The following is a 115,343-nucleotide window of genomic DNA, read 5'->3' on the forward strand; positions in this document are numbered from 1 at the left end:
GGGCGGCCTCGACCTCGGAGCGGACTTCTCCGGCGCCGTGCGACTCACCATGCTGACCGTCAGTGTCCTGCCCATCGCGGTTGCGCTCGGCGTGCTCAGGTTCCGTCATGAGCGCCCGGCTCGGGCGGCCTGACGACCGCCGCGACGCCTGACCGGAAGAAGAGCCTCGTGCGAAGGCTCAGCCGAGCGCCCGATCCAGGTCGGCGAGCAGGTCGTCGATGCCCTCGAGCCCGACCGACAGGCGAACCACCGAGTCGCTGAGACCGATCGCGGCACGTCCCTCGGGCCCCATCGCGCGGTGCGTGGTGGTGGCCGGATGGGTGATCAGCGACTTGGAGTCGCCGAGGTTGTTGGAGATGTCCACGACCCGCAGCGCGTTGAGGACCTCGAAGGCGCGCTTCTTGCCGTCGATGCCGTCGTGGTCGTTGAGCTCGAAGGTCACCACGGTGCCGCCGCCGGTCATCTGGCTCTTGGCCAGCTCGTACTGCGGATGCGACTGCAGGAACGGATATTTCACCCAGCGGACCCGTGGGTCGGCTTCCAGGAACTCAGCGATCCGCAGTGCCGAGGCCACCGAGGCGTCGACCCGCAGGCGCATCGTTTCGAGGCCTTTGACCAGCGTCCACGCATTGAACGGGCTCAACGCCGGACCGGTGTGGCGCATCAGCTGCTGGACCGGACCGTCGATGTAGTCCTTGGTGCCGAGGACGGCACCACCCATCACGCGACCCTGGCCGTCGATGTGCTTGGTGCCCGAGTAGACGATGACGTCGGCGCCGAGATCGAGACCGCGCTGCAGCAGCGGGGTGGCGAAGACGTTGTCCAGCACCACCTTCGCGCCCGCGGCATGCGCCAGCTCGGACACCTTGGCGACGTCGACGAGCATCTGCATCGGATTGGACGGGGTCTCGAAGAAGACGGCGTCGGTCGGCTTCGACAGTGCGCGTTCCCACTGTTCGAGGTCTTCACCGTCGACGAACTCGGTCTCCACGCCCCAGCGCGGCAGGATCTCGTTGCACACGACGAAGCAGGAGCCGAACAGGCTGCGGGCCGCCACGAGCCGGTCGCCCGCCTTGAGCAGGGCGCCGAGCGCCACGAACACCGCGGCCATTCCGCTGGCGGTCGCGAAGCAGGCTTCGGCACCTTCGAGCTGACGCAGGCGCTCCTGGAACATGTGGACGGTCGGGTTGCCGTACCGGGAGTAGACGAACCGCTGGTCCTCGCCGGTGAAGGCACGCTCGGCAGCCTCGGCGGAGTCGTAGACGTATCCGCTGGTCAGGTAGAGCGCCTCGGCGGTCTCGTGGAACCCGGATCGCGCGAGGCCGCCGCGCACGGCGATGGTGTCGGGCGAAAGACCCTCCGGCAGTTCACGACCCACGGACAGATCAGCACTCACGATTGCCTCCACGGCAGATTTTCGGCACGCCATCCGGACGCGCCGCGATGGTCGTTCTCGTCGAGGGCACCCTCGAACCCGTCGACCACGTTGTAGGCCTTGCCGATTCCGTCGGCGGTCGCCGCCTCGGCCGCACCGATCGATCGGTGCCCCGAACGGCAGAGGAAGATGACCTCGTGGTCATCGGTCACCCCGGCTCTGCGCAGCTGCTCGACGAACTGCTCGTTGCGCCGACCCTCGGGGAACGTCGTCCACTCGGCGAAGATCGTCCGCTTCCCCAGCACCTCGAGGTCGGGAACACCGACGAACGACCACTCGGCCTGCGTCCGACAGTCGACGAGAACCGCGTCGGGATTGTTCTCGAGCTTCGCCCACGCTTCCCGCGGGGTCAGGTCGCCGGCATAGGTCATGAGGAGCACACCTTCCATTCGCCGTTCTCGCGCACCACGGTCGTCTCCACGACCTGCTTGTCTTCGGACTTGTTCTTATAGTGCCAATGGACCTTCGCGGTCGCCCGGTCACCGTCGACCACCAGGTCGGTGATCTCGGGGATCTCGATGCGGCCGTTCTGGTCCAGCGACGCCTGGTTCTCCGCGACGAACTGCGCCTCGGCGGGGAAACCGGGCTTGTCCAGGTCGGCATCGCACGTGTTCGCGCGGTACTCGGCGTAGTCGGGGCCGTTCTTGGCCGTGTAGAGGTCGTTGATGGCGTACTGGACCAGCGCGTCGTCGCTGACGCGTTCCTCGGGCGGCCGGGAGATGTTGGAGAGCACGATCCCGAGCACGACGAGCGCGACGACACCCGCGGCGACGAAGAACGGCCACGCGTTCTTCCAGTTCGGTGGTGCCTCGTCGACGACGGCGGCGTCCACGTCGGCGTCCGACGATCCGGCCTCACCGGACGCAGGCTTCTTCGAGGACGCGGCGCCCCGGGAGGTGTTCCGGGATGCGGCGCCCTTACCCGACTGCTTGTCGGGGCCCCCGCCTGCAGCTTTGGCCATGGCGCGAAGTGTATAGACCGGCCGGGTGTGACCTCCGCCCGGCTTCTGCAGGCTCCCGCACGTCCCGTCGCCCGCGGCGAATGCGATGCCCGCGACCGTGTGGCAACCGCCCGGCGCCCGGGAACGCTCCGGCCGCGGGCGTCGTCACGATGACGTCGAGAAGTGAGGATTACCTCACAGGAGATTTTGGCCGGGGACACCGAGCGCCTACCGTAGAAGGGATAGGCCATATCCAAGCGTGTCGACAGTAGGATCAGGGGTTTCGCATCCAGCACCTGCGTCGGGGCGCGCCGAGCAACGGAAGACACCTACTCCATGAGTGACAACAGCCGCCCGCTGCGGGTTGCGATCGTCGGTGCGGGTCCCGCCGGGATCTACGCCGCCGACGCGTTGATGAAGTCCGACACCGCCAAAGACCGCGGTGTCAGCATCGACCTCTACGAGCGTATGCCGGCTCCGTTCGGTCTGATCCGTTACGGCGTCGCGCCTGATCACCCGCGGATCAAGGGCATCATCACCGCGCTGCACAAGGTGCTCGACAAGCCGCAGGTCCGTCTGCTCGGCAACGTCGACTACGGCACCGACATCACGCTGGCCGAGCTGAAGCAGCACTACGACGCGATCATCTTCTCCACCGGCGCCACCGACGACCGTGCGCTCGACATCCCGGGCATCGACCTCGAGGGCAGCTACGGCGCCGCGCAGTTCGTCGCCTGGTACGACGGTCATCCGGACTTCCCGCGCACCTGGCCGCTGGAGCAGGAGAAGGTCGCCGTCATCGGCGTCGGCAACGTCGCCCTCGATGTGGCGCGCGTGCTCGCCAAGACCGGCGACGAGCTGCTGCCGACCGAAATCCCGGCCAATGTCTACGAGGGCCTGAAGGCCAACAAGGCCGTCGAGGTGCACGTCTTCGGTCGCCGCGGACCGGCACAGGCCAAGTTCACGCCGCTCGAGCTCAAGGAACTCGACCACTCGCCGAACATCGAGGTCATCGTCAACCCCGAGGACATCGACTACGACGAGGGCTCGGCCGTCGCCCGTCGTGGTTCGAAGATCACCGACCAGGTCGCGACGATCATCGAGAACTACGCGATCCGGGAACCGAAGCAGGGTGCGATCCACAAGCTGTTCCTGCACTTCTTCGAGAGCCCGGTCGAAATCCTCGGCGAGGACGGCAAGGTCGTGGGCCTGCGCACCGAGCGCACCCAGCTCGACGGCACCGGCAACGTGAAGCCCACCGGGAAGATCACCGACTGGGAGGTCGGCGCGGTGTACCGGGCGGTCGGCTACCTGTCGGACAACCTGCCCGAGATCCCCTTCGACTCGCAGGCGGGAGTCATCCCCAACGAGGCCGGACGTGTGTTCGACGAGGGCGAGCAGCTCACCGGCGTCTACACCACCGGTTGGGTCAAGCGTGGTCCGGTCGGCCTCATCGGCCACACCAAGGGCGACGCCAACGAGACCGTCGACTGCATCCTCAAGGACATGGAGGCCGAGAAGCTGCTCGAGCCCGCCGCGCCCGGCGAGGACGCGATCATCGAGCTGCTCGAGTCGAAGAGCATCCCGTTCACCACGTGGGACGGCTGGTACCGCCTCGACGAGCACGAGCGCGCCCTGGGTGCCGCCGAAGGCCGTGAGCGCGTGAAGGTCGTCGAGCGTGAGGACATGCTCGCCGCGTCGGAGCCCCACAAGGTGGCGCGCCCGTCGGCCTGATCGACACCGCCAGACCAAAACGAGAGGGGCGACCGGTTCTCACCGGTCGCCCCTCGTCGTTCGTTCAGCGGTTCCCGTCTACCGACCGGGGATCGCGGGCACTCCCTTGACGTCGGTGCCGCCGCCGGACAGCGCCGCCGATGCCGACGAGCCGGCACCGAACCTGTCGAACGGGTTGTCGATGCGCCGCATGTTCCACCAGAAGCCGGCGTTGTCCGTCAGGTTCTCGGCGTAGTCGGAGATCGCGTAACCGGCGATCGACGACGGGAAGCAGCCGAACCAGGTGGTCTTGATAGTCAGGGATTCGTTCTTCTTCAGCTGCGACTTGAACTTGGTCGCGCCGTTGATCTCCTGCAGCGTGACATTGCGGAACTCGCCGTCACGCGCGGTCACCCGCATGAACCGGGTCATGCTCCACGCCTGGTTCCACGGCGTACCCGGTGCTCCGAACTGGCAATAGACCCCACCTGTCATCTGAAGGTTGGGGACGGCTGCCTGGGCGGGCGCAGCACCCACCAGCGTGCCTGCTGCGATGCTCCCCGCAGCCAGCACCCCGACAACGGCACGTTTGAGTGACTTCATCGATCCTCCTGTTTTCACAACCCTGGAAACACTGAACATATCGATTCGAACTCAAAGCAGTGTTACCGACGACACGGGCCCCGTTCGGGTTCCGCGGGTCTTTCGTTATCCGAACGACATCCACCGCCCCGCACCGTCAGGCCCCTCGAACTGCATTGGTAAGGTAACCCTTCGTGCGCCGCTCCCTCCGTGTCCTCGGCATTCCGGTGCTGATCGCGGCCCTGGTGGGGCTAGTCATCGCCTCGGTGCTCTTCGGCACCCGCCCGGTCCCGCTCGACGAGGTCTGGACGAGTTTCGCCGCGGGGATCTCCGAGATCTGGTCGGCCCTCGTCGACCTCCGGATTCCCCAGATCACCAAGGACACCGACGTCGACGGCATCGTCTGGGACCTCCGTGTCCCTCGGACCCTGCTCGGGCTGTTGGCCGGCCTGGCCGTGGGCGCGGCCGGCGCCATCACCCAGGGACACACCCGCAACCCCATCGCCGATCCCGGCATGCTCGGCGTCAACGCCGGCGCGGCCTGTGCGGTCGTGGGCGGGATCTACCTGCTCGGGATCACCAGCCCCGTGGCGTTCATGTTCTTCGGATTGCTGGGCGCGATCATCGCCGCGACCGTCGTCTTCGGTCTGTCGGCGCTGAGCGGCTCGAGTCCGCTGACCCTGGTGCTCGCCGGCACCGGCCTCACGGCGATGCTCACCGCGATCACGTCCTCGATCGTGCTCGTCGACACCAACTCGCTCGACCAGTGGCGGTTCTGGAGCGTCGGTTCGACCGCCGGCCGCGGGATCGACGTGTTCTGGGCGAGTCTGCCCTTCATCGCCGTCGGGCTGGTGTTCGCGCTGGCGAGCGGCTTCTTCCTCAACGTGTTGAGCCTGGGCGACGACATGACCAAGGCCCTCGGCTCTCGCGTGGTGCTCATCCGCGCGCTCGGCATCCTGACGATCACGCTCTTGATCGGCGCCGCGACCGCCGCCTGCGGGCCCATCGTGTTCCTCGGTCTGGTCGTGCCGCACATCGCTCGTGGGATCGTCGGCGCCGACTACCGCTGGATCATCCCGTACTCGGCGCTGTTCGGCGGGATCCTCCTCGTCGGCTGCGACATCCTCGGCCGCATCGTCGCGCGCCCCGGTGAGGTCCAGGTGGGCGTCATGCTGGCGCTGGTCGGCGCACCGTTCCTGATCGTCATGGTCCGTCGGCAGAAGTTGGCATCCGTATGAACACGTCCGACGTGAAGACGCCGACGCCCGGGACACGTGCACGGAGCATCGCGCGGCATGCCGGCGGCTACCGCCTCGCGATCGAGCCGGTCTCGGTCGTCGTGCGTCCGCGCATGCTGATCGTCGCGCTCGTCTCGGCAGCGCTCGCCGTGGTGTTGTTCCTGGCCGGCGTCGGCGTCAGCGACTACCCGCTCACCCCGATCGACGTCGCGCGAATCCTGCTCGGCGGCGGGACCCGCATCGAGAACGTCGTCGTCTTCGACGTCGCGCTCCCCCGAGCCCTCGTCGGCCTGCTGGTGGGCATCGGCCTCGGGTTCTCCGGGTCCATCACCCAGCTGATCTCCCAGAACCCCCTCGCCACCCCCGACATCCTCGGCATCACCGCAGGAGCGAGTGCGGCGGCGGTTGCGGCCATCGCCTTCTCGACGACGAGCTGGGGCAGCTGGTTCGGCGACCTCGGCGTCCCGGCCTCGGCGATGATCGGTGCGCTCCTGACGTCCGCGGTGATGTACGTGCTGGCCTGGCCCGGCCGCAAGGCCAACAGCGGCATCAACCCGTTCCGCCTCGTGCTGATCGGCGTCGGCATGACGTGGATGCTGCAGGCGCTCACCAACTTCCTGCTCACCCGCGCCGACATCCGCGACGTCGGGCGTGCCCAGGTGTGGCTGGTCGGATCGGTCGCCAACGTGGGCTGGTCCAATGTCTGGCCGGTGGTCGGCGGGGTCGTGGTCGGGGTCGTCGTGATCGTGGTGCTGTCCCGGCAGATCGGAATGCTCAGCCTCGGTCCGGACCTGGCGCGCGGCCTGGGCGTCCGGACCGGCGCGGTGTCCACCACGCTGTTGCTGACGGCGGTCCTGGTCAGTGCGCTGTGCGTGTCCGCCGCCGGACCGATCGCCTTCGTCGCACTGCTGGCCCCGCAGATCGCGCTGCGGCTGGCCCGCACCGCGGTACCGACGCCGTTGTTGTCCGGCCTGATCGGCGCCGCGCTCGTGCTCGGCGGAGATCTGTTGTGCCGCACGGTGCTACCCGGCGGGCTGCCCGTCGGAATCGTGACCGCCGCGATCGGCGGACCGTTCCTCATCTACCTGATGATCGCGATGTCCCGGAAGGCGACCGTATGACCATCTCCCCCGTCGATCACACATCGCTGGCGACGTCCCGCCTGCGCGGTACCGGACTGACCGTCGGCTACGACCAGCGGGTGGTCATCGACGGCCTGGACATCGACGTCCCCGACGGCCAGGTCACGACCATCATCGGCTCCAACGGCTGCGGCAAGTCGACGCTGCTCCGATGCCTCGCGCGCCTGCTGCCGCCGAAGGCCGGCACGGTCTACCTCGACGGCGACGACATCTCGCATGTCCGCCCCAGGCAGGTCGCGCGGACCCTGGCGATCCTGCCCCAGAATCCGGTCGCGCCCGAGGGTCTGACCGTCGCCGATCTCGTCGGCCGGGGCCGGCATCCGCACCAGCGGTGGTATCAGCAGGCGACGGCTGCCGACGAGGCCGCGGTGGCCGAGGCGATGGAGATGACCGACACCCTCGAACTAGCCGACCGCACCCTCGACGCGCTCTCCGGCGGTCAGCGCCAGCGGGTCTGGATCGCGCTCACCCTCGCGCAGGGCACCGACCTCATCCTGCTCGACGAGCCGACCACCTACCTAGACCTCGCCCACTCGATCGACGTCCTCGACCTGGTCCGACGCCTCCGCGACGAGCACGGCAAAACCGTGGTCATGGTGTTGCACGACCTCAATCTCGCGGCACGCTACAGCGATTCACTCGTCGTCATGAAGAACGGCGCCATCGTCGCCACCGGCGCGCCGGCCGAGGTCATCGACGCAGAGATGCTCGACGAGGCCTTCGGGTTGCGCGCTCATGTCATGACCGACCCGATCTCGGGTGGGCCACTGATCGTGCCGCTCGGAGCGCACACCCGCGCGTTCTAGGACCCCGGGTCCCGTTGTCGCGCGGCATCGTTGGCGAGCATCTGCTCACGCAACGAGTCGTAGACCGGCGGGGTCCCGGAGAGATGCGCGACGAGCACGGCGGCCGCGGTCGCGGCGAGCATCGGGACCGCCACGGTGGTCGTCGCGCTCATCTCCATCACCACGACCATGCCGGTGAGCGGCGCCCGCACCACCGCGCCGAACAGTGCGGCCATGCCGGCGAGCACCATGGCGTCGCGCAGCGTCGAATCCGATTGCGGGAGCACGGCGTCGAGGCCGGCGGCGAACAGGACGCCCCACAGTGCGCCGAGCGCCAGCATCGGCGCGAACAGGCCGCCCGGGGTTCCCGCGGCATACGACAGCGGACCGGCGACGAACCGGACCAGGAACAGCGCGGCCACCACCGGGAGCACGACCGAACCGTCGAAGATCTGTTGCGCGAGATTGTCTCCGCCACCGGCCGCATCGGTGTCGACGGCCGTCAGGCCGCCGACGATCGCACCGATGACCGCGGCCTTCGCGATCGGCGGGACGCGCGTGATTCCGCGAACCGCGTTGATCGCCCCGAGAACCGCTCGCCCGTAGGCGATTCCGACGAGACCGCTGAGGAGGCCGAACACCACGAATACCGGCAGCAGGGTGATCGGGGGCGCGGCCACCACGCCGACCCGGAAGTCGGGCCGGTCGCCGAGGATCACGTGTCCGCAGGCCACCGCGGCGGCGACCGCGAGAATGGTCGGCACCACCACTCGAATCCGGAACGAGTGGGTCACCTCCTCGAGCGCGAAGAGCGCACCGCCCACCGGCGCCGTGAACGCCACGGCGAGACCTGCTCCGCTGAGCGAGGTCTGCATGACGCGGACATCGTACTGGTCGAGTCCGGCACGTCGTCCGGTCTCCGATCCGACCGCCGCACCCATGTGCACCGTCGGTCCCTCACGGCCGAGGATCAGACCGGATCCGATCGCGGCGAGACCGCCGAAGAACCGCGCCGGGATCACCCGTAGCGGCGCCGGCCCCGCTTCTCCTCGTTCGACGGCCTCCACATGCTGGATTCCGCTGCCCGCCGCGGTCGGTACGAGGTGGGAGACGAGCGCGCCGAAGGCCGCGCCGGCCGCCGTCACCGCCACCGGGATGAACCATCCCGGTGCGCCGAGTCCGTCGGCCCACTGCAGCATCTCGAACCGCCACCGGTTGAGATGGTCGAGGCACCACCGGAACGCGCCGCCGAGGACGCCGGTCACACACCCGGCGAAGACGGCGAGCACGCACAACCTCACCAGTCCCTGGTTGTCGGCCGTCGGCGAGGTCACACGTGCAAGTTACCGCGCACGCCGGCTTCGACCGGCGCTTCCGAACGGCAGGTTCGTGTCGTCCACCGGCGATTCGGGGTCACACGGGCTGAATCAGGCGTCCCTGCACCACGAGTGACGCATTCTGCTTCAGGCGCCGGACGCGGATGCTCACCGAGTAGCCCAGAATTCCGGCCACGGACGCGACCCTGGTGCGTAGGTATCGATAGAAGTCGTCGGTGTCCCGGCAGATCACCGCGACCATGAGGTTGTGTTCGCCGCTGATCGCCGCGGCGAACGCCACCTCGTCGTGCGCGGCGAGCGCTGCACCCACCTCGTCGATCGCCGACGGCGTCACGGTGAGCCACAGCGTCGCGCTCAGACCGAAACCGAGACGCTCGGGCAGGATCTCGACGTCGTAGTGCAACGCGCCGCTGCGTTCGAGCGTGCGCAGACGGCGCCGGACGCGCCCGACCGTCCAGCCACAGATGCGTGCCAGCTCGCGATGTGGAAGTCGGCCGTCCTGGGTCAGCGCGTCGACGAGGGGTGCGTCGTCGTCGCCGAGGCGTACATTCTCGCGGGGTTCGTCCGGTACGTCCTCACCGCCGGTCCCGGCCTCGTCGTCGCCGGGGAGAGGGCTCGCGGTAGCGCTCGAGATCAACAGTGTCCGGGCGGACTCCGAGAGCTCACCGCCGAAGCCGGTCCATCTCGACGCGGGGAGTCCGACGTCGAAGGCGTGCAGGACGAGGTCGATACGGACGTCGATGACCGAGGCCCGCGTCGGGAGTGCATTGAGCAGCACGTCGTCGCCGCCCGCACCGATCGGTGAGCGGATGATGCAGATGATCTCGGCGCCTCCGGAGACCACGTAGGCGAAGCCGACGTCACGACGACGCGCGAGCGACGCGGCGAGCGGTTCCATGCGGTCCGGCCGGCACCGCACCCGCGCCACCCATTCGGAATGGCCACGCACCGCCGGCCGCACGATCCCCACGACCCGCATCACCCCGGCACGACGCAGCGCCTGGTAGCACCTCGCCGCGGTCTGTTCCGAGATGCCCGCGACCTCGCCGAGTTGGCGGAACGACGCCCGCGGATACACCTGGAGGGCACGGAGGATAGTGCCGTCGACGTCGTCCATGATGGAGGAATACTACTCGTCGAACCGGTCTGGTTGACGCAATGTTCCGTGTACGCCGCGCTGGTTGCGGTTTCCCTGCCGAGCCGCCGGACAATGATGGATGTCTGCGCTTCTTCGCGCGGCAACCATCGCCTTGTCCTCCCGAGACGACGACCTGTGGTCACGTCCGGCCACCGGGCGCCGCCCAGTCCCACCCGAGATCGAAAGCGAGAGTGCGTGACCACCACGTCCACCTCCACCGCCCTGCCCGCTCCGCCGGAGCGCCGGACCGCCACCGTCGTGATGGCCTGCATCGGCGTCTTCGTGGCCTACCTTCCGATCACGAGCGTCGCCGTCAGCCTGCCGGCGATCGGGAACGCGCTCGGCGCCTCGACCGCGCAGTTGTCCTGGGTCCAGGACGCCTTCGTTCTGCCGATGGCGGCGTTCATCCTCACGGCAGGAGTGTTCGGCGACGTCCACGGCCGCCGCAAGGTCTATCTCACCGGTCTCGCACTGTCCGCACTGGGCGCCGTCGTCGCACTGTCGGCGCAGTCGATCCAGCTCGTGTGGGCCGGTCAGGCTCTGGCCGGCACGGGTGCCGCCGCACTGTTGCCGACGACCCTCGCGCTCATCAGCCACGCCGTGCCCGACTTCCGTGAACGCGGCAAGTTCATCGGCATCTGGGCGTCGTCGCTGATGCTGGCGCTGACCGTCGGCCCGCTGATCGCGGGCCCGGTGGCCGAGGGCATGGGCTGGCGCTGGATCTACGTGCTGCCCATCCCGTTTGCCGTCGCCGCGTTCGCGGTGGCACTCGCCGTCCTGCCGGAATCCCGCGCCCCGCACACCCGACGCCTCGACTGGGCCGGTCAGGTGACGGCCGCCGTCGCGGTCACCGCACTGGTCTTCGGCGTGATCGAGGCCGGCGTCAACGGGCTCGCCGATGCCCGTGTGATCATCGCCCTGGTGATCGCCGTCGTCGCGGGTGCAGCCTTTGTCGCCGTCGAACTCCGCTCGGACAGCCCGATGCTCGACCTCGCGCTCTTTCGCAGCCGCGCCTTCACCGTCACCACCCTGATCGCGATGATCAGCTTCCTGGCTCTGATCGGCTTCATCTTCGTGCTCAGCATGTACTTCGGCATGGTCCAGCAACTCGGCACCATCGAGGCCGGCTGGCGACTCGCGCTGATGAACGGCGCCTCCATGGTCGTGGGTGCGCTCGCGGGCAAGATGATGCACCGGGTCCAGGCACGCGTCATGATCGGCGGCGGCCTGGCCATGGTCGCGGTCGCGCAGTTCGAGCTGCTCACCATCGAAGCCGACACCACGTTCGTCTCGATCGGCTGGCGCCTGATCGTGCTCGGCCTGGGCATGGGCCTGGTGATTGCCCCGATGACCGCGACCGCGGTCTCCGCGGTGCCCTATCGGCTCGCGGGTATGGCGGCGGCCGGAAACAATGCCTTCCGGCAGGTGGGTGGCGCACTCGGACCGGCCGTTCTCGGCGCGTTGCTGACGGCGGGTGCCGTCGACTCGCTCCCGGGCAAGCTCACCGACGCCGGCATCGGCGACGAGATGCGCGACAGCGTCGTCGCCGCCGTGGACGGCGAGGGTCTCGGCGCGGTCGCCGGTCTCGACCTCGGCGCCGACACGCCCACGGTCATGAACGCCCTCGGCGACGCGTTCCTCGACGGCATGCACCTGTGCCTGATCTTCTCGGGCCTTCTCTCGGCCGCAGCCGCCCTGCTGTGGTCCTCTCGCTGCGCCCCGGCCGGGACGCCGACCACTAGTCAGGCGAACGCCGCGACCACATCCGCGGCGCGCCGGAGCTGGTCGAGGTCCGAACTCGTCGGGATGAGTTGCACCTCGTCGGTTCCGATGTCGGCGAACCGCCGCAGGACGTCCGCGAGCTCGGCCTCGGTACCTGCCCAGCCCGTCGTGGGAGCGATGGCGTCGACGAACTCCGACGGAATCCAGTTCATGTAGTGGTGCAGATGGCGTGTCACCTGTGCACGCGGACCGTCACCGTCGCCGATCGCGAACCAGAACGACGTCGCGAGATGCGGCGCCGGTTTTCCGGCCTCGGCCCACGCGGAGCGGGCGACGTCGAAGAGTGCGTTCTGTTTCTCCGTGTCGAGGTCGAGGGTGACCCCGGCGATGCCGTCGGCCCAGTCGACGGCGCTGCGGATCGTCTTGGGTCCGGTGGTGCCGACATGCAGCGTCGGGCCGCCCGTGCGATGGGGCGGCGGACCGACCGGCAGCACCGATTCGGTGAGCTTCTCGCGGGCCCACACCCGCTTCATGGTCGCGGCTCGGTCGGCGAGTTGCCGCATGGTCTGGGTGGACGGGTCCGCGCCGACGGCCCGGTAGTCCTCATGCCGGCCACCGACCCCGAGTGCCACCGTCAGCCGCCCCTCCGACAGCAGGTCGCCGGTGGCCAGCGACTTCGCCAGCATCACCGGGTCGTGGAGCTGCGGCACGACGACGGTCATCACCAGCGGGACCCGCCGGGTCCAGGCGGCTGCCGCGCCCAGGAACGTCAGGCACTCGGGGTTGTCGAACGCGATGCGTTCACCCCAGCACAGGGAGCTGAACGGGCCGTCGTCGGTGGTGGTGGCCCACGAATGAAGCGTGCCTGCGTCGAGGTCCGGCTCCATCACGGGCATCGTCATCCCGATGCGCACGGCGCCATTCTGGCATGGACTCCGTGCACCCGGAGACGCTTTCGCAGATGTCGCGTATCGTCGTGCGGTCCGCTACGATGCGCGATATCCGAGGTGGCGCAACGGTTTCCGTTCGAACACTATGCCGTTGCGGCCCGACCCACGTTCGCCGACCGCACCGGCGAGTTCCGCAACTCCCGCAACGCCGTTCGGAGACCGCGACGCTTTCCCGTCGCCGGATCGACACCGAAGTGGTCGCTCAAACCCTCGCGGATCGCGAACCGAAGCTCCGAGGCGGTCTCCGGCGCGTCGTCGGCGGTCGCCTTCAGAAGCGAATTCGGCAGTGCCAGTTTGGCGATCGTCCGGAACGATTGTGCGTACTGGCCCAGGAGCGAACCCGTCGTGTAGGGCAGGTCGTACTTGTCGCACAGTTCCCGCACCCGCACCCCGATCTCCTCGTACCGACTGCTCGGCAGGTCCGGGAAGAGATGGTGCTCGATCTGATGACTGAGATTGCCGCTCATGAACCGCATCAGCGGACCGGCCTTGAAGTTCGCCGACCCCAGCATCTGTCGCAGGTACCAGCGCGGCTGGTCCTCGTTCTCGAACTCCTCGACGGTGAACTTCTCCGCCCCGTCCGGGAAGTGGCCGCAGAAGATGACCATGTACGCCCAGTAGTTGCGGATGATGTTGGCGGTGAAGTTCGCGGTGATCGTCGTCTTCCAGTTGGGTCCCGCCAGGGCCGGGTAGATCAGGTAGTCCTTGGCGGCCTGCTTGCCGACCTTCGTGCCGATCACCCGCAGGTCCTTCGCGGCCTGACGGTAGGTCTTCTCACCGTTGCGGAGCTTCTCCGTTTCCAGATGATGCAGCGCCACACCGTATTCGAAGAATGTGCCGAGGGTCAGGTTGTAGATCGGGTTGCCCAGGTTCCACCACTCCCACGGCTGATCACGGGTGACGCGCAGGATTCCGTAGCCCACATCGTCATCCATCCCGACAACGTTCGTGTACTTGTGGTGGACGAAGTTGTGGGAGTGCTTCCACTGCGCGCTCGGGCAGGTGGTGTCCCACTCCCACGACGACGAGTGGACCTCCGGATCGTTCATCCAGTCCCACTGCCCGTGCATCACGTTGTGCCCGAGTTCCATGTTCTCGATGATCTTGGCCAGCGAGAGCATGGCGGTGCCCGCGGCCCAGGCGATCTTCCTGTTGCTGAACATCAGTGCGAGTCTCCCGCCGGCCGCGAGACCGCGCTGGAGGGTGATGGCGCGCCGTATGTAGCGCGCGTCGCGTTCACCGCGGGAGTCCTCGATGTCTCGCCTGATCGCGTCGAGTTCGGCACCGAGGGTTTCGATGTCACTGTCGGTGAGGTGGGCGTACTGGTCGATGTCGGTGATGGCCATGAAGCCTCCTACAGATCGAGGGTGCATTCACCGGACACTGCACTGATGCAGGTCTGGATTCGTTCTCCTTCGCGACGTTCTTCGGCGGTGCGCAGGTCGCGCACGTACCCACCCGCCAGCGGGACGACGCAGGTCTGGCAGATCCCCATCCGGCACCCGAAGGGCATCTGGATGCCGAGATCCTCGCCTGCCTCGAGAAGTGTGGTGGCGCCGTCGACCTCGACCTCCTTGTCGGAGATCGCGAACCGGACGGTACCGCCCTCGCCGCCGTGATCGGTGCGGGCAATGGTGAACCGTTCGATGTGCAACCGTTCGCGCAGGCCGCCGTCCTCGTAGTGCGCCTCCATGGCGTCGAGCAGCGCCACCGGGCCGCAGGCCCAGCATTCCCGCTCACGCCAGTCCGGCGCCCACTCGTCCATCCGTGAGACGTCGAATTTACCCATCTCCCTTGTCAATTGGAGGTTGAGTTCATACTTGTCGGCCTCGTCGGCGAGCTGCTCCATCTCGTCGAGGAAGATCACGTCGTCGCGAGTGGGGGCGGAGTGTATGTGGACGATGTCCGGCGTCTGCCCGTGCGACTCAGCTGGCGCAGCATCGCGATGACCGGGGTGATCCCGCTGCCCGCGGTGACGAAGAGGATCTTGCCCGGCACCGGCTCCGGTAGGTGAAAATCGCCCTGTGGGGATTGCAGCCGGATGATGGTCCCGGGACTCACCCCGTCGACCAGGTGGGAGGACAGGAAACCGTCGGGGTTCGCCTTCACCGTGACCGCGATGGTCTTGTCCTGCTCGGACGACCCGATCGAGGTCAGTGAGTACGAGCGCCAGTGCCACCTGCCGTCGATCTGCAGGCCGATCCCGACGTACTGGCCCGGCTTGTAGTTCTCGGGGAATCCCCAGCCCGTGCGGATCGTCACCGTCGCGGTGTCGTCGGTCTCCTTGGTGACGTCGAGGACCTTGCCGCGCAGCTCACGCGCACTCCACAGCGGGTTGATCAGATGAAGGTAATCATCGGGGAGCAGCGGAGTGGTCGCCCGAGCGACCAGTCCGCGAAGAACATTCACCCCGGGTGCGCGCGCCTCGACTCCTGCCGCCGGGCGCTTGCTCCATTTGAGTAGGCCCACGCGCACTCCTCCCCTCGGACTCACGTGGCATCGTGCCATCGGCGTACATACCCATCCGAGCGCGAATGTACACACGCGAGAGTGCCGGCGATCGTATGTAGAGGTCACGCGGAGAAGGCGCCCTCACCAGACGAAGGCGCCGCCGGTCCAGATGCTGGTTGCGACGAGCGCGAAGAGGAGTTCGATACCGATCGTCTTGGCCGCCGCCTTGAGAGCCGCGAGCGCACCGCGCCAGGCCTGCTCGAGGCCTCGGGTCCGCACGAGTTCGGAGACGATCGCGCCCACCACGAATCCGAGCAACAGCCCGATCACCGGCACGACGAAGAATCCGACGATCCCGACGAGTCCGCCGATGACGACGGTCCGGTTCGGGATTCCGTCGGTGCGCAACGACTTTCCCGCGACGAGATACTTGATGACCTCGCCGACCGCGATCACCAGGATCGCCGCGGCGAACACGGACCAGGCCCAGCCGCCGACGACGAGCGCCCAGACGAACAGCGCGCACACGATCAGCAGCGTTCCCGGCAGAATCGGGACGACGATCCCGATCAGACCGACGACGATGACAGCCGCAACGAGCAGCTCACCCCAGAGCGGCACCTGTCCGTCGCCCGGTCACTCGCCGGCGACGGACGACCCGGGGGCCGCCCCGTCGGCGGAATCCCCGGTCTTCACCAGGGACGTCATGACCGGGGACTGACCCGGGGATGCCGAGCGCGGCGGACCGGCCGGACGGGGCGCCCCGGGGGGAGCGATCGGACGCTGGCCACCGGGACCGCCGAGGGGACGAGGCGCCGGACGCGGTCCGGGTGGCGGAACGGGACGGCCGGGCGGGACGGGGCGGCCGGGCGGCGGACCGATCGGCCCGGGCGGAGGTCCCGCGGCTCCCGGCGGCGGTGCCGAGTGTCCCGGCGGAGGTCCTGAGTGCCCGGGCGGGGGTCCCGGACGACGAGGCGGCGCGGGCGGAGGCGGCGGCAGGACCGTCGCCTTCCGGACGGCGGCCCGACCGGGAACCGGCGAGACGAGCGACGCCGCACGCACGGCGCGCTCACGGGCGGCCGGGACGTCGTCGGCGGTCGCCGTGACCACACCCATACGCCGGCGATGGAAGCTCTCGGGCTTGCCGAACAGGCGGATGTCGGTCTCGGGCACCGCGAGTGCCGCCGCGACGTTCTCGAATCCGATGGCGGGCTCGTCGAGTTGCCCGTAGATGACCGCCGAAGCGCCGGGCGACGCCAGCGTGACGTCGACGGGCAGGCCGAGGATCGCGCGGGCGTGCATCTCGAACTCCGACAACCGCTGGGTCGCCATGGTGACCAGGCCGGTGTCGTGTGGACGTGGACTGACCTCGGAGAAGTAGACGTCGTCCCCCTTGACGAACAGCTCGACTCCGAAAACGCCACGGCCGGCGAGCTTTCCGTCGCCCAGAGCGGTGGCGATGCGCGCCGCGATCGATGTCGCCGAGGCGTGCGCGTCCGCACTCATCTCATGCGGCTGCCAGCTCTCCACGTAGTCGCCGTTGATCTGGCGATGACCGATCGGCGCGCAGAAGTGCGAGGTGAGAACGCCGGTCCGGGGATCGATGGCACGAACTGTGAGAAGTGTGATCTCATAGTCGAATTCGATGAATCCCTCGACGATGACCCGGCTGCCCTGCACGCGGCCGGCGGTGTTCGCGGTCTCCCACGCCGACGCCACGTCGTCGGGTCCGCGCAGCACCGACTGTCCCTTGCCGGAGGAGGACATCACCGGCTTCACGACGCACGGGAATCCGATCTGCCGGGCGGCGACCGTCAGTTCCTCGAGGGTGTCGGCGAAGAGATACGGCGACGTCGGCAGGCCCAGCTCCTCGTCGGCGAGGCGGCGGATGCCTTCGCGGTTCATCGTCGCGACCACGGCACTCGCGGTCGGGATGACCTCGGCGATGCCACGTTCGGCGACGTCGACGAGCGCCGCGGTGGCGATGGCCTCGATCTCCGGCACCACGTAGGCGGGCCGGTGCTTGTCGATGACGGCGAGCAGCGCGTCCGGGTCGGTCATGTCGATGACCTCGGCATGATGGGCGACCTGCTGGCCGGGCGCGTTGGCGTACCGGTCCACGGCAACGACCTCGACGCCGAGACGCTGGAACGCGATCACGACCTCTTTGCCGAGTTCGCCCGCACCGAGCACCATCACCTTGGTCGCCGTCGGACTCAGCGGCGTGCCGATAACGTCCGGCGGACCGATCGTCGGCGCCGGCTGATCCGCGCTGGTCGCGCTCTCGCTGTTCGACGTCATTCCCAAATCCTACTTGTCGTCAGTACATCTTCTTCCACGGTGACACCCGGTCAGGGCGGTGTCGTGGTCCGGCTCTCAGCCGATGACCTCGTGCACGTAACACCACCGCCAGCTCTCGCCGGGTTCGGCGGACCGCATGACCGGATGGGCGGTCTCGTGGAAGTGTGCGGTCGCATGCCGCCGCGGACTGGAGTCGCAGCAGCCGATGTACCCGCACCGCAGGCACATTCGCAGATGCGCCCAGTGATCCTCGCCGATCGCCACACAACCCTCGCAGCAGAGCTTTTCACCCGTAGCAGGCTCCGGCACCGGGATCGACCCGTCCGCGACCGCGGCGAGCTCGGGGCAGCGCGCCGACGGGTTCGACGAGTCGTCGGCGGCGGATGCCGGACCCGACCGCTGGCCGCCGCGGGTCGAGGACCGGCGAAAGATCTGCATGTTCACCATTATCAACGGCGCATCCGGCGATTACAGTCGCTCGGATGAGTGCATCGCTTCTGCTCGTCGCGGTCGTCGCGGTGGCGGTTGCTGCACTGTGCCGTCGCTACGGGCTGTCCTCGCCCCTGGTCCTGGTGACCCTCGGCCTGGCGGCCGGCTGGATTCCGAACATGCCGGCACCCGAGCTCGACCCGGAACTCGTGCTCTTCCTGATCCTGCCGCCCCTGCTCTACTCGGCCGCGCAGGAGAGCTCCTATCAGGCGATCCGCGCCAACTGGCGTGCGATCGGGATGCTGGCGGTCGGTCTGCCGCTGGCCACGACCTTCGTGGTCGGGGTCGTCGCCCACCTCACCGTGCCCAACCTCCCGCTCTCCGCGGCGCTCGTCCTCGGCGCCGTCGTCGCCCCGCCGGATGCGGTGTCCGCGCAGGCGATCGGCCGGCGCCTCGGCCTGCCCCGCCGCGTCATGACGCTCCTCGGCGGCGAGAGTCTGCTCAACGACGCCACGGCCCTCACCGCGTTCCGAATCGCGCTGGCCGCCGCGATAGGTGTCACGACCTCGCTGGGTGAGGGTCTTCTGACGTTCGCCGTCGCGGCGCTCGGCGGTCTCGTGGTCGGCCTCGTCGTCGGCATCGCGGTGTCGTGGGTGCGTATCTGGCTGACCGATCCGCCGATGGAGACCGCGCTCGGGATACTGGTCCCGTTCGCCACGTACTTCGTCGCCGAGCAACTGCACTGTTCCGGCGTCATCGGCGTGGTCACGGCAGGGTTGTTCCTCGGTCAGCGCTCGGTGCGCGTCGGCTACGCGACCCGCTTGCAGGACGAGGCGGTCCGCAAGTCGATCGACGTCATCCTGGAGGCCTTCGTCTTCTTCCTCATCGGTCTGCAGATGCCGTTCATCATCGAGGGCGTCGAAGGCGAGTCCTGGGTCCAGGTGGGCATCGACGCCGCAGCGGTCCTCACCGCCACGATCCTGATCCGGTTCATCTGGATCTATCCGGCCGCGTACCTGCCGCGCCTGTTCGTCCGCCGTATCCGCGAACGCGAACCGTTCCCACCCCGTCCTCGGTGTTCATCGTGTCGTGGGCCGGTATGCGCGGGGTCGTCTCGCTCGCCGCCGCGTTCGGTATCCCGCTGATGACCGAGGCCGACGAGCCGTTCCCGGCACGTGCCGAGATCCTGCTCCTGACGTTCGTCGTCGTGGTCGGCACGCTCCTGATCCAGGGCACCACGCTGCCCTGGGTGGCGCGGGCGCTCGGCGTCACCGGCGACGAACGCGCACAGGACCGTCTCGCATACGCCGCCGCTCAGGACCGTGCCGCGCGCGAGGCCGAGCAGCGACTCGAGGAGATCGCGGCCGGTCTGGCCGACGACGACCCCCGACGCATGCAGGTGGTCCTGATGCACAAGTGGATCACCTCGCAGCGCAACGTGGCATGGGAGGAACTCGGCCGTGGCCCGGAGGCGATCGGCGAGAGCCCCACCGCTGCTGGCTCCCGGATACGCACTGAACTCCTGCACCTGCAGCGCAAGGTTTTCATCGAGGAACGCAACGCCGGACGCATCGACGACGGGGTCCTCCGGGTCGCGCTCCGCCGCGTGGATTTCGCCGAGGGACAGGACGACCGCGACGCGTGACCCCGGGCGTATCGAAGGGTCATCCATCCGACCGATGGCGGGGAGTTCTGCCCATGTTGCAGACGACAGTTCTGCTCTAACTTCGGTTCTCATGAAGACCACCCACATCCGCCTGGCCACCGCCGGCGCGTCCTTCGTCCTGGCCGCCGGCGCTCTGGTCACCGGCACCTCGTCGGCCGCCGCGGCCCCGATCGCGCCGTCGTGCGACGCCGGCCAGCACACCGTCACCTCGGTCGTCACCGCGAAGTCGGCCGCAACCATCTGCGAGTGGGGCGACGGCAGCCTCGAGTACCGGGGCGTGGCACGCAGCACCGGTAACACCCTGTGCATTCCGGTGGCGGAGGTTCACGAGCAGGAGAACGGCAGCGGCCGTCACTACTTCGTCGCCTACAACAACGGGTACAAGTACTCCGTGTTCGAGGGGCTCGGCCTCAGCATCGTCGGGCCCGACGGCATCCTGATCAGTTCCGAAGACGCCATCTGAGTTCTCACCCGGCCGCCGTCTCCCCCGGCGCCTTCTCCCCCGGCGTCGTGTGCGCGGTCGTCGTCTCCTCCCCGACGGCGGCCGCGTACACGATCGTCTCGGCGGTCCGGCCACGCAGTGACAGGGTCTCCTGTCGCCGCCAGTGCCGGGCCTCCGCCGGGTCCGCGGCGTCGACCGCACGGCCCGCAGCGAGCGGACTCGCCGGATCCCGCTTGGCGAGTTCGGACAGCCGGGCACTCTCGTTCACCGGGTCGCCGATCACCGTGTACTCGAAACGTTCGATGGCACCGACGTTTCCGGCGACGACCGACCCGTAACTCACGCCCACACCCGCGGACAGTTCCGGGACCTCGACCGCGAGGTCGGCGACGATGCGTCGCGCAGCCGCCAGCGCCGCACCGGCCGGGTCGTCGAGTTCGATGGGCGCGCCGAAGATCGCGAGGACCGCGTCCCCCTCGAACTTGTTGACCAGGCCGTGCTTGTCCTCGACAGCCCGGACGATGACCGCGAAGAACTTGTTGAGGATCTCCACGACCTCGGTCGGACGGCGTTGCGCCGCAAGGGTCGTCGACCCGATCACGTCGACGAACAGCGCGGCGGCCACGCGCTCCGTGCCGCCGAGTTCGGGGTCCGACGACAACGCCGCCTCGGCGACCTCGTGGCCCACGTGCCGGCCGAACAGGTCGCGCATTCGCTCCCGTTCCCGCAGACCCGTGACCATCGAGTTGAAGCCCACCTGGAGGTCACCGAGTTCGGTGCCGTCGTAGACCACGAGGTCCGCGTTGTCCAGATCGCCCGCGCGAACGCGGTTCATCCCCGCCCGTACGCTGCGGATCGGCCCGGTGATGCTCATCGACGACAACAGGGTCAGCAGCAGACCGGTGAACAGAGCGGTGAGTCCCAGGACCGTCACCCCGACGAAGAGATCGAGTTTGGACGTCTCGTCGCGTGCGACCCCGAACGCCACGACCAGCAGGATGCCGATGATCGGGATCGCCGAGCCGACCATCCACGACACCACCGCACGGGACTTCACGCCCGTTTGCTTCCGGCGATGGAATCCGGCCGAGATCAGGTCGGCCACAACGGGACGCAGGGTGAAGTCGATGAACAGGTAGGAGATCGCCACCACGACGACACCGCTCAGTCCGACGACGAACAGTGTCTTGGGGATCAGCTGCGGATCGACGATGCCGTACATGATCGTCAGCATCACCGCGGCACCCGACCAGAGGAGACCCTGCACGAGCGACAGCCGCCACGGCAGTCGCATCGTCCGGCGCGCGTCTCGTTTGGTCGGAACCTCGTCGCGGATGACCCACCGCAGAACATGAACGCCGAGAACCGTTCCCCATCCGATGCCGATCACGAACGCGGCGAGGATGTACACCGGGACCACGATGAAGTTGACCCACCACAGTTCGGCGGTGAAGACGGTCGGTTCCGGGATGCCGACCGCGGCGAGCGCGGCCGCAACGATCGCGCCGACCAGGTTCGCCACGACGATCGAGGTGGTCAGCAACGTCTGGATCCGGACCCGCTGCGCGAAACCGCTCTCGTCGGCAGAGCCGAGCAGGATCGACCCGTAGTCGCGGCTCCCCCGTCTCGCAAGCATGCCCAAGCTAATCACGACGACCGCCGTCATCGCCCGTGTGCGGCCCTCGGATTCGGGACGAGCAGGGGAACTGGGCGCCACGACCTGGGTGAACACCCTAACCTGGACGCATCATCGTCTCCCTCGGCTCGCCGAAAGCAGCGCCATGACCGCATCCGATGTCCCGACCCGGCCCGCGCCGGTCGACATGTCCCGCAACCCGTTCCTGACCGGCGTGTTCGCCCCACAGCGCGACGAGGTGGACGCCACCGACCTGCCGGTCAGCGGTGAGATCCCCGCCGACCTGCGGGGCAGCTACCTGCGCAACGGACCAAACCTGCGCTTCGACCCGATCGGCTCGTACGTCTACCCGATCGACGGCGACGCGATGGTGCACCGCATCGGCTTCGACGGCGGCCGGGCGTCGTACCGCAACCGGTTCGTCCGCACCCCGATGGTGCTGGCGGAAGAGGCTGCGGGACATGCCATCTGGTCGGGTATCACCGACGGCTACACCCCGTCGGCAGCCGAGGTCGGGGACAAGCTGGCCGGGACCGTGCGCGAACTCCCCGACATCAACATCGTGCGGCACGGTGGGCGGTTGCTGGCGATGGCCGAGGCGGACCGGCCGTATCAGCTCGCACCCGCGGATCTCGCCACCCTGGCCCGTACCGACTGCGACGGCGCGATGTTCGTCGGCAGCACCGCTCACCCCAAGATCGATCCGTCCACCGGTGAACTGGTGTTGTTCAACTACGTCCTCGAGGCGCCCTACCTGACCTGGACGGTGGTCGGTCCGGACGGGCGGGCAACCCGCGAGCCGACGCCGGTCGACGGCCTCGATGCGCCGATCATGATCCACGACATGGCGTTGACCAGCCGGTACATCGTCTTGTTCGTGTGCCCGCTCGTCTTCGACATCGAATCCGTGATGAGCGGCGGATCGTTGTTGTCCTGGCAACCGCAGCGGGGCACGCGCATCGCGTTGATCCCGCGGGACGGCACCGCGGTGCGCTGGGTCGACGCCGACCCGTTCTGGGTCTGGCATTTCGCCAATGCCTTCGACAATCCCGATGGATCGGTGACCGTCGACTATGTGGAATGGACCTATCCGGGCGGCTTCGCCGACCAGCCGACACGAGCGTCGTCGTCGCTGACGCGCGCGGTCATCCGACCCGATGCCGGGATCACCAAGACCGTCCTGAACAGCACCGAGCCGGACATGGAGTTCCCCCGCGTGGACGACCGGATGCTGACGCGGGAGCATCACCGCATCGCCAGCGTCGCCAAGGGACCGAGGGACAGCGGCGACCTCGACAGCCTGTGGTTCCACGACCTCGTCGCCGGGACCGAGAAGGTCTGGACGCCGGGTGCCGCGATCGGCGAACCGATCTACATCCCGGGTGCCGAACGCGACTACTGGGGTGCGATCGGCACGGACCCCACCGATATGACGTCTCGGTTCTACCTGCTCACCGTGGACGCACCCGAGGACGGCCCGATCGCGACTGTGGACTTACCGCTCCGCGTTCCCTCGGGACTTCACGGGGCGTGGCTGGCAGATCCTTCGCCCCACGCCGGTTGAGCCGACACCGAGCAACGCGAGGCGTCGCGTCGAAACCCGATTGCCACACCCACCCACCGACCCAACCAGCACGACACGAGGTTTCGACACGGTGGCTCGCTCCGCTCGCTACCGGCTCAACCAGCAGAAGCCCACGCGAGTTGAGCCGACACCGAGCAACGCGAGGCGTCGCGTCGAAACCCGGTTGCCACACCCACCCACCGACCCAACCAGCACGACACGAGGTTTCGACACGGTGGCTCGCTCCGCTCGCTACCGGCTCAACCAGCAGAAGCCCACGCCGGTTGAGCCGACACCGAGCAACGCGAGGCGTCGCGTCGAAACCCGGTTGCCACACCCACCCACCGACCCAACCAGCACGACACGAGGTTCCGACACGGTGGCTCGCTCCGCTCGCTACCGGCTCAACCAGCAGAAGCCCACGCCGGTTGAGCCGACACCGAGCAACGCGAGGCGTCGCGTCGAAACCCGGTTGCCACACCCACCCACCGACCCAACCAGCACGACACGAGGTTTCGACACGGTGGCTCGCCCCGCTCGCTACCGGCTCAACCAGCAGAAGCCCACGCGAGTTGAGCCGACACCGAGCAACGCGAGGCGTCGCGTCGAAACCCGGTTGCCACACCCACCCACCGAACCAACCAGCACGACACAAGGTTTCGACACGGTGGCTCGCTCCGCTCGCTACCGGCTCAACCAGCAGAAGCCCACGCCGGTTGAGCCGACACCGAGCAACGCGAGGCGTCGCGTCGAAACCCGGTTGCCACACCCACCCACCGACCCAACCAGCATGGCGCGAGATTTCGACGCGGCGGCTCAGCCAGCAACCCCGACCACCGCTTGACATCGGAGCCCCGAGTAGCCCCGGAGCTTGCGGAGGGGCGTATCGAAGGTCAGACGATGGCGCGACGAACGATCGTCTGGTCGCGGCCCGGTCCGACACCGATGCACGACACGTGCGCACCGGACAGCTCTTCGAGTCGCAGGATGTAGTTCTGCGCGTTCTTGGGCAGATCCTCGAAGGTCTTGCACTGGGAGATGTCCTCCCACCAGCCGGGCATCTCTTCGTAGATGGGTTTGGCGTGGTGGAACCCGGTCTGGGTCATCGGCATGTCCTCGATGCGCTCGCCGTCGACCTCGTAGGCCACACAGATCGGCACGGTGTCGAGGCTCGACAGCACATCGAGCTTGGTGAGGAAGTAGTCGGTGATGCCGTTGACTCGGGTCGCATATCGCGCGATCACCGCATCGAACCAGCCGCAGCGTCGGGCGCGGCCGGTGGTCACGCCCACCTCGCCACCGGTCTTGGCCAGGTAGGCACCGTGCTCGTCGAAGAGTTCGGTCGGGAACGGGCCCGAGCCGACGCGCGTGGTGTACGCCTTCAGGATGCCCAGGACGGTGGTGATCTTGTTGGGGCCGATACCCGCACCGACAGCAGCGCCGCCCGCAGTCGGATTCGACGAGGTCACATACGGATAGGTGCCGTGATCGACGTCGAGCAGCGTGCCCTGCGATCCTTCGAGGAGCACCGTCTCGTCGCGTTCGAGCGCCTGGTTGAGCAGCAGCCGGGTGTCGGCGATCCGGTGCTTGAATCCTTCGGCCTGACCGAGCACCTCGTCGACGACCTGCGCCGGATCGAGAGCCTTGCGGTTGTAGATCTTGACCAGGATCTGGTTCTTCAGTTCGAGCGCGGCCTCGACCTTCTGGGCGAGGATCTTCTCGTCGAGGACGTCGGCGACCCGGACACCCACGCGGGCGATCTTGTCCTGATAGCAGGGACCGATGCCGCGGCCGGTGGTGCCGATCTTCTTGTTGCCGAGGAAGCGCTCGGTGACCTTGTCGATGGCCACGTGATACGGCATCAACAGGTGCGCGTCGGCCGAGATCAGGAGGCCGGAGGTGTCGACATCGCGGTCCTCGAGTCCGCCCAGCTCGGTGAGCAACACACCCGGGTCGACGACGACGCCGTTGCCGATCACGTTCTGCACGCCGGGGGTCAGGATGCCCGACGGGATGAGGTGCAGGGCGAAGGTCTCACCTGACGGGAGTACGACGGTGTGGCCGGCATTGTTGCCGCCCTGATACCGGACAACCCAGTTGATCTGGCCGCCGAGCAGGTCGGTGGCCTTCCCTTTGCCCTCGTCGCCCCACTGGGCGCCGATAAGCACGATCGCGGCCATGATTCAGGTACTCCTTCGTGTGGCGCGCTTGAACTGATCAGAACAAACCTCACCAACACTACTGTGTCGAAGCCCCCGATACCCTATCCGCGTGCCTTTCGCCCTGATCACCCAAGCCGGTCGCGCCGACGACAAGAAGACGATCCGTGCCGCCGTGACCGACGCCCTGTCCGATGCGGCCGTCACCCGCCTCATCGTCGAACCCCGTGTCGCCGAACGGTTCGCACCCACCGTCGCCGAGGAGAACGACACCTTCCTCGGGCAGGTCGTGGCCGCCCTCATGGCCACCGAACGTCTCGACGTGGAAGTCGCATACGTCTCGGCAGAAGGCACCCCGGCGACGCGCCGGTACCGCCTCCCACACGGGCCGGCCGCCCGTCAGCTGGCTGAGAACGGCACCGCGAGCCCGGTGCCGCTCATCCGCGACGACGCCGCGACGGTCATCTTCGGCAGTGCCCGTCATCTCGGCGCCGAGGGCGCCAAACTGCACGGCGAGTCCTACGTCGACAGCGAACGACTCTTCGACGGCGAGGTGCGTTCGGTCCTCATCGAACCCACCCTCGAGGCTCCCGGTCTGCGCGCCCAGGTCGAGCGTTGGCTGCTGCCGGGACGGTGGGTCGCCGGCCGGGCGGTGCAGACGGGCGGCACCAACATCGTGGTGGAACGCGAGGGCGTCGTGAACGAGCGCGTACTGAAGCGGTCGACGTTCTACCGCCACGTCACCGATCTGCTGCTCGTACGCCCCTGACGGGCCGGCTCAGCCGACCGGGACCGGCGTCTGCGTGGGATCTCCGGCGGACTCGGCGACGGCGTCCTTCCCGGTGGTCAGGTGCAGGTCCTCGCGACGGATCAACGAGGAGGCCACGACGCTGATCACCGCGGTCAGCACCAGGTAGCCGGCGGCCGCCCACGGCGACCCGGAGGCCGCACCGATGAGTGCGGTCAGGATCAGCGGGGTCAGCCCGGAGGCGTAGATACCGGAGAACTGGTAGACCACCGACAGACCCGTGTAGCGGACCTGCGTCGGGTACAGACTCGCGAACAACGTGCCCTGGGCACCGTAGAAGAGAGCGTGGACCAGGCCGAACACGATCACCAGGGCGACGGTGAACCAGACGAGGTTCTCGGTGCCGAAGAGCGCGAACACGGGATAGACGGACAGCCCGTAGGCGGTCATACCGGCGAGGTAGACCGGTTTGGCGCCGTACCGGTCGGTGAGGAGCCCGGACACCGGGAGCAGCACGGCCATCACCAGCGAGGCGATGGTCACGGCCACCAGGACCGGAACCTTCTCCATGTCGAGTTCGCTCGTCGCGTACGCGATCGCGAACACGCCCCAGGTGTTGAATGCCGACCCCTCACCCCAGCGGGCGAGCAGTCCGAGCACGGTGTTGCGGGTGTTCGGCGGGAGCACGACCTCGCGGATCGGTGCCGTCGACTTCTGGGCGAGTTCGGCCACCTCGGCGAACGCCGGGGTCTCGTCGACCTTCAGCCTCACCACGAATCCGATGACGACGAGCACGATGCTCACGAGGAAGGCGATTCGCCAGCCGTAGGTCAGGAACGCGTCGTCGTCGAGCGCCACCTGGAGCAGTGCGAACACGCCCGTGCCCAGCGCGAGACCGAGGGCGAGCCCGATCTGCGGGATGCTGCCGAAGAGACCTCTTCTGCCGTTCGGGCTGTGCTCCACCGACAGCAGGACGGCGCCGGCCCACTCCCCGCCCAGCGCGAAACCCTGCACGATGCGCAGCAGCAACAGCAGGATCGGGGCGATCACGCCGACCGACGCGGCCGTGGGCAGCACACCCATCAGCGCGGTGGCGACGCCCATCATGACCATCGTGATCGCGAGGGTGCGTTTGCGTCCGATCCGGTCGCCGATGTGCCCGAAGATCACTCCGCCGATCGGTCGCACGACGAATCCGACCGCGAATGTCGCGAACGACAGCAGCGTCCCGACGAAAGAACTCTGGTCGGGGAAGAACAGCGTGTTGAACACCAGACTCGCGGCGGTCGCGTAGAGGAAGAAGTCGTACCACTCGACCGTCGTGCCGAGGAGACTCGCGGCCACGACCGTACGGAGTCGCTTGCGGCGCTCGGCGTCGGTCTCGTGAACCGTGGGGGAGGCGGAAGTCCGCAGAGATGAGGCCATGACCGGCTCACGGTAGCGGCGAGGCGCCTGGTGTCGACGACTACGAATCAGCGTGAGCGCAAGTCCCCGCCCGGCTTGCATCGGCGGGGTCCGCTGTCGTGGCGGTCAGGACGCGAAATAGTCGTCGAGCGTCACCATGCGCAGCTTCCGGCGGCGGATGATCTCGACCAGCTCGGGATAGACCTTGGTGACGGGGTCGTGGTTCGCGTGGCCGATCACGACGGTCTGCGGCCGGAAGTACTTGCGTGCGCACTGCACGAGGTACCTCTCGGTGATCAGGCCGGAGTCCGAGAGAGAGCCGTACCAGAGCGTCGGCATGGTGTAGCCGAGGTCGGCGGCCACCGCGTCGACCGCCGCGTTGCGGTAGCCGAAGGGTGGTCGGTAGTACGGCGTGCCGTCGACGCCGAAGTTCTTCTTCAGGAACCGCTTCGTCCGTCCGAGTTCGTCGGCGATCCCCTTGGCCGAGAGTTCGGTGAGAGCGGGATGGGTCCAGGTGTGGTTGCCGAGCTGGATCTGCCCGGATTCGACGAGCGGGGCCAGCTCGGCGCGGTGATCGGTCCACCCGTCGAACGATCCGGTCACGAAGAACGTGAACCGCGCACCGGTGTCACGGGCGAACTCCACGTAGGCCCCGATGACCTCGGAGCTGGCGCCGTCGTCGACCGTGAGGGCGATGTGCCTGCCCTTGCCCGGCAGTCGCGTGATCGGCTCGGCGGGCAGCGGGCGACGGGTTCCCACGGCCGGCGGGAGCAGTCTGGCACGGGACAAGGCCGGCGTGGGCGGGCCGGCCGGCGAGGTGGGCAGCGTAAGCGGAGTGCCGGACGGGGTGATCTCGGCGGCCGGGACCGGCGAGGCGCACCCCGTCACGGTGCTCGCGCTCAGGGCCCCCACCGTGCCGGCCGCGAGGACCGCGAGGAAGTCGCGTCGTTCCATGCCGGGAATTTAAGGCATAACCGACATTGTGGGTTCAGCGACGCGGGCTCACCACGTCATCTCGTCACGACATCGTCGCTGATCGTCGTTCGGGTCCACCTGAACGGTGGCGTGTTCGAGTCCGTGACGGGCCAGGACGGCCTGCGCCGCCGGGAGCACCTCGGCGTTCGGGCGGCTGCTGCCGAGATGCACCGTGGCCACGTCCATCCCGGTGGTCAGGGTCCAGACATGCAGGTCGTGGACGTCATCGACGATGGGGATACCGGCGAGGTCGGCACGCAGCGCCTCCACGTCGACGTGCGCGGGCGCCTGCTGATTGAGGATGCGCAGCGCGTCGATGGCGAGCCGGAGTGCCCGCGGCACCACCCACAGGGCGATGAGGACCGCGACCACGATGTCGGCGTAACCCCACCCGGTGGTCAGCGCGACGATGCCGGCGATCAGGACCCCGACGCTGCCGACCGCATCGGCCAGGACCTCGAGGTAGGCGCCGCGGACGGCAATGGACTCCTGCGCATCTGCGCGGAGCAGGAGCATGACGACGAGGTTCACCGCCAGACCCAGCAGTGCCACGACGATCAGCGTGAGGCCGGGAACCTGAGGATCGTTGCCGATGCGCTCGATGGCCTCGAACAGGACGAAGGCCGCGACCCCGATGAGCAGGACCGCGTTGGCGACGGCCGTGAACACCTCGGCGCGATGCCACCCGAAGCTGCGGGTGTCCGTGGTACGGCCGTGCCGGCCCAGGAGCAACGCGATCAGCCCCATGATCAGCGCGACCACGTCGGTGAGCATGTGCCCGGCGTCGGCGATCAGGGCGAGGGAGTTCACCACGATGCCGGTGACGAGTTCCACCACGAAGAACCCGCCGATGAGAGCCACCGCCAGCACCATCGGCCACAGCCGCCGCTCCCCCGCGGCACCGGTCCCGGGGGTGTGGGAATGCGAATGTGAATGACCCATGATGGCGGTCAATATATGCACAAGTTCGCATATGTGGCAACAGCCCACCGTGCCCGGCGGGCGGCCTCAGCTCCGCAGGGTCGCCAGAGCCGACGACCGGCGCAACCCCGCGATCATCAGCAGGTCGACGAGCAACGAGCGGACCTCTGCGAGCAGCGCGGCTTCCGAGAGATGGCTGTTCACGGCCAGGTCGGTGGGCGCCTTGCGCACGATCGAGCGGATGACGCGCGCGGCCTCCACGGGGTCGGGGTCCTCACCGGGGTCGGCCAGCATCATCTCCCGGAGAACCTCGAACGCTCCGCCCACGTCCTCGATGATCTCGATGATCGCCGGCTGGACCCGCTCACCGCGCTGGGTGACGGCCAGGGACCGACGGGCGATGATCCGGAAGTTGCGGACCGCGTTGTCGATCGGGTCCGCGGTTCTCACGAGCCGGTCGAGACGGTCACGCGAACCCCAGTACAGCGGCGAGATCCGGGTGACCTCCCGGCCGCCGGTCATGTCGGTGCGCATGTTGTTGATGGCCGTCTGCGTCCCGCGTGCGGCCTCGAGCGCCGCGGCTATCGTCTCCGCATCCCCGTCGCGCAGACCCGCGGCGACCGACCGCGCCGCGTTTCGGATGGTGAGCAAGACGCCCGCTGCGTCCTCCCGCGCCCGATTGGCCGGGTTGACCGGGAACAACGCAGCCACCACTATCCCGACAACCCCGCCGATCAGCGCGTCGATCGCGCGGTGGAACCCGGCGACACCGCCGGGCGGCAGCAGGGTCGCGACCAGGACGGCCGACGACGCCGCCTGCATGGGGATCAGCAGACCGTCGTCGAGCACGACAGCCAGCGACATGGCCAGGACGACGACGACCATGATCTGCCAGGCGCCCTCACCGACCACCCCGATGAAGAGGTCGCCGACGAGGATGCCGATCGCCACACCGCCGACGAGTTCGACCGATCGACGCCATCGGCGTCCGAGACCGAGTCCCAGCGAGATGACAGCCGCGATGGGTGCGAAGAACGGGTCCGGATGTGCGAAGACGTGGATGGCGATCCACCACGCCACCCCGGCGGCCAGCGCGCACTGGACGATCGGGACGAGAGATATCTTCAGACGCCGAAGGCGTCGTCTGACGGTCCCGGGCAGGGAGTCGTAGACCCGGCGCGGATACGAACCGCTCGCGGCTGCCGGCATTCGACGGGTCGCGGGTCGCTCAGACCAGGCCGAGCTCGGCGGCCGCCCGGGGGTCGCTGTCGTTGAGGAGGTCGAGGCAACGCAGATGCTCGTCCTCCTCGCCGATCAATTCGGCGGCGCGCGCGAGCGCGCCGACGCACCGCAGGAAGCCGCGGTTGGGTTCGTGGCTCCACGGGACGGGACCGAAGCCCTTCCATCCGTGACGGCGCAGCTGGTCGAGGCCGCGGTGGTAGCCGGTCCGGGCGTAGGCGTAGGCCGCGATCACCGCGCCGGTGTCACCCGCCTCACCGGCAGCCGTCGAGGTCTCGAGCGCCGCCTCGGCGAGGTATGCCCACGCAATGGAGGCCGTGGGATGGGCGGCCGCGACCTCGGCGGGGACAGCCCCGTTGAGCAGGTCCGACTCGGCGTCGTCGTCGCCGGTGAGCAGAACCGGTTGCGGGCCGAGGAGATCTCCGAATGACGTCATGTACCCATTCAAGCATCGTGACCGCGGAGGCGACCGTATCGACCGAACGCCCTAGTGCTCGACCGGCCGGCGATTCGCTAGGGTGAATGACGCAATCGGTCCTGTCACCGAGTCACTCGGCGGCCGGACCGAAACCATGCGATGGGCAAGAATGCGGGGTGATCAGTCGATGGCTCGATCAGAGGGGCCGAGAACTGCTGTCACCAAGGCACTCTCGACGCTGCGCCAGGTCCGGGACGAACGTCGCGCGCGGCGGACCGGCCACACACCGGGCACCGACCCGTTGAGTCCTCCCGGGCCGAAGAGGGAGTCCGGCCAGGATTCCGGGTCTCACACGGACATCGCAGACACCACCCCGGATAATGTTCCGACCGGCGAGGACGCCGGGAACCGGAGCACCAGCAGAGAGGGCCACGAGCCAACCGTGGACGATCCCACCCAGAACGACACCGCCGAGAACCAGGCCGACGGAAACAAGGCCGACGGGGCGGCGGCCACCGGCACCGACGCTACTGACGCGCCCCGCCCTGCGAAGGCACCGAAGCCGAAGGGCGGACGCGGGATCGACGGCGCCACCCAGGTGATCAGTCGGGACAATCTCCCGTCACCCGAGGATCTCGAGGATCTGGACACGATCGATCCGCTCGGAGCCGATGATGCGGGCACGAGCGGTGAAGAGACCCCGGCCGCGCCGACGAGCAAGCCCGCCCGTCTGGGTCCGAGCGATTCGAAGACCACCGTGATCCGCCGCGAGGACCTTCCCGACCCGAGCGAACTCGAGGATCTCGACGACATCGACGCGACTGCGGCGCCCGAGACCGAAACCGAAGCCGAAGCCGTCGAAAACCCGGCGAGCGCGTCTGCGGCGGAGGCGGAGGCCACCACAGCGGACGACGACGAGTCCGCCGTGCCGGGCGCAGAGGTGTCGGGCGCAGAGGAGTCTGACCAAGAGAAGCCGGGCACAGAGAAGTCGGCTGAGTCCGGTGCATCGGAGACCCGGGAAGCGGAGGACGCCGACGAGTCTGGCGCCACCGTCGCCGCCGTCGCAGCGGGCTCAGCAGCCGCCGGTGCTGCCGTGTCGAGCACCGACGAGTCCGACGAGGACACCTCCGTCGAGGACGAGACCGGCGAACCCGAAGCGGTGGACGCAGCCGCTGACGGGGAAGCCGAAACCTCCACTGCGGCAACCGAAGACGAGAACACCGAATCCGACGAGGCCGCCACCGAGCCCGCCGGAGACGCTGCCGCCGAGACCGCGGAGCTCACCGAGACCGCCGAACCCACCGAGACGGAGGTCCAGGACGAGGCCGCGTCGGACGAGCCCGTCGAGGTCGAGGCCACCGGAACCGAGGACACCGGAGCCGAGGACACCGCGACCGACGAAGAGGCGCCGTCCGGCGAGGCACCCACCGAGGCGATCGTGCTGCCGCCGACTGCCGAAGACTCTGATGAGTCGAGCGCCGCGTCGGAGGACGTGCCCGAAGACGAGTCCGACTCGGACGCCGCCACGAAGGTCATCCCGGCGGCGGCCGCCGGGGCCGCGGCTGCCGGTGCGACCGCTGCGGGCACGAAGTCGCCGGCGACGGATGAGCGCACCGACACCGTCCCGGAGCCCGCGGTCGCCCCGTCGTCGACCGGCGAGTGGACGACCACGACCCACCAGCCTCAGGTCATCCCCGGCAGCAAGCCGTCGAAGACCACCAAGAAACGCGGCAAGGGTCCGCTGATCGCCGTCGTCGCGCTCCTCGTGGTGATCGTGGCGGCCATCGGCGGCATCTTCGCCTACCAGAACATGACGGCGACCCCGCCGGCCGACGAGGCCGCCGAGGTGGCGCTGGACTACACAACCGCGCTGTACGAGGGCGATCTCGAGACCCTGCGGTCGGTGACGTGTGGCGAGCTGCACGCCTTCTACACGGACTTCGACGACGCCGCCTACCAGAAGACCTACGACGCGCAGAAGGCCCGCAACGAGCTCGTCCAGACGCAGGCGATCAACGCCGTCCGGGTCGTCGAGGGCGGCGACCTGGCAGTGGTCGAGGTCGTCGCGGTGCACACGAGCTCGCCGGAGACACCCGAGACCGTGACGCTGAACCTGCAGCGCGACGGTGATGCCTGGAAGGTGTGTAACCCCACGTGACCGGCGGTCAGGGGTGGGGTCCCCCGTCGACCACATCCCCTCCGCCGCCCCACGCCCCGCGATCGGACCGGCAGGAAGGCCGGCCGGAGTCCGGGGAGCAGTCCTCGGACGTCCCGGCCTACTTCACTCCTCGACGACCCACGCCGCCGCCGGTTTCGGGCGGCCCGTCGCGGCGTATCCGGCCGGCACATCTCGGGGACACCGATGCGCGTTCCCGCACCGGGTCAGGTTCGCGCACCGATCCGGCGGTCGTCGTCGCCGCGCTCGTGATGATCGCACTGGCGGTTGCGGTGATGGTCGGGTTGCTGACCTCCTGACGCCGGTTGCGGCCGCCTCACCTCTCCCCTCGACCCCGGAGAACAGTTCTGCCCGCACCCTTCCGGGTGCGGGCAGAATCGTGTGTCAGACGATCAGGCAGTCAGCGACTTGCCGTTCGACTTGAGGTCGTTGCAGGCCTCGACGACGCGCTCGCTCATGCTCGCCTCGGCCTTCTTGGACCAGCTGCGCGGGTCGTAGACCTTCTTGTTGCCCACGTCGCCGTCGACCTTGAGGACGCCGTCGTAGTTGCCGAACATGTGGCCGGCAACGGGACGGGTGTAGGCGTACTGGGTGTCGGTGTCGACGTTCATCTTCACCACGCCGTAGCTCAGCGCCTCGTCGATCTCGCTCTTCAGCGAGCCCGAGCCGCCGTGGAAGACGAAGTCGAAGGGCTTCGCGCCGTCGGCCAGACCCAGCTTCTTGGCGGCGACCTCCTGCCCGGTGTTCAGCACGTCGGGACGCAGCTTGACGTTGCCCGGCTTGTAGACGCCGTGAACGTTGCCGAAGGTCGCGGCGAGCAGGTAGCGGTTGCCCGAGTCGCTGGCACCGAGGGCCTCGATGGTCTTCTCGAAGTCCTCGGGGGTGGTGAACAGCTTGTCGTTGATCTCGTTCTCGACGCCGTCCTCTTCACCGCCGACCACGCCGATCTCGATCTCCAGGATGATGTTGGCGGCGCCCGCCTTGGCGAGGAGTTCCTTGGCGATCTCGAGGTTCTCGTCGAGCGGCACGGCGCTGCCGTCCCACATGTGCGACTGGAACAGCGGGTTGCGGCCGGCGTCGACGCGCTCCTGCGAGATCTGGAGCAGCGGGCGCACATAGGTGTCCAGCTTGTCCTTGGGGCAGTGGTCGGTGTGCAGGCCGATGAGGACGTCGTACTTGGCGGCGACGACGTGCGCGAACTCGGCCAGTGCGACGGCGCCGGTCACCATGTCCTTGACGCCCTGGCCCGAACCGAACTCGGCACCGCCGGTCGAGAACTGGATGATGCCGTCACTGCCGGCGTCGGCGAAGCCCTTGATCGCGGCGTTGATGGTCGACGACGAGGTGCAGTTGATCGCGGGGAATGCGTAACCACCCTTCTTCGCCTTGTCGAACATCTCGGCGTACTGCTCCGGGGTTGCAATGGGCATCGACGAATCCTCCAGGGTGTTGATGTGCTCTGGTGTTCGGGTTCTCTCGCCGTCGGTTGTTCTCCGTGGCGAGCAGCCGGACTTCCCGCGGCCGGACTTCCCTCAGTATGGCAGGTGCCACAGTTGCGGGTGCGCCCGGATTCGCGCCCGGACCTGCACCGTCCTCGGCTCAGGCGCGGGTGAGCAGCAACGGCGCGGCCATCCGCGCGGACCACCGGCCGCCGGCGAAGGTCAGCCCGAGCAGCCGGCGGTCGTCGAGTGCCCGGAACTCGTCACGGACCCACCGCCACGGCATCGGTCCGTCCTGCCCGTATGAACACACGATGACCGGCCGGCCGTCGAGCCATGAGGGCTCGAGCGTCACCTGCATGGGCATCAGCTCGCGGAGGGAGCCGTCGGCGTCGTCGACCAGGTTGACGGCGTCACCATCGGCGGCGAACCGCTTCCCGCGCCAGCCCCGCATCCCGCCGAGCGCGATCGCCCGCGGCGCCACCGCCTTCAGAGGGGCCGGTCCCACGAAGGTGATGAGGTAGTCGCCGGGGGCGGGCAGCGTGGTCGGGGGCGACGTCTCCGAGAACAGGGTGCGCAGGCGCCCCAGGGACGTGGGCAGGGTGGTGATCACTGTGCTCCGATGCTCGAGGTGTGGTCGGGTGACGAGGTCCGGCGGGCACTGTAGCGGGCGGCGAACCGCTCGGCCATGGCGGTGATGGTCAGGCTGGGGTTGACACCCACGTTCGCCGGGATCGACGAGCCGTCCACCACGTACAGGCCGGGATGGCCGAACACCTGGTGGTCGGTGTCGATCACGCCGTCGGAGGCGTCGGTCCCCATCGCGGCCCCGCCGAGGACGTGTGCGGTGATGGACTTGCCGCCCACGCTCTCCAGCAGCAGGTTGAGCGGCCGGCCGCCCACCGATTCGGCGAATCGCCGGGCCACCTCATTGGCCTGCGGCAGGTAGCTCGGGGCCGGGGCGGCCCCACCGGTTCGAGACCGCAGGACGCGCCGCCACGGCGTGACCGGGGAGCGGTCCATCACCAGGCGGATCTCGTTCTCCACGTTCTGCATCACCGTGAACACGCTCAGGCGCTCGATGAAGTTGCGCGCGGTCATCAGCCGGAGCTGCCGGAACGGGTGGCGGCCGAGCTCCGCCAGCGCCGCGCGCCGTCGCCGGGAAGGGACCTCACCATCGATCAGCGGGCCGAGCTGCAGACGCATGTGCCAACCGCCGACGTACCGGTTCTGGGTGACGTGCGTGGCCTCGTCCGGATAGAACTCGCTGGAGATGGTCGGGCCTCGGGTGAGATCGGCGTTCGGATCGTCGGCGAGAACCGCGGTGATGGCCTCCGAGTTGGTGCGCACCCCGTGACCCAATCGGGGCGAGACGTGCGGCAGCAGCCCCTGCTCGCGGGAGCGGAACAGCAACTCGACCGTGCCCAGCACGCCCGCGGCCAGCACCACCTCGGCCGCGCGCAGGACCTCACCGTCGGCGGTGCGGACCTCGTATCCGCCCTCCGGCATCGCGGCCACGGTCTCGACGCGGGTGTCCGGGCTGATCCGGACTCCCCGGCGCTCGGCGAGCCACAGATAGTTCAGGTCCAGGGTGTTCTTGCTGCCGTACGGGCAGCCGATCAGGCAGGCTCCGCAGAGCCGGCACCCGGTGCGATCCGGGCCTTCGCCGTCGAAGAACGGGTCGGGGACGGTGACGCCCTCCTCACCGGGCGCACCGAACCAGATCGCCATGGGCGTGGGGCCGTATGTCTGTCCTGCGCCCATCTTCTCCGCGGTGGTCTCGAGGTGGCGGTCCATCTCGCCGACGAACCGCGTCGTCTCGCGTCCGAGCATGCGGGCGGCGGTGCGGTAGTGCGCGGTCAGCTGGGCGCGCCATCCGTCGGCCACCTCGGGCCAGGCGGGGTCGGTGAAGAACTCCTCTTTGGGTTCCAGGAGTACGCCGGCCCACACGATGCTGCCGCCTCCCACACCGGCGCCGCCGATGATGCCGACGTGTCGCAGCACCCGCTGCCAGAAGAAGCCCTTCAGCCCCAGCTCCGGCATCCACAGGTACTTGCGCGGGTCGGTGCGGGCGGCGAGGAGATCCTCGGGCGAGTGCCGACGACCCTGTTCGAGCACCAGCACGCGCCGACCCTGCTCGGCCAGCCGCAATGCCGAGACGGCGCCACCGAACCCGCTGCCCACCACGATCACGTCCGCGGTGTCGTCGGGGTCTGCGGAGGGGTGCTGGGAGGGGTCGTTCGACGAACCGGACGTCATGCGAAGAGCTTAGTTCGGACCGGTCGGGATGGCGGGGCGGGACCATCCGGTGAAGTCGTCTCGTGCCGCCGAACCGGTCGCACGCCCCGCTCCCGATCCCGGCGCGATTCGTCGTCGTCGATTTCGCGAGATTCTGCCCAGGTCGCATTCGTGGGTACTCTGGGATCCCGTGATCGACTCAGCACTTGCCACCACGACCACCAACCTGGCTCTTCTGCCGGGATTCCTGGATCCGGTCAACCTGCTCAACTCGTTCGGCACCTGGATGCTGGCGGGTCTGCTGCTGGTGGTATTCATCGAGTCGGGGCTCCTGTTCCCGCTACTCCCGGGCGATTCCCTGCTCTTCACCGCAGGCCTGATCGTCGCGGCGAAGTCGGCGGAGATCGAGCCCTTCGCGCCGCTGTGGGTGCTGCTGGTCACCATCCCGATCGCTGCGTTCCTGGGCGACCAGGTGGGGTATTGGATCGGCAAGAAACTCGGCTACACCTTGTTCACACCGAACGCGAAGGTCCTCAAACAGGCCTACATCGACGAGGCCCACGAGTTCTTCGAGAAGCACGGCCCGGTCACGATCATCCTGGCCCGCTTCGTCCCGATCGTCCGGACCTATGCACCGCTGGTCGCCGGCGCTGCCCGCATGCGGTACGCCGTCTTCCTGACCTACAACATCGTCGGCGCGGTGGCCTGGGGCGTGGGTGTGACACTGCTCGGATACTTCCTCGGGCAGATCGAGTTCATCCGCGACAACGTCGACTACATCTTCATCATCATCGTGCTGGTGTCGGTGCTGCCGATCATCTCGGAGATCGTCAAGCGCATCCTGCGGTCGCGCAAGGGTGTCGTCGAGGAGGAGCCGCTGGCCCCGTCGAAGGACCCGGCCACCACCCCGCCGGCCGAGTAGGCCCCCACTGCGGAGGCGCGAACCGGTATCGAGGTCCGCTACCAGGCGTCACCGAGGTCGGCGTGCTGGCGTACCCACGCGTGCATCGCGATCCCGGCCGCGACACCCGCATTGATGCTGCGGGTCGATCCGAACTGGGCGATCGACACCGTCATGTCCGCCTGCCGCTGCGCGTCGTCGCTCACGCCCGGACCTTCCTGGCCGAACAGCAGCACACACTCGCGCGGGAGTTCCACGGTCTCCAGTGGCCGTGACCCAGGGGTGTTGTCCACCGCCACCACGGCCAGCCCCTCGCCCCGAGCCCAGTCGATCAGGTCCCCGACCGTGTCGTGGTGCATGAGGTGCTGGTAGCGGTCGGTGACCATCGCACCACGACGGTTCCATCGACGACGCCCGACGATGTGGACCGCCGCGACGGCGAAGGCGTTCGCGGTGCGCACCACAGTGCCGATATTGGCGTCATGGGCGAAGTTCTCGATCGCCACGTGTAGTGGGTGGCGACGCGAGTCGATGTCGGCGACGATCGCCTCGCGCTTCCAGTACCGGTACGCGTCGACGACGTTGCGGGTGTCCCCGTTCGCCAGCAGTTCGGGGTCGAGGCGCTCGTCGTCCGGGATCGGCTCGTCGGGATGTTCGACGGACCACGCGCCTACACCCACCGGCGGTCCGGTGACCCACTCGGTGGGACCGGCGACCCCGGCGTCTGGGTCGAGCGCGTCAGGCAAGGCCGAGATCGCTCAGCCCGAGCAGCGAGCGGTAGGGCACGCCCAGCCCGGTGATGACGGCGTCCGCACCGGTCGCACGGTCGACGACGGTGGCGACACCGACGACGTTGCCGCCGATCTCGCGCACGGCCTCCACCGCGGTCGACGGCGAAGCACCCGTGGTGCTGGTGTCTTCGACGACGAGCACATTGCGGCCGACGATGTCGGGTCCTTCGATCCGACGCTGCATACCGTGGGCCTTGGCGGCCTTGCGCACGACGAAGGCGTCGATGTCGCGGCCGTCGGCGTGCATGATCGAGGTCGCGACCGGGTCGGCGCCGAGCGTCAATCCGCCCACGGCGACGTAATCCCAGTCGGCCGTGAGCTCGCGCATCAGCCGGCCGATCAGCCGAGAGGCCTCGTGATGCAGGGTGGCGCGGCGCAGGTCGACGTAGTAGTCGGCCTCCTTACCGGAGGAGAGCGTCACCTTGCCGTGCACGACGGCGAGTTCGCGGACCAGTTCGGCGAGTCGTGCCCGGCCCGCCGAGTCGACCTGGGGTGGCGTGTCGTCGGAAACCGGGATTGACGAGGACATGCGACTACTCACTCTCGAACTCGCCGGCCGTGGGCCGGTGTGCACTGGATGACGATTACCCTACGGTGTCCGCGACACCGTCAGATCAGCCCTGTCGGATCAGCTGCGGTGACGGTTGGAGCGATCGCCCGTGTCGTCTGGGCGACGCGAATCCTCCGGCTTCCGCGAGCCGGAACCGCGGACGGGCATCGGGGCCATGCCCCGGCCGGTCGTCGTCTGCGCTGCACCTGTCGCCGGCGGTTTGCGGACCGGCGGCGCGCTCGGCCTGGCTGCCGCAGAAGCCTCCGTAGCGGGAGCCGCCGCAGCCTGGCGACGACGCTTGTCGCGCATCGACTCGGTCTTCTCGTCGGCGAGTTCGGCGCGCGTGGGTCCGTGTGGATCGCGAGGGTCCGGCGAGTCCTCGGGTTCGCGCACCGGCGGGAGAACACGCAGCAGGTCGGCGAAACGACGAACCACCTCGAGGCCGGTGTTGAGTGTCGCGGGGTCGTTGGTCAACGGCAGCGAACCGAGCGCCCAGTTGCCCTCGTTCCACAGCACTTCGACGAACGCCGGGGCTTTGTTGGCCAGCGCGACCATCCGCCGGTCGCAGACACGGCGCGCGACGTCGAGGTTGTTGGAGAACATGACTCGCGGCCCCATCGCACCGAGGAGTTCGACGTCCTCCTCGGCCGGAGCCAGCACATCCTCGTGACGCAGGTCCACAACGACGGGCGAGGGCGAGGAGCGGCGGACGGCGATCACGGTCGCGGTCTCGGCGAGATCGAAGACGACGGTCTCCACGCCGCCGTAGCGGCCGTACGCGACGTCGCGGACCTCGACATGATCGGGGACGTTCATCGTCGCCCGGCGAAACACCTTGCGCAGCTTGGTGTCCGTCTCGCGGAACTTGAACTCGTGCTCGTCCCCCCAGACCGCACGCTGGTGTCGCGCGACGCTCGACCGCTGCCGGTCGAGCCACAACAGGACGCCCGCACCCGCGAGTGCCACGGCGGCGATCAGGAAATAGACGGTGGTCATCGCGCTACAGCCTACTATCGGCAGGGCCGCGGCGACGTCATCCGCCCTGTCGAAGTGTGGCCGTTACGTAGCCGCGTTCTTTGTCGACGACGTTGACCAGCGTCTCGGCGAGCGCGGCACCGTCCGCAGAAGCCTCCAGGCCGACATATCTGCGCAGGTTGTCGAGGATCTGTTCGGCCAGCGCCTCGCGCCAGCCGAGGGCATCGCCGCTCATGTGCGCCGAGATCGCGACACCGGGAAGATCCCACAGCTCACTGTCGGCGGGCAACGGTTCGGTGGCGAACACGTCGAGCGAGGCCGCCCCGAGGTGCCCCGCGCGCAACGCCTCGACGAGCGCCGGCTCGTCGACGAGCTCCCCGCGGCCGACGTTGATCAGGTGCGCTCCCGGCTTCATCGCCGCGAGCACTCGAGCGTCGATCATCCCAGCGGTCTGCGAGGTCAGCGGCGCGATGGTGACGACGTTGTCGAAGTCGCCGACGTGATCGGCGAGCTCGGCGGTGGGGATGACCCGACCGAAGTCGGGGTCGGACTCCCGCGCGGTCCGCCCTCCACCGACGACCCGCATCCCCACCGCACGGAGTAGTTGCGCGGTGGCACGACCGATCCCGCCGGTGCCGATCACGAGGACCGAACCCCGAGACGTGCCGACCGTCTCGCGATGCTTCCAGACATGATCGCGCTGCAGGGCCATCGACTCGTGTAAACGCTTGTCGCGCGCGAGGATCGAGGCAAGAACGAATTCCGCGATGGGCCGGTCGAAGACCCCGTGCGCGTTGGTCACCACCACGTCAGAGGCGGTCAACTCGTCGAAGAGCAACGAGTCGACCCCGGCCGCGCAGACGTGCACCCAGCGCAGCGCCGACGTCGCGTCACCCCAGTTGTCGGCGAGCGCGCGAGAGAAGAAGTCCCACAACACCAACACGTCCGCACCGGGTAGGACTTGCGCGAGATCGTCTGCCACGCAATGACGTATCTCGGCGAGGTCGGCGAGTTGGTCGAGGTTCGGCGGCGGCGCGACACCTGGGGCACCGAGGAGCGCGAGGACCGGTCGTCGGGTGCTCATACGGCCACCGTAACCCCGATCCCTCTGCACTCGTCGAGTGGACGACGCACTCCCCGCTCCTTGAGTAGGCACGAGCCGAGACACCAAACTGCCACACCGAGCAACCCCCCGCCGGTTGAGCCGACACCGAGCGAAGCGAGGCGTCGCGCCGAAACTCACACACCGAGCAACCCCACGCCGGTTGAGCCGACACCGAGCGAAGCGAGGCGTCGAAACTTACACACCGAACAACCCCAATGCCGGTTGAGCCGACACCGAGCGAAGCGAGGCGTCGCGTCGAAACTTGCACACCGATCAACCCCAATGCCGGTTGAGCCGACACCGAGCGAAGCGAGGCGACGCGCCGAAACTCACACACCGAGCAACCCCAATGCCGGTTGAGCCGACACCGAGCGAAGCGAGGCGTCGCGTCGAAACCCGCCCGCCACCACACCCCACCGACCGGCTCAAGGTTTCGACGCGGTGGCTCGCTCCGCTCGCTACCGGCTCAACCAACGTGGCGCGAGGTTTCGACGCGGTGGCTCGCTCCGCTCGCTACCGGCTCAACCAGCGTGGCGCGAGGTTTCGACGCGGTGGCTCGCTCCGCTCGCTACCGGCTCAACCTCCAAGCCGGACCTCCGGTTGACAACGGAGCCCTCCCGCTCCTTGAGTAGGCGACGAGCGCAGCGAGGAGCCGTATCGAAAGGACCCCCACCACCGCTGACTGTCACATTGTTGACAATCGTACGATCTCCCGTCACGGTGTACCCATGACTGCCGGCGTTGACTCCCCCACCCGCACCCATCAGACCGCCTCGCTCAGTCCTGCGCTCAAACAGGCGACGCCCGTCGTCGTCGACCATGCCCTGGGGTCCTGGATTCACGGCACCGACGGCCGCGACTACCTCGACTTCACCACGGGCATCGGGGTCACCAGCACCGGTCACTGCCACCCGCATGTGGTCGCGGCCGCACAGGCCCAGTGCGCCAAGGTGATCCACGCCCAGTACACGACCGTTCTGCATCCGCCGCTGCTGGAGCTGACCGAACGTCTCGGTGCGGTCCTCCCGGCGGGCCTGGACTCTGTCTTCTACGCCAACTCCGGTTCGGAAGCTGTCGAAGCCGCGATTCGTCTCGCCCGGATGGCGACCGCCAAGCCGAACATCATCGTCTTCCAGGGCGGATTCCACGGCCGCACGGTGGCCGCGGCGAGCCTGACCACGGCGGGGACGCGATTCTCGGCCGGCTTCTCCCCGTTGATGAGCGGCGTCCACATGGCGCCGTTCCCCTATGCCTTCCGCTACGGCTGGGACACCGACACCGCCGTCGACTTCGCGCTGCGCGAGCTCGACTACCTCCTGCAGTCGCGCGTCGCCCCCAACGACACCGCCGCGTTCCTCATCGAACCCGTCCTCGGCGACGGCGGTTACCTGCCGACTCCGCCTCGCTTCCTCCAAGGGCTGCGCGAACGCGCCGACCGACACGGCATCCTGCTCATCCTCGACGAGGTGCAGGCCGGCTTCGGTCGCACGGGCAGGTTCTGGGGCCACCAGCACGCCGAGGGATTGACTCCCGACATCATCATCACCGCAAAGGGCCTGGCCTCCGGTTTCCCGATCTCGGCGATCGCCGCGCCGACCGAGCTGATGAGCAAGGCGTGGCCGGGCTCGCAGGGCGGTACATACGGCGGCAATGCCGTGGCCGCGGCGGCTGCCATCGCGACCCTCGAGGTCATCGAGGCCGAGGGACTCGTGGAGAACGCCCGCGTGCGCGGCGAGCAGATGCTCGCCGGCCTGCGTGAGGTGTGTGCACGATTCCCGGGCGTCGGCGACGTCCGCGGACTCGGTCTGATGGCGGGCATCGAGTTCATCACCACCGACGCCGCGGGCAACACCGTGCCCGACGCCGCTGCCGCCGTCGCGGTGCAGCAGGCCACCACGGCCCAGGGTCTGTTGACGCTGACCTGCGGACCCTCGGCCAACGTCGTCCGACTCATCCCGGCCCTTGTCGTGACCGCCGACGAGATCGACCTCGGCGTCGCACGGTTCGGCGCAGCGTTGCATGCCGCACTGGGTTAGGCCGGTGGACATCGCGGTCGAACTCACCGACCTCGGCATCGATGCCGACGCGTCGCCTCGACGCTTGGCCGAATACTCCTACGACGCCTCGAATTACCGCATCCCGCCGCTGGCCGTGACGTTCCCGCGGTCCGCGCGTGAGGTCGCCACCATCGTGGCCCGCTGTCACGACCTGGGAGTCCCGGTCGTCGTGCGCGGTGGCGGTACATCGATGGCGGGCAACGCCATCGGCGATGGCGTCGTCATCGACCTGTCCCGTCACCTCGACCGTGTGCTGTCGATCGACGCCGAGACCTCCAGCGCGGTGGCCGGTTCGGGCATCGTGCTGACCACGCTGGCGGCACGTGCCCGTGCAGCGACCGGCGGCCGGCTCACCTTCGCACCCGACCCCTCGTCGGCGTCGCGGGCGACACTCGGCGGCGCGATCGGCAACGACGCCTGCGGTAACCACTCGGTCCGGTACGGACGTACCAGTGACCACGTCATCGAGCTCCACCTCGTCACCGCGGACGGTGTCCTGCTCACCGCGACCCGGGACGGGTTGTACGCCACCGACCCCGGCGACGCCGCCGCGGTCGCCCGCGCAGCCGAGATCAGTGCCTCCCTCGGTGATCTCGCCGCCGCCAATCTGGCGATCCTGCGCACGGAACTCGAGACCATCCCGCGTCAGGTCTCGGGTTACCACCTCGCACGACTGTTGCCGGAGAACGGTTTCGACGTCGCGCGTGCACTCGTCGGCAGCGAGGGGACATGCGCAATCGTGGTGTCGGCCAAGGTGCGGCTCGTTCCGGTCGCGACCTCCCAGCTCCTGCTCTGCGTCGCCTATCACTCCCCGTCGGACGCCGCTCGCGACGTACCCGCGATCCTCCCGTTCTCGCCGTCGGCCATCGAGGGCATCGACCGGAAGATCGTCGCGACGATGGCCGCGCGCCGCGGCCGGGACACCGTCGCCGGACTCCCCGAGGGTTCGGCCTGGTTGTTCATCGACGTCGACTCCGAAAGCGCTGCGGCGCAAGGGGAAGACGACGTCCCCGCGACCGCGAAGCGCCTCCTCGACCACCTGCGTGGGCAGGGCCGGATGATCGGCGCCACCGTCGTCGACGACCCGGTGCGGCGCAGGGCCCTGTGGCGCGTCCGTGAGGACGGCGCCGGACTGTCGTCCCGACTGGCCGACCCCGACGACGAGAGCATCGGCGGGAACTACGAATCCTGGCCCGGCTGGGAGGACGCGGCGGTCGCCCCCGAGCGCCTGGCCGACTACCTCGACGACTTCGCCGAACTGCTCGACCATCACCGCCTGACCGGCGTGATGTACGGCCACTTCGGCGCCGGGTGCATGCACGTGCGCATCACGTTCGACCTGCGCACGCCCGAGGGACGCGCCGTGATGGAGCACTTCTGCACCGCGGCCGCCGAACTGGTTGTCCGTCATGGCGGTTCGCTGTCCGGGGAGCACGGCGACGGACGCGCCCGCTCGGCGTTGCTCCCGATCATGTACTCACCCGCGATGATGGCGGCCTTCGCGCGGTTCAAGTCGATCTGGGACCCGGCCGGGACCCTCAACCCGGGCAGCATCATCGACCCACCGTCGATCACCGCCGACCTCGCTCTCGCCGATGTCCCGCGCCGGGCCTGGCCCACCGCGTTCCACCTCGGCCACGGTTCCCGAAACAAGCCCCCGAAATCCGCCCTCAGCAGCGGCGTCGACGACACCACGTCCTCGACGACTCCCTCAGGGGCGCATCTCCGGGCTGGTTCTACCGACCTGCCGCTCCTGGACCCCTTCGTCCATGCAGTTCAGGGCTGTATCGGCGTCGGCCGGTGCCGGGCCGACACCACCGGTGTCATGTGCCCGAGCTATCGGGCGACCCGCGATGAGAAGGACTCCACGCGGGGTCGTGCCCGTGTCCTGCAGGACATGGTGCGCACCGCGCCGTCGATCGACGACGGATGGCGATCCCCCGAGGTCGCCGAAGCCCTCGAACTGTGCCTGTCCTGCAAGGCATGTTCGACGGACTGCCCGACCGGCGTCGACATGGCGACCTACAAGTCGGAGTTCCTCCACCATCACTACCGTCGCCGCATCCGCCCGCTGTCGCATTACTCGCTGGGCTGGATGCCGGCGTGGCTGGCGGCGGCGGGGATCGCGGCACCACTGGTCAATCGCGCGCTGTCGTCGAAGATCAGCGGTCTCGCCGCACGCGCGGGCGGCATCGATCCGCGCCGGACGATGCCGTCGTTCTCGACCCGCCGCGTCCGTAGGACCCATCTCGACGCACTCGCGCCGGTGTCCCCGACCTCGCAGGTGATCCTGTTCGTCGACTCCTTCACCCGCGCCTTCCGCCCCCAGGTCGCATCGGCGGTCACCGAGGTACTCGGCGCGACGGGTGACCAGGTGGGCTGTTCGGCCGACAACTGCTGCGGGCTCACCTGGATCTCCACCGGCCAGCTGGACAAGGCCCGCCGGACACTTCGACGCACCGCTGCGACTCTCGACGACGGCACCGACCGTCCCATCGTGGTGCCGGAGCCGAGTTGTGCTGCCGCACTGGCCAAGGACCTGCCCGAACTCGTCCCCACCGACAGCGCTCGTCGCGTGGCGGCGCGGGTCCGGAGTTTCGCCGCATACCTCCCGACCCTGCTCGACGCGGGATGGCGACCGCCGGCGCTACCCGACGAGGTCACCCTCCAGACCCACTGCCACGAGTACGCGGTCTTCGGCGCCCGCACCGGCACCGCCGCTCTCGAAGCGCTCGGTGTCACCGTGCACTCCGCCGACGGATGCTGTGGCGTGGCAGGTAACTTCGGTTTCGAGAAGGGACACTACGAGGTCAGCATGGCCGTCGCGGAGAACGGGCTCGCCCCGGCGCTGCGCGACGACCCGCATCGTCCCGTCATCACCGACGGATTCAGTTGCGCGATGGCGGTGGAACACCTCGCCACGGTCGACGACGGACTCGCCGGCGCACGCGAGGTCCGCGGTGTCCACCTCGCCGAACTGCTCACCGCCACATCAGAACCCCGACAGACCACCGAAGAACCGAGGAGAGCCCGACCATGACGGCCATCGCCACCCACCAGGTCCCCGACGCCATCTCGTCCATCCGCACCGACCTGTTCATCGACGGTGAATGGGTTCCGGCCGCCGCGGGCGACCGGTTCGACGTGCTCAACCCGGCGACCGGCGAGGTGCTCGCCCGGGTCGCCGACGCCGACGCCACCGACGCCCGCCGCGCACTCGAGACCGCGGCCGCGCATCAGGCCGAGTGGGCGGCCACCTCACCGCGCCGTCGCAGCGAGATCCTCTACCGCGCATACGAACTCATCATGGACCGGGTCGACGAGATCGCCTCCGTGATGACCGCCGAGATGGGCAAGCCGCTGGCGGAGGCCAAGGGCGAGGTCGCCTACGGCGCCGAGTTCTTCCGGTGGTTCGCCGAGGAGGCCGTCCGGATCGGCGGTGACCACACCACCACCGGCGACGGCGGCCATCGCATCGTGGTGAGCAGGCAGCCGGTCGGTCCGTGCATCCTGATCACACCGTGGAACTTCCCGCTGGCCATGGGGACCCGCAAGATCGGGCCTGCCGTCGCCGCCGGTTGCACGATGGTCCTCAAGCCCGCGGAGCTCACCCCGCTGACCACCCTCCTGCTGGCGGACATCCTCGTCGAGGCGGGTCTGCCCGCCGGCGTGCTCAACGTCGTGACCACCACGAATCCGTCGACGGTGGTCACCGAATGGATGGACAGCGGACTCGCCCGCAAGGTCAGCTTCACCGGATCGACCGAGGTCGGGAAGACGTTGCTGCGGCAGGCCGCCGGGACCGTCATGCGCACCTCGATGGAGCTCGGCGGCAATGCCCCGTTCATCGTGTGCGCCGACGCCGACATCGCCCGTGCCGTCGACGGTCTCATGCTGGCCAAGATGCGCAACACCGGTCAGGCGTGCACCGCGGCAAACCGGGTCTTCGTGCATCGCAGCGTGATCGACGAGTTCACCGAGGCGTTCACGGCGAAGATGGCCGCTCTGAAGGTCGGCGACGGCGCAGCCGAGGGCACGCAGGTCGGGCCCCTCGTCGAGCCGAAGGCCGTTGCGAAGGTCTCCTCGCTCGTCGACGACGCGGTGTCCAAGGGCGCCACGGTCGCGTGCGGTGGGCAGGCCACCGAAGGTCCCGGCTACTTCTACCCGCCCACGGTGCTGACCGGGGTCGGACTCGACGCCGACCTGGTGCGCAACGAGATCTTCGGCCCGGTCGCGGCGATCATCCCGTTCGGCGACGCCGACAATCCCCTCGACCCGGCCGCGGACGACGAGGTGATCTCACTCGCCAACGACACCGCGTGGGGCCTCGTCGCGTACTTCTTCAGCCAGGACGTCGACCGCTGCGCTCGCCTGTCGGTTGCGCTCGAAGCCGGTATGGTCGGGGTGAACACCGGCATCGTGTCGAATCCGGCCGCTCCGTTCGGTGGTGTCAAGGAATCCGGCCTCGGCCGTGAGGGCGGCCGCGTGGGCATCGAGGAGTTCCTCGACATGAAGTACACGGCGACCCCGATCCGTCACTGATCCGGAGATCCATTGCCCGGAACGACCATCCGGCACCCGACCACCGACGTGTGAGCAAGGAGCAGGAAGCCCATGTACCTCGGTACTCAGCTGTTCACCGACAGCGAGTACGAACAGCGCCTGACACGCGTCCGCGAACTCATGGACCGTCAGGGGTTGTCGGCGATCATCGTCACCGATCCGGCCAACATCTTCTATCTGATCGGGTACAACGCGTGGTCGTTCTACACCCCGCAGATGCTGTTCGTCCCGATCGAGGGCGAGATGGTCTTCTACGCCCGGGAGATGGATGCCCGTGGCGCACACCGCACGACGTGGTTGTCGGACGACCAGATCGTCGGGTACCCGGAGAGCTACGTGCACCGGCCGCACGTTCATCCCTTCGACTGGGTGGCGTGGTCGCTCCGGCAACGACACGCCATCGCCCCCGCGTCCCGCGGGGGTTCGGTCGGCCTGGAGATGGATTCGCACTTCTTCTCCCCCAAGGCATATCGGGCGTTGCACAACGCGATCCCGGAGTGGAAGCTCGTCGACAACTTCGAACTCGTCAACTGGGTGCGATCGGTGAAGTCCGAAGCCGAGGTCCAGTTGATGCGGCAGGCCGGGATGGTGTGTTCGGAGGCCATGCGTGCGGCCATCGACACCATCGAGATCGGTGTGCGGCAATGCGATGCGGCCGCGGCGATCTCGCAGGCACAGATCACCGGGACACCGGACTATGGTGGCGACTATCCGGCGATCGTGCCGATGATGCCGACCGGTGCAGCAGCCGACACCCCCCACCTGACCTGGCATCAGGGCACCTTCGTCGAGGACGAAGCGGTGGTCATCGAACTGACCGGCGCGCACAACCGATACCACTGCCCGCTCGCGCGGACCGTGTCGCTGGGTACGCCGCACAAGGAACTCGACTACGTCGCGAAGGCGACCGCCGAAGGCTTGAACAACGTCCTCGAGGCGATCAGGCCGGGAGTGGCGACCCGCGAACTCGCCTCCACCTGGAACTGGACCCTCGCCAAGTACGGCCTCGAGAAGCCCTCACGTCTCGGCTATTCGATCGGCATCGGGTATCCGCCGGACTGGGGTGAGCGCACCATCAGCATCCGCACCGAGGACGAGACCGTCCTCGAGACCAACATGACCTTCCACATCGTCTGCGGAATGTGGATGGACAACTACGGTTTCGAGCTCTCCGAGTCGGTGCGGGTGAGCCCCACCGGCGTCGAGTGCTTCACGTCGTTCCCGCGGGAACTGATCCAGAAATGACCGCCGCCACCTGAAGAACAAGGAACACAGGACAACCCAACCGCTGCCCGACATACGAGAACCGCACGACAACCCAACCGCTGCCCGACATACGAGAACCGCACGACAACCCAACCGCTGCCTGAGGTGCGAGGACCGCACGACAACCCAACCGCTGCCCGACATACGAGAACCGCACGACAACCCAACCGCTGCCTGAGGTGCGAGGAGCGCAAGCGACGAGCCACGAAGGCCTGGTGAGACGAGGTGCATGACATGACCACAACGACCGAAACCGTGAACGACGTGCGTCATTCCGGTCCCACGCTCCCCCTTGCCGGGCGGACGAAGGATCTGGTCGGGTCGATGATCGACTCGTCGACCTCACTGCTGGCCGCACAGTCCCACGACATCGTGCGCTTCGCGATGGGCTCCCCGGCCGACGAGGCCGTTCCCGCCGACGAGTTCCGGCAGATCGCCGGCGAGATCCTGGATCACACGTCGTTCACCTATGGCGCCACCGAGGGCGAGCCCCGGCTGCTCCAACTGCTCGTCGACTACCTCGCGACCACACCCGACCCGTCGACCCACGATCGTCTGGTGATCACCACCGGAGGCATGCAGGGCCTCGACCTGGCCTGCAAGCTCTTCGTCGATCCCGGCGACCTCGTCATCGTCGAATCCCCGACCTACACCAACGGCAGCGCGACCGCCCTCTCCTACGGGGCCCAGCTCCTCGAGGTGCCCGTCGACGACGACGGCATGCAGGTCGATCAGCTCGCAGATCTGGTCGCGCACACCCACAAGACCCCCAAGGCGATCTACACGATCCCCACGTTCCAGAACCCCTCGGGCGTCACGATGTCGGAGGAACGACGCCGCGAACTGCTGCGCCTGGCGCACACCTGGGGTGCGGTGGTCATCGACGACGACCCGTACGGGCTGCTCCGTTTCGCCGGCACCGACATCCCGACCTTCCAGACGCTGAGCCCCGGCGATCCCCTGATCTTCTCGGTCCGGACCTTCTCCAAGATCCTGGCGCCGGGGTGGCGCGTCGGCTGGGTCGACGCCGACCCGTCACTGCGGCAACTGCTCATCAACGGCAAGCAGGCCATGGACACCTGCACCAACGTGCCCAACCAGCACATCGTCGCCGAGTACATCGCGCGCGGCGGTCTCGAGGACCACCTCGCCGGCATTCGCTCGCTGTATCGCGAACGCAAGGACGCCATGCTCGACTCCATCGAGCGTCACCTCGGCGACCGCGTGGTCACCACCGACCCGGAGGGTGGCTTCTTCCTCTGGGTGACGCTGCGCGAGGAGTTCGCCGAGATCGACACCCGCGAGCTGTTCGAGATCGCCCTGGCCGACGGCGTCGCGTTCATCCCGGGCCCGGCACTGTCGCCGGGCGGCCGGTTCCGGAACTCGATGCGCCTGTGCTTCGCGTCGAGCACGCCGGAACGGATCGACGAAGGCATTCGACGCCTCACGTCGAGTCTTGAGAAGATGGCCCGGTGAGCGGTGAACACGAACCTGAGCTGAGTCCGGCCGAGCAGTCGCTCGTCGATCTGATCGACGAGTCCGCGATCACCGCGCTCACCATCGCGCTGGTGGAGGCGCCGAGTGAGAATCCGGGCGGCACCGAGGCTTTGGCCGTCGAGGTCCTGGAAAAGGCGTGTCGTGCCCTCGGGCTCGCCGTCGACACCCACGAGGTCGCGGTCGGGCGGCCCAACCTGATCGCCACCCTCCCCGGCGGCGACGGACCAGGTCTGATGTTCCTCGGCCACTCCGACGTCGTGCCCGCCGGCCCCAACTGGACCGCCGACCCGTATACCGTGCGAACTCGTGACGGACGCCTCGTCGGACGCGGCACCACCGACATGAAGGGCGGGATCGCATCCGTCGTGGCGGCCATGACCGTGCTCTCGCGGACACGGGAATTCGGCATGGAACTCTCCGGTCCCGTACGCCTGGTCTGCACGGTCGACGAGGAGGAGCACGGTATCGGCGTGCGTGACTTCGTCGGCCGACCCGCCGATCACGACTTCCTCGGTTGCATCGTCGCCGAGCCGACGGACATGCAGATCGTCCGCGGGTGCCGAGGGGCGTCGTACATCGAGATCGAGGTGACCGGACGCGCCGCGCACTCCGGTCGGCCGGCCGACGGACGCAATGCCATCGACGCCGCGGCGGCGATCGTCGAGATCATCCGCACTGATCACGACCACCTCGCCGAAACCCTCGACGATCTCCTCGGCTGCGGCACCTGGAATGTCGGCACCATCCACGGCGGCCAGGGCATCTCGGTCGTCGCGCCGACCTGCTCGCTCGGCATCGACCGTCGCCTGATGCCCGACGAGGACCCGCTCGCCATCGCCGAGAATCTCCGAAAGACCATCCGCGACAGAAAGATCGACACCGACGGCATCACCGTGGACGTCCGCGTCACCATGGAGATGCCGGGTTTCGCAACCGCCGCCGATCATCCGCTCGTCAGTGCCGCCGTCGGCTCGGTCACCGATGCCGGGGCCGCGACCTCCGTCGGCGGATGGAGCGCCGCCTGCGACGGCGGCTTCGTCAGCCGCGACCTCGGCATCCCGTCGATCGTGCTGGGACCGGGCAACATCAACACCGACGCACATCAGCCCGACGAGTCGGTCGCCATCGCAGATCTGGTCACTGCGGCAAAGGCGTACACGCTCGCCGGGCTGAGGTCGCTCGGCAGTTAGGCCTTCGACTCCGCCGGCATCTTCTGCAACTCGTGGAAGTCGTTCTCCTTGCTGGGGATCTCGGTTCCGCGGATCGAGCACCCCGCGGTCTCCTTCAGGAACAGGAGAGCGATCATGCCGATGGCGCAGGCACCCATCATGTACGCGGCCGGGAAGAGGTTCCAGTCGGTGTTCTCGACGACGGCGTCGTTGACCAGCGGTGCCGTACCACCGAAGGCGGCGGTCGCGACGTTGTAGGAGATCGCGAAGCCCGCATACCGGACCTGTGTCGGGAACATCGCCGGGAAGGTCGCCGAGATGGTGGCCAGCTGTGGGATGTAGAGCACCCCCAGGATGACGAATGCGACTATCGCCCAGGCGAATCCCTGACCCATGAGCCAGTACAGCGGTATCGCGAGGACGAACAGTCCGGTGAGCGATCCCCACCACATGGGCTTGCGTCCGGTCGAATCCGACCACCAGCCGAAGAACGGGATGAGCAACATCATCACGAGCTGCCCGATCAGGTTGACGACGCTCGCCGACGTCTCGGACAGGTTGATCGTGTTCTGGAGGTAGGTCGGCTGATACGCCAGCAGCGTGTAGTTGGCGACGTTGAGCGCGATGACCATGCCGAACATCGTCAGGATCGGTCGCCGATAGTTGACGATCAGATCCTTGAAGCGCGTCCACGCCGTACCCGTGATCTCGTTCTCCTGCTCCAGTTCCTGGAACACCGGGGTGTCGTCCATCTGCGACCGTAGGTACAGGCCGACCAGGCCCATCGGCAGGGCGAGCAGGAACGGGATGCGCCAGCCCCATTGATCCATCTGCGACTCGGTGAGCCCCAGCTGCAGAAGCAGGACGAATGCGGTGCCGCCACAGAAACCGGCGAGGGTGCCGAACTCGAGGAAGGAGCCGTACTTGCCGCGCTTGTTGTCCGGCGCATACTCGGCCATGAACGTTGCGGCCCCGCCGTATTCACCACCGGTCGAGAAGCCCTGGATCACGCGGAGCAGGATCAACAGGATGGGCGCCCACACACCGATCGACGCATGCGTGGGCAACAGGCCGATCAGCGCGGTCGCGCCCGAGATGAGCAGGATCGTCATGGCGAGAACCGATTTGCGGCCGATACGGTCGCCGATCGGTCCCCAGATCATGCCGCCCAGCGGGCGCAGCACGAACGAGACCGCAAAACCCAGCATGGTGCCGATGGTTCCGAAATCACCGGGGAAGAACGCCTGGGTCAGATACACCGAGGCCGCGGCATAGACGCCGTAGTCGTACCACTCGGTGGCGTTTCCGATGGCCGAGGCACCGATGGCCTTGTGGAGTAGTTTCCGGCCCTCGGGTGACTCCGGGTCCGGGGCGAGCCGCTCATAAGTATCCGCTGGTGTCGTGTCGCTCATCTGCGCTTCCTGAATGTCGTCGGGACCGTACTGCCGCCCCTCGATAGGTCATCTCCGTGTCGGTGGACCCTGTGCACGGTGGCGGCTCTTTCACCACCCGTGGACATTCGAACCGCGAGCGCTCAGCTCCCGGACGCGGTGAGATCGTCGGCGTGGTCGCCGTCACCGATCAATCGGCGCAGCCCGTCGGCCATGTGCTCGATCATCAGTGCATCTGCCTTCGCAGAATCCCCCGCAGCGATGGCGTCCACCAACGCCTGATGTTCGTCGATCCGTTCCTTTCCCGATGAATATGTTCCTCGCATGGCTCGCAAACACATTCGTGTCTCCACGAGAATCGTCTCGTGGAGACGCGAAAGCCGTCGGCTTTCCGCAAGTTCCACCAGTGTTTGGTGAAATCCCATGTCCGCCTCTGCCATCCCGGCGCCGTTCGGTTCGTCGATGAACGCGCGCATGGCCTCCACCGCCTCATTCAGCGCGGCCACCGCCTCCGATTCGCGGTGCGCGATGACCTGTTGCACGGCAGCACGTTCCACCGCCGTACGCGCGACGTACATGTCGCGGATGTCGTCGTCCTCCATCGAGACGACGAACAGGCCTCGGTTGCGATGGCTGACCAGCAGACCCTCCGCGGTGAGACGTTGCATCGCCTCACGCAACGGGCCGCGGCTGACGCCCAGGTCTGCGGCGAGACCCGACTCCGTCAACTGCGACCCGGGCGGGAAGTCACCGTTCGCAATGGCATTGTGCAACTTACGCGCGATGATCGCCGGTGTCGACTCCTGTACCAACGGGGTGAGAACACGACGGCGCGTCGAACCTGGCTGTTTTCCCTGGTGAGACGCGGTTCGTCGACCTCCCGGGCCGTCTGTGCCCGGGTTGTCCCCATCCACCTTGATCGTCACCGTCATTCCTTCTTTCTTACCGCGAAAGGCGCGAATAGGTCAGCGTTTCACCCCGCGCGCCGCCCATCCAGACGTCGTTGCACGCAGCCGCGAATTCTCTCAGCCCTTCGGTGATCGTGGCGAAGACGTTGCCGGGGACCCACCCGACATCGCCGTTGACCAGCAGATTGTTCCGGCCGTAGAACACGGCCAGGTCGATCAGCAACCGGTGTTCGGAGGGGGCGGTGTCGACGTCGTAGCCATAGGCCGGGTTGTCCAGCACACCGTCGAACGTGAAGTAGCACAGGTCACCGGGGATCGGCGTGATGGTAGTGTTCTCGGCACCCGGTTCCACCGGCGCGAATGCCGGTAGGAGCGTGTAGATCTCATTGCGCGCGAACTTGCCGTGGAAGACCTGGCCACCCAGCGGTAGCGCGTCCCACACCGCCGCGGCCGTCCGCGGCGCCTCGGCGTCGAGCATCCGCGCCACCGCGGTCACTCCGCGCTTCTCGAGTGTCACGGTGATGAATCGGTCGGCGCGTTCGGTCACGGACGATCCCCCAACATCGTGAAGCCGGCGGCCGCCTCGTAGGCGGCAGCGACCCGCAGCACGGTCGTATCCCGGTGTCGCGCAGCGACGAACTGCGCTCCGGTCGGCAGACCGTCGACGAATCCACTGGGCACGGTGATCGCCGGCTGCCCGGTGAGGTTGAACGGATAGGTGTACGGCGTCCACGACGTCCAGTCCGGCGACGCCGACCCCTCGGGCACGGTTCGTCCCGCCTCGAAGGCGATCCCGGGCATCGACGGTGTGACAAGGACGTCGAACTCCTCGTGGAACAGGCCCATGCTGGTCCCCATCTCCATGCGCAGGGCGTTCGCGCTCACGAAGTCACCGGCCGTGAGGTCCCGATGACATTCGAGCGCCTCGAGTAGCAGCGGATCGACCTTCTCCTCCGCGGCCGGTCCGAGTGCCCGCACCACCACCTCGGCACCCGCGTACCAGATGATGTGATACGCCCACGCGGGATCGTCCCACTCCAGATCGACCTTCTCCACCGTCGCGCCGAGTTGTTCGAGCACCGACACAACACGGTCCGTATTCGCCTGCACGCCAGGGTCATTCGATCCGAAACCGAGATCGGCACTGTAGCCGACTCGCACATCGGAGAGATCCCGGACATCGGCGATCGCGGCGGCGGCACTGTCGGTCGGGGTCGCCAGTGCCGACCAGTCCCGCGGATCGTGCCCGCTCAGGACGTCGAGGAGCAGCGCACAGTCCCCGACCGTCCTCGTCATCGGACCGACGTGTGCGACCGGGGCGAACGGGCTCGGCGGATACATCGGCACCCGTCCGAGCGTCGCCTTGAATCCGACCACCCCGCAGTAGGCCGCCGGTATGCGAATCGATCCCCCACCGTCGGTACCCACCGACAGCGGACCCAGCCCGGCCGCCAGCGCCGCGGCACTACCGCCGCTCGACCCACCGGCTGTCCGCGATGCGTTCCACGGGTTACGGGTGATGCCGGTGCGTGGGCTGTCGGTGACACCCTTCCAGCCGAACTCCGGCGTGGTGACCTTGCCCAGCATCACCGCGCCGGCCTCGCGAAGTCGCGCCACCGCGGGGGCATCGGTGTCCCAGACCATCTGATCCGGCTCGATCATCAGCGAGCCCCGCAGCGTCGGCCAGCCGCTGGTGAGCAACAGGTCCTTGATGGTGACGGGCACACCGTCGAGCGGCCCCAGAGGCGTTCCCGCACGAAACCGCGCGGTGCTCGCCCGAGCGGCGGCGAGGGTCGAGTCCCGATCGACGAGGCAGAATGCGTTGACGGACGGGTCGACCTCGTCGACGGCGTCGAGCAGCTCGACCGCCACCGCCTCGGGCGTCAGCTCACCCGTACGGTAGGCCTCGGCCAGTTCGATCGCGCTGAGCCAGCGTGCCGTGTCCGACATACGCCCCCCATCGGTCGCGATTGGTAGATTGTTGACAATCTACCTTGGAGGTGTGCGAGTGACAACCACCATCGCGATGCTGTATCCCGGCCACGCCGCCGAGGACGACTACGAGTTGATCGAGTCGGCACTCGTGGCCGCGGGTGCCGCGGTCCGACTGCCGGTGACCATCACCGAGATCGAATCCGACGACCACACCGTCGACGCGATGGCCGCCGTCGGCGAACAGGACCGTCTCGCCGAAGGCGTGCGTCGGGCCCAGGCAGATCAGCCGGCGTCGGTGATGTGGGCGTGCACGTCCGGAAGCTTCGTCTTCGGTCTCGACGGCGCCCGACGCCAGGTCGCCGGCATCGCCGCGCTTGCCGACCGGCCCGCGTCGTCGACCTCCCTGGCCTTCGTCGATGCGTGCCGTCACCTCGGACTGTCGCGGGTTGCGATCGCTGCCACCTACCCCGATCCCCTGGCGTCACGCTTCATCGGATTCCTCGCCGACGGCGGCATCGAGGTCGCCTCCCTGCGCGCGAACGACATCGAGACCGCCGCCGAGGCCGGCATCCTCGACGGCAACGGTCTCTTCGACATGATCGAGGCCGCGGATCACCCGGACGCGCAGGCGATCCTGATCCCGGATACCGCACTGCACACCGCGATGTGGATCACCGGACTCGAGGAGAAATTCGGGAAGCCGGTCCTGACGGCCAACCAGGTCACCGCCTGGCAAGGCCTCCGGCTCGCCGGGATGACCGCGGCCACACCGGATCTGGGAACACTGTTCCGTCGCTGAGGGTCAGTCGAGGACGGCCTTGGCCACTGTGATGCAGGTGGTGATCCACTCGCGGTCGTCGGCGGTGAGGGCTCGCGACGCCTTCTCCGCGTCCTCGATCGCCCAGTGCGCGTTCAGGATCATCCGGACGATCACCCAGTCGCGCGCCCGGTCCGGGTCGAGGCCGGCGTCATCGACGATCGTGTAGAAGCGGGACCGGATCACGTACCGCGGGTCGCCTTGTCGGCGGTCGAGGCGATTCCACAGCATCGGGGCGGGTTCATAGTGCGGATCCCCCGACATCGGCTTGGGATCGATCACCAGCCAGCGGCGCGCGCCGGACGGCTCCGCCAGCACGTTCTCGTGGTGAAGGTCGCCGTGCACGACGACACCGACCGTGGAATCGTCGGAGAGAAAGTCCTTTCCGAGCGAAAGCGCCTGTTCCACAAATCGTCTCGGAACCGGCGCGTCACGCGGCATGGACTGCAACCCGGCGAGCCAACGCTCGAGGTGCGTGGTGAGACGCGCCATCCGACCGGGTGCCGGTACGTGCAGGACGCCGTACAGTCCTGCCATCACGCGACACGCCTCGTCGTCGCCGATCGAGGTGAGGTCGGTCCGCTCGAGCCGTTCGAGGAGCAGCGCCCGAAGCCGCGGGTCGGCGCGCAGCATGCGCACGGCACCCCGTCCCGCCCAGTGCTGTAGTCCCAGTGCTTCCTGCGCGCCCTCGTCGTCGCCGTCGAAGGCGATCTTCAGAACGGCTCGACGGCCGTCCCGGTAGGTCACCGGGATCACGAGCGACTCGCACCCGTGCCACAGCTCGGCGCCGTCGCGACGGAGTTCCCAGTCGTCGAGAAGCGCCGATGCCGTTGCGGGCAACCGGCGAAGCCAGTCTTCCCAGGCGGGCCCCAGCGCCGCTTGCGCCGCGAGGCCCGGCGGAATGTCGGCCGCACCGATCATGAGCGCACGCAGATCATGAACGCAGGAAGCGGTAGCCCATTCCCGCCTCGGTGATCAGGTGACGCGGATGTGCCGGGTCCACTTCGAGTTTCCGTCGGAGACTCGCCAGGTAGACGCGTAGATAGTTGCTCTGCCCGAGGTATCCGGGACCCCAGACCGAGTTCAGGATGTCGCTCTGGGACACCAGCTTTCCTTCGTGGCGGACCAGCATCTCCAGGATTCCCCACTCCGTCGGTGTCAGATGGACCGGCTCCTGCTCTCGGATCACCTGTTTCGCACCGAGGTCGACGACAAACGCGCCGGCGTCCACCACCGGCGATTCCGTCGTCGCCCCCGATACCGCGCCCCGACGCAGCGCGGCACGCAGCCGGGCCAGGAACTCCTCCATCCCGAAGGGTTTCGTGACGTAGTCATCGGCCCCCGAGTCGAGCGCCACCACCTTGTCCGCCGCGTCGGTCCGCGCCGAGAGCACGATGACCGGAACGGTCGTCCACCCGCGCAGACCCTCGAGAACCGTCAACCCGTCGATGTCGGGAAGACCGAGGTCCAGGACGACGACGTCCGGGTTGAACCGCGCAGCCGCGGACAGGGCCGCCGCCCCGGTCGCCGCCGTGGAGACCGCGAAACCGCGCGCATTCAGATTGATCCGCAACGCGCGCAGCAGTTGCGGCTCGTCGTCGACCACGAGGACGCGGCTCTTGTCGGCGTTCACCGGGCGCCCTCCTCCGACCTGGGAATGTCCGCCACGGTAGGCAGATTCACGACCAGTGTGGCCCCGCCGCCGGGAGTGTCCGCGGTGGACAACTCTCCTCCGATCGCCGTGATGAACCCGTGCGCCACGGGCAACCCCAGCCCCACGCCGGACGATGCGCCCGCGGTGTCGCCGCCCTGGTGGAACGCCGCGAACACCTGCTCGCGGTCGGTGGTGGGCAGTCCCGGCCCGTGATCGACGACGCGGATCACGCAGCGCGGCGGGTCGTCACCGGTTCCGCTGACGGTGATCTCGACGTCGGGCCCGCCGTGCCGGTGGGCGTTGTCGATGAGATTTGCGAGGGCACGTTCCAGCAGACCCGGGTCGGTGTATGCCCATGCCTGGCCGAGGTCGATCGTCAGTACGAGGTCCGGGTTGAGCCGTTGCACCCCGGCGGCGGCGCGGTGCACGACCTCGGGCAGGAACGTGTGCTGCATCTGGGGGCGTACGGCGCCCGCGGCGAGACGGGAGGAGTCGAGCAGATTGCCGACGAGTCCCGCCAGGTGGTCGACCGACTCGTCCACCGTCGCCAGCAGTTCCGCGGTGTCGTCGGGACTGAAGGTGACGTCATCGCTGCGCAGACTGGACACCGCGGCCTTGGCCGCCGCGAGCGGTGTGCGGAGGTCGTGGCCGACCGCGGACAGCAACGCACGCCTGAGTTCGTCGGTCCGGGCCAGGGCCTCGGCGGAGGCCGCCTCGACCTCCAGCGCGTGCCGCTCGACCGCACCTGCCGCCTGCCCGGCGACCGCGGCCAGCACCCGCCGGTCCCGCGCGCCGAGTCTCGGCCCGCGGAGCAGCAGCTCGAACTGTTCACCCGGTACCGAACACGTCGTGTCCGCCTCGTCCGGACCGTTCAGCGGGCGGTCGCCGACCCAGGCCTCCACTGTCCGAGAGGTTTTCGATGTACGACGGACCAGGGCGACGGCCGACTGGTCGTAGGTCTCGCGTAGCCGTTCCAGCAGACCGGGGACATCGGCACCGCCGAGCACGACGCTGGAGAACATCGCGAGCAGTTCCGCCTCGCGCGTGGCGTCCCGCGCCTGGGCGCGCCGTACGGTCGCCGAATCGACCAGGGCGGCCACGGCGGTCGCGATCAGCAGCATCACCAGGATGGTGATCAGGTTGTCCGGTTGATCGATGGTGAACGTGAATCGGGGATCGGTGAAGAAGTAGTTCAACAGCAGACCGGAGACCACCGCCGACAATGCCGCGGGCGCGATACCTCCGAGCATCGACACCGCGAGGACCGACACGAAGAACAGCGCCGACTGGCTGGTGAACCCGAGCCACGGATCGAGCAGCCGCAACACACCGGTCGCCAGCAGCGGCACGAGCACCGCGAGGATCCAGCTCAGCGGCCGATGGAACCTGGTGTCGCGGACGTCGAGTCGATGTCGTCGTGGCGTCTCGTCGTGCGTGACCATGTGCACGTCGATGCGCCCGCTGCCGCTCACGACCGTTGCCCCGACACCTTCGTCGAAGATCCGCTGCCAGCGCGGCCGTCGGGACGTACCCAGGACCAATTGCGTTGCGTTGACCCCGCGTGCGAACTCCAGCAGGGTGGCCGGGATGTCGTCACCGACCACCGTGTGGATCCGCGCACCGAACCCGGCGGCGAGCTCTCTGAGTGCGGTGAGATCGACGCCGTGATCACTCAGGCCGTCTCCCCGGACCACATGCACGGCCAGTAATTCCGCGCTCGATCGCGACGCGATACGACTCGCACGACGCAGCAGGGTGGGCGACTCCGGCCCGCCGGTGATCGCCACCACGACTCGCTCGCGGGCTTCCCAGGTGTCGGTGATCGAGTGCGCCGCACGATAATCGGCGAGTTTGTCGTCGACCTGGTCGGCCAGCCACAGCAACGCCAGCTCGCGCAGCGCGGTGAGATTTCCCTGTCGGAAGTAGTTGCCCAGTGCCCCGTCGACCCGGCTGCTCGGGTAGACCTTGCCCGCGGACAGGCGCTGCCGTAGCGCCTGCGGGTCGATGTCGACGAGCTCGATCTGGTCGGCGCCGCGAACGACGTCGTCGGGCACCGTCTCCCTCTGCACGACGCCGGTGATCTGGGCGATGACGTCGTTCAGGCTGGCGAGGTGCTGGATGTTGACGGTCGAGCAGACGTCGATACCGGCGTCACGGAGCTCCTCGATGTCCTGCCAACGCTTGGCATTTCGAGATCCCGGAGTGTTGGTGTGGGCGAGTTCGTCGACCAGCGCCACTTGCGGATGGCGCGCCAGGACGGCGTCGAGGTCCATCTCGTCGAATGTCGACCCCCGATAGGGGCGGGCGATCCTGGGGATCACCTCCAGGCCCTCCACGAGGGCCGCGGTCGCCGGCCGCCCATGTGATTCGACGACCGCGATCACCACGTCGGCACCTTCGTCCCTAAGGTTCCGGGCCTGCGCGAGCATCTCGTAGGTCTTCCCGACACCAGGCGCGCATCCGAGGAAGACCTGCAGTTTGCCTCGCCCGTCCGAGCGCCGGCGCGAAGCCGCCTGCGGTGTCGTGACCGGCGAAGTCACCGGTCCCGCCGCTGAGGTCATCCGCCGATTCTATCGCCGGTCAACGGGTGTGACACGTGGCCGGCCCGTGACCGAGCGCCAGATTCACCGACGGGACGTCGACACTGGGCTCCCCGAGGAACCCCCACTGTCTGCCCTGTGTGTGGGCGGCGATGAGCGAGCGGATCACCTCCGGCGAGAGGCGATTCTCGCGTGCCAGTCGCGGCACCTGTAGTTCGGCATATGCCGGACTGATGTGGGGGTCGAGCCCTGACCCCGATCCGGTGACGGCGTCGGCCGGAACCGCCTGCGGCGCCACCCCCTCCCGGTCGGCGATGAACGCCCGTCGATCCTCGATGTTGTCGAGGAGGATCACGCTGTTCGGACCCTGATTGCTCGCCGCCGACGCGGAGGGATCCCCGGTGACCATCGGCGCGCCCTCGGCACCGAGGACACGCGCGTGGAGATATGGGTCCGGCCCGCCCGCCGGCACCTGTGGATCGAGTCCGATGAGCGACGAGCCCACCACACATCCGGAGGCATCGACGAGACGGGAACCCTCGGCACTCGACGAGTCGACCCGCGAGATCGCCCACACCGCGGCGGGATAGGCGAATCCGAGGATGAGTGTGAGCCCGAGGAGCATCCCCAGTGCTGCGACGCTTTGCCGGAGCAGACCGGTCACGATCATCTTCATCTTGCTCACCCCATCCCGGGAAGGAAACGGACTACGTGATCTATCAGCCAGATGCCGACGAAGGGGGCGAGCACGCCACCCAGGCCGTACACGAGCAGATTGCGCCCCAGCAGCTTCGAGGCCGACGACGGGCGATATCGCACTCCCCGTAACGAGAGGGGGATGAGCGCGACGATGATCAGCGCATTGAAGATCACCGCCGAGACCATCGCCGACTCCGCCGAGTGCAGACGCATGATGTTGAGGGCGTCGAGCTGCGGGTGGACGGCGGTGAACATCGCCGGGAGGATCGCGAAGTATTTCGCGAGGTCGTTGGCGAGCGAGAAGGTGGTGAGAGCCCCGCGGGTGATGAGCAGTTGCTTGCCGATCGCGACCACCTCGATGAGCTTGGTGGGGTCGGAGTCGAGGTCGACCATGTTGCCGGCCTCCTTTGCAGCCGAGGTTCCCGTGTTCATCGCCAGCCCGACGTCGGCCTGTGCGAGCGCGGGTGCGTCATTGGTTCCGTCTCCGGTCATCGCGACGAGGCGTCCGGCCTGCTGCTCGGAACGGATGAGGGCGAGTTTGTCCTCGGGGGTGGCCTCGGCGACGAAGTCGTCGACCCCGGCCACGGCCGCGATGGCGCGCGCGGTGAGCGGGTTGTCGCCGGTGACCATGACCGTACGGATGCCCATCGAGCGCAACTGGGCGAATCGCGCGGTCATCCCCGGCTTCACCACGTCGGACAACGCGATCACTCCGAGCACGCGGGCGGGGTGGCCCGCCTCGTGCACCCCGACCAGGAGCGGAGTACCGCCGTCGGTGGAGATGCGCTCCACGTCCGCGAGGACCGCCGGTTCCACTGTTCCCGCCGAGTCGGCGACCCAGCGTCCGAGTGCGTCGGCCGCTCCCTTGCGGTACACCACCGTCGCCTCGGCGTCGTGCAGGTCCACGCCGCTCATGCGGGTCTGGGCGGTGAAGGCGACCACCTCGCGGCGCGTCGCGCCGACGGTCGGGGCCTCCGCGACCGGTTCCACCCCGTACGAGGTCCGGCACAACTCGACGATGCTCCGCCCCTCGGGAGTGTCGTCGGCAAGACTGCACTCCGAGGCCACCCGCGCCAGTTCGTCGACGGGCACGCCCGGGGCCGGGTGCAGCGCGGTGGCTCGGCGGTTGCCGTAGGTGATGGTCCCCGTCTTGTCCATCAGCAAGGTGTCGATGTCCCCGGCGGCCTCGACCGCCCGGCCCGACATCGCGAGCACGTTGCGCTGGACGAGCCGATCCATCCCCGCGATGCCGATCGAGCTGAGCAGCGCGCCGATGGTGGTCGGGATGAGGCAGACCAGCAGCGCGATCAGTCCGACCGGGTCCGGCGACCGACCCGCGTACTGCTGCATGGGTCCGACCGCCACCACCGCCAGCAGGAAGATGATCGTCAGGCTCGTCAGCAGAATGTCGAGTGCGATCTCGTTGGGCGTCTTCTTGCGGTCCGCACCTTCGACCAGCGCGATCATGCGGTCGACGAAGGTCTCGCCCGGTGCCGTCGTGATCTTGACGATGATCCGGTCGGAGAGCACGACGGTGCCGCCGGTGACCGCGGACCGGTCTCCTCCGGACTCCCGGACGACGGGAGCCGACTCACCCGTGATCGCCGATTCGTCGACGGTCGCGATGCCGTCGACCACATCCCCGTCGCCGGCGATGACCTCTCCGGCCTCCACCACGATGAGGTCGCCGACGCGCAACGCACCACCGAGCACCTCGTCGATGACGCCCCCGTCTCCCAACCGACCATCTCGTAACCGACGGGCCACGGTGTCACGCTTGATCTTTCGCAGGCTCTCGGCCTGCGCCCGCCCTCTCCCCTCGGCCACGGCCTCGGCGAGCGCGGCGAAGACGACGGTGAACCACAACCAGGCCGCAACGGTCCAGCTGAACCAGGACGGGCGCAGGATCGCCAGGACGGTGGTCACGGCAGCGCCGAGGAACACCACGAACATCACCGGGTTACGTGCCTGATCACGAGGGTTCAGTTTCCGCAGGGCCAGGGCCATCGACGTCACGAGTGAGCGGAGGTCGAAAGCGCCGCGGGACACCAGTTCCGGTTCGTGGCGCGGGTCGCGTTCGGCGCGGGAGGCGCCTCGGTCGGTGTCGATCAGTCGTGTGGTCACAGCAGCGCCTCCGCGATCGGTCCCAGCGCCATGGCCGGGAAGAAGGTGAGTCCGGCGACCAGCACGATGGTCGCCATGAGTAGGGACCCGTAGAGGAAACCGTGCGTGGGCAGGGCGGAGAGCGCCTCCGGACGTGCGACCGGTTCGGCCGACGTGGCCTCCAGCACGGCGCGCCCGCGACCGGGTCCCGCGACGCCGGTGGGGCCGGTTCCGGTGACACCGGTGCTCTCGGCTGCGCTCTCGTCGACTGGGCCGCGCGGACGCTGCCGGGCGAGAAGGCCCGCGAGGGCGAGCACGAGCACGATCGGCACGAACCGACCCAGCAGCATCGTCACGCCCAGGGAGGCCTGGAACCAGTCATCGGTCACCGTGAGCCCGCCGAAGGCACTGCCGTTGTTGTTGGCCGCCGACGCGTAGGCGTAGAGAACCTCGCTGAAACCGTGGATCGCACCGGGTGTTCCCGGCTCGCCGCTGTTCCCTTGCGCCTCCCCCGTCGCCGTCAGGATCACCGAGATCGCCGTACCCGCGAGCACGAGTGCCGGCATGACGAGGACATAGAGCGCCGTCGTTGTCATCTCGGGCTGACCGATCCGCTTTCCGAGGAACGTCGGCGACCGGCCGACCAGAAGTCCACCGATGAAGACGGTGATCATCGCCATCACCAGGATTCCGTACAGTCCCGATCCGACCCCACCGGGCGCGACCTCGCCGAGGAGCATGTTCCACAGGACCGCGCCTCCACCGCCCGCGGAGAAACTGTCGTGCGCGGAGTTGACGGCACCGGTCGAGGTCCCGGTCGTCGACACCGCGAACAGCGCCGAACCCGGAATCCCGAAGCGCACCTCTTTGCCTTCCATCATGGCGCCCGCCGCGTGGGACGCCGCCCCGGACGGGTGACTCTCGAAGATCCATACGGCGGTGAGCATGATCGTCCAGATCCCTGCCATCACACCGAGAAGGGTCAGTCCCTGGCGCCGGTCCCGGACGAGGGTTCCGTAGGTCCGGGTGAGACAGACCGGGATCACCAGCAGCGCGAAGATCTCGACCAGATTCGAGAACGGCGTGGGATTGGAGAACGGGTGCGCCGAGTTCGCCGACAATGTCCCGCCGCCGTTGGTACCGAGTTCTTTGATCGCCTCCTGGGAAGCGAACGGGCCGATGACACTGCGCACCTCTGCACCATCCGTCGTCGTCCACACGAATCCGCTGTGCCAGGACTGCACAACCCCCTGACTCAGCAGCAACGTCGCCACGATGATGCTCAGCGGCAACAGGATCCGGATCACCCCGCGTACGAGATCCACCCAGAAGTTCCCGATCTCACCGGTGGCCCGGCGGTTGACGATCCCGCGGACGAGCGCGACGGCAACGGCCATCCCGACCGCGGCGGAGACGAAGTTCTGTACCGCCAGTCCCGCCATCTGGGTCAGGTTGGTCATCACGATCTCGGGTGAGTACGACTGCCAGTTGGTGTTGGTGACGAAGGAGATCGCAGTGTTGAACGCCATCGCCGGAGACACACCGGACTTGCCGTCGGACAGCGGAAGCGCTCCCTGCATCCTCTGGATCGCGTAGAGGACCACGAAGCAGACCGCCGAGAATCCCAGTACGGCAAGGACATAGCCCACCCAGGACTGTTGCTTACGCGGATCGACGCGGGCAAGTCGATAGAGGAGACGCTCGACGCCGAGGTCTCGTTCGCCGGTGTACACGCGCGCCATGTGATCGCCCAGCGGCACGTAGACGGCGGCCAGGATCACGACGAGCGTCCCGACCTGCAGGAGCCCGGCAACAGTTGTGCTCATCGCTTCTCAGAACCTCTCCGGGTACACGAGAGCCAGGAGAAGGAGCAGCACCGTGATCGCCGCGAGCGCCAGCAGCGCGACGTTGATCACCCCGTCGGCGGTCACGACTTGATCCGCAGGTCGAGGCCGCGAACGGCCAGTATGCACAAGCCGAACCCGGAGATGGCAAGCAGCAGGAACAGCAGATCCGCCACGATGACTCACTCTCTGATCGCACCGATGGCCCACCGTGTGGTGGGCACACCGAAGGATCACGCGCCGCGAGCGGCACCGGAGAGTTCTTAACGCCTTTCTTACGGAAGGCCGGCCGTTATTGACGGCTCGTTGTCGCCGGTCGGACCCGCCCCGCTACGCCGCGGTGATCGCAATCCCGATGGTCCCGCTCTCTCCCCGCCGGATCTTGCTGCTGAACAGCAGCACCCGCGCCAGGAGTCCGTACTTCTCGGCGAGCTTCTTGCGGACGTGCCTGGTGCCCTCGGCGTCGAGCACCACCCCGGTGCCGGACACCGGTTCGCCGGAGAGTTTCTTTCCGCGCGCATCGGTCGCCTGGACCACTACCTTCGGATTCCGCTTGAGACGCTTGACCTTCCACGCTTCGGTTTCCGACCATACGAGCAGCCGATCGCCGTCGAGAACCGCCCAGACCGGCGACGACACCGGTGTGCCGTCCTTGCGATAGGTGGTCAGCTGCACGTACTTCGCGGTACCCGCTTCGCCGAACGCCGTCGAATCCTGTGATGTCATGCGGCAATGCTACGGGCGAACAGCGATTGTGCATGGGTTGTCGGCCAGTCGGCGGGGGTGGTCTCACCGCCGAGCACACCTGCGTCGCAGAGCGTCGCCCAGGCGGTCACCTGGTTGGCGGAGAGGACCGGCTTGCCGAGCTCGGACTCCAGGTCGGCGAGGATGTCATAGGTCCACAGGTTGGTACAGGAGACGAAGACGGCGTCGGCGTCGGGATGGTTCGCGGCGCGGATGAGGTCCGCCGTCACGTGGTACGGGATGGCCCAGATCTCGTGATCGCGGCCGAGACCCGCCTGGGCGACGACGTTTCTCCCGGATTCGGCGAGGAAGTCGCACAGCAGTCCGGTGAGCGCCGCGGTATACGGCGTCGCGACCGCCAATGTCCCGACGTTCATGGTGTTCAGCGCCCGGATCAGCGCCTCCGAGGTCGTGACCGCCCGCTCGGCTCCGGCGGCGAGCATGCAGTTGGAGATCTCCATCGCGCCCGCCATCCCGTAGACGAAGCTGCCGGAGGCGCACGCGTATCCGAACGCCCGGGGCGCGACCGACGAGACGGCTCTCACCGCCGCCGAGATCTCCGCGTGATTGTTGAGATCGCGGCACAGCTCGACGTCGACGGGCGCGTCGATGTAGCCGGTCCGCGTGAAGTAGAGCGAGACCGATTCCGGCATCCAGCGCCACAGCTCGCGGTCGAGGGCCATGTCGAACGGGCACACCATCCCGATGCCGATCTGGGCGTCCATGCAGGGATGATGGCACATTGTTGGATTGTCTACAATCGCTGCCGCAGGGCGGCATCCACCTCGTCCCGAATGACGCACTCGTAGGCGTGGTCGTTGACGATCCCGGTGGCCTGCATGAGCGCGAACATCGTGGTCGGACCGACGAAACGCCAGCCCCGCTTCTTGAGGTCCTTCGACATCGCGATCGATTCCGGCGAGGTCGTCATCGACCCCGGGACGTGCTCGCCCGACGGGGCGTATCCCCAGAAGTACGACTCGAGCGAACCGTGTTCGTCGATGAGGTCGGCCGCCCGCTGCGCGTTGTTGATCGCCGCCTCGATCTTGCCGCGATGCCGGATGATTCCCGCATCGCCGAGCAGTCGCGTGACTTCGGCATCGGTGTAGCGCGCCACCTTCTCGACCTCGAAGCCGGCGAACGCGGCCCGGAAGTTCTCGCGTTTGAGGAGGATCGTGCGCCAGCTGAGGCCGGACTGGAAACCCTCGAGACAGACACGCTCGAACAGCGACGTATCGTCGGTGGTCGGGAATCCCCACTCGGTGTCGTGATAGGTGGTCTCCGGCTCCCGGCCCGCCCACAAGCAGCGCCGCCGACCGTCTGGGCCTTCTATTGTGCCCTCGGACATGAGTCTCCTCTCGTGGCGAGCAGGCTACGGCACGGTCACGACAGATTGCCGCCGTTATCATTCCGTTACCAAAGGTTGCGAAAGCATCCCGTTGTGTCTCGCGATAGTCACTTCTCGCCGCCGCCCGCCTAGCGTTGTACACATCGCACACCGAGAGCGCTCCGACACCGTCGTAGATCCCCGCTCCGGAAGCGCGAAAATACATCTGCGGCAAGGAGTCTCGTGATGCATGAATCCGACCTGAACAGTCTCCTTGCCCGCGTGGCAACCGGGGACTCAGACGCCTTCGCCCAGTTCTACGACGCGACGTGTGACCGTGTGTACGGCATGACACTGCGGGTACTGCGCGATCCCGGTTACAGCGAGGAAGCTACCCAGGAGACGTATCTGGCCGTGTGGCGTAACGCCGACAGCTACGATCCCCGGTCGGGTTCGGCACTGTCCTGGATTCTGACGCTGGCGCATCGTCGGGCCGTCGACCGGGTGCGGTCGGAGTCTGCCGCGACCCGGCGCACCGTCGCCTACGGCATCGCCGACACCGGCCGCGAGATCGACGAGGTCAGCGAGTCGGTGGAGCGTCGGGAGATCGCTCGCCTGATCCACACCGGTCTCGAGAACCTCACGCCTCTTCAGCGGCAGGCCATCGAGCTGGCCTACTTCCACGGACTCACCTACCGCGAGGTGTCCGAGCATCTCGGGGTCGCGCTGCCCACGGTCAAGTCCCGCATCCGCGACGGTCTCATCCGTCTGCGCCAGACGGTGCCGGGCCTGGCCGCCGTCGGCTGACCGACCACGGCCCCGGAGACACACCGGGACGACCGCCCAGAGATCCGCCCCGGAAAAGCGCCCTCCATGCCTGCGCCGACGTCATATCGTCGCCGCCGAACCCCTGGAGGGTGGTTTTCCGGGGCGTTTCTCGTGCCGGATCTCAATCACACCTGGCCGTAGGGGTGCCAGCCGTTGTGGTTCCACTTGCCGCCTCGGCGCTCCCGCACCGCGCGCAGGCTGGTACCCACATACCGTTCTTCCAGCTCGGGGTCCGGTGCGCCGGTGTACACCCACCGCTTCGGGTCAAGGTTGCCGTCGGCGTCCCGGTAGGCCTCCCAGTAGTCGACGCGATGCACCGCGCGGACGATGTCGTCGGCGAAGACGAGCACCGGGAGGTCGGGCACCGTGCGATGGGGCCCGGCACGCCATCCGCTCCGCGCCCACTCGTAGATCTGTTCGGCGCCCGCACCGGGACGAGCCGAATCGTCGACCTTCACCAGCACACATGGTTCGGGCAGCGGCGGTGCGAGCGGTGCCGCATGGCGTAACACCATCTCTTCCAGCGAGATCGCGCCGCTCGGCGCACTGTTCGTCAGCGGGAGTCGCGCCAGGTCGGCGAACTCGACCGTGAACTGCTGCACGTACGACGCCAGCTCCTCGGGCGAGTCGACGACGTCGTCGCCGTGCCGGAGAATCCAGTGCTCGACACCGAATCCGTCGGCGTCGATGTCTCGGATACGCTCCTCGGCCGCGGACCGGACGGCCGGTGAATCGGCGTCCCCCACCACCTCCCCCGCGTCCGGCGTGACGCCGGCGAGCGCGGCACGAGCGTGGTGGTGCACCCGATTTCCTCGTCCCGCCCCCACATAGAACACCGATGCGTCACGGGGGTCGACCAGCGCGAAGACGTACACGCCGAGCACCGACTGCACCTCGAGGGGAACGGGTTCCGGCGCGCCCGGCGCTGCCACTCCGACCGGCCGCAGGAGATTCAGAACCGCGTCGACCACCGTGGGCCGCACCCCGAGTCCGCCGCCGCGCAGGCCACCGATGATCACTTCTCCGGCCCGCTCCCGGTCGACGAAACGTCGACCCGCGTTGGCATCGATCGCGCACACGACGTCGACGACCTCGGCCCTGCGCGCCCGCGTGTCGCGTGACGCGGAGAGCTCGTCCTCCGGGTCGAGCATCTCGGCGAAGGCCGTCGACTCCAGGAACTCGCCGAGCGCGCCGACCGGCAGTTCGACGGCGTCCATCCTGCTCATCGCACGCCGCCTACGACATGGAGAGTGGGTGGCTTTCGGTTCATGGTGGCGATGATGCCAGCACGGTCGCCCGTGGAGTGGTTAGACTCGGTTCCGTGCCAGCCTTCAGTCCCCTCGAATGGCCGGTGTTCCGCCAGCTGCGGTCGGGTGACGTCTTCGGACGCGGGCCCGCCGTCACGTCGGCGAAGACACGTGCCATCGAGCCGCGTACGGCCACTGCCGACCGTGTGGTGCAGAGTGTGTGCCCGTTCTGCGCCGTCGGGTGTGGCCAGAAGGTGTACGTGAAGGACGAGCGCGTCGTCCAGATCGAAGGCGACCCGGACTCCCCCATCTCGCGCGGACGATTGTGCCCCAAGGGCGCGTCGAGCGAACAACTCGTCAACAACCCGTTGCGCCAGACCACGATTCGTTACCGGGCCCCGTACGCGACCGAATGGCAGGACCTCGACCGCGACACGGCCATCGACATGATCGCCGATCGTTTCCTGGAGGCGAGGCGTCGCGGCTGGCAGGATCACGACGACGAGGGTCGTCCGCTGCGACGCACGATGGGTATCGCCTCGCTCGGTGGCGCCACGCTCGACAACGAAGAGAACTACCTGATCAAGAAGCTCTTCACCGCAGCGGGCGCGATACAGATCGAGAACCAGGCGCGCATATGACACTCCGCAACGGTTCCCGGTCTGGGGACCTCGTTCGGACGCGGCGGCGCAACGCAATCACTGCAGGACATGGCCAACGCCGATTGCATCATCCTCATGGGTGGCAACATGGCCGAGGCACACCCGGTGGGTTTCCAGTGGGTCTCTGAGGCCAAGGCCAGGGGTGCGCGGGTCATCCATGTCGACCCGCGGTTCACGCGGACCTCGGCGGTGTCCGACCGGCACATCTCCATTCGGGCCGGCTCCGACGTCGTCCTGCTCGGTGCGCTGATCAACTACGCGATCACCCACGAGAAGTACTTCCGCGAGTACGTCGTCGCCTACACCAACGCTGCGACGCTGGTCTCGGCGGACTTCCGCGACACCGAGGACCTCGACGGCCTGTTCTCCGGATTCGACTCGGAGACAGGGGAATACGACGCCAGTTCGTGGGCGTACGAGGAACCGCAGCCGAACTCCGAGGACGGCACGGTGGACTCGCCCGGTGGAGCGGACGAGGGTCCGCGCGCCAGGGACCGCGCGGTCGGCCACGAACACGGCTCCGGGGGGCCGCCCCTCGAACACGGCGCCACTGTTCGCGACGAGTCGCTGGAACATCCGCGTAGCGTGTTCCAGATCGTCAAACGGCACTACTCGCGCTACACGCCGGAGATGGTGCGCGACATGTGCGGCATCTCCCTCGAGGATTTCGAGTACCTCGCGCGGTCGGTCACCGACAACTCCGGGCGCGACCGCACGACCTGCTTCGGCTACGCGACCGGCTGGACCCAACACACCTTCGGCGCCCAGTTCATCCGCGCCGCGTCGGTCTTGCAGCTCCTGCTCGGCAACGTCGGGCGTCCGGGTGGCGGCATCATGGCGCTGCGCGGTCACGCCAGCATCCAGGGCTCGACCGACATCCCCACCTTGTTCAACCTGCTGCCCGGCTATCTCCCGATGCCGTCGGCGGGCAAACACGACACCTTCGACGAGTACATCGAGGCGATCACGTCGAGGAACGAGAAGGGCTACTGGGCCAACGCCGAGGACTATCTGGTGAGTCTCCTCAAGGCGTGGTTCGGCGACGCCGCGACCGCGGAGAACGACTGGTGCTACGACCATCTGCCGCGCCTGACGGGTCCCGCCGGCACCTACCAGACGACGGTCGACATGCTCGCCGGCAAGGTCGACGGGTATTTTGTCCTGGGCCAGAACCCCGCCGTCGGCTCGGCCAACGGTCGCCAGGCACGGATGGCGATGTCCCACCTGAAGTGGCTCGTCGTCCGCGACCTCAACATGATCGAGTCGGCGATGTGGTGGAAAGAGGGGCCGGAGATCGACTCGGGTGAGTTGCGCACCGAGGACATCGCCACCGAGGTGTTCTTCATGCCCGCTGCCACCCACGTGGAGAAGGCCGGCTCGTTCACCCAGACGCAGCGGATGGTGCAGTGGCGTCACCAGGCCGTCGAGCCGCCCGGTCAGTGCCAGAGCGAGATGGACTTCTTCTTCGAGCTCGGACGACGCATCCGTGAACGCCTCGCCGACTCGACCGACGAACGCGACCGTCCACTGCTCGACCTCACCTGGGACTATCCGCTCGACGACCACGGCAACCCCGAACCCGAGACGGTCCTGTCGGAGATCAACGGCTACCACGTGTCCGGACCCGATGCCGGCAAGAACCTGACGTCGTACACCGAGATGGCGCGTGACGGCTCGACCGCCGGCGGCTGCTGGATCTACACCGGCGTGTACGCGGATGCCCACAACATGGCGGCGCGGCGCGTACCCCAGGGCGGTGGCGGCATCACCCAGCACGAGTGGGGCTGGGTGTGGCCCGCGGATCGTCGAATCCTCTACAACCGCGCGTCCGCCGATCCCGACGGCAGACCGTGGAGCGAACGCAAGCGGTACATGGAATGGGACGCCGACATGGGCCGCTGGGTGGGCCCCGACGTGCCGGACTTCCCGGTCGATCTCGCACCCGACGCACATCCCGACCCGTCACTCGGGGGTGTCGACGCGCTGTGCGGCGACGACCCGTTCATCATGCAGGCCGACGGCAAGGGCTGGCTCTTCGCGCCGCGCGGACTCGTCGACGGCCCGCTGCCGACCCATTACGAACCGCAGGAATCCCCGGTCGTCAACGCGCTGTATCCGCAGCAGCAGTCGCCGGCACGCGTCCTCTTCCCGCGTGCGGACAACCTCGACGCCCCGAGTGGAGAGATGCCCGGCGCCGACGTGTACCCGTTCGTGTTCACCACCTACCGGCTGACCGAACACCACACCGCAGGCGGCATGAGTCGCTGGACGCCGTATCTGTCGGAGCTGCAGCCGGAGATGTTCTGCGAGATCTCTCCGCAACTGGCCGCCGAGCGCGGACTGAGCAACGAGGGGTGGGCCACGATCATCTCGCCACGCGCTGCCATCGAGGCCCGCGTTCTGGTGACCGACCGGATGAGGCCGTTGACCATCAACGGCCGCCAGGTGCACCAGGTGGGCCTTCCGTACCACTGGGGCGTCGGCTCCGACGCCGTGGTCAGCGGCGACGCCGCCAACGACCTCATCGGGGTCACACTGGATCCCAACGTGCAGATCCAGGAGTCGAAGGTCGGTTCGTGCGACGTGATCGCCCGGCCGCCGGCCCCAGGGTGCCGCCCTGATCGACCTGGTACGTGCGTACCAGGAGCGTGCCGGGGTGACCACCGAGACCGACAACCAGCACATCACCGGAAAGGCGGAGGAGTAGATGGGGCAGCTGTCCGGACCGACCGATCCGACCTCCGACGTGGGGTGGCACACGCACGAGACCCGCAAAGGGTTCTTCACCGACACCTCGATCTGCATCGGCTGCAAGGCCTGTGAGGTCGCCTGCAAGGAATGGAATTCCAATCCCCGCGACGGCGACCTCGAACTGACCGGTATGTCGTATGACAACACCGTCGCGCTGGGCGCCAGCACATGGCGCCACGTCGCGTTCATCGAACAGAGCGCCGATCGCATCGCCGAAGCCCGCGAGTCTGGGCGTGCTCTGGTCGGACTCGGCATGCCGTCCATGCCGCCACCACCGCTGGCTGAGCCGGCACCGAGCGCAGCGAGGCGCCGCGTCGAAGCCACCCCACCGCCACCTCTGCCGGCTGAGCCGGCACCGAGCGCAGCGAGGCGCCGCGTCGAAGCCACGCCACCGGACACCCCCGAGTTCCGCTGGCTCATGTCCTCGGACGTCTGCAAACACTGCACCCACGCCGGCTGCCTCGACGTGTGCCCCACCGGAGCACTGTTCCGCACCGAGTTCGGGACCGTGGTCATCCAGGACGACGTCTGCAACGGGTGCGGAACATGTGTCGCCGGTTGCCCTTTCGGGGTCGTCGAGCGTCGCGCCGACGGCACCGCCGCGCCGACGACCCGTTCCGGCGAACGCAAGGGTGAGCAACCCGAGGTGCCGAAACGTGGTGTCGCGCAGAAGTGCACGCTCTGTTACGACCGGCTCCTCGACGACGAGACACCCGCCTGCGCGCAGACCTGCCCGACCACCTCGATCAAATACGGCGACCACGACGACCTGGTCGCCGACGCTCACCGCCGCGTCGCCCAACTCCATGAGCAGGGCATGACCGAAGCGCGTCTCTATGGCGCCAACCCCGACGACGGCGTCGGCGGGACCGGTTCGGTGTTCCTGCTGCTGGACGAACCCGAGGTCTACGGCCTTCCGCCGGACCCGCGCGTGTGCACCGCCGATCTGCCGTCGATGTACAAGCGGGCCGGTGTCGCCGCTGCCGGGATGCTCGTGGCGGCCGCGGTGTCGTTCCTGCGGGGTGGCCGATGACGTCGTCGGAATTCGATTCCTTTCGCCCGCCGGAGCCGCCACGTGGTCGTGGGCGTGGGCTGGGGCGCGGCGGTAAACGCAAGCAGCGCAGGGACTTCGGTCAGGGTGACGGCAACCGCGAGATGTCGATGGTGCCCGACGCCGAATTCTCTTCCTACTATGGGCATCCGGTGGTCAAACCACCGCCGTGGGACGAGAAGGTCGCCGCCTACCTGTTTCTCGGCGGCGTCGCCGGCGGGTCAGGAGTACTCGCAGCAGGCGCCCAGTTGACGGGTCGCGACGCCCTGCGCCGAAACGCCCGGCTGGGCGGACTCGGCGCCGTGGGGCTGGGTGCGATCGCCCTCGTGGCCGATCTCGGGCGTCCCGACCGCTTCTACAACATGCTGCGCACGTTCAAGGTGACCTCGCCGATGAGCGTGGGATCGTGGATTCTCTCGGCGTTCAGCGGCGCGCTCGGCGTGGCCGCGGTCGGTGAGATCGACCGGATGACCGGTTCGCGGCTGCCGCTCGGCGTGCTGCGGCCGGTTCTGCGGGCCGTGGAGGCACCGGCCGGACTCGCCGCCGCCGTCGCCGGGCCACCACTCGCCGTGTACACCGCGGTGCTGCTGTCCGACACTGCAGTACCCACGTGGAACGCCATGCACCGCGACCTGCCGTTCGTCTTCGTCAGCTCCGCGAGCCTGGCGGCGAGCGGTCTGGCACTCGTCACCACCCCGACCGCCCAGGCCGGCCCGGCGCGCACTCTCGCCACGCTCGGCGTCGCCGGGGATCTCACCGCGATGCGCCTGATGGAGCGCCGCATGGACCCGGTGACCGCCGAACCCCTGCACGACGGGACAGCGGGCAAGCTCCTGCGGTGGAGTGAACGTCTCGCCCTCGCGGGCGGCATCGGGGCCCTGGCCGGCGGACGTTCCCGACCGGTCGCCGTCGCATCGGGCCTCGCGTTGCTCGCCGCATCGGCGTGTACGCGGTTCGGCATCTTCGACGCGGGCATCGAGTCCGCGAAGAACCCGCGCTACACCATCGAACCCCAGAAGCGTCGGCTTGCCGCACGACGCGCGGCCGGCATCACCGGCGACTCGATCACGACCGGTCCACCCGTCACCGAATCCTGATCCCCGACCCGGCGACGGTCTCCCCGATCACGGGATATCCCGGCACCTCCCCGACGACCAGCAGCCCACCGGACGTCTGCGCGTCGGCGAGGAACAGCAGGTCGTCCTCGGAGACGCCGTCGTCGGCGCTCAGATGCGGGTGCACCCAGTCGAGGTTCCGGCGGGTGCCGCCCGAGACGTAGCCGTCGCGGAGCGCCTCGCGGGCACCGCTCACCGCCGGGACCGCGCTGCGGTCGATCACCGCGCCGACACCCGACGCACGGCACATCTTGTGCAGATGACCGAGCAAACCGAAGCCGGTGACATCGGTGGCCGCGCGGGCCCCGGCGTCGACGGCAGCTGCCGATGCCTTCCGGTTCAGCGTGGTCATGAGCGTGATCGCCTCGTCGAACACCTCTCCGGTCTGCTTGTGCCGGTTGTTGAGGAGCCCGACGCCGATCGGTTTGGTGAGGGTGATGGGCAGCCCGGCTTCGGCGGCGTCGTTGCGCAGCAGCTTCTCGGGTGCCGCGACGCCGGTGACGGCCATGCCGTACTTGGGTTCGGGGTCGTCGATGGTGTGCCCGCCGATGACCGGGCACCCGGCCTCGGCGCCGATGGCGAGACCACCCCTCAGCACCTCGGTCATCAGGTCCATCGGCAGCACACCTCGTGGCCAGCCGACGAGGTTGATCGCGACCACCGGCGTCCCGCCCATCGCGTAGATGTCCGAGAGCGCGTTGGCCGCGGCGATACGACCCCATTCGAAGGGGTCGTCGACGACCGGGGTGAAGAAGTCGGCGGTGGACAGCACGGCGAGGTCGTCGCGGATACGGACCGCCGCGGCGTCGTCACCGTCGTCGAGCCCGACGATGATGTCGTCACCGACCTGGCCGGTCAGCCCGGCGACCGCCTCCTCGAGTTCGCCCGGCGGGATCTTGCACGCACAACCGCCACCATGGGCGTAACCGGTCAGTCGGACAGGGGCATCGTTGCTGACAGTCACCCTGCCGACAGTAGCGCCGACTGATCGCCGGCGTGCCTGGCGCGGATGAGCCGGGTCGCGTCCGAGAGGCGACACGATAGGTTGTAGGACACACGGAGGCGTACGGGTCCTGGTGGGCTCCCCGGTCTTCAAAACCGAGGAGGTCGAGTATCTCGGCCTGGCGGGTTCGATTCCCGTCCGCCTCCGCCAGGAAAACGCCGGCTGAGCCGGCACCGAGCGTAGCGAGAGCCACCCACCGCCGGCTGAGCCGGTGACGAGCGAAAGCGAGGAGCCGTGTCGAAGCCCCCCGAAGCCGCCGTCCCCGCCGACCCGCGCCGACACATTCCGCGCACGGATGGCCTGCTGGCCCTACCGGCGGTGGCGGATGCGCGAGATCGACTGGGTGACATGGCTGTTCGGGCGATCATCCGCGATGCCCAGGAGTCGGCTCGTCGTGGCGAGATCCCACCGGAAGACGTCGAACCACGAGTCGTCGGAGAATTGACCGCCCGACCTGTCTCGTCGGCTCGGCCGGTCCTCAACGCCACCGGCGTGGTGGTTCACACCAACCTCGGCCGTGCCCCGTTGTCGGCGGCGGCACTCGAAGCGGTCGTCGCCGCATCGGGCTACGTCGACGTGGAACTCGACCTGCAGACCGGTCAGCGATCCAAACGCGGTGCGACCACCCGAGCCGCGCTGCTGCAGGCCTGTCCCGCGGCGGGCGATGCCCTGATGGTGAACAACGGGGCGGCGGCCCTGGTCCTCGCTACCACCGCACTCGCCGCCGGTCGGGCGGTCGTGATCAGCCGTGGCGAGATGATCGAGATCGGCGCGGGATTCCGGCTCACGGAGCTCATCGCATCCACCGGCGCGCGCCTGCACGAGGTCGGCACCACCAACCGCACCCATGTCCGCGACTATGCCGAGGCGGTTGCCGGGGACGACGTCGGCGCCATCCTCAAGGTGCATCCGAGCAACTTCCGCGTCGAGGGTTTCACCAGCGAGACCTCGCTGACCGAACTGCGCGACCTGGGCCGGACTCACGGCGTGCCGGTGATCGCCGACATCGGTAGCGGACTCCTGCAGCCCGATCCCCTCCTCCCCGACGAGCCGGATGCCACCACCGCGCTCACCGCCGGCGCCGACCTGGTCATCGCCAGCGGCGACAAGCTCCTCGGCGGACCGCAGGCCGGTCTCCTGCTCGGCGACGCCGCACTCGTGCAGCGGTTGGCCAGACATCCGCTGGCTCGCGCTGTGCGCGCCGACAAGCTGGCACTTGCGGCGATGGAGGCGACGGTCGGCGGTCCGCGGCCGCCGGTCCACGAGTATCTCCATGCCGACGCCGACCGCCTCCGCGCGCGTGCTGAGAGTCTGGGCGCCGCAACCGGTTTCCCTGTCGTCGAACACGACGGACGGGTCGGCGGCGGGGGCGCGCCAGGTGTACCCCTACGCGGGTGGGCGGTGCGTCTTCCGGTGGGCGCCGCGCAGCGGCTGCGGCTCGGCGACCCCGCCGTCCTGCCGCGCGTACACGACTCCGCCTGCCTCGTCGACCTGCGTTGCATCCCCGAGGCCGACGACGCGAGGGTCCTCGCCGCGATCAAGCAGGCGCTCGCCGATCAGTGAGGTCTCGCGCGAAGTACGTGGTGGCCACCGCGGGGCACGTCGACCACGGCAAGTCGACGCTGGTGCGTGCACTCACCGGTATCGAGCCGGACCGCTGGGAGGAGGAACGACGCCGCGGTCTGACGATCGACCTCGGATTCGCCTGGACGACACTGCCATCGGGCGCAGATGTCGCCTTCGTCGATGTCCCCGGTCACGAGCGGTTCATCCCCAACATGCTGGCCGGACTCGGTCCCGCGCCGGTCGTACTGTTCGTCGTCGCCGCCGACGAGGGCTGGAGTGCCCAGTCCGACGATCACCGGGACGCGCTCGCCGCGCTCGGTGTCGACTACGGGCTGTTGGTGATCTCGCGTGCGGATCGCGCGGAGGAGAATCACATCGATGACGTGATCGCCACCGCCCGTGCCGAGTTGGCCCGGACCGGACTGGCCGAGGCGCCGGCGGTCGTGACCTCCGCTCCCACCGGGCGTGGCCTCGATGAACTGCGCCGCACCCTCGACACGGTCCTCGCGCAGACGCCATCTCCTTCGACGTCGGGGCGCGTCCGCCTCTGGATCGACCGCGTTTTCACCCGCACCGGGGCGGGCACGGTGGTCACCGGCACGCTGCCTTCGGGCACGATCGGGGTCGGTGACACCATGGAGCTGGTGGGCCCCGACGGGCACCGGTCGGTCGATGTCCGCGGATTGCAGAGCGAGGGAACATCTCTCACGACCGCGGCGCCGGTCAGCCGAGTCGCCGTCAATCTCCGTGGTGTCGGCGTCGAGACCCTCGCGCGTGGAGACGCTCTCGTCACTCCGGGAGCCTGGCATTCGTCGGTCGAGGCAGACATCCGCCGCGTCGGTGGCGTCCCGTTCGACGATGCTCCCGAGCACCTCGTCGTCCACATCGGAACCGCTGCACTGACAGCCCGCCTGCGCCGCTTCGACTCCGACCACGCACGCCTGACATTCGCACGTGCCGTGCCACTGTCCCGGGATGATCGTCTCGTGTTGCGAAATCCCGGTCAGCGCATCGTCGGTGGCGGGATCGTCCTGCACCCCGATCCGCCCGGGCTCCGTCGCCGCGGCGACTCAGCTCGCCGGACCGCCGTCCTGGCCGGGATGAGTGAAGACGGCGGCGCCGCGGAAGAGGTTGCCCGACGTGGCGCCGTGCGCGTTCCGGATCTGCATCGGCTCGGCCTCGTCCACGACGGTGAGACGCCACCGCCGGGGGTTCGTGTCATCGACGAGTGGTGGGTCGACGAATCCACCTGCGCGGCATGGGCCCGGCGCCTGCACGACGCGGTCGTCGGAGTTCATGAGCGTGAGCCCATGTCCGCCGGCCTGTCGACGTCAGGGGTTCCTTCGTTGCTGAATCTCCCTGACGGAGCACTGTTGCCGACGGTGATCGCCGACGCCGGACTCACGTCGTCCGACGGCCATCTCTCGATCCCGGGCCATGTCCCGGATCTCGGTGACGCCGACGAAGCGATGAACGCTCTCGAGCGCCGTCTGGCCGAGCAGCCGTTCCGCGCTCCCGAGGCGGACGATCTCTCCGCGCTCGGCCTGGGGACCAGGGAGCTCGCGGCTGCCGAGCGCACCGGCCGCATCCTCCGCTTGCGCGACGGCGTGGTGCTGTTGCCGACCGCGCCGGCGCTGGCCATGCGGACCCTCGCCGCACTCGACCAGCCGTTCACGACCAGCGAGGCCCGCCAGGCGCTCTCCACGACGAGACGCGTGATGATCCCACTGCTCGAACACCTCGACGCCCGGGGTTGGACCCGCCGCCTCGACGCCGGGCACCGAGAGGTCGTGCGCCCCACCGCCGGCTGAGCCGGCACCGAGCGGTCGTGCGCCACACCGCCGGCTGAGCCGGCACCGAGCGGTCGTGCCCCCCACCGCCGGCTGAGCCGGCACCGAGCGGTCGTGCGCCCACACCGCCGGCTGAGCCGGCACCGAGCGGTCGTGCGCCCCACCGCCGGCTGAGCCGGCACCGAGCGCAGCGAGGCGCCGCGTCGAAGCCCAGGTAATCGGAGTCGTCGACTGGAACCACGACAAAGGGACCCACCCCGAAGGGTGGGTCCCTCTCTAGATCTGAACTCAGCCGAGCACCAACGACTCCCCGTCGGCACTGACGTTCACCGGAACGATGTCGCCGTCGCGGATGTCTCCCTTCAGCAACTGCCTGGCGAGCTGGTCACCGATGGCCTGCTGCACCAGCCGGCGCAGCGGACGAGCACCGTACAGCGGATCGAATCCACGTGCGCCGAGCCATTCCTTGGCCTTCGGCGACACCTCGAGGTCGAGGCGACGCTGGGCCAGCCGCTTCTTGAGCTGTCCGAGTTGGATGTCGACGATCGCCACCAGCTCCTCGGGGCTGAGAGCATCGAAGATCACCACGTCGTCGAGCCGGTTGATGAACTCGGGCTTGAACGCCGAGCGCACCGCCGCCATGACCTGATCCTTGTCGCCACCCGCGCCGAGGTTCGAGGTCAGGATCAGGATGGTGTTGCGGAAGTCCACCGTCCGTCCCTGGCCGTCGGTGAGTCGGCCTTCGTCGAGCACCTGCAGCAGCACGTCGAACACGTCCGGGTGGGCCTTCTCGATCTCGTCGAACAGGACCACCGTGTACGGGCGACGACGCACGGCCTCGGTCAGCTGACCTCCGGCCTCGTACCCGACATAGCCGGGGGGAGCACCGACGAGCCTTGCGACGCTGTGCTTCTCGCCGTACTCGCTCATGTCGATGCGGACCATCGCCCGCTCGTCGTCGAACAGGAACTCCGCGAGCGCCTTGGCCAGCTCGGTCTTGCCGACACCGGTGGGGCCGAGGAACATGAACGAGCCGAGCGGCCGGTTCGGGTCGGCGACACCGGCGCGTGCACGACGCACCGCGTCGGAGACGGCTTCGACAGCGGCCTTCTGACCGATGACGCGTTGCCCCAGTTCGTCTTCCATGCGCAGCAGCTTGGCGGTCTCACCTTCGAGCATGCGTCCGGCCGGGATTCCGGTCCACGACGACACGACCTGCGCCACGTCGTCGGGTCCGACCTCCTCCTGCAGCATCACGTCCTGGCCGGGATCGGTGCCGGTCTTCTCCAGTGCGGCCTCGAGTTCCTTCTCCAGGCCCGGGATTCGGCCGTACCGCAGCTCGGCCGCGCGCCCGAGGTCACCGTCGCGCTCGGCGCGATCGGCCTCGCCGCGAAGACGATCCAGCTCCTCCTTGAGGTCGCGTACCGCGTCGATCGCGGTCTTCTCCGACTGCCACCGCGCGGAGAGCTCGTTGAGCTTCTCCTTCTGGTCGGCCAGTTCGGCGCGTAGCTTCTCGAGCCGCTCCTTCGACGCCGCGTCGGTTTCCTTCTGCAGCGCAACCTCTTCGACCTCCAGCCGGCGGACGATGCGCTCGACCTCGTCGATCTCGACGGGGCGCGAGTCGATCTCCATCCGTAACCGCGACGCCGCCTCGTCGACGAGGTCGATGGCCTTGTCGGGGAGGAATCGCGAGGTGATGTAGCGGTCGGAAAGTGTTGCCGCAGCGACCAATGCGGAGTCGGTGATGCGCACGCCGTGGTGCACCTCATACCGGTCCTTGAGGCCGCGGAGGATACCGATGGCGTCCTCGACCGACGGTTCGCCGACGTACACCTGCTGGAAGCGACGCTCGAGTGCGGCGTCCTTCTCGATGTACTTGCGGTACTCCTCGAGGGTCGTGGCACCGACCAGCCGCAGCTCACCACGGGCGAGCATCGGCTTGATCATGTTGCCGGCGTCCATCGCGGAATCGCCGGTCGCACCGGCCCCGACGATGGTGTGCAGCTCGTCGATGAAGGTGATGACCTGTCCGGCCGATCCCTTGATCTCGTCGAGCACGGCCTTGAGCCGCTCCTCGAATTCGCCGCGGTACTTGGCACCGGCGACCATCGAACCCATGTCGAGGGAGATGACGGTCTTGCCGCGCAGCGATTCCGGCACGTCGCCGGCGACGATGCGCTGGGCCAGGCCCTCGACGATCGCCGTCTTGCCGACGCCGGGCTCACCGATGAGGACCGGGTTGTTCTTGGTCCGCCGGCTGAGCACCTGCACGACACGCCGGATCTCGGTGTCGCGCCCGATGACCGGGTCGAGCTTGCCTTCGCGGGCCGCCGCGGTCAGGTCGGTCGAGTACTTCTCGAGTGCCTGGTAGGTCGACTCCGGGTCCTCGGAGGTGACCCGGGCGCTGCCGCGTACGGCGACGAACGCGTCCCGCAACTCCTGCGGGGTCGCGCCGGCGTTGTGCAGCAACTTGGCGACGTCGGAGTCACCGGTCGCCAGACCGACGACGACGTGCTCGGTCGAGACGTACTCGTCGTCGAGTTCACCGGCCAGCTGCTGAGCTGCACTGATGGCCGCGATCGATTCGCGGGAAAGCTGGGGCGTCGCACTGGCCTGGGCCACCGTCGGCATGCGATCGACCAGTCCCTGGGCCTGCGCACGAACGCTCGACGGGTCCACGCCCACTGCCTTGAGCAGTGGCGACGCGATGCCGTCGGACTGATCGAGCAACGCCACCAGGATGTGGGCCGGTCGCACATCGGGGTTGCCAGCACTGGCCGCCGCCTGCACAGCAGCGCTCAATGCCTGCTGTGTCTTCGTGGTGGGGGTGAAGCTGTCCACTCGCGTGCACCTTTCTCTTTAGTCCAACAGGCTCAAGTATGAGCCATACGGAGGATGCAACGCCAACAAAGTTGAGTACATTCCGCTCAGCTTCGATATAGATGTGAACTGCGTCATATCGGGACCCGCTCTCTGCGCAGCCTGGTAGGCGGCTTCCGGGTCTTCGGCCAGGGATCCTGCGAAGATCGCGAGAAGCGGCGAAGCCCGCGCCACCATCACGGAATGGACCATCGCGCGATTCCGCACCTAGCCCGACGCGAGCCCGTAAGCGGTCTCGAGTTCGGCCAGCACACGCTCCGCCAGCGGGATGAGCGGTTCTACGTCTGGCAGCATCTCGCGGCCGGCGACACAGCCGAACGACACCTTGTCCCCGTGCGAGTAGACGGTGATGTTGAGACCCAGACCGGCGAACACCGTCGAGATCGGGAACAGCGAGTCCAGGCGGGCGCCGTTGTAGTACATCTCTTCAGCGGGACCTCGGAGGGTGGATATCGGCAGGTTGTATCCGGTGCGCCGCTTGGGACCGAAAGGCAGCAACGCGGTCACGACGCTCTGCGCGACATTCGGCACCACCAAGGCCAGCGATGCAGCCCCGCCGTGGGCTGCGACCTGTTTCTTCGCAAAGTCCATGGCCCGGTGGATCGTCGCGAGCCGCTCCACCGGATCGTCGACATCGGTTGCCAGGGAGCATGTTTCCAATCCGAAGGCGTTGCTGCGCGCGGTTTGTCCCGGATCGTCGAGCACCCGCACCGAGATCGGGCACAGACCGACGAGCGAGCGCCTCGGGAGTTCGCCCCGCTCGGCGAGCAAATCGCGTAACACCCCGGAGATGACCGCGGTCAGCACATCGTTGACGGTGACGTCGGCTGCCACGCGGATCGCCCGTACCCGACTGAGCTCGAAGGTGGCGCCGACGACCGCCCGGTCCGGGCCCACTCGGCCGTTGAACCGGACGAACGGTGCACTCAACGGCAGGCCGACCCTACCTTGCAGCGCCCCGACCAGCAGATCGCGCTGCCCACCGACGACGCTTCGGGCAAACCCCAGCGACGACTTCGCGAGACCCGCGGCCGACCGGACGGCCGTGAGCGGGTGCGGCCCGGATGACGGTTTCGCCGGCGACGCGACCCGCGGAGAATGGACGCTGGCGGCGTAGAAGGGTTTCAGGTCGCGCCTGTCCGGGTCCCCACTCAAGGAGTCGGCGATCATCTGCATGCCGGCCACCCCGTCGACCAGCGCGTGATGGATCTTGATGTAGAACGCGAACCGCCCGCCGGACAGGCCACCGATCAAGTACGCCTGCCACAGCGGCCGGGATCGTGACAACCCCTGCGCGTGCAGATCGCCGATCAGACGCCACAGTTCGGCATCGTCGCCTCCAGGCGGGAGGTGTAGGCGCCGAACATGATCGACAACATTGACCTCGACCTGTTCCCACGTCCACAGCCCCAGCGTGTCGACGCCGATGTGCGGGCGGCGTGCCAGCCGCGGATCAACCGCGTCGGTGGCGATGAGTCCCTGCGTATAGAGATCGTCGACAAAGCCCGGCCCCGCATCATCGGGCGGAGAGAAGATCATCAGCGCAGCGACGTGGATCGGGTTGACGAGCGTCTCGGCGCTCATCAAGGCCGCCTCCATCGGGTCCATCAACTGCATACCGGTGCTCCCGCCGTGGCCAGGCGACACCGAGGAAACGGCGCCACGCCGGGCCGTGACCGTCGATCGTCCCGCTGATGATAGGCACGATCCCCGAGAAACGAACCGGTTTCGTCCACTGCGTCTTCCGTCTGTACGCGTTGCACCCGGAATCAGTTTACAAACGTACACTGAACTCATGTCGGCAGATCACCCTCGCGATCGCGAGATGCCCGCACTCGCGGCCCTGGGCCGAACCGAGCTGGGCAGAGCTGTCACAGGAATCGCAACCGTGCACGCATCCATTGCCGACACCGTCTTCGGCGGCCTGCGCGCCGCTTGGGGTCCCCGGGTCCGTCCCGCCCAGATGATGCACGACGCCATCAGCACGTCCACCTATTCCGCTATCGTCTCGTCCGTCGATGTGGTCGGCGACCTGGCCGAGTCGCTCGCCGACCGCCACGGTGGGGTGCCGTCCGAGACCAAGCGCGGCGCCGTGGCGATCGGCATCCTCGACGGTTTGATCGGGGATCAGCTGACCGCCGAGCAGTCACCCCTGGCTCCGGAGACCGCCGTCCGTGTCGACGGCGCGATCGTTCCGATCACCCCGGAGGACCTGGCGGGCGCCTTCCCCCGGGCCACCGGGCACCTGACGGTGTTCCTGCACGGCCTCATGGAGACCGAGTTCGCGTGGGAGCTCGGCGGCAGACCCACCTACGGCGCACGCCTGGCCGATGACCTCGGCAGCACCGAGGTCATGATCCGGTACAACTCGGGACGACACATCAGTGACAACGGCCGCGATCTCGCACAGTTGCTCGCCGACCTGCTGTTGTCGTGGCCGGTGCCGGTCACCGACCTGACCCTCATCGGCCACTCGATGGGCGGACTGGTGATCCGGAGTGCGTGCCATCAGGCCGCCGCCGTCGATACGTATTGGCCCCACCTGGTTCGACAGACGGTGTGCCTCGGTACGCCGCACCTCGGCGCGCCCCTGGCACGAGGGGTTCACTGGGCGACGGCGGCCCTGCGCCTGTGGCCGACCAGCCGTCCATTCGGCGCGCTGCTCGCTCGGCGCAGTGCCGGAGTCCGCGACCTGTTCCACGGGACGGTCACCGAAGAGCAGTGGCGCGACACCGACCCGGAGGCCTTTCTACAGCCCGCGGTCGATTACCCACCGCTCATGAAGGGCGCGCGGCATCTCTACGTCACGGCGACCGTGACCCGACGACCCGATCACCCATTCGGCTGTATCGTCGGCGACGGATTGGTGATGACGAACAGCGGCGGTGGCCGAGATCGGAAGCGGCACCTCGGATTCGAGGTCGACGACGGGTTCCACATCGGCGGCGCCCACCACTTCACCTTGCTCAACGACGACACCGTCTACGAGTGGATGCTCCCCCTGCTGAGACCTCGCCGTGCGCTACCGCCGGGCTCGAGTCCCCCGGAATCGCCACCTCGCCCGAACACGCGCTAGCTGCAGGTGGCTCCTCTACCGCGAACCAGCGACTCTGCGGCGGCGCGGACGGGTCCGGACCCGCCACCACAGCCCCACCCACGACGCAACGACCACGGCAGCGACCAACCCGCGCACCAGGCCGAGGGCAGAATCGGGGTAGATCACCCCGGTCAGGTAGTGGTCTATGAACCCGGTCGAGGGCAGCCCCGCTTCGCCGGCACGATGCCGCGCCCAGTTCTCGGCATCGGTGAGCGGGCACCACAGCCCCAAGCCCACCGAGGCGAGTCCCCACCCCACGGCCGCGAGGTGGAGCACGACGGTGCGTGGCCACCGCCAGGCGATGAACCCGCCGAACGTCAGATACAGCAGGAACAGCAGATGCAGGACCGCTATGCCGTCGGCCAGAACCCGATAGGGCATGTGTCCAGCGTAAATCGGTCGGGTTCACCAATCTGCCGATCTGGAACACGGCGATATCGGACACTCGAAGCGAGAAGCACCCGTTCGACGGAAGGACGCGATCGGTGAGCACGAGCATGACCGACGAGGCCGCCAACGTATTCGCCGATCCGACGGCCTACGCCGACGAGCCGCGACTCCACGCGGCGATGGCCCACCTCCGGGCGCACAACCCGGTCGCCTACGTCGACAAAGCCCCCTACCGGCCGTTCTACGCGATCACCAGACACGCCGACATCATGGACATCGAGCGCGACAACAACCTCTGGCTCAGCGAGCCCCGCCCGGTGCTGGTGACCGCAGTGGCCGACGACTTCGCCAAGTCGCAGCTCGAGTCCGGAGCGGGGTTGCGCACCCTGATCCACATGGACGACCCCCACCACAAGAAGGTGCGGGCGATCGGCCAGGACTGGTTCCGGCCGAAGGCGTTGCGCGAGCTACAAGTCCAGGTGGACGCACTGGCGAAACGCTACGTCGACAAGATGGCCGAGATCGGTCCGGAATGCGACTTCGTCGAGGACATCGCCATCCACTTCCCGCTGTACGTCATCCTGTCGTTACTGGGGTTACCCGAAGAGGACTTCCCCCGGATGCACCAGCTGACCCAGGAGATGTTCGGCGCCGACGACGAGGAGTACCAGCGCGGCACCACGCTCGAGGAGCGGATGGCGACGCTGTTGGACTTCTTCGACTACTTCAGCAAACTGACCGCCTCCCGGCGCGCGAATCCCACCGGCGACCTGGCATCGGCAATCGCCAACGGCCGGATCGACGGCGAGCCCCTCTCCGACGTCGACACCGCCTCCTACTACGTGATCGTCGCCAGCGCCGGCCACGACACCACCAAGGACGCGATCTCCGGAGGCCTGCGCGCACTCATCGAGAACCCCCACGAACTCGACCGCCTCCGCCACGACCCCGAACTCATCGACACCGCGGTGGAGGAGATGATCCGCTGGACCACGCCGGTCAAGGAATTCATGCGCACGGCCGCCGCGGACACCTCGGTGCGTGGCGTACCGATCGCCAAGGGCGAATCCGTCTATCTCGCTTACACTTCCGGAAACCGGGACGAAGAGATCTTCGACGACCCGTTCACCTTCGACGTCGGACGCTTCCCGAACAAGCACCTCGCGTTCGGTTACGGCGTGCACTTCTGCCTGGGCGCAGCGCTGGCGCGGATGGAGATGCGAAGTCTGTTCAGCGCACTGATCCCGCGACTGGATTCGATCGAGCTGGCCGGCGAACCCGAACTGGCCGCGACGGTGTTCGTCGGCGGGCTCAAGCACCTGCCGATCCGGTACTCGATCCGCTGACACCTCACGTATCGAACCCGGCCGAATTGGGTACGCCGCCCCCATGACCCACTTCGACTTCTACTTCGATCCGGTATGCCCCTTCGCCTGGGCCGCGTCGCGTTGGCTCCTCGACCGCGCAAACGCCCACGATGCGGATGTCGACTGGCACCTCATGAGTCTCGCGATCCTGAACGAGGACGAGGAGCCGGATTCCGACGAACAGCGCCGCCGGCTCGACACGGCACTCCGGCTGGGACGCGTCGTCGCGGCCGCCACCGACAAGGCCGGCGCCGACGTCATCGAGCCGCTCTACTCCGCGCTCGGCAGACGTATCCACTTCGCGGGCGACGAGGTGACCACGACGGTCGTCGCCGAGGCGCTGGCCGAGGCAGGACTCCCGGCCGAGCTGGCCGACGCCATGGACGACGCCACCTTCGACGACGCGGTGCGCGCGTCCCACGAACGCAGCCAAGAATCGCTCGGCGAGGACGGCGGCAGCCCCATCCTCGGCATCGACGGCACCTACTTCTTCGGACCGGTGCTCGCCGACATCCCGACCGGCGATGAGGCCGAGACCCTGTACACCTCGCTCGTCGCCATCGCCGGCACGACGTTCGCGCAGATGAAACGGCCGGCCGATCCGCCGACCTTCACCGCGTGAGTCAGTCGATCTGCACGTCGACCCGCTCGTCGTAGAAGCAGATCAGATCCCGCACCGGTTCGGCGTCGGGCAGCGGATCGGTGTAGGTCCAGGCGACGTCGGGAACGACCTCGTCGCCGACCACCGCCGACCAGTACGTCGCCTGACCTTTGTACGCACACACGGTGACGGTGTCGGAGCGTTGCAGGACATCCATCCGGACGTCCTCGCGCGGGATGTAGTGCCGCGCCGGGAGGTGTGTTTCCAGCAGGAGCGTCGGGTTGTGACTCTCCGCCAGCACGGTGTCCCCGATGCGCACGACGATGTGCCTGCTGGTGGCGAGGCAGTCGATTCGTTTGTACGGGTCGTGCGCATGACCCATCGCGATCTGTTCTTCCTCGCGCCATTCGTCGAACGCGTCCCAGTCAAGGAGTACATAGTCGGCGAGATCAGGGTCGTCGAGCCGAAACCCAGCTCCGACCAGCGTCCGCGTGTCGGCCCCGATGTCGTAGGCCGCGCCGGGCGCGGTGTGCATCGAAAACGGATGCGCCGGCGTCAGGATCGGGGGGTGATCAGCGCCCGGCATCGTCGGTACGTGATGCTCGAGTGGGACGGCGATGTCCGCGGTTCCCACCGCGTAGCACCCGACCACCCGATACGGCTCCCAGACCTGGATCGGTTCGGCCGAGTCGACGACCACCTGACCGTCGACAAACGCGCGGACCCGTCGGTGCATGTCGGTCCACCGCAGCAAACCCACCTGAGACTTCGTGACTTCATCCAGGGACGTGGCCATGGACCGATGGTCCTCCGCCTCGTGGCCTTTTGCCAGGGATCACGGCAAGTAATCGGCACTGCAGCTCAACCGACTCGGTTCTCGTCCCCGCTGATGCGAGGATGAGACAGTGGCCCATCCAACGGACACCGAACCTCCCACCGGACATCCCGGCGCCGACGATGCCGCGTGGAACCGCGCTGAACGCGACGAAACCGAGACCCAGCGCCTCGACCGCAACTGGAATTCCCTGCTACAAGAGCTGCGCGTCGTGCAGACCGGCGTGCAGATCCTGACCGGGTTTCTGCTGACCATGCCGTTCCAGAGCCGCTTCGAGGACCTCGGTGGTGGCCTGCGCGTCGTCTACCTGATCACCGTGTCCTTCGCGGTCGGCGCCGCCATCCTGCTCGCCGCACCGGTCGCACTGCACCGCGCGCTGTTCCGCCGGCACCAACTCGCGCTCATCGTCGCCCTCGCGCATTACATGGCCTTCGCCGGGCTGACACTCCTCGGGCTGGCGCTGTCCGGCGCGATCACCGTGGTGTTCGGTGCGACCGCCGGTCCGGTACCGGCAGTCGTGGCGGGGTGCTGCACGTTCGTCGTGTTCTCGATGGCGTGGATCGTCCTGCCTCTGACCGCACGTGGCATGACCGACCCTCCCGACGACGATGCGACCCCGCGCGAGCGCGGTCATTGACATCTCGCTCTCCGCGCGGGTAGGCAGACCAGATGACCACGGCGTCGCGCTTCACCGAAACCCGCTTCGACCAGGTGACCGTGCTCGCATCCACGCACGGTGGAACGTTCCCGTACGGAAACACCGTCGTCGTGCACGGTTCCGAGGCGACGCTGGTCCTCGATCCCTCCCTCGACGTCGACCACGACCCCGTCGGTGCCGATGCCGTCATGATCAGCCACGCGCACGAGGACCACATCGCCGGCCTGCGCCACTTCGACACCGCGAAGTATGCGCATCACGACGAAGTCGGCGGAGTTCGTTCACTCCAGGTCCTTCTCGACGGCTACGGACTCACGCCCGAGGAACGCGCCGCGGTCGACGCCCAGATCGGTGACACCTTCGCACTCACGCCCGGCTTTCCGGACGCGCGCGGCGTCGGCGACGGGCACGTCTTCGATCTCGGGGACATCACCGCGACGGTCGTCCACCTCCCCGGCCACACCCGTGGACACTGCGGCGTCCTCGTCGAACCGACCGGTTTCTTCTACATCGCCGACATCGACCTCACTCGCTTCGGCCCGATGTACGGCGACGTCGGCAGCAGCGTCGACGACTACCTCGCCTCCATCGCGCGCGTCCGCGAGGTCGAGGCCCGGTGGTACGGCACCTTCCACCAGAAGGGAGTCGTGGAGGGCGCGAGAGTTTTTCGAGAACACCTGAAAGCGTACGAGGGCGTCATCCACCGGCGCGAGGAACGGTTGCTGGAATTCCTGGACCGGCCCCGGCGACTCGACGAGATCGTCGGGCACCGGCTCGTATACCGACCTCACGTACAGATGCCCTTCGTCGATGCCGTCGAGCGCCGCACGGCCGGACTGCACCTCGAACGGCTCATCCGACACGGGCAGGTCGCACGCACGAACGACGGGTCGTATCACCGGATGTGACATGTTCGGCATTTCAGCTACCCTTCAACATCGCCGGGCTACCGTCGCAGCGTGAACACAATCAACGGCCTGCCCATTCACCCGCTCCTCGTACACGTCGTCGTGGTGCTGGTCCCACTCACCGCCCTGATGGCGATCATCGGGGTGTGCTGGCCGGCGGCACGGGCCCGCCTCGGAATCCTCACTCCCCTGGTCGCTCTGGCCGCGTTGATCTCCGTTCCACTCACCACGACTGCCGGAGAATCGCTGGAAGAGCGCGTGGGTCCGAATCCCGCGATCGAACACCACGCCGGGTTCGGGGAACAGGTCATTTACTGGGTCGGTCCGCTGTTCGCACTCGCCGTCCTCTGGTGGGCGGTTCACGACGAGCGGGTGATGGCCACCATCCACACGAGAATCCCGGCATCGGCGAAACTCTCGCAGCGGGTGACTGCACTCGTCCTGGGGGTCGCGCTGATCGTGGTGGCCGTGGGGTCGCTGTACATCGTCTACCGAACCGGCGATTCCGGCTCCCGCGCCGCCTGGTCATGACACGCACGAACACGTGAATCACGTCGGGCAGACCGAGTCCGGGCAGATACTGGAGCACATGCGCGTACTGGTCGTCGAGGACGATCCGCGGGCCACCGAGACCCTGCGGCGGACCCTGCGGGCCGAGGGCTGGGCCGTCGACACCGCCGCCGACGGCGTCGCGGGTGTCGAATCCGCCTGTGCCAGAAGTTACGACGTCATCGTCAGCGACATCATGATGCCGCGACTCAACGGCTACGAACTCGTCCGAGAGCTGCGGCACCGCGGTGTGTGGACCCCGGTACTCATGCTCACCGCCAAGGACGGGGAGTACGACGAGGCGGACGCATTCGATCTCGGCGCCGACGACTACATGGTCAAACCGTTTTCCTTGGTCGTGCTGTCCGCGCGATTACGCGCACTCGCACGGCGCGGCGCCCCGGAACGACCGACCATCCTGCAGGCCGGATCGCTCTCGCTGGACCCGGCGCGACGAGAGGTCCGGCGTGGGGAGACACCGATCCGCCTCACCGCCCGAGAATTCGCGGTTCTCGAATACCTGATACGTCACAAGGGCAACGTGGTCAGCAAGACCGACATCCTGCGGGCGGTGTGGGACGAGCACTACCGTGGCGACGACAACATCGTCGAGGTGTACGTCGGCTACCTCCGCCGACACATCGACACCCCTTTCGGGGTTCGCGCGATCGAAACCGTCCGCGGCGCCGGCTATCGGCTCGCCGACAATGGCGGTGACCCCTCGACCTGATCGGCCCGCAGCGGTAACGACACCCCGATGGTGCAGCCTCCGCCGTCGGTGTCGAGCACGGTGACGGTGCCGTGATGTGCACGAACGATCTCGTCGACGATCGAGAGGCCGAGTCCGGTGCCGCCCCGGCGATCTCGCGAATCGTCGAGCCGCACAAAGCGGTCGAAGACGCGTGCACGATCGTCGACAGGAATACCCGGCCCGTCATCGGCCACACTGATCGTCACCCATTCCGGGTCGACGGCCATGGTCACCGTCACTGCGGAACGGGCATGCCGAACGGCGTTGTCGCACAGATTCCGTACCACGCGGCCGAGCTGGTCGCGGTCGCCGAGTGCACGAACCGGCAGCACGGTCGCCGAGATCTCGAGGTCGGTGGTGAGATCGAGCCGGGTGACCTCGTCGTTGACGATGTCGTCGAGATCCACTTCCTCGAATGAGGGCCGCAGTCCGTACTCGTCGGCACGGGCCAGGAGAAGAAGGTCGTCGACGAGGTCGCGCAAGCGGTGGGCCTCGGGCAGCAGGAGTGTGGACACCGTCGCGGAATCGATCGGTTCACCTGTCCGGACGGCGAGCTCCAGCAATCCCAGGATGGTGACGAGCGGGCTTCGCAGTTCGTGTGAGGAATCGCCGACGAACCTGATCTGCTGTTCGCGGGCGAAGGCCAGCGCATCGAGCATCTCGTTCATCGTCACCGCGAGCGTGGCGATCTCGTCGTCCGTGTCGGCGACCGGAACCCGTCGCGCCACACCGGATCTCGAAATCTCCGCAACCTCGGTTCGGATGGCCTCCACTGGTCGCAGTGTTCGGCCGACGAGCTCATAGGTCGTCGCCGCCGCGACGATGAGGATGATCGGGAACACCACGCAGAGGACGCCGAAAACCGTCAGCACGGTCGCGTGGATGTGTGCTTCACCGGCTCCGACGACAACGCTGAACACCTGCCCGTCCGGCGCCGTCACGCCCCGAACCACGACGCGGAACTCGTCGTCCTCTCCGGGGAATGTCGCGTCCACCGCGGTATGCCGTACCCCGGCATCCACCGGGGCCACCAGTGGCCGGACCCGTTGCCGCTCGTGGCTCGCCGCGAGCACGGACCCATCTCGGCCGACGATCTGCACGATGCCGATCGAGTCGGTCGGCTCCAGCTCGGTCGTCGCCACCGCCGCGAGCCCACCCTGCGCCAGGGCGTCGGCGATGTCTTGACTCCGTGTCGACGTCGCCGTGTCGGCGGCGTCGGTGAGCGAACGGTAGACCACGATCAGCACCAGCCCGCCGGCGATTGCCAGGGCCGCGAACAGGGTCGCCACACCGATGACCGTCAGCCGGACGCGGACACTCCGCCATCCGAATCTGCCGGACCAGATGTGTGGTGCTCTGACAGAACTCATCTCACCACCGACGCAGGCACCGGCTCACCTCCGCCAGAACGCGCTCGGTCCGCTCGATCCCCAGCGCCTGGGTCGCACCCGTGACACCGACCTCGAGTTCACCCGTCGGCGTCGGACACCCCTCGACCTGAAGCAGCCAGCGTGTGCGACGCGGCGGGAACGCGTAGAGGATTCCACCGGATGACGGCGGTGAGATCACCGGCGACCAGCCGAGCAAGACGGGTACGGGGAACAGATGGTCGTCGTCGACGGTCCGGCCCGCGAGGTCGAGCACTTCCTCCATGGGCGCCGATGCGGCGCGAATGCACCTGCGACGCAAGGCGACCGAAGTATCTCGATCCTCGCCCACCGACAGCGGGGTGATCACCGCGAGCACGTGGTTTTCGACGACGCCCTCCGCACCCGGGGGACGCTTGGACACCGTCGTGGCGGCCAGGACACCGGGTTGTCCGGTCATGTCCGCCAGCGCCCTGGCCACCACGTCTCCGAAGGCCTCGAACGGCGTCATGTGTTCCGCTGCCGCTCGGCTTCGGAAACGCATGTAGGTGTCCGCATCGACCAACCCGCGACGACGGATCGCGCCATCGATCGGCCACGTCGCCGGGTCGACGCCGCCCAGTTCGAAAGCCGAATCGCTCTGCTGTACGAGCAACTCTTTCCAGAAGTTGTGCAGTTCGAAGCCTTCGTCGTCGCCTGCCGTACTCGCCGGATCCAACTCCGCAGACGGCCCCTCCGGAGTCAGGGCCCCGCCCGTCATCAGCGCTTCGGCGTCGCGGGCGAGCACCCCCAGCGAACGCCCGTCCACCGCGATGTGGTGCATCACCGCGACCGCACCCATGACGAGGCCGTCCGGCCCCTCGAGGAGACGCACTGCCAGCGGTGGCGCCACCCGCACGTCCAGGGTTGCCGCCATCTCCTTCGCTTCCGCTCGTAGGCGTTCCCGATCCGGGATGTCCACCACCTCGATCCGGGACACGACCGCATCGAGCGGTACGTCGCGCGCTGTTCGCCGGATCGGCCCCGTCGGGGTGTCGGGGAACGTGGACCGAAGTGACCGGTGCCGTTCGAGGAGGGCACCGATGAGCGCCGATGTCTCCGCCACCCCCGGGCGGTCCCACGACGAGGGGACCCAGGCGACGCAGATCAATTGCGCGACAGGGTGGCCCGGCTCGCGCACCACAGTTCGCTCAGCAGGCGTCAGGGGGCGTTCGGCGGCGTCGCCGTCTCCGGCAGGCTCGTCTCGCTCGTCACGCACCCGCGGTGTCCGCTGCGCCATCTGCTCGGCGAGAGACGCGAGGTCGGGCGAGGTCAGCACGTCGTTCGGTCCGATCTCCGGATAACCTGCCTCGGCGAGTCCCTGAGCGACCCGCATGACCGCCAGCGAGTCGCCGCCCTGCTCCACGAACCCCATCATCGGATCGATCGATTCGACACCCAGGACCTCGCCGACCACGCGTAGCAGCAGTGCCTCGTGGGGGCCGACCGCCCCGCGGGTCGGATCGTTCACCGGCAACGGAAGATGCTGCAATGCAGCGAGACTCAGTTTCCCGCTGACGGCACGCGGCATCTCGTCGAGGATGACGACCAGCGCCGGCACCATGTACGACGGCAGCATCCGAGCCAGTTCCCGACGAATCGCTCGTCGGCCGGGTGGACGGGAGATGTCTTCGGGGACCACGAAGGACACGATCCCGGCGCGCCCTGACTGCAGGTCACGGAGTGTCGTCGCGCACCGCCGGACCCCGTCACACCGCATCAGTGCGGCATCGATCTCACCGAGTTCGATGCGCAGGCCGCGCAACTTGACCTGCCCGTCCCGCCGGCCGAGTATCCGCAGATCCCCGCTTTCGGTCCACGTGGCGACGTCACCGGTCCGGTACATGACCGGATCGTCGGAGATGGTGCAGTCGACGAAGGCCTCATCGGTCTGTTCGGGGTCGTCGAGATAACCGTCCGCCACTTGCGGTCCCGCACAATGCACGGTACCGAGGGCGCCTGGTGGCTGGGGACGGCCGCGCCGGTCCAATACGGACTCGGTCACCCCGACCATCGGCGGACCCACGGTGATCTCCCCGTGCGTCGAGAGAGGTCCGGAGATGTTGATGCTGCATCGGGTTTCGGTGGGCCCATATGCATTTCGCACCGGTACACGTGCGCTCCACTTGTCCACGAGACAAGCCTGCGGCGGCTCACCGCCGACGATCACCTGGGTGAACCCGTCCGCGAGGTCGACCGGTAAGGTCTCGAGCACCGACGGCGTCATGATGATGTGGGTGACGCCGTGCCTGCGGATGAGATCGGCGAGCGGGTCACCTCCCTGGGTGGATGCGGGCGCGATGACCAGCGTCGCCCCGGTCGCCACGGCGGACAGCATCTCGACGATCCCGGTGTCGAAGGTCGGGGACGAGACATGCAGCAGGCGTGACCGAGACGTCAGCGCATACGACGCCCGGATCTCGGCAACGAGCGCGGGGAACCCGCGGTGCGGTATCACCACACCCTTCGGACGGCCGGTGGAACCCGAGGTGAAGAGGATGTATGCAGCGTCGTCGGGGCCGCGGTCGTATCCCGCCGGCCGCCGTTGGGCCACCTCGTCGAACGTTGTTGCGGCGCAATCATTTCCATCGTCGAGCACCAGCCAGCGGATGCCGTCCTCGACGGCGGCGCCCGGACCACACAGTCCGATCCGCGCACCGCAACGGGCAAGGAGCGCTTGCGTTCTCGCCTCAGGAGCGGCCGGGTCGCCCAGAGGCACCCAGACGCCGCCGACCATGAGTACCGACCAGAACGCCACCACCGACGCCGCCGATCTCCCGACGGCCACCGCCACCGGATCACCGGCCTGCACACCCTCGGCCTGGAGCCGCCTCACACAATGACTCACCCGCTCCGCGAGCTTTGCACGGGACCACTCGACCTCGCCGTCGACGAGCGCGGCGGCCGACGGATCCGCCGTGCAGTACTCGGCGAACAGGCCGACGGTGGGGACGAACGGTGGCGCGGGCGGGCCGCTGCGTCGCCGGAAGCGGTCCCACTCGCCTTCCACGAAGACCGCATCGTCCGGGATGGCCACCCCGTCGTCGATCTCGCGAACAAACGCCGTCAGGTAGGTGTCGTATCGCGCGGCCAGCGTATCCAGCGCGCCGGCGTCGAAGGCCGCCGCCGGTGCCTCCCAGGTGACCGCCCGCTCACCGAACTGATCGGCAGGGTGCATCGTCACTGCGACATCGCCGACGGGGCCGGTGCGCATCACCTCCAGGCACCAGTGGAGACCGTCGACGACCGGCGGCGAGAAGGTGGGCAACAGGTTGACCACCACACCGAAGGCGGTGGTTCCCCGGCGACCACGCAACATGTCCTCGCGCGGGTAGAGCTGGTGTCGCAACGCGTCGATCACCGCCGACGACACGGACTCGACCGCTCCCGCCGCCGCGAGGTCTCCGATCCCGTTCAGCGTCAGCGGCACGACGTTCGACAACGGTTGCACGGCGCGTCGACGCACCGCCGAGGTGCGGGCGGCGACCGGCAGCGCGAGTCCCACGTCGGGAGTGTCGAGCAGGCGAGCGCACAGACCCGCCAACGCGGCGACGAGCTCCTCCGACCCGGCGGTCCGCGGGCTCGTCAATCGTCGTGTCACCCGGGTGATCTCCGACGTCATCCGCGGGGCCGCACCCGACAGCAGTGACGGTTCGTGCTCGTCGAGAACGGTTTTCCAGTGCCGCGCATCGGATTCCCGACGGGGCGAGTCGGCGTACCGCTTCTCGTCGGCCGCCAGTTGATCGGCGCCCGCGACGGGCAGATCGTCCGGAGCGGCGATGCCGCCGTACACGTCGGCGACATGTCCCATGACACGCAAGACCCCGGCGCCGTCGGTCAGGACGTGGTGCACACGCACCACCCACCGGTGATGATCGCCGGCCAGACGGTGCAACTCGCTGCGAAACAGCGGCATGGTGAGGTCTGCACCGTCGCCAGCATCGACGAACTGCTGCGCGCGGTGGTCACTCTCGGCTTCCGGATCGGGGAATCGCGAGAGATCGACTCGGACAACGGGCTCGATCGAGGAGCCGGCACGCCGGATCGGTTCTGCAGCGACACCATCCGATGGTGTCAGCTCGGCCGGCGAGTGTCCGGCCGGAATGTGTACGTCATTCCACCCGACGTGATCGAGCACCCCACGCGTCGCATCCAGCAGACGCGGACCATCGAGGGGACCACGGAGGGTGAGCCCGAATGCGACGACGTGCGAAACGCCCGGCTGCAACATCTGGGACATCCACAGCGCGCGGCGCGTCGCCGTCATCGACGATCGTCCTCGAACGGGTTCCCGTCGGGCGATCGTCGGCAGCGTTTCTCAACCGAGTCCACACTCCGAACGTAGCCGCGCCGAGTTGAAGGTCGGCTGAAGTACCAGGTACACCGACATTTCCGGCAAGGCTGCGACGAACCGATCACGCCCCGAGTGCTCTGGCGAACATGGGCCAGGACTCGTGCATCTGGTCCTGCCAGTAACCCCAGGAGTGGGTGCCCACCGCCGGGAAACGCACGTTGGCGGGGATGCGGAGAGCCGCGAGACGCTGGGCCAGGGTGACCGTACAGGTCCGGGCCGCTGCCTCGCTGATCCCGCCGACGGTCACCTGGGCGGCGAGTCTGCCCACGTCCCCGCGGACGGAACGGTCGGCCGGGTTGTCATGCCCGCCCGGCACACCGGTGGCCGCGCTGATCCACAGCGCCGGCGTACGACGAGCGAGCTTGTACGCGTTGACGACCGGGTCCTGCGCAGCCCATTCAGGATCCCCGGGCAGCCCGTACATGTTCGTCGCATCGGCCCCGTACGGGACGAATGCGACATTCCTCAGCATGAGCTGCCCCGTCGGCGTCACGGTGTCGGCACAGCCCGAGTGGGCGCCGACCGCGCGGTACAGACCGGGATGGTTCTCCGCGAGACGGATCACCGAGTTTCCCGACATCGAGATCCCGGCGATACCGCGGGCCCGCCCGCGGCTGTACCCGCCGTGTGCCCCTTCGAAGGTGGAGGGCAGTTCCGAGGTCAGGAACGTCTCCCAGCGCAACGGTCGAGACGTCTTCACCTGGTACCGGAAGTTGGCCGCCGGATCCACGCGTCGCCAGTTGGCGTAGTAGCTGGCGGCGCCGCCGATCGGAGTGACGGTCCAGACGTTCTTGTTCGCGTAGAAGGCGTTCGCATCGGTGGCATGCGTCCAGTCGTCGTTCTCCTCCCCGCCAGACGATCCGTTGAGCAGGTACATCACCGGCGCGCTCTGGTTGCGGTTGGCCGGCGTCTGCACGAGGAGCGGGACCTGGGTCTGCATGGAGGGCGACCACACCGACGCCACGAAGTTGCGTGGTGATGTCCAGGTCTGACGGTAGGGCGCCCCCGGGGACGCATGCGCGTACCGCACCCCGTCCAGTGTTCGGGCGTCCGCCGCACCGGCGCCGGAGGCGAGTAGTCCGACGACCAGTGCGATCACTGCGGAGATCGAGACGATGCCGGCGAATCCGGCCGGTGACCTGCGGTTCATGCGAATGCTCCCGTGTCGGCGTGTGCCGGAGCGCGAGCTCCGTGCTTCGCCATCGTAGCCACCCCCGGACCGGACCCCGGGGACATGTTGGTCAGTCGTCCCGGTTCGCCCTGCTCACGCGGTCGACGATGCGTCGCCGCTCCACACCCGCCCCGTCACCGGGGATCGGACCGCGTACTACCGTGTGTGGTGATATTCGGACTCGGAGGTTTCACTGTGAAGAACATCGGCGTCATCGGCGGCGGCACCATGGGAGCGGGCATCGCGGAGGTGTGCGCGAAGTCCGGCAGCGATGTCGTGATCATCGAGGTCAAGCAGGAATTCGCCGACGCCGCACGTGCGCGTGTCGAGAAGTCCCTGGCCCGCGCCGTCAGCAAGAGCAAGCTCAGCCAGGAAGATGCCGACGCCGCTCTCGGCCGGCTGCGCGTCAGCCTCGACTACGCCGACCTCGCCGACCGCGATCTGGTCATCGAGGCCGCACCCGAGAACGAGCAGCTCAAGCGCGACATCTTCGCACGCCTCGACGAGGCCGTCGGCGAGAACACCATCCTCGCCACCAACACGTCGTCGATCCCGATCATCAAGGTCGCGACCGCCACCAAGCGTCCCGAGCGCGTCGTGGGCGTCCACTTCTTCAACCCGGTGCCGGTGATGCCACTGGTCGAGATCATCTCGACCCTGGTCACCACCCCGGAGACCGCCGACGCCGTCAGCGCCTACGTCAAGGACGTCCTCGGCAAGAATCCGGTCAATGCCGGTGACCGTTCGGGCTTCATCGTCAACGCCCTGCTCATCCCCTACCTCTGCCAGGCGATCCGGATGTACGACTCCGGCTACGCCTCGGCCGAGGACATCGACACCGCCATGAAGGGCGGCTGCGGCTATCCGATGGGACCGCTGACGCTCGTCGACACCATCGGCCTCGACATCACCCTCGCGGCCGCCGAGTCGTTGTACGACGAGTTCGCCGAACCGCACTTCGCGCCTCCGGCACTGCTGCGGCGCATGGTCGACGCCGGTCACCTGGGACGCAAGTCCGGACGTGGCTTCTACAACTACTGAACCCTTTCCGACGAATCCGGCTGAACGCCCCCGACGACGCCACCGCGTCACCGGGGGCGTTTTGTCGTCATGACGAGGTTCGCCGGATCGTGAACCAGGGGTGTGACTCACCTCACTTGGCCCGAGACCTGTTGTCGCGCAACGAATCCGTGAGCCCGGCGACCGTCGATTCACGATCACGGGTTACAGACGAGGACCCGGTGGCAACACTCGGGGTGTACGCATCCCATAGCGGATGAGAAGGGAGCGAGACCAATGACAGTTTCCACCACCACCATCCACCAGCAACTTCGTGCAATCCTCGCGATGACCCACACCGAGATCCAGATCGCCGAGACGCGCCAGGCCCAGGCCCGGACCGACGCGATCCGCAAGGAACTCTCCGAGAACGCCGAGAAGGCGCGAAAGCGTGCCGAGGCGATCGAGGCCGCTCTTCGCGACCGCGGCGGACTCGTCGATGTCGTCCGACCCGTTCTCGGTCGCGTCGGCGCGATGGCCAAGACCCTTGTGGAGCAGGCCCAACCGCTCGACGAGGCACTCCTCGACGACCTCGCCCTGGAGCAGCGACTCCTCGCACGCTCGACGTATCTCAAGGCCCTCGCGACCGGCCAGGAGGACACGGAGCTCGTCGACCTGGCCGAACGGCTGGTCGTGGCCCACACCGCGACGGTCAACTGGCTGACCACGGTCCTCGCCGAAGAGGCGCTGGGCGGACCTACGGCACTGCGCCGGGGACCGACCCAGTGGGCGAGCGGACTCGCGGCACGCGCGCTCACCGCACCGGCGAACGGCGCATCGTGGGCCATTGACCGGACCGCTGACTTCGCGCGCCAGATCCCGGACCCGATCGCCGTGGTGCGCAGCCGTTTCGCGAGCGCCGTCGATGACGCGGCCGACGCCGCCTCGCGTGCCGGTGACGCGATCGAGAACGCCGGTACCGCGGTCTCGAAGACGGTGGCCGCCGGCCGCGACGCAGCCCTGGAGGCAGTCGAGGACAGTGCGCGCGACAGCGGCGCCGTCGGCGCAGCGGACGCGCTCCACCAGCTCCGCGAGTTCACCGGCACCGTCGACTCCGCGGATCTGCCGATCGATGGTTACGCCGACCTCAACGTCGGCGATGCCGTCGCCGCCGTCAAGGAACTGACGGCACCGGCCGAACTCCGCGTGACCCTCGCCTACGAGGAGACCCACAAGAACCGTCAGCGGGTCGTCTCGGCCATCGAGATCCGATTCGCCGAACTCGCCAAGGAACTGGTCGGCATCGACAGCTGATCGGCCCTACCGGCCAACACGACGGCCGCCATCCCAGCGGATGGCGGCCGTCGTCGCATGCTGTCACCGGTACGCCGGGGCCGTTGACACGAACCCACGGTTCTGACATTTTTGATCACACCCGTTGTCACATCAGGACGCGGGCCGAGCCGATCCGGGGGTCAGATGTCTCAGCAGAAACGCACGATGACGCGAGTCGAGATGGACAACATCGACAGCAGTTTCTTCGCGCGATCACTGTTGTCGATGGGGCAGACCATGAGTACGACAAACGTGATCATGCAGCTCGCCAACCCCGCCGTAGGCTACGGCGTCGCACGCAGCAAGGTCGAGAACGGGCGCCTCGACAAGCATCCGGTGAAACGTGCCCGCACCACCGCGTCGTACCTGGCGGTCGCCGCGATGGGCAACGCCGACGACCGACGGCGCTACCGACAGGCGGTCAACGGACAGCACGCCCAGGTGCGCTCGGACGCCGACAGCCCGGTGGAGTACAACGCGATGAACCCCGACCTCCAGCTCTGGGTCGCCGCCTGCCTCTACTTCGGGTGGGAGGACATCTACGAGCGCGTGCACGGCCCACTGCACGGCGCCGAACGTGAGGAGTTCTACCAGCAGGGCAAGGTGTGCGGTACAACGTTGCAGATGCCCGCCGAGGCCTGGCCGGAGAGCCGCGATGCCTTCGACGAGTACTGGGACTCGCAGGTCGCCCGCATCGAGATCAGCGACGAGATCCGGGACTTCCTCCTCGACATCGCCAACTTCGGCTACGCACCCAAGGCGATCCAGGACCGTTACGGTCCGGTCAAGCTCCGGCGGACGATCGGCTACCTCCCCGAACCGTTCCGGAAGGCCCTTCGGGTGGACTGGACCGACGAGGACCAGAAGTGGTTCGACGAGTACGTCGGCAAACTGGTCGAGGCCGAGCGCAAAAAGCCACTCTGGTTGTCGCAGATCGCTTTTCACATTCTCCTGCGCGACGTCCGCCTGCGTTGCCGGCTCGGCCGTCCGCTCGTCTGACGCCGTCCGACACACGCGTGCGGTGTGCGAGGAGCGATAGCGACGAGCCTCCTCGCTCCCTGAGGTGTGAGGAGCGATAGCGACGAGCCTCCTGGCTCCCTGAGGTGCGAGGAGCGATAGCGACGAGCCTCCTCGCTCCCTGAGGTGCGAGGAGCGAAAGCGACGAACCTCCTCGCTCCCTGAGGTGCGAGGAGCGAAAGCGACGAGACGGTCCTATAGCTTGTCAAGGGTTCCGAGGTCGGTGGTGAGGTCGCGGAACACTTCGCGGGCGATGTAGCGCTTGAGACAGCGGATGATGTCTTTTTTCGTTTTGTGTTCCGCGGAACGCCGCTCGACGTAGGCGCGGGTGGGTGCGTGGGATTTCATCCGGCCGACCGCGATCATGTGCAGAGCACTGTTGGCTTGCCTGTCTCCACCCCGATTGAGTCGGTGACGGCTGGTCTTGCCCGAGGATGCCGGTAGCGGTGCGGCACCGACGAGTTTGGCAAACGTCGCCTCGGTGCGCATCCGCTCAACGTTGTCACCAGCGGTGATCACCAGTCGTGCGGCGGTGACCGGTCCGATCTGCGGTCGGGACAACAGGGTCGGCACCACCGTGGCCAACAGCCTCTCGAGTTCGCGGGTCAACGAACAGACCTCGCGTTGGGCGAGTCGGTGACGCTCGAGCAGTGAACGCGCGGCACGCACGAACGCCGCGGCCGGCCCGGACAGATCATCCTGGTCAGCCGGCACCGGTAGACCCGCGATGAACGCTGCCCGCGCAGTGATGGTGCGTGCCTGGCGGGCCTGGTCGGCGAACTCCACTGGTGCGGTGGTGCACAGGTCGCGGATCTGGTTACCGATCCGGGTGGCCTCTTCCACCGCCGAAGTCCGTGTCACGGTGAGCATTCGGACCGATTCGACCGTGCCGCGGGTGTCTTTGGCGACCGCGGTGGCGCGGCCGGTGATGACCGCCATCGCCGCGGCATAAGCGTCGAGTTGATCGGTCTTCCCGTGGGCGTAACGGCGCGGTAGGTCGGGGGCGTTGACCTCGATCACCGCGACCCCCTGATCGGTGAGCATGCGGGTCAATCCGGCTCCGTAGGAGGCGCTCGACTCCACCGCGGCGTACTCGATCCGGCCGAAACCACAGGCCCACTGCCACATCTCGGTGTAGCCGGCAGCGGTGGTCGGGAACTCCCGATCGGCCAGCGGACGGCCGTCGGCGGCGACAATGGCGGCATGGTGGGTGCGTTGATGGGTATCCACGCCCAGCACCACCACTTGCGTATCGATCATGGTTGGGGTCATCGTGGTGATGTCTCCTTCACACTCGTGTGCTGGATGACCTCACCGGGGCGGGTGGACAGGACAGTGAAGAGTCACGGCCCACCAGCCAGACAGGGTCCTAATCAAGTCACACCCGCCCCGGCCCTCAGGTCTCATGGCGCGGGTAGCCGACCGGAGGTTCCGGGCCGACACATCTCGCTCATGACAGCAACCGTCAGCCTCGAAGTAAGTCAGACCCAGACCCGGTCGACCACCCAACCCATTCTCACTGCCTCGAAGGGCCCGTAACCGGATCGCCGAAACCGCAGCTCTCCGGCGTCGTGCCGACGTAATGTCGCCCGATGACCTTCCGCACCACGGCCATCACCGCCATCGCCGCAGCCGCACTCCTCACGCCCGCTCTCCTGGGCCCGGTCACCGCGAATGCGACTCCCTCCTCAGGGGTCTCGGCAGTGACCCTCGCCGAGACCGACATCCCCGCCGGACTGCTGCCGTTCGTTCCGCAGGGCGTGCACGTGGAGGTCCGCGAGATCACCATCGCACCCGGCGGCACCACCGGCTGGCACTTCCACGACGCCCAGATCTACGCCTTCGTCCGGCAGGGCACGCTCACCCACCCGGGCGCGGACTGCAAACCGGTCGTCTACCGGGCCGGCGAGGTCATCGAGGAACCCGCCGGGAAGGTCAACACCCACGAGGGCACCAATCTCGGCACCGTCCCGGTGATCCTCGACGTCCTCTACCTGATGCCGCCCGGCAAGCCGTTGTCGGAGGATGCCGTCGCACCAGCCTGTGCGCAGTCGTAGATGTACCGGCGCTCCGGCTTTCAGCCGACCGGCGTCGTGGCCGCTTCGTCGATGATGTGCGCTAGGTCGCCGGGGCGGCTCCACATCGGCCAATGCCCGGTCGGGAGGTCGACGAGGTCGACATGGTCGAGGCGTGACACCTCGGCGAACATGGGGTGACCCGCGTCGGCCAGCTCGGTTATCTGCGCACTCGGAATCGAGCAGCACACCAGAGTGGTCGGGACGGCACGTCGCGCATCGTTCGTGAGCTCCACCCGCTGCCGGAGCACGGGACCGGGTTCCGGAACGGCCCTGGCCCGAAAACGCTGGAGCGTCTCGGTGTTCAGGCTCTCGAGACTGGCCTGCTCCCCGAGTACGTCGAAGGGCGGCAGAGGGAGCTCGTCCAGATCCTCGGGTGCATCCGGGGCGAAGACACTCCCGGACGCGACGGGCCCGCTGTCGACCCACACCACGTGGCGAACGAGTTCGGGTCGCTGGTCGAGCACCAGACTCACCGGCGCGTTGGCCCCGCTGTGCGCCACGATGACCACCGGCTCGGCCTCGGAAGCCCCAGCTCCGATGATGGTCTGTCTGATCGCCGTCGCCTGGTCGTCGAGCGTCCTGGAGGCACGCCCGGAGTCCCGTTCATCGAGGCCGGGAAGCGTCATCGGAATGGCCCGCCGGCCGTCGGCGGTCAGGTGTTCGCACACCTCGTCCCATGCCCACGCCCCCAGCCAATGCCCGGCGATCAGGATGATGGGTGAGTTGTTCGCGTTCGTCGTCACGTCTCGATGCTGTCAGGCCTCTAGGACAGCCCCTGTCCCCATTTGGACACGATCCTGCGTCTCCCGTGTGGAGCACCCCGGCACGACGCCCGGACGTTCCGCGGTCGGTACACCTCGACCATCCCTGACGCGTTCGGTCGTAGACTGCCGGTTCATGTGCCGCCGCGTCGTGCTGACCCTGTCCGTGCTGCTTGTGGTCGCGGGTCTCGCCGTGCCCCAAGCCAGTACTGCTCGAGCGGATTCCGCGCTCGTCGCGGCCCGTTCCGCGGTGTTCGGCGCCGACAACGTCGACCAGACCACGGGCGCGGTGCGCGACGACCGCGTTCTCTTCTCCTGGTTCGGCGTCTCGAGCTTCGCGGTCGCCATGGCGGGCAAGGTCTTTCTCACCGACGCCTGGGTGCCCAACGCCTACCGCGGCCACGTCCCGACGACCCGGGCTCAGATCGCCGCGATCAAACCCTCGCACATCCTGATCGGGCACGGGCATTTCGACCACGCGGCCGACGCCGTCGACATCGCCCGCGCCTCCGGTGCGCGCCTCGTCGGCTCGGCGAGCCACTGCGCGTTCTTCCACCGGTCCGCGCCGCGCGTCGCCTGCGACGTGGTGGCTGCCGCCGGTGCCCGTCCGGGTAGCACCCGGCCCTACCGGGGCATTCCCGGGATCGCGGTCACCGCGATGAGCAACATCCATTCGACGCTGAAAGCACCTGAGGGCGAACATCCTCCGCTGCTGCCCATTCCGCCGAGCGACCGCCTGGTCACCAACCCGCCGCACGCGGACGAACTCGGCCGGCTCGCCGGGCACCTCGACGATCCGGAGGGCGGCGCCGTCCTCTATGCGTTCGAGGTCGGTGGACGGCGAATCGTGTGGAACGACTCGGTCGGCCCGGTGAGCCAGGTACCCGGCGGGCGGGCCATCCTCGCGACGCTTCGCGACCTCGGCCCGGTCGACCTCCACGTCGGGTCCATCCAGGGCTTCAACGAGATCACCAACGGCCTGGGCGATCCGCTGCGCTACATCGACGCACTCCGTCCGAAAGTCTTTGTGCCCAACCATCACGACGACTGGTTCCCGGTGATCGCAACCCCCGCCGTCAACCGCGAACGAGCGTTCTTCGACGCGCTGGCAACCATCGACGCCCGGCCCGAGGTGCGCTATCTCCGCGACCCGCAGGACTACCTGCGCCCCGACCGCGTGACGCTCGAGCTGCGCTGATACGCCCAACCCGGTGTTCTCGCGGAGTTTTGATCAGATCCAGAAAAACGCCGTGCAACCGTAGGGAACGTGCCTATGGTGGGTCACGTGGCATCGACATCTGACTATGCCCAGCAACTCCGGGCCGCAGACCTCAGAGTCACCCAACCACGGGTGGCGGTCATGCGTGCCGTCGACGAACACCCCCACACCGACACCGACACCATCTACGGCATCGTCCGACAGATGCTGCCGAATGTGTCCCGTCAAGCCGTCTACGACGTCCTCCGGGCACTGACCGAAACCGGTCTCATCCGGCGGTTCCAGCCGTCGGGTTCGGTGTCGCTCTACGAATTCCGCACCGGCGACAACCATCACCACGTCGTCTGCCGCGCGTGCGGAACCGTGGCGGACGTCGATTGCGCAATCGGCGAGGCACCGTGCCTCACCGCATCCCACGACCACGGTTTCGTTCTCGACGAGGCCGAGGTCATCTACTGGGGACTCTGCCCGGACTGCGTCAGCCCAACCCCGACCTGATCACATCCGTGATCGCAGCCCAACCGGTTCCACCATCGAAAGGAATGTCGTGACCTCCGACAGCCGCCCACCCAATCCCGCCGAAGAGACTCGCAGCACCAGCGAGAGCGAGAATCCGGCCATCCCCTCGCCGGAGCCGAAAGCGCATGCGCCGCTGACCAACAAGGACTGGTGGCCCGAGCAGATCGACCTGTCCAGGCTGCACGCGCATTCTTCGCTGTCCAACCCGCTCGGCGAGGACTTCGACTACAAGAAGGAATTCGCGAAACTCGACGTCGAGGCACTCAAGGCCGACCTCGTCTCGATCATGACCCAGTCACAGGACTGGTGGCCCGCCGACTACGGCCACTACGGAGGCCTGTTCATCCGCATGAGCTGGCACGCGGCCGGCACCTACCGCATCTACGACGGCCGCGGCGGCGGCGGGCAGGGCGCACAGCGCTTCGCCCCGCTGAACAGCTGGCCCGACAACGCAAACCTGGACAAGGCACGTCGTCTGCTGTGGCCGGTGAAGCAGAAGTACGGCACCAAGCTGTCCTGGGCCGACCTGCTGGTCTTCGCCGGCAACGTCGCCCTGGAGTCCATGGGATTCAAGACGTTTGGCTTCGGTTTCGGTCGCGAGGACATCTGGGAGCCCGAAGAGGTGTACTGGGGTCCCGAGGACACGTGGGGCGGCACCGACAAGCGGTACTCCGGTGAGCGTGACCTCGCCAAGCCGCTGGGCGCCACCACGATGGGTCTCATCTACGTCAATCCGGAAGGCCCCGAGGGCAAGCCGGATCCGGTCGCCGCGGCCTACGACATCCAAGAGACCTTCGCCCGGATGGCCATGAACGACGAGGAGACCGCGGCCCTCATCATCGGTGGCCACACCTTCGGCAAGACCCACGGCGCCGGGGACGCGGGCCTCGTCGGTCCCGAGCCCGAGGCTGCACCGATCGAGCAGCAGGGCCTGGGCTGGAAGTCCAGCTACGGCAGCGGCAAGGCAGAGGACGCCATCACCTCCGGCCTCGAGGTGGTCTGGACCAACACGCCGACGCAGTGGGACAACAGCTTCCTCGAGATCCTCTACGGCTACGAGTGGGAGCTGCAGAAGAGCCCCGCCGGTGCGTGGCAGTACGTCGCCAAGGACGGTGCGGGCGCAGGCACCATTCCCGATCCCTTCGGCGGCCCGGGACGCGCGCCCACCATGCTGGTCACCGACGTCTCGATGCGGGAGTCGCCGATCTATGCCGACATCACCCGCCGCTGGCTCGACCATCCCGAGGAGCTCGAGGAGGCCTTCGCCAAGGCCTGGTACAAGCTGCTCCACCGCGACCTCGGTCCGGTCAGCCGCTACCTCGGCCCGTGGGTTCCCGAGCCGCAGATCTGGCAGGACCCGGTGCCCGCCGTTGACCACGAGCTGATCGACGACGCCGACATCGCGTCTCTGAAGGGCAAACTGCTCGAAGCACTTTCGCCGACGCAGCTGATCAAGACCTCGTGGGCGTCGGCGGCCAGCTTCCGCAGCACCGACAAGCGCGGTGGTGCCAACGGCGCACGCATCCGTCTCGAGCCCCAGAAGAACTGGGAGATCAACGAGCCCGGTGAGCTCGCCAAGGTGCTGCCGGTGTACGAGCAGGTCCAGAAGGACTTCAACGACTCGGCGTCCGGCGGCAAGAAGGTGTCCTTGGCGGACCTCATCATCCTCGGCGGTGCCGCCGCGGTGGAAAAGGCCGCGGAGGCAGCGGGATTCCCGGTCACCGTGCCGTTCACACCGGGACGCACCGATGCCTCGCAGGAGAGCACCGACGTCGACTCGTTCGAGGTGCTCGAACCCCGCGCGGACGGTTTCCGCAACTACAGCCGCGGCGGAGAGAAGGCGCCACTGGAGGAGCTGCTCCTCGAGCGCGCTTACATGCTCGATCTCACCGCTCCTGAGTTGACGGTGCTGGTCGGCGGTCTCCGCGTCCTCGACGTCAACCACGGCGGCTCGAAGCACGGCGTGTTCACCGACCGTCCGGGAGTCCTGTCGACCGACTTCTTCCGCAACGTGGTCGACATGGGCTTCGAGTGGAAGTCGGGTTCGGAGGAGAACGCCTACGAGGTCGTCGACCGTGCGTCCGGCGAGACCAAGTGGACGGCGACCACGGCCGACCTGGTGTTCGGCTCGCACTCGCAGCTCCGCGCACTCTCCGAGGTCTATGCCCAGGATGATTCGGCCGAGCGATTCGTCAACGACTTCGTCAAGGCGTGGGTGAAGGTGTCGAACAATGATCGTTTCGATGTGAGCTGATTTCGGCTCGTCGATCGGGAGGCACCCCGCGGACCAGGGCCGCGGGGTGCTTTCGTGTCGGCACGCGCTATAGTATGGATTGAGCAATCCTTCAATCCATCAATCCGTCAACTAGTGCTTTCCCCTGGAGTGACCCGTGCCCGATCCCAGCCCCGAGCAGCCGCTGTACGAGATCAAGGCCAACCTGTTCAAGGCGCTCGCCCACCCGGCGCGCATCCGCGTCCTCGAGATCCTGAGCGCCAACGGTGAACCGACTGCGGTGAGCGAGCTGCTAACGGCGACCGAACTCGAGCCGACGCTGCTGTCCCAGCATCTCGGCGTACTCAAGCGTCACCATGTCGTCACCGGCAACCGCACCGGCAACGCCGTATTCTACGAACTCGCGCACCCGAAGATCTCCGACCTCTTGGTCATCGCCCGGACCTTCTTGATCGACACCCTCGGCGCACAGCGCGAACAGTTCGATGCCATCTCGTCGCTACCACCGGTGACACCCCGATGAGCACCAACGTCCTCACCGGTGTCCTCTCTCGAACGGCCAGATTCGTCCCCCGCCGCAGCGACTACGCGGGGCTCCGACGCAGCTGGCGCGCCGATGTCGTCGCAGGCATCACCGTCGGCGTCGTCGCGCTTCCGTTGGCGCTGGCGTTCGGCATCAGCTCGGGTGTCGGCGCCGCCGCCGGCCTGATCACCGCCGTCGTCGCCGGGCTCGTCGCCGCGATCTTCGGTGGCTCACACGTCCAGGTGTCCGGGCCCACCGGCGCGATGGCCGTCATCCTCGCGCCGATCGTCGCCGAGCATGGTCTGAGCAGCATCGCGGTCGTCACCGTCCTGGCCGGCGTCCTGGTGCTGGTGGCCGGTGTCCTCGGTCTCGGCCGCGCCGTCACCTTCATCCCCTGGCCGGTCATCGAGGGTTTCACCCTCGGCATCGCGGCGATCATCTTCCTGCAGCAGGTGCCGGCCGCGTTCGGCACCGTCGCACCGTCCGGCGCACGCACCCTCAACGCAGCCGTCGACGTCGTCGTGAACGCCGACTGGTCGACCGCCTGGCCCGCGCTGGCCGTCGTCGCGATGGTCGCCGTGATCATGCTCGTGTTACCGCGCATCCACCGCAGCATTCCCGAGTCACTCACCGCCGTCATCGTCGTCACCCTGATCGTCCACTTCACCGGCCTCTTCGACGTCGCCAGCATCGGTGAGCTGCCGTCCTCGCTGCCCGCCCCGTCGATCCCGCACGTAGACCCGGCGATGGTGAAGTCGGTTCTCGGCGCCGCGGTCGCCATCGCGGCCCTCGCCGCGATCGAGTCGCTGCTGTCGGCGCGCGTCGCGGCCACCATGTCGCCGACGGGCCCCTATGACCCCGACCGCGAGCTCGCCGGTCAGGGTCTGGCCTCGGTCGCGTCGGGAATGTTCGGCGGTATGCCGGCGACCGGGGCCATCGCCCGTACCGCGGTCAACGTGCGTTCCGGCGCACGTACACGCGTCGCCGCGATAGTGCACTCACTACTGCTGCTCGGGGTCGTCTACCTGGCGACCGGTCCGGTCTCGGCGATCCCCCTTGCCGCGCTGGCCGGGGTACTGATGGTGACCTCGTTCCGCATGGTGTCCGTCGGTACCGTCCGCGCGATCCTCAAATCCACCCGGTCGGACGCGCTGATCTTCGTCGTCACCGCGATCATCACCGTCACGCTGGACCTCATCGAGGCCGTCCAGATCGGCATCGTCGTGGCCGCGTTCTTCGCCCTGCGCCAGGTGGCGCAACGGTCCAGCGTGACCCGCGAGCCGCTGCCCGGCGACCCTCGACCCGGCGACGAGCGGATCGCGCTGCTCCGCCTCGACGGTGCGATGTTCTTCGGCGCGGCCGAGCGGATCTCGACCACGATCGCCGACCACCCCGACGAATCGGTGTCGGTCGTCATCATCCGGATGTCGCGGCTCGGCATGCTCGACGCGACGGGCGCGCACTCGCTGGCCGAGATCGTCACCGAACTCGAGAACCGCGGGATCACCGTCATCATCAAGGGCGTGCAGCCCGACCACCTCGAACTCCTCGAGGGCGTCGGGGTCTTCGACTCCCTGCGTCATGACAACCACCTCGTCGACACCCTCGACGAGGCCATCGCCCACGCGCGGAGTCACGTCGAACGCGAGAGAATATGAACTACCTGCATCGACGCCGACCCCCCGAGGTATCGCGCCGCCCCGCCTCCGGCGGCATCGAACCACAAGACCCGAGGCCCATGAACGCGAGGCTGATCACAGGGGGCAGAATCGGGGGGTAGTTGTCACACGAGCACACCGCAAGCGTGGTATCGGTGAAGCCTGACTCACAAGGTCGCCGGCGACACCGGTTAATACAGACAGAATCGAGAACATCAGGCATGAGCACCCAAAAGCCGACCATAATCTACACGTTGACCGACGAAGCTCCCATGCTCGCCACCCACGCGTTTCTTCCGGTGGTGCGTACGTTCGCCGGCGCGGCCGGCATCGAAGTCGAAACCAGCGACATCTCGGTCGCGGCGCGAATCCTCGCCGAGTTCTCCGATCTCCTGCCCGAAGACCAGAAGGTTCCGGACAACCTCGGCGAACTGGGCAAGCTCACCCAGGAGCCCGACACCAACATCATCAAGCTGCCCAACATCAGCGCGTCGGTCCCGCAGCTCCACGCCGCCATCAAGGAACTCCAGGAGAAGGGCTACGACCTGCCCGATTTCCCGGGCAGTCCGAAGAACGAGGAAGAGCAGGCGATCCGCGACCGGTACACCAAGTGCCTCGGCAGCGCGGTCAACCCGATCCTGCGTGAGGGCAACTCCGATCGTCGTGCCCCCAAGGCCGTCAAGGAGTACGCGCGCAAGCACCCGCACAGCATGGGCGAGTGGTCGATGGCATCGCGCACCCACGTCGCGCACATGCGCGAAGGCGACTTCTACCACGGCGAGAAGTCGATGACCGTCGACGGCGACCGCAAGGTCAAGATGGAACTCATCCCCGACGACGGCAGCGAGACCCTGGTCCTCAAGCCCGAGATCGAGCTCACCGACGGCGACGTCATCGACAGCATGTTCATGAGCAAGAAGGCGCTCATCAAGTTCTACGAAGAGCAGATCGAGGACGCCTACAAGACCGGCGTCATGTTCTCGCTCCACGTCAAGGCGACGATGATGCGCGTCTCGCACCCGATCGTCTTCGGCCACGCCGTGAAGGTCTTCTACCGCGACGCCTTCGAGAAGCACGGCGACCTGTTCGACGAGCTCGGCGTCAACGTGAACAACGGCCTGTCGGATCTCTACAGCAAGATCGAGTCGCTGCCGAGCGCCCAGCGTGAGGAGATCGTCGACGACCTGCACAAGTGCCACGAGCACCGTCCCGAGCTGGCGATGGTCGACTCGGCCCGCGGAATCACCAACTTCCACTCCCCCAGCGACGTCATCGTCGACGCCTCGATGCCCGCGATGATCCGTGCCGGCGGCAAGATGTACGGCGCCGACGGTCGCCTCAAGGACACCAAGGCGGTCAACCCGGAGTCGACCTTCTCCCGCATCTACCAGGAGATGATCAACTTCTGTAAGACCAACGGGCAGTTCGACCCCACCACGATGGGCACCGTCCCCAACGTCGGCCTGATGGCGCAGAAGGCCGAGGAGTACGGCTCGCACGACAAGACCTTCGAGGTCCCGGTCGGCGGCACCGCCAACATCACCGACATCGAGACCGGTGAGGTCCTGCTGACCCAGACCGTCGAAGAGGGCGACATCTGGCGTCTGTGCGTCGTCAAGGACGCCCCGATCCAGGACTGGATCAAGCTGGCCGTGAACCGCTGCCGCGACTCGGGCATGCCTGTTCTCTTCTGGCTCGACCCGTACCGTCCGCACGAGAACGAGCTGATCAAGAAGGTCCACAAGTACCTTCCCGAGCACGACACCGAGGGTCTGGACATCCAGATCATGTCGCAGGTCCGTGCCATGCGGTACACCCTCGAACGCGTGGTCCGCGGCCTCGACACCATCTCGGCGACCGGCAACATCCTGCGCGACTACCTCACCGATCTCTTCCCCATCCTGGAGCTCGGCACCAGCGCGAAGATGCTGTCGATCGTGCCGCTGATGGCCGGTGGCGGCCTGTACGAGACGGGTGCCGGCGGTTCGGCGCCCAAGCACGTCAAGCAGCTCATCGAGGAGAACCATCTCCGCTGGGATTCGCTGGGTGAGTTCCTGGCCCTCGGGGCCAGCCTCGAGGACGTGGGCAAGAAGTTCGACGACCAGCGCGCGGTGATCCTGGCCAAGGCACTCGATGCGGCGACCGGCAAGCTGCTCGAGAACGACAAGGGTCCGTCGCGCAAGACCGGCGAGCTCGACAACCGCGGCAGCCAGTTCTACCTCGCCCTGTACTGGGCCCAGGAACTGGCCGGTCAGACCGAGGACACCGACCTGGCCAAGCAGTTCGCGCCGCTGGCCGAGACCCTCGCCGAGAACGAGGAGAAGATCGTCGAGGAGCTGAACTCGGCTCAGGGTCAGCAGGTCGACCTCGGCGGCTACTACTACCCGGACTGGGACCGGACCGCTGCGGTGATGCGTCCGAGCAAGACCTTCAACGAGGCTCTCGCTTCCGTCGAGTTCTGATCCACGCGTCACGGATCGAGGCGCCCCGGGTGATCTGATCACCCGGGGCGTTCTTCGTGCTCGACGACTACCGTCGATGTCATGGCCGACGCCGACATCCATTTCTACTTCGATCCCGTGTGTCCGTTCGCCTGGATGACGAGCAAATGGGTGCGAAAGGTCCAGGCGCAGCGCGACTACCGCGTCGACTGGCGGTTCATCTCGCTGCGACTGCTGAACGCGCACATCGACTACGCCGCGCACTTCCCACCCGAGTACGAGGCCGGACACACCGCCGGACTCCGGTTGCTGCGCGTGGCCGCGAGCGTCCGTCGGGAACACGGTCGCGACGCGATCGCTCCGCTCTACACCGCTCTCGGCACACGGATCTTCGAGGAACACACCGGCACCTACACGGTCGACAACACCGACTACCGAGGTACCGTCGGCTTCCTCGATCCGGTACTGGAAGAACTCGGACTTCCCGCCCACCACGTCGACGCGCTGGAGAACACCGACCTCGATGCGGAGATCCAGGCCGAGACCGACGAGGCGCTCGCGCTGACCGGCCGCGACGTCGGGACACCGATCATCCACTTCCGGCCGCCGGAGTGCGTGGCGTTCTTCGGCCCCGTCATCAGTCGCCTGCCGAGTGACGAGGACGCGCTCACGTTGTGGGATCACGTGATCGGGCTGGCGAGTTTCCCCGGTTTCGCCGAACTCAAGCGCAGCCTGCGCGAGAAGCCACAGCTCCGCGCCTTCGGCGTGACCGACGCGGAGGCGGGTGAGCAGGAGGACTGGCACGGCGGCAGCCGCCGGACCCAGAAGGGCTGAGAGTTCCCGGCGGCTTCCCGCATGATTCGAGAGCTTGCGGGTACCCGCTGTGAATGGCACACCCACAAGCACGTCTGGGACTGGTCACCGGCGCATCGAGCGGCATCGGACGCGAACTGGCCGAACGGTTCGTCGACGACGCGTTCGACCTGATCATCTGCGCTGAGGACGCCGGAATCGAAGACGTCGCCGTTCGGCTGCGAAAGCGGGGCCGTGAGGTCACGGCGGTCCGCGCGGATCTTCGCACCGCCGACGGCGTCGAAGCGCTCTACACCGCCGTTCGGAACACCGGGCGGCCCCTCAACTCGGTGGCTCTCAATGCCGGCATCGGGCACGGCGGCGCATTCGTCGACACCGACCTCGCCGAGGACTTGTCGATCATCGATCTCAACGTGCGGTCCACCGTCCACCTCGCCAAGCTCGTACTGCGCGACATGGTCGAGCGTGATTCGGGAAAGTTGCTGATCACGTCGTCGATCGCGTCGATGATGCCGGGTAGTTTCCAGGCCACCTACAACGCGTCGAAGTCGTTTCTGCAGTCCTTCGCGGAGGCGCTGCAGAACGAGCTGAAGGATTCGGCGGTCACCGTCACCTCACTGATGCCCGGTCCCACCGAGACCAACTTCTTCCATCGCGCCGAGATGGACGACACCCGCATCGGCCAAATGTCCAAGGACGATCCGGCCGAGGTCGCCAGACAGGGCTACCACGCGATGATGAGC

Annotated in this window: 92 protein-coding genes, 1 tRNA gene and 4 pseudogenes (2 of these 97 running past the window's edge); 46 read left to right on the forward strand and 51 right to left on the reverse strand. The window is 67.9% G+C overall.

The genetic code is table 11. The annotated features are described in order from the left end of the window. On the forward strand, positions 1–133 hold the final stretch of the coding sequence (locus GAA2_RS19485) for an MFS transporter (protein ID WP_159405233.1). The gene continues 1,403 nt to the left of window position 1, outside the view; 133 of the gene's 1,536 nt are visible here — the last part of the coding sequence; the start codon falls outside the window, past its left edge; the stop codon is at positions 131–133. 45 nt (positions 134–178) lie between these two features. On the opposite strand, the gene GAA2_RS19490 is transcribed toward GAA2_RS19485, so the two are convergent. From GAA2_RS19490 to GAA2_RS19500, 3 genes are read right to left on the reverse strand one after another with little or no spacing between them, the layout of a single operon-like run. After that, positions 179–1,396: an O-succinylhomoserine sulfhydrylase gene (locus GAA2_RS19490; RefSeq protein WP_024499393.1), complete on the reverse strand. Its 1,218-nt coding sequence runs from the start codon at positions 1,394–1,396 to the stop codon at positions 179–181. Next, entirely contained in the window at positions 1,393–1,806 is a 414-nt protein-coding gene (locus GAA2_RS19495) for a rhodanese-like domain-containing protein (protein ID WP_024499394.1), read from the reverse strand. The genes GAA2_RS19490 and GAA2_RS19495 overlap by 4 nt, the downstream gene beginning before the upstream one ends. Beyond that, positions 1,803–2,396, reverse strand: a complete 594-nt coding sequence (locus tag GAA2_RS19500) for a DUF4878 domain-containing protein (protein WP_159405234.1) — start codon at positions 2,394–2,396, stop codon at positions 1,803–1,805. The genes GAA2_RS19495 and GAA2_RS19500 overlap by 4 nt, the downstream gene beginning before the upstream one ends. Before the next feature lie 315 nt (positions 2,397–2,711). Between GAA2_RS19500 and GAA2_RS19505 the strand changes: the two genes are divergently transcribed. Next, positions 2,712–4,109 (forward strand): FAD-dependent oxidoreductase, encoded by a 1,398-nt coding sequence (locus GAA2_RS19505; protein WP_191834523.1) that lies wholly within the window; start codon positions 2,712–2,714, stop codon positions 4,107–4,109. A gap of 78 nt (positions 4,110–4,187) precedes the next feature. Here GAA2_RS19505 and GAA2_RS19510 read toward each other — a convergent pair whose 3' ends face one another. Then, entirely contained in the window at positions 4,188–4,691 is a 504-nt protein-coding gene (locus tag GAA2_RS19510; RefSeq protein ID WP_006437787.1) for a hypothetical protein, read from the reverse strand. Positions 4,692–4,864: 173 nt separating this feature from the next. Between GAA2_RS19510 and GAA2_RS19515 the strand changes: the two genes are divergently transcribed. The 3 genes from GAA2_RS19515 to GAA2_RS19525 are packed head-to-tail and all read left to right on the forward strand — an operon-like array spanning position 4,865 to position 7,856. Next, positions 4,865–5,908 carry a FecCD family ABC transporter permease gene (locus tag GAA2_RS19515; protein WP_006437788.1) on the forward strand — a complete coding sequence of 348 codons (1,044 nt, stop codon included), beginning with the start codon at positions 4,865–4,867 and terminating at the stop codon, positions 5,906–5,908. Next, on the forward strand, positions 5,905–7,029 hold the full coding sequence (locus GAA2_RS19520; RefSeq protein ID WP_006437789.1) for a FecCD family ABC transporter permease: 1,125 nt from the start codon (positions 5,905–5,907) through the stop codon (positions 7,027–7,029). The genes GAA2_RS19515 and GAA2_RS19520 overlap by 4 nt, the downstream gene beginning before the upstream one ends. Then, positions 7,026–7,856, forward strand: coding sequence for an ABC transporter ATP-binding protein (locus tag GAA2_RS19525; RefSeq protein WP_006437790.1), 831 nt, complete (start codon positions 7,026–7,028; stop codon positions 7,854–7,856). Before GAA2_RS19520 ends, GAA2_RS19525 begins: the two co-directional genes overlap by 4 nt. Here GAA2_RS19525 and GAA2_RS19530 read toward each other — a convergent pair. Together GAA2_RS19530 and GAA2_RS19535 are read right to left on the reverse strand one after the other, a co-directional pair. Next, positions 7,853–9,169, reverse strand: coding sequence for a ClC family H(+)/Cl(-) exchange transporter (locus GAA2_RS19530; protein WP_006437791.1), 1,317 nt, complete (start codon positions 9,167–9,169; stop codon positions 7,853–7,855). The two genes, GAA2_RS19525 and GAA2_RS19530, sit on opposite strands and share 4 nt — an antisense overlap. 79 nt (positions 9,170–9,248) lie before the next feature. After that, positions 9,249–10,289, reverse strand: a complete 1,041-nt coding sequence (locus GAA2_RS19535; protein ID WP_006437792.1) for an Lrp/AsnC family transcriptional regulator — start codon at positions 10,287–10,289, stop codon at positions 9,249–9,251. Between the two features lie 282 nt (positions 10,290–10,571). Here GAA2_RS19535 and GAA2_RS19540 point away from each other — a divergent pair. Next, a pseudogene (locus GAA2_RS19540) lies at positions 10,572–11,696 on the forward strand (MFS transporter); the annotation flags it as partial. 356 nt (positions 11,697–12,052) lie between these two features. Here GAA2_RS19540 and GAA2_RS22975 read toward each other — a convergent pair. From GAA2_RS22975 to GAA2_RS19565, 6 genes and pseudogenes are all read right to left on the reverse strand, one after another. After that, positions 12,053–12,934, reverse strand: a complete 882-nt coding sequence (locus tag GAA2_RS22975; protein ID WP_081598265.1) for an LLM class flavin-dependent oxidoreductase — start codon at positions 12,932–12,934, stop codon at positions 12,053–12,055. Positions 12,935–13,065: 131 nt separating this feature from the next. Continuing rightward, complete coding sequence (locus GAA2_RS19545; protein ID WP_006437795.1) at positions 13,066–14,328, reverse strand: fatty acid desaturase family protein; 1,263 nt, start codon at positions 14,326–14,328, stop codon at positions 13,066–13,068. A gap of 8 nt (positions 14,329–14,336) precedes the next feature. Continuing rightward, positions 14,337–15,451 (reverse strand): annotated as a pseudogene (locus GAA2_RS19550) (ferredoxin reductase). Positions 15,452–15,574: 123 nt separating this feature from the next. Next, on the reverse strand, positions 15,575–16,054 hold the full coding sequence (locus tag GAA2_RS19555; protein ID WP_006437797.1) for a DUF456 domain-containing protein: 480 nt from the start codon (positions 16,052–16,054) through the stop codon (positions 15,575–15,577). A 15-nt stretch (positions 16,055–16,069) separates the two neighbouring features. Then, on the reverse strand, positions 16,070–17,734 hold the full coding sequence (gene purT, locus GAA2_RS19560) for a formate-dependent phosphoribosylglycinamide formyltransferase (protein ID WP_096274657.1): 1,665 nt from the start codon (positions 17,732–17,734) through the stop codon (positions 16,070–16,072). Between the two features lie 75 nt (positions 17,735–17,809). Continuing rightward, a complete protein-coding gene (locus GAA2_RS19565; protein WP_006438093.1) occupies positions 17,810–18,172 on the reverse strand; it encodes a UBP-type zinc finger domain-containing protein in 363 nt (120 codons plus the stop codon). Positions 18,173–18,216: 44 nt separating this feature from the next. On the opposite strand from GAA2_RS19565, the pseudogene GAA2_RS19570 reads away from it, so the two are divergent. Further along, a pseudogene (locus GAA2_RS19570) lies at positions 18,217–19,808 on the forward strand (Na+/H+ antiporter). A 91-nt stretch (positions 19,809–19,899) separates the two neighbouring features. Next, complete coding sequence (locus GAA2_RS19575; RefSeq protein WP_006438096.1) at positions 19,900–20,292, forward strand: hypothetical protein; 393 nt, start codon at positions 19,900–19,902, stop codon at positions 20,290–20,292. 4 nt (positions 20,293–20,296) lie between these two features. Here the strand turns inward: GAA2_RS19575 and GAA2_RS19580 are convergent, their stop codons facing one another. Then, the gene (locus GAA2_RS19580; RefSeq protein ID WP_006438097.1) at positions 20,297–21,907 is read right to left on the reverse strand and encodes an adenylate/guanylate cyclase domain-containing protein; all 1,611 of its coding nucleotides are present in this window, start codon (positions 21,905–21,907) and stop codon (positions 20,297–20,299) included. 145 nt (positions 21,908–22,052) lie between these two features. On the opposite strand from GAA2_RS19580, the gene GAA2_RS19585 reads away from it, so the two are divergent. Continuing rightward, on the forward strand, positions 22,053–23,471 hold the full coding sequence (locus tag GAA2_RS19585; protein WP_191834524.1) for a carotenoid oxygenase family protein: 1,419 nt from the start codon (positions 22,053–22,055) through the stop codon (positions 23,469–23,471). A gap of 893 nt (positions 23,472–24,364) precedes the next feature. Here GAA2_RS19585 and GAA2_RS19590 read toward each other — a convergent pair. Next, a complete protein-coding gene (locus GAA2_RS19590) occupies positions 24,365–25,651 on the reverse strand; it encodes an adenylosuccinate synthase (protein ID WP_159405250.1) in 1,287 nt (428 codons plus the stop codon). 91 nt (positions 25,652–25,742) lie between these two features. On the opposite strand from GAA2_RS19590, the gene GAA2_RS19595 reads away from it, so the two are divergent. Continuing rightward, positions 25,743–26,399: a hypothetical protein gene (locus tag GAA2_RS19595; protein WP_159405251.1), complete on the forward strand. Its 657-nt coding sequence runs from the start codon at positions 25,743–25,745 to the stop codon at positions 26,397–26,399. Positions 26,400–26,408: 9 nt separating this feature from the next. Here GAA2_RS19595 and GAA2_RS19600 read toward each other — a convergent pair whose 3' ends face one another. The 5 genes from GAA2_RS19600 to GAA2_RS19620 form a co-directional block, all read right to left on the reverse strand. Continuing rightward, entirely contained in the window at positions 26,409–27,803 is a 1,395-nt protein-coding gene (locus GAA2_RS19600) for an MFS transporter (protein ID WP_159405252.1), read from the reverse strand. Positions 27,804–27,908: 105 nt separating this feature from the next. Then, positions 27,909–28,736: a polysaccharide deacetylase family protein gene (locus GAA2_RS19605; RefSeq protein WP_159405253.1), complete on the reverse strand. Its 828-nt coding sequence runs from the start codon at positions 28,734–28,736 to the stop codon at positions 27,909–27,911. A 48-nt stretch (positions 28,737–28,784) separates the two neighbouring features. Further along, entirely contained in the window at positions 28,785–29,699 is a 915-nt protein-coding gene (locus GAA2_RS19610; protein WP_159405254.1) for a cation diffusion facilitator family transporter, read from the reverse strand. Between the two features lie 66 nt (positions 29,700–29,765). Beyond that, complete coding sequence (locus GAA2_RS19615) at positions 29,766–30,887, reverse strand: FUSC family protein (RefSeq protein WP_159405255.1); 1,122 nt, start codon at positions 30,885–30,887, stop codon at positions 29,766–29,768. Between the two features lie 19 nt (positions 30,888–30,906). Continuing rightward, positions 30,907–31,353, reverse strand: coding sequence for a DUF3151 domain-containing protein (locus tag GAA2_RS19620; protein ID WP_005197899.1), 447 nt, complete (start codon positions 31,351–31,353; stop codon positions 30,907–30,909). Positions 31,354–31,777: 424 nt separating this feature from the next. Between GAA2_RS19620 and GAA2_RS19625 the strand changes: the two genes are divergently transcribed. Both GAA2_RS19625 and GAA2_RS19630 read left to right on the forward strand, forming a co-directional pair. Then, on the forward strand, positions 31,778–33,493 hold the full coding sequence (locus tag GAA2_RS19625) for a hypothetical protein (protein ID WP_316249305.1): 1,716 nt from the start codon (positions 31,778–31,780) through the stop codon (positions 33,491–33,493). Continuing rightward, positions 33,490–33,810 (forward strand): hypothetical protein, encoded by a 321-nt coding sequence (locus GAA2_RS19630; protein ID WP_159405257.1) that lies wholly within the window; start codon positions 33,490–33,492, stop codon positions 33,808–33,810. Before GAA2_RS19625 ends, GAA2_RS19630 begins: the two co-directional genes overlap by 4 nt. 93 nt (positions 33,811–33,903) lie before the next feature. On the opposite strand, the gene fbaA is transcribed toward GAA2_RS19630, so the two are convergent. From fbaA to GAA2_RS19645, 3 genes are all read right to left on the reverse strand, one after another. Then, positions 33,904–34,941 (reverse strand): class II fructose-bisphosphate aldolase, encoded by a 1,038-nt coding sequence (gene fbaA / locus GAA2_RS19635; RefSeq protein ID WP_006360991.1) that lies wholly within the window; start codon positions 34,939–34,941, stop codon positions 33,904–33,906. Positions 34,942–35,110: 169 nt separating this feature from the next. After that, positions 35,111–35,563: a hypothetical protein gene (locus GAA2_RS19640; protein WP_159405258.1), complete on the reverse strand. Its 453-nt coding sequence runs from the start codon at positions 35,561–35,563 to the stop codon at positions 35,111–35,113. Then, positions 35,560–37,209 (reverse strand): GMC oxidoreductase, encoded by a 1,650-nt coding sequence (locus GAA2_RS19645; RefSeq protein ID WP_159405259.1) that lies wholly within the window; start codon positions 37,207–37,209, stop codon positions 35,560–35,562. Before GAA2_RS19645 ends, GAA2_RS19640 begins: the two co-directional genes overlap by 4 nt. A 169-nt stretch (positions 37,210–37,378) precedes the next feature. Between GAA2_RS19645 and GAA2_RS19650 the strand changes: the two genes are divergently transcribed. Then, positions 37,379–38,110, forward strand: a complete 732-nt coding sequence (locus GAA2_RS19650; RefSeq protein WP_006438111.1) for a VTT domain-containing protein — start codon at positions 37,379–37,381, stop codon at positions 38,108–38,110. Positions 38,111–38,148: 38 nt separating this feature from the next. Here the strand turns inward: GAA2_RS19650 and GAA2_RS19655 are convergent, their stop codons facing one another. The 4 genes from GAA2_RS19655 to GAA2_RS19670 all read right to left on the reverse strand — a co-directional run bounded on the left by GAA2_RS19655 (position 38,149) and on the right by GAA2_RS19670 (position 41,489). After that, positions 38,149–38,835 (reverse strand): TrmH family RNA methyltransferase, encoded by a 687-nt coding sequence (locus tag GAA2_RS19655; protein ID WP_159405260.1) that lies wholly within the window; start codon positions 38,833–38,835, stop codon positions 38,149–38,151. Continuing rightward, positions 38,828–39,409, reverse strand: a complete 582-nt coding sequence (gene pyrE / locus GAA2_RS19660; RefSeq protein ID WP_159405261.1) for an orotate phosphoribosyltransferase — start codon at positions 39,407–39,409, stop codon at positions 38,828–38,830. The genes GAA2_RS19655 and pyrE overlap by 8 nt, the downstream gene beginning before the upstream one ends. Positions 39,410–39,508: 99 nt before the next feature. After that, positions 39,509–40,426 (reverse strand): hypothetical protein, encoded by a 918-nt coding sequence (locus GAA2_RS19665; RefSeq protein ID WP_159405262.1) that lies wholly within the window; start codon positions 40,424–40,426, stop codon positions 39,509–39,511. A 37-nt stretch (positions 40,427–40,463) separates the two neighbouring features. Next, positions 40,464–41,489: a D-2-hydroxyacid dehydrogenase gene (locus tag GAA2_RS19670; protein ID WP_159405263.1), complete on the reverse strand. Its 1,026-nt coding sequence runs from the start codon at positions 41,487–41,489 to the stop codon at positions 40,464–40,466. 749 nt (positions 41,490–42,238) lie between these two features. On the opposite strand from GAA2_RS19670, the gene GAA2_RS19675 reads away from it, so the two are divergent. The 6 genes from GAA2_RS19675 (at position 42,239) to GAA2_RS19700 (ending at position 52,083) form a co-directional block, all read left to right on the forward strand. Then, entirely contained in the window at positions 42,239–43,546 is a 1,308-nt protein-coding gene (locus GAA2_RS19675; protein WP_159405264.1) for an aspartate aminotransferase family protein, read from the forward strand. Next, positions 43,530–46,607 (forward strand): FAD-binding and (Fe-S)-binding domain-containing protein, encoded by a 3,078-nt coding sequence (locus GAA2_RS19680; RefSeq protein WP_159405265.1) that lies wholly within the window; start codon positions 43,530–43,532, stop codon positions 46,605–46,607. The genes GAA2_RS19675 and GAA2_RS19680 overlap by 17 nt, the downstream gene beginning before the upstream one ends. Continuing rightward, positions 46,604–48,109, forward strand: a complete 1,506-nt coding sequence (locus GAA2_RS19685) for an NAD-dependent succinate-semialdehyde dehydrogenase (RefSeq protein ID WP_159405266.1) — start codon at positions 46,604–46,606, stop codon at positions 48,107–48,109. The genes GAA2_RS19680 and GAA2_RS19685 overlap by 4 nt, the downstream gene beginning before the upstream one ends. Positions 48,110–48,181: 72 nt before the next feature. After that, positions 48,182–49,375 (forward strand): M24 family metallopeptidase, encoded by a 1,194-nt coding sequence (locus GAA2_RS19690; protein ID WP_159405267.1) that lies wholly within the window; start codon positions 48,182–48,184, stop codon positions 49,373–49,375. 255 nt (positions 49,376–49,630) lie between these two features. Further along, a complete protein-coding gene (locus GAA2_RS19695) occupies positions 49,631–50,872 on the forward strand; it encodes a PLP-dependent aminotransferase family protein (RefSeq protein ID WP_159405268.1) in 1,242 nt (413 codons plus the stop codon). Beyond that, the gene (locus GAA2_RS19700; RefSeq protein WP_182155511.1) at positions 50,869–52,083 is read left to right on the forward strand and encodes a M20 family metallopeptidase; all 1,215 of its coding nucleotides are present in this window, start codon (positions 50,869–50,871) and stop codon (positions 52,081–52,083) included. Before GAA2_RS19695 ends, GAA2_RS19700 begins: the two co-directional genes overlap by 4 nt. Here GAA2_RS19700 and GAA2_RS19705 read toward each other — a convergent pair. The 4 genes from GAA2_RS19705 to GAA2_RS19720 all read right to left on the reverse strand — a co-directional run bounded on the left by GAA2_RS19705 (position 52,080) and on the right by GAA2_RS19720 (position 56,311). Beyond that, complete coding sequence (locus GAA2_RS19705; protein ID WP_182155513.1) at positions 52,080–53,474, reverse strand: MFS transporter; 1,395 nt, start codon at positions 53,472–53,474, stop codon at positions 52,080–52,082. The two genes, GAA2_RS19700 and GAA2_RS19705, sit on opposite strands and share 4 nt — an antisense overlap. Before the next feature lie 122 nt (positions 53,475–53,596). Continuing rightward, entirely contained in the window at positions 53,597–54,385 is a 789-nt protein-coding gene (locus tag GAA2_RS19710) for a GntR family transcriptional regulator (protein WP_182155515.1), read from the reverse strand. Positions 54,386–54,395: 10 nt separating this feature from the next. Continuing rightward, complete coding sequence (locus tag GAA2_RS19715) at positions 54,396–54,908, reverse strand: DUF3830 family protein (protein ID WP_182155517.1); 513 nt, start codon at positions 54,906–54,908, stop codon at positions 54,396–54,398. Beyond that, positions 54,905–56,311 (reverse strand): amidase, encoded by a 1,407-nt coding sequence (locus tag GAA2_RS19720; protein ID WP_191834525.1) that lies wholly within the window; start codon positions 56,309–56,311, stop codon positions 54,905–54,907. Before GAA2_RS19720 ends, GAA2_RS19715 begins: the two co-directional genes overlap by 4 nt. Before the next feature lie 58 nt (positions 56,312–56,369). Between GAA2_RS19720 and GAA2_RS19725 the strand changes: the two genes are divergently transcribed. Beyond that, a complete protein-coding gene (locus GAA2_RS19725) occupies positions 56,370–57,095 on the forward strand; it encodes a maleate cis-trans isomerase (protein ID WP_191834526.1) in 726 nt (241 codons plus the stop codon). 3 nt (positions 57,096–57,098) lie between these two features. Here the strand turns inward: GAA2_RS19725 and GAA2_RS19730 are convergent, their stop codons facing one another. The 10 genes from GAA2_RS19730 to GAA2_RS19775 form a co-directional block, all read right to left on the reverse strand. Beyond that, positions 57,099–58,034 (reverse strand): aminoglycoside phosphotransferase family protein, encoded by a 936-nt coding sequence (locus GAA2_RS19730; RefSeq protein ID WP_191834527.1) that lies wholly within the window; start codon positions 58,032–58,034, stop codon positions 57,099–57,101. 13 nt (positions 58,035–58,047) lie between these two features. Continuing rightward, a complete protein-coding gene (locus tag GAA2_RS19735; protein WP_096274666.1) occupies positions 58,048–58,746 on the reverse strand; it encodes a response regulator in 699 nt (232 codons plus the stop codon). After that, entirely contained in the window at positions 58,743–61,328 is a 2,586-nt protein-coding gene (locus GAA2_RS19740; protein WP_232513025.1) for a sensor histidine kinase, read from the reverse strand. Before GAA2_RS19740 ends, GAA2_RS19735 begins: the two co-directional genes overlap by 4 nt. A gap of 19 nt (positions 61,329–61,347) precedes the next feature. Continuing rightward, complete coding sequence (locus GAA2_RS19745; protein WP_096275018.1) at positions 61,348–61,983, reverse strand: potassium-transporting ATPase subunit C; 636 nt, start codon at positions 61,981–61,983, stop codon at positions 61,348–61,350. Positions 61,984–61,988: 5 nt separating this feature from the next. Further along, on the reverse strand, positions 61,989–64,130 hold the full coding sequence (gene kdpB / locus GAA2_RS19750) for a potassium-transporting ATPase subunit KdpB (protein WP_191834528.1): 2,142 nt from the start codon (positions 64,128–64,130) through the stop codon (positions 61,989–61,991). Then, positions 64,127–65,935, reverse strand: coding sequence for a potassium-transporting ATPase subunit KdpA (gene kdpA, locus GAA2_RS19755; protein ID WP_096274668.1), 1,809 nt, complete (start codon positions 65,933–65,935; stop codon positions 64,127–64,129). The genes kdpB and kdpA overlap by 4 nt, the downstream gene beginning before the upstream one ends. A 6-nt stretch (positions 65,936–65,941) precedes the next feature. Then, the gene (locus tag GAA2_RS19760; protein WP_096274669.1) at positions 65,942–66,040 is read right to left on the reverse strand and encodes a potassium-transporting ATPase subunit F; all 99 of its coding nucleotides are present in this window, start codon (positions 66,038–66,040) and stop codon (positions 65,942–65,944) included. 243 nt (positions 66,041–66,283) lie between these two features. Next, on the reverse strand, positions 66,284–66,679 hold the full coding sequence (locus tag GAA2_RS19765; protein ID WP_096274670.1) for a PPOX class F420-dependent oxidoreductase: 396 nt from the start codon (positions 66,677–66,679) through the stop codon (positions 66,284–66,286). Continuing rightward, a complete protein-coding gene (locus tag GAA2_RS19770; protein ID WP_096274671.1) occupies positions 66,676–67,422 on the reverse strand; it encodes an Asp/Glu/hydantoin racemase in 747 nt (248 codons plus the stop codon). The genes GAA2_RS19765 and GAA2_RS19770 overlap by 4 nt, the downstream gene beginning before the upstream one ends. A gap of 29 nt (positions 67,423–67,451) precedes the next feature. Continuing rightward, positions 67,452–68,045 carry a DNA-3-methyladenine glycosylase I gene (locus tag GAA2_RS19775; RefSeq protein WP_191834529.1) on the reverse strand — a complete coding sequence of 198 codons (594 nt, stop codon included), beginning with the start codon at positions 68,043–68,045 and terminating at the stop codon, positions 67,452–67,454. A gap of 225 nt (positions 68,046–68,270) precedes the next feature. Between GAA2_RS19775 and sigK the strand changes: the two genes are divergently transcribed. After that, complete coding sequence (sigK, locus tag GAA2_RS19780; RefSeq protein ID WP_024498126.1) at positions 68,271–68,831, forward strand: ECF RNA polymerase sigma factor SigK; 561 nt, start codon at positions 68,271–68,273, stop codon at positions 68,829–68,831. Between the two features lie 146 nt (positions 68,832–68,977). Here the strand turns inward: sigK and GAA2_RS19785 are convergent, their stop codons facing one another. Then, positions 68,978–70,069, reverse strand: a complete 1,092-nt coding sequence (locus tag GAA2_RS19785) for a GIY-YIG nuclease family protein (protein ID WP_191835029.1) — start codon at positions 70,067–70,069, stop codon at positions 68,978–68,980. Between the two features lie 104 nt (positions 70,070–70,173). Here GAA2_RS19785 and fdh point away from each other — a divergent pair. The 3 genes and pseudogenes from fdh (at position 70,174) to nrfD (ending at position 75,660) form a co-directional block, all read left to right on the forward strand. Beyond that, positions 70,174–73,468, forward strand: a pseudogene (gene fdh, locus GAA2_RS19795) (formate dehydrogenase). Next, positions 73,469–74,545: a 4Fe-4S dicluster domain-containing protein gene (locus GAA2_RS19800; protein ID WP_191834530.1), complete on the forward strand. Its 1,077-nt coding sequence runs from the start codon at positions 73,469–73,471 to the stop codon at positions 74,543–74,545. Further along, entirely contained in the window at positions 74,542–75,660 is a 1,119-nt protein-coding gene (gene nrfD / locus GAA2_RS19805; protein ID WP_191834531.1) for an NrfD/PsrC family molybdoenzyme membrane anchor subunit, read from the forward strand. Before GAA2_RS19800 ends, nrfD begins: the two co-directional genes overlap by 4 nt. On the opposite strand, the gene selD is transcribed toward nrfD, so the two are convergent. Continuing rightward, on the reverse strand, positions 75,647–76,642 hold the full coding sequence (selD, locus tag GAA2_RS19810; protein WP_191834532.1) for a selenide, water dikinase SelD: 996 nt from the start codon (positions 76,640–76,642) through the stop codon (positions 75,647–75,649). The two genes, nrfD and selD, sit on opposite strands and share 14 nt — an antisense overlap. A gap of 94 nt (positions 76,643–76,736) precedes the next feature. On the opposite strand from selD, the gene GAA2_RS19815 reads away from it, so the two are divergent. The 3 genes from GAA2_RS19815 (at position 76,737) to selB (ending at position 80,058) form a co-directional block, all read left to right on the forward strand. Beyond that, a tRNA-Sec gene (locus GAA2_RS19815) sits at positions 76,737–76,831 on the forward strand. Positions 76,832–76,915: 84 nt separating this feature from the next. Beyond that, a complete protein-coding gene (gene selA, locus GAA2_RS19820) occupies positions 76,916–78,244 on the forward strand; it encodes an L-seryl-tRNA(Sec) selenium transferase (protein ID WP_006438137.1) in 1,329 nt (442 codons plus the stop codon). Next, positions 78,241–80,058 (forward strand): selenocysteine-specific translation elongation factor, encoded by a 1,818-nt coding sequence (selB, locus tag GAA2_RS19825; RefSeq protein WP_248664827.1) that lies wholly within the window; start codon positions 78,241–78,243, stop codon positions 80,056–80,058. Before selA ends, selB begins: the two co-directional genes overlap by 4 nt. 267 nt (positions 80,059–80,325) lie before the next feature. Here selB and clpB read toward each other — a convergent pair whose 3' ends face one another. Both clpB and GAA2_RS19835 read right to left on the reverse strand, forming a co-directional pair. Further along, positions 80,326–82,878, reverse strand: coding sequence for an ATP-dependent chaperone ClpB (gene clpB / locus GAA2_RS19830; RefSeq protein ID WP_024498116.1), 2,553 nt, complete (start codon positions 82,876–82,878; stop codon positions 80,326–80,328). Between the two features lie 246 nt (positions 82,879–83,124). After that, positions 83,125–84,714: a wax ester/triacylglycerol synthase family O-acyltransferase gene (locus tag GAA2_RS19835; RefSeq protein WP_248664828.1), complete on the reverse strand. Its 1,590-nt coding sequence runs from the start codon at positions 84,712–84,714 to the stop codon at positions 83,125–83,127. On the opposite strand from GAA2_RS19835, the gene GAA2_RS19840 reads away from it, so the two are divergent. Further along, positions 84,713–85,993 carry a lipase family alpha/beta hydrolase gene (locus tag GAA2_RS19840; protein WP_024498113.1) on the forward strand — a complete coding sequence of 427 codons (1,281 nt, stop codon included), beginning with the start codon at positions 84,713–84,715 and terminating at the stop codon, positions 85,991–85,993. The genes GAA2_RS19835 and GAA2_RS19840 overlap by 2 nt on opposite strands. A 15-nt stretch (positions 85,994–86,008) precedes the next feature. Here GAA2_RS19840 and GAA2_RS19845 read toward each other — a convergent pair whose 3' ends face one another. Then, positions 86,009–86,395 (reverse strand): DUF2784 domain-containing protein, encoded by a 387-nt coding sequence (locus tag GAA2_RS19845; RefSeq protein ID WP_024498112.1) that lies wholly within the window; start codon positions 86,393–86,395, stop codon positions 86,009–86,011. 116 nt (positions 86,396–86,511) lie between these two features. On the opposite strand from GAA2_RS19845, the gene GAA2_RS19850 reads away from it, so the two are divergent. Continuing rightward, positions 86,512–87,750, forward strand: coding sequence for a cytochrome P450 (locus GAA2_RS19850; protein WP_191835031.1), 1,239 nt, complete (start codon positions 86,512–86,514; stop codon positions 87,748–87,750). Positions 87,751–87,793: 43 nt separating this feature from the next. Beyond that, positions 87,794–88,393, forward strand: a complete 600-nt coding sequence (locus tag GAA2_RS19855; RefSeq protein WP_024498110.1) for a hypothetical protein — start codon at positions 87,794–87,796, stop codon at positions 88,391–88,393. Position 88,394: 1 nt separating this feature from the next. Here the strand turns inward: GAA2_RS19855 and GAA2_RS19860 are convergent, their stop codons facing one another. Next, the gene (locus tag GAA2_RS19860; RefSeq protein ID WP_024498109.1) at positions 88,395–89,168 is read right to left on the reverse strand and encodes a DUF427 domain-containing protein; all 774 of its coding nucleotides are present in this window, start codon (positions 89,166–89,168) and stop codon (positions 88,395–88,397) included. Between the two features lie 109 nt (positions 89,169–89,277). Between GAA2_RS19860 and GAA2_RS19865 the strand changes: the two genes are divergently transcribed. Genes GAA2_RS19865 through GAA2_RS19880 form a run of 4 tightly spaced genes read left to right on the forward strand, consistent with a single transcriptional unit; the run spans position 89,278 to position 92,052 of the window. After that, the gene (locus GAA2_RS19865; RefSeq protein WP_024498108.1) at positions 89,278–89,844 is read left to right on the forward strand and encodes a DUF6328 family protein; all 567 of its coding nucleotides are present in this window, start codon (positions 89,278–89,280) and stop codon (positions 89,842–89,844) included. A 32-nt stretch (positions 89,845–89,876) separates the two neighbouring features. Continuing rightward, positions 89,877–90,773, forward strand: a complete 897-nt coding sequence (locus GAA2_RS19870; protein ID WP_024498107.1) for an MBL fold metallo-hydrolase — start codon at positions 89,877–89,879, stop codon at positions 90,771–90,773. A gap of 51 nt (positions 90,774–90,824) precedes the next feature. Continuing rightward, positions 90,825–91,304, forward strand: a complete 480-nt coding sequence (locus GAA2_RS19875; RefSeq protein ID WP_024498106.1) for a DUF2231 domain-containing protein — start codon at positions 90,825–90,827, stop codon at positions 91,302–91,304. Between the two features lie 58 nt (positions 91,305–91,362). Next, a complete protein-coding gene (locus GAA2_RS19880; protein ID WP_024498105.1) occupies positions 91,363–92,052 on the forward strand; it encodes a response regulator transcription factor in 690 nt (229 codons plus the stop codon). Here the strand turns inward: GAA2_RS19880 and GAA2_RS19885 are convergent. The 3 genes from GAA2_RS19885 to GAA2_RS19895 all read right to left on the reverse strand — a co-directional run bounded on the left by GAA2_RS19885 (position 92,013) and on the right by GAA2_RS19895 (position 98,983). Next, positions 92,013–93,443 (reverse strand): sensor histidine kinase, encoded by a 1,431-nt coding sequence (locus GAA2_RS19885; RefSeq protein WP_051349574.1) that lies wholly within the window; start codon positions 93,441–93,443, stop codon positions 92,013–92,015. The two genes, GAA2_RS19880 and GAA2_RS19885, sit on opposite strands and share 40 nt — an antisense overlap. 1 nt (position 93,444) lies before the next feature. Beyond that, positions 93,445–97,746, reverse strand: a complete 4,302-nt coding sequence (locus GAA2_RS19890) for a non-ribosomal peptide synthetase (RefSeq protein ID WP_024498103.1) — start codon at positions 97,744–97,746, stop codon at positions 93,445–93,447. Between the two features lie 148 nt (positions 97,747–97,894). Continuing rightward, positions 97,895–98,983, reverse strand: a complete 1,089-nt coding sequence (locus GAA2_RS19895; RefSeq protein ID WP_024498102.1) for an alpha/beta hydrolase — start codon at positions 98,981–98,983, stop codon at positions 97,895–97,897. Between the two features lie 216 nt (positions 98,984–99,199). Here GAA2_RS19895 and GAA2_RS19900 point away from each other — a divergent pair, with 216 nt between their 5' ends. The 3 genes from GAA2_RS19900 (at position 99,200) to GAA2_RS19910 (ending at position 102,337) form a co-directional block, all read left to right on the forward strand. Then, entirely contained in the window at positions 99,200–100,045 is an 846-nt protein-coding gene (locus tag GAA2_RS19900) for a 3-hydroxybutyryl-CoA dehydrogenase (protein ID WP_024498101.1), read from the forward strand. Between the two features lie 255 nt (positions 100,046–100,300). Next, on the forward strand, positions 100,301–101,317 hold the full coding sequence (locus GAA2_RS19905; RefSeq protein WP_024498100.1) for a hypothetical protein: 1,017 nt from the start codon (positions 100,301–100,303) through the stop codon (positions 101,315–101,317). Positions 101,318–101,503: 186 nt separating this feature from the next. Further along, the gene (locus GAA2_RS19910) at positions 101,504–102,337 is read left to right on the forward strand and encodes an oxygenase MpaB family protein (protein WP_375295615.1); all 834 of its coding nucleotides are present in this window, start codon (positions 101,504–101,506) and stop codon (positions 102,335–102,337) included. A gap of 213 nt (positions 102,338–102,550) precedes the next feature. Here GAA2_RS19910 and GAA2_RS19915 read toward each other — a convergent pair whose 3' ends face one another. Then, positions 102,551–103,627 carry an IS110 family transposase gene (locus GAA2_RS19915; RefSeq protein ID WP_309148623.1) on the reverse strand — a complete coding sequence of 359 codons (1,077 nt, stop codon included), beginning with the start codon at positions 103,625–103,627 and terminating at the stop codon, positions 102,551–102,553. Between the two features lie 320 nt (positions 103,628–103,947). Here GAA2_RS19915 and GAA2_RS19920 point away from each other — a divergent pair, with 320 nt between their 5' ends. Beyond that, the gene (locus GAA2_RS19920; RefSeq protein WP_024499750.1) at positions 103,948–104,412 is read left to right on the forward strand and encodes a cupin domain-containing protein; all 465 of its coding nucleotides are present in this window, start codon (positions 103,948–103,950) and stop codon (positions 104,410–104,412) included. A 20-nt stretch (positions 104,413–104,432) separates the two neighbouring features. On the opposite strand, the gene GAA2_RS19925 is transcribed toward GAA2_RS19920, so the two are convergent. Continuing rightward, positions 104,433–105,176 carry an alpha/beta fold hydrolase gene (locus GAA2_RS19925; RefSeq protein WP_024499749.1) on the reverse strand — a complete coding sequence of 248 codons (744 nt, stop codon included), beginning with the start codon at positions 105,174–105,176 and terminating at the stop codon, positions 104,433–104,435. A 154-nt stretch (positions 105,177–105,330) separates the two neighbouring features. Here GAA2_RS19925 and GAA2_RS19930 point away from each other — a divergent pair, with 154 nt between their 5' ends. The 8 genes from GAA2_RS19930 to GAA2_RS19965 all read left to right on the forward strand — a co-directional run. Further along, positions 105,331–106,392 (forward strand): MBL fold metallo-hydrolase, encoded by a 1,062-nt coding sequence (locus GAA2_RS19930; protein WP_024499748.1) that lies wholly within the window; start codon positions 105,331–105,333, stop codon positions 106,390–106,392. A gap of 87 nt (positions 106,393–106,479) precedes the next feature. Further along, positions 106,480–106,911, forward strand: a complete 432-nt coding sequence (locus GAA2_RS19935) for a Fur family transcriptional regulator (RefSeq protein WP_191834533.1) — start codon at positions 106,480–106,482, stop codon at positions 106,909–106,911. Positions 106,912–106,960: 49 nt separating this feature from the next. Next, positions 106,961–109,186 (forward strand): catalase/peroxidase HPI, encoded by a 2,226-nt coding sequence (gene katG / locus GAA2_RS19940; protein ID WP_024499746.1) that lies wholly within the window; start codon positions 106,961–106,963, stop codon positions 109,184–109,186. 136 nt (positions 109,187–109,322) lie between these two features. After that, positions 109,323–109,688 carry an ArsR/SmtB family transcription factor gene (locus GAA2_RS19945; protein ID WP_024499745.1) on the forward strand — a complete coding sequence of 122 codons (366 nt, stop codon included), beginning with the start codon at positions 109,323–109,325 and terminating at the stop codon, positions 109,686–109,688. Beyond that, a complete protein-coding gene (locus GAA2_RS19950) occupies positions 109,685–111,346 on the forward strand; it encodes a SulP family inorganic anion transporter (RefSeq protein WP_024499744.1) in 1,662 nt (553 codons plus the stop codon). The genes GAA2_RS19945 and GAA2_RS19950 overlap by 4 nt, the downstream gene beginning before the upstream one ends. A gap of 221 nt (positions 111,347–111,567) precedes the next feature. Further along, entirely contained in the window at positions 111,568–113,808 is a 2,241-nt protein-coding gene (locus tag GAA2_RS19955) for an NADP-dependent isocitrate dehydrogenase (RefSeq protein WP_159405819.1), read from the forward strand. A gap of 81 nt (positions 113,809–113,889) precedes the next feature. After that, complete coding sequence (locus tag GAA2_RS19960; protein WP_159405818.1) at positions 113,890–114,621, forward strand: DsbA family protein; 732 nt, start codon at positions 113,890–113,892, stop codon at positions 114,619–114,621. 53 nt (positions 114,622–114,674) lie between these two features. Continuing rightward, positions 114,675–115,343: the 5' portion of an SDR family NAD(P)-dependent oxidoreductase gene (locus GAA2_RS19965; protein WP_159405817.1), read on the forward strand. It continues 132 nt past the right edge of the window; 669 of the gene's 801 nt are visible here — the first part of the coding sequence; the start codon lies at positions 114,675–114,677; the stop codon falls past the right edge of the window.

It is taken from the genome of Gordonia ajococcus (assembly GCF_012974285.1).
In the GTDB taxonomy this organism is placed as follows: Bacteria; Actinomycetota; Actinomycetes; order Mycobacteriales; family Mycobacteriaceae; genus Gordonia; species Gordonia amicalis.

Bases quoted from the DNA above. Each gene is read 5' to 3' on its own strand.
- GAA2_RS19495 (WP_024499394.1), bottom strand. From the start codon at position 1,806: ATGACCTATGCCGGCGACCTGACCCCGCGGGAAGCGTGGGCGAAGCTC.
- GAA2_RS19500 (WP_159405234.1), bottom strand. From the start codon at position 2,396: ATGGCCAAAGCTGCAGGCGGGGGCCCCGACAAGCAGTCGGGTAAGGGC.
- GAA2_RS19505 (WP_191834523.1), top strand. From the start codon at position 2,712: ATGAGTGACAACAGCCGCCCGCTGCGGGTTGCGATCGTCGGTGCGGGT.
- GAA2_RS19510 (WP_006437787.1), bottom strand. From the start codon at position 4,691: ATGAAGTCACTCAAACGTGCCGTTGTCGGGGTGCTGGCTGCGGGGAGC.
- GAA2_RS19520 (WP_006437789.1), top strand. From the start codon at position 5,905: ATGAACACGTCCGACGTGAAGACGCCGACGCCCGGGACACGTGCACGG.
- GAA2_RS19525 (WP_006437790.1), top strand. From the start codon at position 7,026: ATGACCATCTCCCCCGTCGATCACACATCGCTGGCGACGTCCCGCCTG.
- GAA2_RS19535 (WP_006437792.1), bottom strand. From the start codon at position 10,289: ATGGACGACGTCGACGGCACTATCCTCCGTGCCCTCCAGGTGTATCCG.
- GAA2_RS22975 (WP_081598265.1), bottom strand. From the start codon at position 12,934: ATGACGATGCCCGTGATGGAGCCGGACCTCGACGCAGGCACGCTTCAT.
- GAA2_RS19545 (WP_006437795.1), bottom strand. From the start codon at position 14,328: ATGGCCATCACCGACATCGACCAGTACGCCCACCTCACCGACAGTGAC.
- purT (WP_096274657.1), bottom strand. From the start codon at position 17,734: ATGACGTCGAACAGCGAGAGCGCGACCAGCGCGGATCAGCCGGCGCCG.
- GAA2_RS19565 (WP_006438093.1), bottom strand. From the start codon at position 18,172: ATGCAGATCTTTCGCCGGTCCTCGACCCGCGGCGGCCAGCGGTCGGGT.
- GAA2_RS19575 (WP_006438096.1), top strand. From the start codon at position 19,900: ATGAAGACCACCCACATCCGCCTGGCCACCGCCGGCGCGTCCTTCGTC.
- GAA2_RS19580 (WP_006438097.1), bottom strand. From the start codon at position 21,907: ATGCTTGCGAGACGGGGGAGCCGCGACTACGGGTCGATCCTGCTCGGC.
- GAA2_RS19585 (WP_191834524.1), top strand. From the start codon at position 22,053: ATGACCGCATCCGATGTCCCGACCCGGCCCGCGCCGGTCGACATGTCC.
- GAA2_RS19590 (WP_159405250.1), bottom strand. From the start codon at position 25,651: ATGGCCGCGATCGTGCTTATCGGCGCCCAGTGGGGCGACGAGGGCAAA.
- GAA2_RS19600 (WP_159405252.1), bottom strand. From the start codon at position 27,803: ATGGCCTCATCTCTGCGGACTTCCGCCTCCCCCACGGTTCACGAGACC.
- GAA2_RS19605 (WP_159405253.1), bottom strand. From the start codon at position 28,736: ATGGAACGACGCGACTTCCTCGCGGTCCTCGCGGCCGGCACGGTGGGG.
- GAA2_RS19610 (WP_159405254.1), bottom strand. From the start codon at position 29,699: ATGGGTCATTCACATTCGCATTCCCACACCCCCGGGACCGGTGCCGCG.
- GAA2_RS19615 (WP_159405255.1), bottom strand. From the start codon at position 30,887: ATGCCGGCAGCCGCGAGCGGTTCGTATCCGCGCCGGGTCTACGACTCC.
- GAA2_RS19620 (WP_005197899.1), bottom strand. From the start codon at position 31,353: ATGACGTCATTCGGAGATCTCCTCGGCCCGCAACCGGTTCTGCTCACC.
- fbaA (WP_006360991.1), bottom strand. From the start codon at position 34,941: ATGCCCATTGCAACCCCGGAGCAGTACGCCGAGATGTTCGACAAGGCG.
- GAA2_RS19645 (WP_159405259.1), bottom strand. From the start codon at position 37,209: ATGACGTCCGGTTCGTCGAACGACCCCTCCCAGCACCCCTCCGCAGAC.
- pyrE (WP_159405261.1), bottom strand. From the start codon at position 39,409: ATGTCCTCGTCAATCCCGGTTTCCGACGACACGCCACCCCAGGTCGAC.
- GAA2_RS19665 (WP_159405262.1), bottom strand. From the start codon at position 40,426: ATGACCACCGTCTATTTCCTGATCGCCGCCGTGGCACTCGCGGGTGCG.
- GAA2_RS19670 (WP_159405263.1), bottom strand. From the start codon at position 41,489: ATGAGCACCCGACGACCGGTCCTCGCGCTCCTCGGTGCCCCAGGTGTC.
- GAA2_RS19675 (WP_159405264.1), top strand. From the start codon at position 42,239: ATGACTGCCGGCGTTGACTCCCCCACCCGCACCCATCAGACCGCCTCG.
- GAA2_RS19680 (WP_159405265.1), top strand. From the start codon at position 43,530: ATGCCGCACTGGGTTAGGCCGGTGGACATCGCGGTCGAACTCACCGAC.
- GAA2_RS19685 (WP_159405266.1), top strand. From the start codon at position 46,604: ATGACGGCCATCGCCACCCACCAGGTCCCCGACGCCATCTCGTCCATC.
- GAA2_RS19690 (WP_159405267.1), top strand. From the start codon at position 48,182: ATGTACCTCGGTACTCAGCTGTTCACCGACAGCGAGTACGAACAGCGC.
- GAA2_RS19695 (WP_159405268.1), top strand. From the start codon at position 49,631: ATGACCACAACGACCGAAACCGTGAACGACGTGCGTCATTCCGGTCCC.
- GAA2_RS19705 (WP_182155513.1), bottom strand. From the start codon at position 53,474: ATGAGCGACACGACACCAGCGGATACTTATGAGCGGCTCGCCCCGGAC.
- GAA2_RS19710 (WP_182155515.1), bottom strand. From the start codon at position 54,385: ATGACGGTGACGATCAAGGTGGATGGGGACAACCCGGGCACAGACGGC.
- GAA2_RS19720 (WP_191834525.1), bottom strand. From the start codon at position 56,311: ATGTCGGACACGGCACGCTGGCTCAGCGCGATCGAACTGGCCGAGGCC.
- GAA2_RS19730 (WP_191834527.1), bottom strand. From the start codon at position 58,034: ATGATCGGTGCGGCCGACATTCCGCCGGGCCTCGCGGCGCAAGCGGCG.
- GAA2_RS19740 (WP_232513025.1), bottom strand. From the start codon at position 61,328: ATGACCTCAGCGGCGGGACCGGTGACTTCGCCGGTCACGACACCGCAG.
- GAA2_RS19745 (WP_096275018.1), bottom strand. From the start codon at position 61,983: ATGAAGATGATCGTGACCGGTCTGCTCCGGCAAAGCGTCGCAGCACTG.
- kdpA (WP_096274668.1), bottom strand. From the start codon at position 65,935: ATGAGCACAACTGTTGCCGGGCTCCTGCAGGTCGGGACGCTCGTCGTG.
- GAA2_RS19765 (WP_096274670.1), bottom strand. From the start codon at position 66,679: ATGACATCACAGGATTCGACGGCGTTCGGCGAAGCGGGTACCGCGAAG.
- GAA2_RS19770 (WP_096274671.1), bottom strand. From the start codon at position 67,422: ATGGACGCCCAGATCGGCATCGGGATGGTGTGCCCGTTCGACATGGCC.
- GAA2_RS19775 (WP_191834529.1), bottom strand. From the start codon at position 68,045: ATGTCCGAGGGCACAATAGAAGGCCCAGACGGTCGGCGGCGCTGCTTG.
- sigK (WP_024498126.1), top strand. From the start codon at position 68,271: ATGCATGAATCCGACCTGAACAGTCTCCTTGCCCGCGTGGCAACCGGG.
- GAA2_RS19785 (WP_191835029.1), bottom strand. From the start codon at position 70,069: ATGGACGCCGTCGAACTGCCGGTCGGCGCGCTCGGCGAGTTCCTGGAG.
- GAA2_RS19800 (WP_191834530.1), top strand. From the start codon at position 73,469: ATGGGGCAGCTGTCCGGACCGACCGATCCGACCTCCGACGTGGGGTGG.
- nrfD (WP_191834531.1), top strand. From the start codon at position 74,542: ATGACGTCGTCGGAATTCGATTCCTTTCGCCCGCCGGAGCCGCCACGT.
- GAA2_RS19840 (WP_024498113.1), top strand. From the start codon at position 84,713: ATGTCGGCAGATCACCCTCGCGATCGCGAGATGCCCGCACTCGCGGCC.
- GAA2_RS19835 (WP_248664828.1), bottom strand. From the start codon at position 84,714: ATGAGTTCAGTGTACGTTTGTAAACTGATTCCGGGTGCAACGCGTACA.
- GAA2_RS19845 (WP_024498112.1), bottom strand. From the start codon at position 86,395: ATGCCCTATCGGGTTCTGGCCGACGGCATAGCGGTCCTGCATCTGCTG.
- GAA2_RS19850 (WP_191835031.1), top strand. From the start codon at position 86,512: ATGACCGACGAGGCCGCCAACGTATTCGCCGATCCGACGGCCTACGCC.
- GAA2_RS19855 (WP_024498110.1), top strand. From the start codon at position 87,794: ATGACCCACTTCGACTTCTACTTCGATCCGGTATGCCCCTTCGCCTGG.
- GAA2_RS19860 (WP_024498109.1), bottom strand. From the start codon at position 89,168: ATGGCCACGTCCCTGGATGAAGTCACGAAGTCTCAGGTGGGTTTGCTG.
- GAA2_RS19870 (WP_024498107.1), top strand. From the start codon at position 89,877: ATGACCACGGCGTCGCGCTTCACCGAAACCCGCTTCGACCAGGTGACC.
- GAA2_RS19880 (WP_024498105.1), top strand. From the start codon at position 91,363: ATGCGCGTACTGGTCGTCGAGGACGATCCGCGGGCCACCGAGACCCTG.
- GAA2_RS19885 (WP_051349574.1), bottom strand. From the start codon at position 93,443: ATGAGTTCTGTCAGAGCACCACACATCTGGTCCGGCAGATTCGGATGG.
- GAA2_RS19890 (WP_024498103.1), bottom strand. From the start codon at position 97,746: ATGACGGCGACGCGCCGCGCGCTGTGGATGTCCCAGATGTTGCAGCCG.
- GAA2_RS19895 (WP_024498102.1), bottom strand. From the start codon at position 98,983: ATGAACCGCAGGTCACCGGCCGGATTCGCCGGCATCGTCTCGATCTCC.
- GAA2_RS19905 (WP_024498100.1), top strand. From the start codon at position 100,301: ATGACAGTTTCCACCACCACCATCCACCAGCAACTTCGTGCAATCCTC.
- GAA2_RS19910 (WP_375295615.1), top strand. From the start codon at position 101,504: ATGACGCGAGTCGAGATGGACAACATCGACAGCAGTTTCTTCGCGCGA.
- GAA2_RS19915 (WP_309148623.1), bottom strand. From the start codon at position 103,627: ATGACCCCAACCATGATCGATACGCAAGTGGTGGTGCTGGGCGTGGAT.
- GAA2_RS19920 (WP_024499750.1), top strand. From the start codon at position 103,948: ATGACCTTCCGCACCACGGCCATCACCGCCATCGCCGCAGCCGCACTC.
- GAA2_RS19930 (WP_024499748.1), top strand. From the start codon at position 105,331: ATGTGCCGCCGCGTCGTGCTGACCCTGTCCGTGCTGCTTGTGGTCGCG.
- GAA2_RS19950 (WP_024499744.1), top strand. From the start codon at position 109,685: ATGAGCACCAACGTCCTCACCGGTGTCCTCTCTCGAACGGCCAGATTC.
- GAA2_RS19955 (WP_159405819.1), top strand. From the start codon at position 111,568: ATGAGCACCCAAAAGCCGACCATAATCTACACGTTGACCGACGAAGCT.
- GAA2_RS19960 (WP_159405818.1), top strand. From the start codon at position 113,890: ATGGCCGACGCCGACATCCATTTCTACTTCGATCCCGTGTGTCCGTTC.